Raw genomic sequence first — 91,409 nt, 5'->3', positions numbered from 1 at the left:
ACGGACGAAGCAGCGATCACGACTGTCGCGACAGAACTCGACCGTGCCGGCTTTACGTTTGTCCCCCGCAGTGCCGGGATGCAAAACCGATCCGTCGAATGCCTGGCGCTCTTCCGCGAACGGAATGCCAATATTCTTCCCACGGAAGCGCTCGCGGGCCTGAAAGTCGGCGTCTACCAGCACAGCACGGTCGCCCGTGATCTGCTGGTAGATCTCCTGGAACACTTCGGCGCAACGGTCGTGCCGTTTGGCCGCTCGGAAACTTTCATTCCCGTCGACACCGAGGCGGTTTCGGAGGAGACGATCGCCAAGCTCAAGGAGGTCGCAAGACAGCATGGCCTCGACGCCATGGTCTCTGCGGATGGTGATGGCGATCGCCCGTTGGTGGCGGACGAAACAGGGACGCCGCTGCGCGGCGATTTGCTCGGCCTGATCGCCGCGAACTTTCTCGGTGCGACATCGGTCGTGACACCCGTGACATCGAATTCCGGCATCGAAGCCGCCGGTCGCTTCAGCGTCATTCGCACGCGTGTTGGCTCTCCGTTCGTCATATCGGGGATGCAAGAAGCACTCGCGGCTGGCCGGACCCGTGTTGCCGGTTTCGAAGCGAACGGCGGCCTGCTCACCGCGAGTGAATTCGAGGTCAACGGTCACACGCTGAAGGCCCTTCCGACACGCGACTGCTTCGTCCCCATCCTGGCGGCGCTTTCCCTTGCTGCCTCCAAACGGCAGCCTCTTTCGGTGGTCGCCGCGTCCTTCAATCTGCCATTTGCCGCGGCCGACCGGCTTGAGAATTTTCCGGTTGAGATCAGTGCCCGGTTGATGGCCTATCTTCGCGCCGCACCCGCCAATCTCGCGGCGTTCCTGCAGCCGATCGGCGAGGTTGGCAGCGCCAGCGATATTGACGGCCTTCGTGTTACGCTGGCGGATCGCCGCATCATCCATTTCCGCCCGTCCGGCAATGCCCCTGAAATGCGCTGCTACGCCGAGGCGGAAACCGAAACAGCCGCCGCGGCGTTGCTGCGCGCCGGTCTGGAGCGAATCCGCTGGTTGGCGCATCCGAGTTGATAGGCGAAGCAAAGATAGATATTCGAGGACTCTCCATATGACACAGAAGATCGTTCCCGTGATAATGGCTGGTGGCAAGGGCACTCGTCTCTGGCCGCTGTCTCGCGCCGCAGCGCCCAAGCAGTTCATCCGCTTTATCGGCGACAAGACATTGTTCCAGGAAACGCTGCTGCGCGTGTCCGATCCCACGCTTTACGAAGCACCCGTCATCCTGACCAACGAGGAGTTTCGCTTTCTCGTTGCCGAGCAGGCGCGCGAGTTGGACATCGGTCTAGCGGCAATTCTGCTCGAACCGGTTGCTCGAAACACCGCGGCGGCAGTTGCGGCGGCCGCAACGCTCGTGCGTGATCGCTTTGATGAAGACACGGTCATGCATGTTCTCGGCTCCGACTATGAGATCGTCGCTGACGACACCTATTTTGAGTGCGTTCGCATCGCTGCCGCCACAGCCGCCCAGGGCAAGCTGGTAACCTTCGGCATCCAGCCGACCGAGCCGGCAACCGGCTATGGCTACATCGAAGGCGGGAAGACACTCCCGACGGGCGCACGAACGGTCGCGCGCTTTGTCGAGAAGCCGCCGCTCGCCAAGGCCGAAGACATGGTCGCGACTGGCGGCTTCTACTGGAACTCCGGGATGTTCATGTTCTCGGTCTCAGGCGTGCTTGCCGAGATGCGGAGCTATGCCGCGCCGGTCCTCAAGGCTGCGGCCGACGCCATTGCAAAAGGCGTCAGAGATCTAGACTTCATCCGCCTCGACAAGGCAGCGTTCGCCACCAGCCCGAACATCTCGATCGACTATGCCGTCATGGAAAAGACGAGCAACGCAGCCGTCGTTCCCTCGCCGTTCAAGTGGTCCGACCTCGGCAGCTGGGATTCCGTCTGGAAGAGCGGCAGCCGCGACGAGAATGGCAATCTAGCAGCCGGCAACACGACGGTCGTCAACACCAAGAACTCGCTCATCATGACCCATGGCGTGCACCTCGCCGTCCAGGGCATGGACGACATCGCTGTCATCGCCAGCGAGGACGCCGTTTATGTCGGACGGCTGCAGGACAGCCAGGACGTCGGGAACCTCGTGAAGATGCTCGCCGCCGCCCCCACGACATCGCAACTGACCGAGACGCACCCGACTTCTTACCGGCCTTGGGGCGGCTACACATCGGTGCTGAACGGCGACCGCTTCCAGGTGAAGCGCATTTTCGTCACGCCGGGCAAGAAGCTGTCGCTGCAGAAGCATCATCACCGCTCCGAGCACTGGATCGTCGTCAAGGGCACGGCAGAAGTGACAATCGGCGAAAACGTGCAGATGCTCAGGGAAAACGAGTCCGTCTACATCCCGCTCGGCGAAGTCCACCGTCTCGCCAATCCCGGCAAGATCATGCTCGAACTGATCGAAGTCCAGACCGGATCCTATCTCGGAGAGGACGATATCATCCGCATCGTCGATGAGTTCGGCCGCAGCTGATCACTGTTGTCTTGAACTTATAAACTTCCCCCTGTAACACCATCGCGGCCCCGCCAATTGGCGGGGCGGCGATCGTTGTCTTAGGGAATGATTCCATGCGTATTGTGATGATTGGCTCGGGCTATGTCGGCCTCGTCTCCGGTGCCTGCCTCGCCGATTTCGGCCACCATGTCACCTGCGTCGATAAGTCGGCCGCGAAGATCGATGCATTGGAAGCCGGTAAGGTTCCGATCTTCGAACCGGGCCTTGACACGATCATCGACCACAACCGCACCGCCGGTCGCCTGGATTTTTCGAAGGAGCTGGCGCCTTCCGTCGCCGACGCGGACGTAGTCTTCATCGCCGTCGGCACGCCGTCACGTCGTGGCGATGGCCACGCCGACCTGAGCTATGTCTATGCCGCCGCTCGCGAGATAGCGGCCGCCGTGTCCGGGTTCACCGTTGTCGTTACCAAGTCCACGGTTCCTGTTGGCACTGGCGATGAGATCGAGCGCATTTTCCGCGAAGAATTTCCCGAGAAGGATATTTCCGTCGTTTCCAACCCGGAATTTCTGCGCGAAGGCGCGGCAATCACGGACTTCAAGCGCCCCGATCGCATTGTTCTCGGCACTGAGGAGCCGCGCGCAATCGAAATCATGCGCGAGGTTTACCGGCCGCTCTACCTCAACGAAGCACCACTCTATTTTTGCGAACGCCGCACCTCCGAGCTGATCAAGTACGCCGCCAACGCCTTCCTCGCCATGAAGATCACCTTCATCAACGAGATCGCCGATCTCTGCGAGCAGATCGGCGCCGACGTCCAGAAGGTCGCCAAGGGCATCGGCATGGACAAGCGCATCGGCGACAAGTTCCTGCATGCAGGTCCGGGCTACGGCGGTTCGTGCTTTCCCAAGGATACGCTGGCGCTGGTCAAGACCGCACAAGATCATGACAGCCCGGTTCGCCTTATCGAAACCACGGTTGCGATCAACGACAACCGCAAGCGCGCCATGGGCCGCAAGGTCATCGCCGCCTGCGACGGCAATGTCCGCGGCAAGAAGATTGCAGTCCTCGGCCTGACCTTCAAGCCGAACACCGACGACATGCGCGACGCGCCATCGATCACCATCATCCAGGCCTTGCTGGATGGCGGCGCCAACGTTCACGCCTATGATCCAGAAGGCATGGAAATGGCGAAGGAGGTTATCGGCCCCATCACCTACGGCCGCGACCCGTACGAGATTGCAGAAGGCGCGGATGCCATCGTCATCGTCACGGAATGGGACGAGTTCCGAGCGCTTGATCTCAAGCGGATGAAGTCGCTGGTGAAGACCCCGACCATCGTTGACCTGCGCAACATCTATCCCGTCGCCGAAGTCACCAAGCATGGCTTCAGCTACTTCGCCATCGGAAAGAAGAACGAGAAGAAGTAGAGATGCGCTATTTCATCACCGGCACTGCTGGCTTCATCGGCTTTCATCTTGCCCGCCGCTTGCTGCAGGATGGCCACGAAGTCGTCGGCTTCGACGGCATGACGCACTACTACAACATCAAGCTCAAGCACATGCGCAATGCGGCGCTGGCGCAGTTTCCGGCCTTCCGCCCGGTGACAGCGATGCTCGAAGATCGCAAAGCCCTGGAAGAGGCCGTGGCCAGCGCGGCGCCTGATGTGATGGTGCATCTCGCAGCACAGGCCGGCGTCCGCTACAGCCTGGAAAACCCGAAAGCCTATCTCACGTCGAACCTCGAAGGCTCCTGGAACATCCTCGATATCGCCAAGGATGTTGGCGTCAACCATCTCATGCTGGCCTCGACATCGTCGATCTACGGCGCCAATCCGTCCATTCCCTTCCGTGAGACAGACCGGGCCGACGAGCCGCTGACCTTTTATGCGGCGACGAAGAAGTCAATGGAACTGATGGCGCACAGCTACGCGCATCTCCACAAGATCCCGACAACCGCCTTCCGTTTCTTCACCGTCTACGGCCCCTGGGGCCGTCCCGACATGGCCCTCTTCAAGTTCGTCAAGAACATGCTGGAGGATCAACCGATCGAGATCTACGGCGAAGGCCGGATGAGCCGCGACTTCACCTATATCGATGACCTCGTCGAGGCGATCGTCCGCCTGTCGTCCGTCGCCCCGTCGGAGGCCAACCGCGTAGCCGACGAACGGGTAGAGACGCTCTCGCATCAGGCGCCATTCCGCGTCGTCAATATCGGCGGCGGCCAGCCGGAGAACCTGATGACCTTCGTCGAGACGGTCGAAAAGGCCCTCGGCCAGCCGGCAAAGCGCAAGATGCTGCCGATGCAGAAGGGCGATGTGCCACGCACCTTCGCGAGCCCCGATCTGCTGGCGGCTTTGACAGGCTACAAGCCGGAGACGACACTGGATGTCGGTGTGAAGGCTTTCGTCGACTGGTATCTGGAAGCACGCGGCGAACTCGAGCCTTAGGAGGCCCCACCGTTAGGCTAGCGTCGGAGGTGGGCCGCCTGCGTCGCCTTCTTCGAAGCGAAAATATCATCGATCTCTGATGCCGGCAGCGGATGGCCGAGCGCAAAACCTTGCAGCGTATGACAGCCGAGCTTGGCAAGCGCCACGGCATGGTTTTCCGTCTCGACGCCCTCTGCGATCACATCGACGCCGAGGGCCTTGCCAATCTCGACAATCGATTTGACGACACGGCGCTGCTCGGAGGAGGTATCCACCTCGCTTACCAGTTGCCGATCGATTTTCAGCCGAGCCGGGCGCAACCGCACGAGACCGATCAGCGACGCGTGGCCCGAGCCGAAATCATCGATCTCGATTTCGATACCCATCTGCTTGATGCGGTCAACCGTCTGCAGAAGCTCGTCGTCGCAGTCGTCCAGAAAGATCGTCTCGACCAATTCGAAAACCAGGGCGCCACGCGGTATCTCGAGTGTCTCCAGATCATCAATCAACTGCGGATCGTAAAGGCGCTGCCCCGAAATGTTGACCGAGACCCGTGGCAGGGTTGTGCCGTGCTGCTCCCATGTCACACGGTCGGCGAGCACGCGTCGCAGGATCGAAGCATCGATCTCCGAAGACAAGCCGAACTCATCGGCGATCTTCAGGAATATGCCAGGCGAGAGGGTGCCGCGCTCGCTGTGATGCCAGCGCGCCAGGGCCTCGATGCCAACGATGTCGCGGGTGTGGGCATCGAGCTGCAATTGGTAGAATGGAATGATATCACCCTGCTCCAGTGCAAGCTTCAGCTCTTCGGCAAGACGCCGCTTGCCCATCAGATCGTCCTTGAGCTGCTGCGAGAAGAACTCGATACGATCGCGGCCCGATGTCTTTGCCTGATAGACCGCGATATCGGACTCGGCGAGCAGATTGGAGCCGGAGCGATCTGCCGACCAGGAAATGCCAATCGACGCTCCACTTTGCAGCATTTCGTGGCCGAAACGGACCTTCTTCTTCAAGCGCCGCTGCACCTCACGCGCCATGCGGTTCAGTTCCGTCAGCCCTCCGAAATTGACGAGCAGGATAACGAATTCGTCGCCACCGATGCGTGCCACCATCGTAGCTTTCGGAATGGCGGCCTCGATCCGCAAAGCTGCGGCACGCAATACGGTGTCGCCCGCCGCATGGCCATGGCTGTCGTTGATCTGCTTGAACTCGTCAAGGTCGAGATGCAGGACTGCGAGCGTCGAGACTGAGGCATCATCGGCCAGTTCCGCCAGGCGCTTGTCGAAAAGCCGGCGGTTGGGAAGGCCCGTCAAATAATCGTGTTCCGCAGCATACTCGATGTGGGCACTGCTCTCCTCCAAAGCGAGGGCCCGTGCCTCCGCGACGGCGCGCTGACGCGCCGCTTCGTTGGCAAGAAGCACGTCCGAAGTGACGTCCCACTCCGCGCCGATGAAAGAGGGTGACCCTTCCTCGCTGACATAGAAATGAGCCCGCGAGCGGATGTGCCGTATCTCGCCGTTCGGCCAGACGATCCGAAACTCCGAATTATACTGCCCGCGTCTGGCAATGGCGTCCTCGAACTCCAGTTCGGCACGCTCGCGGTCGTCGGGGTGAATCGCATCCGACCAGATTGCAGCGGCGACCGGCCCGCTGCCTCTTCCGGTCTGGTAGATCCGGTGCATCTGAACGTCCCAGGAGATTTCATGCCGATCGAGGTTGTGCTCCCAAACACCGATCTGTGACGCGTCGAGTGCAAGCTCAAGGCGCCGCAGGATGTCCTGAAACTCTCGTTCGGACCGTGTGGGACTGCTCGATGCCAACGCCGTTCAAGCCTCATGCAGCTTCGAGTAACAGTATGGTGTCAGGCCTCCAAGGAGGAAGCCCATTATGGGTGCAGAACCAACCTTTTGGCGAGAGATTAATTAGGATGCACTAAAAATCCATCAACAATTGCAAGCCGAATGCGTCATTGATCTTCTCAGAGACTCGAGTGTCTAGGCAATTCAGCCTTTCGACGAACGGCGGTTCTTTTCTTCAAGCTGCAGCAGCAGGCCACTGTGATCGGTCTCACCGCCACCATGTTCGACAAACTCGGCGAACTCGGCACGGACCGCCTCCGTCAGAGGCAGCGTCAAAGCGAGACCTTCCGCCGTTGCGACGATATTGTTTAGGTCCTTGAGCTGCAATTTCGAAGGGCCGGCGGTCCCAAAATCGCGATTGACCATCCGCTGGCCGTGAACGTCGAGAATGCGGCTTTCGGCGAAGCCTCCCCGGATCGCCCGGCGGAACGCCTCGCGTGAACCGCCGCCCGCCTCGAAGAGCAGCATCGCTTCGGCAACGGCGCCGATCGTGATGGCGACGATCTGCTGGTTCCCGAGCTTCGCGAGCTGACCGCAACCGCTTGGTCCAACATGCGTCACGCGGCCAAGTGGTGCAAAGACGTCGGCCAGTTCTTCGACCAAAGCGCCATCGCCGCCTGCCATGATCGCAAGTGTACCAGCAGCCGCCCCCAACACACCGCCGGAGACCGGCGCATCGAGATGGCGGATGCCACGCCCGGCGAGCTTTGACGCATGCTGCCGGGCCGCGTCAGGGGTAATGGAACTGGAATCGATGACCACCGCGCCGGCATCAAGCGCCTCCGCAGCACCTTGCGTGAACAGCACGTCCTCCACTGCCTTTCCGTCGGTCAGCATGGTGAACACGACCGATGCCCCTTTGACGGCGGCAGCGGGCGTATCCGCCAGGACCGCGCCATCCGGAACGAGGCCTTCCGCCTTCTCGCGATTGCGGTTCCAGACCGTGACGGCAAAGCCGGACTGCAACAGCATGCGAGCCATCGGCGCGCCCATCAGCCCGGTTCCCAGAAAGGCAATGCTGCGTGATTTGCCGATAGTCATAGCTGTCCTCCCAATTCATCCTCGATGTGCACTCGAATAATGTCCTCGAACGAAGCATCGGCGACAAAACCCAGCTCCTTCGCGCGCTCGGCCTCGAATGCCTGTGGCCAACCCGATACGATCTTCATGACCAGCTCGTCGGGTTCGCGTCGGATCAGGCTGACGACCTTCTCCCCTGCGATCTTGCGCAACGCCTCGATCTGCTCTCCGACGGTAGCGCTGACACCGGGCATCGTCAGGCTGCGGCGCGCGCCGAGCGGCTGCAGGTCGATGCTGGCGGCATGGACCAGAAACCCGACGGCCGAACGCGGCGACGCGTGCCAATGGCGGACAGTTTCCGGCACCGGCAGGGTCGCCTCCTGCCCGGCCAACGGCTCACGAACGATGCCGGAGAAGAAGCCGGAAGCAGCCTTGTTCGGCTTGCCGGGACGGATGCAGATCGTCGGCAACCGGATTCCGATGCCGTCGATGAAGCCGCGGCGCGTGTAATCCGCCAACAGCAATTCACCCATCGCCTTTTGCGTGCCGTAGCTTGTCAGGGGCGTGAGATTGAAATCATCAGGAATGACCTCGGGGAAAGGCGCTCCAAAGACCGCAATGGACGAGGTGAAGACGAAACAAGGCCGGTACCCGTCTTGCAGATGAGCGGCGCGGATCGCCTCAAGAAGCGCGCGCGTGCCTTCGAGATTGATGCCGTAGCCTTTTTCGAAATCCAGCTCAGCCTCGCCGGATACGATCGCGGCCAGATGAAACACGACATCCGGGCGCGAGGCGACAATCCGTGCGGCCTGCCCTGGAGCGGAAACGTCGACCGCGCTCGTCTCCACACGCCCTGTAAAGCCTTCAGGGGCAGCCGGCGTGATGACGTCGACAAGCGATAGACGATTGATGGCCTGACCCGCCAGCCGCCCGTCCGCAACGAGCCGCGTGGTCAACTTGCGCCCGATCATTCCCGCTGCGCCGATAATCGCGATATGCATTGGCCGCCTCCATCAAAGCTTGCAGCGTGCGACTCCCCTCGCCCGTGCATGCCCTTCGAGACATAACCGTCTGGCCGGCTCATGAAAACAGGAAAGGCGGAGCAATGCTCCGCCTTTCCACGTCTCGCCGCTGAGTGGGGGTTATTCGGCAGCGAGCCGGATGATTTCGGCTTCCTCCGCGTCGTGCTCGTGCTCCTTGTGCTGGATCAGCGGGCGATTGCCCGAGAGCTTGCGGACCAGCACGTAGAAGACGGGCGTCATGAAGATGCCGAAGAAGGTGACGCCGATCATGCCTGAGAACACCGCTACACCCATGGCGGCGCGCATCTCGGCACCGGCACCGGTCGAGACGACGAGCGGCACGACACCCATGATGAAGGCCATCGAGGTCATCAGGATCGGGCGCAGACGCAGGCGGCTTGCCTCGATGGCAGCCTGGACCGGAGTCCGCCCTTCGAATTCCAGCTCGCGGGCGAATTCCACGATCAGGATCGCGTTCTTCGCCGAGAGGCCGACAAGGACGACCAGACCGATCTGCGTGAAGATGTTGTTGTCTCCACCGGTCAGCCAGACGCCCGTCAACGCCGCCAGCACGCCCATCGGCACGATCATGATGATCGCGATCGGCAGCGCCAGGCTCTCATACTGGGCAGCGAGCACCAGGAACACGAGCAGCAGCGCCAGCGGGAAGACGATCACGCCGGAGTTGCCCGCCAGGATCTGCTGATAGGTCAGATCCGTCCATTCGAAGCTGATGCCCTTCGGCAAGGTCTCGTCGGCGATCTTTTCGATCGCTGCCTGAGCCTGGCCGGAGGAGAAGCCCGGAGCAGGACCGCCGTTGATATCGGCGGAGAGGAAACCGTTATAACGGTTGGTCCGCTCCGGCCCGGTTGTCGCGTTCACCTTCAGGAGCGCAGACAGCGGGATCATCTGGCCCGATGCCGAACGAACCTTCAGCTTGCCAATATCCTCGGGCTGCGCCCGGAACTTGGCATCGGCCTGGACGCGCACGCTGTAGGTACGGCCGAAGGCGTTGAAGTCGTTGACATAGAGCGAACCGAGATAGATCTGCAGCGTCTCGAACACGTCGGTTACCGGGACGCCAAGCTGTTCCGCCTTCTCACGGTCGAGATCGGCATAGAGCTGCGGAACATTGATCTGATAGGCGGAGAAAATGCCCGTCAGCTCAGGCGTCTGGTAGGCCTTGGCGATCATCGCCTTGTTGGCTTCGTCGAGCACCTGATAGCCGAGACCGGCGCGGTCTTCGAGCTGCATCTTGAAGCCGCCCGTCGTGCCGAGACCATTGACCGGCGGCGGCGGGAACATCGCGATGAAGGCATCCTGAATCGCCCCGAACTTCTGGTTCAGGGACATGGCGATCGCGCCGCCCGAAAGCGCCGGCGACTTGCGTTCCTCGAAGTCCTTCAGCGTCACGAAGACGATGCCGGCGTTCGAGGAGTTGGTGAAGCCGTTGATCGACAGGCCCGGGAAGGCGATCGCATGCGCAACGCCAGGCTCGGCCATGGCGATGTCGCTCATCCGCTTGATGACGTCTTCGGTGCGGTCGAGGCTCGCGGCATCCGGCAGCTGGGCAAAGCCGATCAGATACTGCTTGTCCTGCGCCGGCACGAAACCGCCCGGCACCGCATTGAAGAGGCCGTAGGTGGCGCCGGCCAGCACCAGATACACCAGCATGACGATGCTCTTGCGCGACACGAGACCGCCGACGCCCTTGCCGTAGCCCTTGGAGGCGGCACCGAACGCCCTGTTGAAGCCACGGAAGAACCAGCCAAAGGCCGCGTCCATGGCACGCGTCAGCCAGTCACGCTTGGCGTGGTGATCCTGCAGCAAGAGCGAGGCCAGGGCCGGAGACAACGTCAGCGAGTTGAAGGCCGAAATGACAGTCGAGATCGCGATCGTCAGCGCGAACTGGCGATAGAACTGTCCGGACAGACCGGTGATGAAGGCGAGCGGCACGAAGACCGCGACGAGCACCAGCGCGATCGCGATGATCGGGCCCGAGACTTCCTTCATCGCCTTGTAGGTGGCAGCCCGCGGGCTGAGGCCGTTCTCGATGTTTCGTTCGACGTTCTCGACAACGACGATCGCATCGTCCACCACGATACCGATCGCCAGCACGAGGCCGAACAGGCTGAGCGCGTTGATCGAGAAGCCGAAGACATACATCACCGCGAAGGTGCCGATGATCGAGACCGGAACGGCAATCAGCGGGATGATCGAGGCGCGCCATGTCTGCAGGAACAGAATGACGACGATGACGACGAGCGCGATGGCTTCGAGCAGCGTGTCGACGACCTTCTCGATCGACGAACGGACGAACTTCGTCGTGTCATAGACGATCTCGTAGCTGACACCGTCAGGCATCGCGGTCTTCAGCTCTTCCATCGTCTTCTGGACTTCGTCCGAGATGGTGATGGCATTGGACCCCGGAGACTGGAAGACCGGGATGGCGACTGCCGGCTTGCCATCGAGGATCGAGCGCAGCGAGTAATCGGCCGCACCGAGCTCGATGCGGGCGACGTCGCGCAGGCGGGTGATCTCGCCGTTCGTGCCGGTCTTGACGATGATGTTGCCGAACTGCTCAGGCGTCTGCAGACGGCCCTGCGCATTGACGTTGAGCTGCAGGTCTACACCCGACAGGCTCGGCGACGCGCCGATGGTGCCGGCTGCGGCCTGGACGTTCTGGCCGCGGATCGCGTTGGTGACATCGCTGGCGGCAAGGCCATGCTCAGCCGCCTTCTGCGGGTCGATCCAGACGCGCATGGAATAGTCGCCCGAACCAAACACCTGCACCTGGCCGACGCCGTCGATGCGCGCCAGCCGGTCCTTGATGTTGAGGACGCCGTAGTTGCGCAGATAGGTGATGTCGTAGCGGTTGTCAGGCGAGATCAGGTTGACGACCATCATCAGGTCGGGAGAGCTCTTGACCGTCGTGATGCCGATGGTCTTCACCTCTTCCGGCAGGCGCGGCTCGGCCTGCGACACGCGGTTCTGAACCAGCTGCTGTGCCTTGTCGGGGTCGGTGCCGAGCTTGAAGGTGACCGTCAGCGTCATGACGCCGTCCGATGTCGCCTGGCTCGACATGTAGAGCATGCCCTCGACGCCGTTGATCTGCTCTTCGAGCGGGGTTGCGACCGTCTGGGCGATGACCTCGGGGTTGGCGCCCGGATAGGTGGCGCGCACGACGATCGATGGCGGAACGACTTCCGGATATTCGGAAATCGGCAGTGCACGCAGGCCAAGCAGACCGGCGACCACGATGAGGACCGACAGGACTCCGGCAAACACCGGACGGTCGACAAAGAATCTGGAGAAATTCATTTCAAAGCCCTCTCCGGGATGAAATCGGGATGCAACGACCCTCTCCGGCGGTTGGGAGACCGCCGGTGGATCACGTCGTTTCGGGAGTTTCCGCGGAGCGCCGAGACGCTCCGCATGCTTCGGCTTACTGAGCCGTCGCGACTTTCTCTTCCGCCTGCGGCGCAACCACTGCGCCGGGACGGATACGCTGCAGGCCGTTGACGACGATCTTGTCGCCGACAACAAGACCGCTTTCGACGATGCGCTGGCCATCCGCAGACGGGCCGAGCTGCACCGGCCGATAGCTGACCTTGTTTTCGGCATCGACGACGAACACGAACTTCTTGTCCTGGTCGGTGCCGATTGCACGGTCGCTGACCAGGATCTTGTTTTCGGCTTTCGGCTCGCCCATGCGGACGCGAACGAACTGGCCTGGGATCAGCTTGCCGCCGGGATTGTCGAAGACGGCGCGAACGCCGATCGTACCGCTGGCCGCGTCGACCTGGTTGTCGATCAGCTGCAGCTTGCCCTTGATCGGCGTGCCCTGATCGGCGAGCGTACCAACCTCGACCGGGATCTGCTCGACAGCGGGAACGGCGCCATCGCCAGCCGGCAACTCGGAAAGCGCCTTGGTGACCATCTCCTCGCTGGCGTTGAAGCTTGCGTAGATCGGATCGACCGACACCAGCGTCGTCAGGGCGGGAGATGAACTGCCTTCGGCAACAAGATTACCGACGGTAATCTCGATCTTGCCGACGCGGCCGGCGACCGGTGCGCGGACCTCGGTGTAGCCGAGCTCAAGCTGTGCGGAACGAAGAGCAGCCTGAGCGGTGCGAAGACCGGCCTGAGCCTCGGTGAAGGCATTCTGCCGTTGGTCGAAATCGCTCTGCGAAATCGTCTTGTTGTCGGAGAGCCTGCGGCCACGCTCCAGCTCGATCTGAGCAAGATTGACCTTGGCCTCGGCAGAGGCAGTCTGTCCTTCAGCCTGCGAAACCGCCGCCTGGTAGGGCTCCGGATCGATGGTGAAGAGCAGATCGCCGGCCTTTACCAGCGCGCCTTCGCGGAAGTGCACGGACTGGACAGCGCCGGCCACACGTGAACGGACCTGCACGCGGTCGACGGCTTCAAGCCGTCCCGAGAACTCCTGCCATGTCGTGACGTCGCGGCTGGCGACGACGGCCACCGTCACCGGCACAGCGGGAGCCTGCGCAGGTGCGGAAGCCGCCGTGGCAGTCGTGCTCATCGGCAGTTCGAAAAACATGGCTGCGGCCGAAACGGACGCAACAAGTCCCAAGCCGGCGCCCACAAGGGCCCAGCGCTTCTTACTGGACGTCATTGGTACTCTCCTTACGGCCGTCTCTCAGTGGCCGAATTCAATCAGTTCGTCTTCAATGCAATAGATTGGCTGCTAATATCCCGAACGAAGCTTTCGAATTGGTCCGTGATCGTCTGTTGCCAATTCGGTGCCTGTTCGCATTTCCCGCCATAAAGCATCGGCCAGCCTGCCCCGGCGGGAAGGACATTCCGGCGAACTGGCACACCAGCCTGTTTGAGGCGATCGGCATAACCGAGCGTCTCGTCGCGAAGCGGATCATCCTCCGCCGTCAGAACGAGTGCCGGCGCGACCCCCGAAATGCGGGAACACAGACACGGCGCGGCATAGGGATGACAGCCGCCGCCGCTGAGATAATGGCTCCAGCCCTCGGCCCAGCGCTGACGCATGCCTATGCCATCCGCCTTGCGGATCGACGACGTGCCCATGAAAGGATCAAGCAGCGGCGAAATCAGAACCTGGCCATTGAGCGCATCCGCATAATGGTCGCGCGCCTTGAAGGCGACGCCGGCAGCAATATTGCCGCCCGCCTCTTCGCCAGCCACGATCAGCAGCGAATTGCGGTCGCCAATACCGGACGCACGCTTGTTGGCGAGATAGGAAAAGATCGAGTAACCCACTTCGAGCGGCTTAGGAAAGACGTTGCCAAGCGGCGCATTATAGTCAGGTACAGCGACAATCGCGCCAGCCTTCGCCAGGCTTTCGGCAACAACGCTGTCCTTGACGCCCGACTGCAGAAATGCGCCGCCGTGGAAAAACAGTACGATGGGTGAACCCTTGCCGAACTCGGCACCCTGATAGACGCGCGCGGAAACGGGCCCGGTGGCCACCTTCTCCAACACTATGTCTTTCACTTGCACCGCCATAGCTCCGGCTCGCGTTTGACCCACATAACGTATTGCGAGCCGAGATGGCTTGCAATTTGTGAAGAAAAGATATTGTTATTCCATTGTCGGAATAAGAAGCCATAGAGCGATTACACTGTTCCGAATTTCGAACAATACCGCAGTGCAATCTGCTTAGGTGATTTTCCGATGGACCAGCTCTCGGCAATGCGCGCCTTCATCCGCGTCGTAGAGACGGGCAATTTCACACGGGCCGCCGACACGCTCGCCATGCCCAAGGCGACGGTGACCAATCTCATTCAGGGGCTTGAAGCACATCTGCATACCAAGCTTCTCAACCGCACCACACGACGCGTCATGGTGACGACCGACGGCGCGCTCTACTACGAGCGTGCGGCGCAGATCGTCTCCGAGCTCGAGGAACTCGACGGCAGCCTTTCGAACTCGCAAGGCCTGCCGACCGGCCGCTTGCGCGTCGAAATGGCCGGCGCTTTCGCCGACTGGATTGTCGTCCCGGCGCTTTGCGATTTTTACCAGAAGTATCCGGACATCAGGGTAGACCTGGGCGTGGGCGACCGCACCGTCGACTACCTCGCGGAGAACGTCGACTGCGCGCTTCGCGCCGGCACGCCGGCCGACCAGTCGCTGATCGCAAGACGTGTCTCGGAGGTCGAAATGCTCACCTGCGCGGCACCGCTCTACATCGAGAAATTCGGCATTCCGACTCGCCCCGAGGAGCTGGAAAACGACCATTATTCAGTGAGTTACTTCCGCGCTCAGACGAACCGGACACTTCCCTTCGAATTCCGCAAGGACAATGAGGAACTGGAGATCAATCCGCGCTACCTGCTGTCGGTCAATGACAGCCGAACCTTCGTCAATGCGGCGCTGAACGGGCTAGGTATTGCCCAACTGCCGCGCTTCATGATCCGCGATGCGCTGGCCAAGGGCGACCTGGTGGAGATCTTGCCGGAATGGAGCCGCGAACCGCTGCCGCTCTATATCGTCTATCCGCCGAACCGCCACCTCAGCAACAAGGTCCGTGTCTTCGTCGACTGGCTGGTGAAATTGCTCTCGGATGCCAAGCTGAATGATGCCTGACGCAATTGCGGCCCGGAAGGTGTCCCTTCGACGGGCCGCAACAGTCGATCATCGAATTCCTTTCAGACCCTGCCGCGTCACCAGGGAAATGGCTCGGCCGGTATCTGAGGTGGCGCCCGAGTTGGAGGTCTTCCCAGTCGCCTTTACGCAAAATATAAGCCTGGTTTTTGCCGTTTGTTAAGTACTGATTTATGCACAGCAGGTTCGCAAAACCGGAACAATGGCCGGTATCACGGTTTAGTGAACGGCCGGTTTGAGAAGATCCTCCAAGCCGATCCGCCGGAACATTTCGGCGCGAACCCGATCAGCGACTCCAACGACGATCTCGGCACCGTCCTCTGACGGATCGATATGCGTGCGGAACGGACGCGTGCCGAACGGCATGAGGATAGCCTTGGCATTGCCATCGCAACCGTGCCCGCATCGGCATCGGCGGCGGCGGGCCAAACCCGCCGCGGGGAGCCGGAGGTCAGATGATGCCACCGTTGGCACGCAACACCTGGCCGTTGATCCAGGCGCCGTCGGGACCTGCAAGGAACGAGACGGAGGCGGCGATATCTTCGGGCGTGCCCAGGCGCTCCAGCGGGTTCATCTTGGCCATGCGGGCGATCAGTTCCTCCGATTTCCCATCAAGGAAAAGGTCGGTTGCTGTCGGCCCGGGAGCCACGGCGTTGACGGTGATGTTACGGCCGCGCATTTCCTTCGACATGATCGCCGTCAGGGCTTCGACGGCGGCCTTGGTCGCGGCGTAGACGCCGTAAGTTTCCAGCTTCAGGCCGATGATACTCGTTGACAGATTGATGATGCGACCACCGTTGCGGAGGCGCTTTGCGGCTTCGCGCAATGTATTGAACGTGCCCTTCAGGTTCACGCTGACATGGCGATCGAAATGGGCATCGTCAGCATCGGCAATCGACGAAAGCTGCATGATACCGGCATTGTTGACGAGCACATCGATGCCGCCGAAGGCTGCTTCTGCCGCATCGAACATCCGGCTGACAGCCTCGGCATTGCTGACGTCGGCCTGCGCCGTCAGAGCCTTGCCGCCGTCGCGCTCGATCTTCTGCACAAGCTCCTCGGCGAGTGCGACGTTTCCTGAGTAGTTGACGATGACGGTGAAACCGTCTCTGGCCAGACGCTCCGCGATTGCGGCGCCGATGCCTCTCGATGCACCAGTAACCAGCGCAACCTTGTTCTCATTGCCCATTGCCTCTCTCCTTCTTTCGTTGTGCTCAGCACGTTTCTGATGGGGAGAAGATGCCGCTTTTCAGTTTGCGGATAATCAATGATTATCTGGCATCACTATCCGAATAACGCGAACAAATAAGATGGACAGATTCGATGCCATGCGGGTCTTCTCCCGCGTCGTGGAGCGCCGGAGCTTCACACTTGCCGCAGAGGACACCGGCCTGCCGCGCTCCACGGTGACGGATGCCGTCAAACAACTCGAAGCACGCCTCGGCGTGCGGCTGCTGCAGCGAACCACGCGCCATGTCAGCCCGACGCTGGACGGCGAAGCCTATTACCAACGCTGTCTTTCGATCCTCGCCGACATCGAAGACGCGGAAGGCGCCTTTGCCGACGCCATGCCGAAAGGCATGCTGCGTGTGGATGTGCATGGCACGCTTGCCCGGCATTTTGTGCTGCCGAGCCTTCCGCATTTCCTCGAAACTTATCCTGATATCGAGTTCTACATGAGCGAAGGCGACCGGCTGGTCGACCTCGTTCGCGAGGGCATCGATTGCGTGTTACGCGTCGGCACGCCCCAGGACAGCGACATGGTAGCAAGACGCGTCGCCATGTTGGAGGAAGTTACCCTTGCAGCTCCCGCCTATGTCGAGAAACACGGCCTCCCCGAACATCCGGACAGGCTCGATGGCCACCGCATGGTCGGTTTCCGCTCGACGGCGACGGGCGGCGTGCTACCACTGGAATTCATCGTCGGCGGCAGCATCCGTAATGTCACCCTGCCCGCGACGGTGACGGTGAACGCCGCCGAGAGCTTCATGTCGGCTGCCAGGCTCGGCCTCGGCTTGATACAGGTGCCACGTTATCACGCCGAAGCGGATCTCGCGGCCGGCACGCTCATTCACGTCCTGCCGGATTTCCCGCTGACCGAAACACCGGTCTCCCTGCTCTATCCGCGCAACCGGCAGCTCTCGCCCCGCGTTCGCGTTTTCATCGACTGGCTGGTGAAGGTCTTTGCTCGACAATCCTAGCGAAAAGCGTTTCACTTACAGTGACTGTCAGAGCTGGAGAATTTTCATGACCATCACAGACGTCACCGTGCATCCGAAGGACGGCTGTTTTGTCGTCATCTTCACGGATCAGTCCGGCAACAACATATCGGTCACGCTCTATGCCGCCGCCTCTCCCGGGCTAACGAGCGATAATGCGATTACCCGCGCGAGGGCATTGCTCGCAACAACACTGCAGAGTTCGCAAGCCGATGGCACACGCGGCAAGGATGCCGCGCTTCTCGAAGAAGAACTGGAAGAAGGCCTCGAGGATACCTTTCCGGCAAGCGATCCCGTCTCGGTGACCGGATCCTCCATTTCTGCTCATGACCCAAAGGTCGGTCATTAGTGCCTCATGGACCGGAAGCCTGAAACAGATGACACATGGCGTCGGTGCGATCGGCGCCACTCCCCTCGCCGGCCCTGATCTCACGCGCTTTTTCGAGCGCGATGCGATTGCCGTCGCCCGGGATCTGCTGGGCTCCCATCTGCGCGTCGGCGATGTCGGCGGCCGCATAACCGAGACTGAAGCCTACTTCCCTGACGACGAAGCCTCGCACGCCTTCCGCGGCCCCACGCCGCGCAACCGCGCCATGTTCGGTCGACCTGGCAATGTCTACATTTATCGCATCTACGGGATACACTGGTGCCTGAATTTCGTGTGCACCCCCGGCTCGGCCGTGCTGATCCGCGCAATCGAGCCGGAAGCCGGCATCGCGACGATGATCGAACGCCGCAGCAACCATGCGCTGACGCAGCTCTGCAGCGGCCCCGGCAAGCTCTGCCAAGCGCTCGGCGTCGATCTCTCCCTGAACGACAGGTTGCTCGACCGGTCGCCCTTCTCGATCGCTCCTTCGGCTCCCGTCGAAATTGTCGCCGGCCAGCGGATCGGCATAACGAAAAATGCCGAAGCGCCATGGCGCTTCGGCATCTCAGGATCTCGCTATCTCAGCAAACCGTTCCGCTGAGGCTCATTCCATGACGGCGCTGTGATCCATGGCAGGTGCCACTTTCGGCTTGCGCAGCAGCAGCGCGAGCGGAATGACCGCCAGCGACATGAGCATCAGCAGCTTGAAGTCGTCTATATAGGCGATGATCGTCGACTGCAGGGTGATCACTTCGTTGAGAGCCGCACGACCGGCCGCAGTCAGCGGATTCAGCCCCTGTGCCGCCGTCGCCTCGAAGGCCCGGTTGAACGGCGTCACATAGGCAGCGATGCTCTCGTGGTTCACCTGGGCGTTCTCGACGAGAAGCGCCGAAACGATCGAAATGCCGACGCTCGAGCCGATGTTGCGCGACAGGTTGTAGAGGCCGGTGCCGTCGCCGCGCATGTGGGCGGGCAGCGTCGAAAAGGCGATCGTCGTCAGCGGCACGAACAGGAAGCCGAGCCCGGCGCCCTGAATGAAGCCGACGGACACGATCGTCCACTGCGAGACATCGGGTGTCCAACCGGTCATGTCATACATCGCCCAGGCCGTCAGCCCGAGTCCGGTCACCAAGAGCAGCCGCGAGTCAACTTTCCCGATCAGCTTGCCGACGATAAACATGCAAAGCATCGTGCCGAGCCCACGCGGCCCCATGACGATGCCCGCGGTGATGACGGGATATCCCATCAGCGTCTGCAGATAGGGCGTCATCAGCGCCAGCGAGGCGAGGTAGGTGATGCCTATAACAAAGATGAAGAGCATGCTCACCGAGAAGTTCCGATCGAGGAACAGCTTCGGATTCACGAACGACTTTTCGGCCGTCAGCGTATGCACGATCAACAGATAGAAGGCAGCGGCACAGACGATCGCCTCGATCATGATCTCGCCGGACGCGAACCAGTTCAGCTGTTCGCCGCGGTCGAGAAAGAGCTGCAGCGACGCGATGCCGAGACTCATCATCCCGAACCCGAACCAGTCGAGCTTCGCCAGCGCATCGAGCTTCGTCTCCGTAACGTAGATCACGATGCCGGCAAACGCCAGCGCGCCGATCGGCACGTTGATGTAGAACACCCAACGCCAGCTGATATTATCGGTCAGCCAGCCGCCGATGACGGGTCCCAGGACCGGCCCGACCATGACCGAGACGCCAAATAAGGCCATGGCCGAGCCTCGCTCCTCGGCAGTGTAGATGTCGAGGAGGATGCCCTGAGAGAGGGGAACCAGAGACGCGCCGAACAGGCCCTGCAACAGGCGGAAGGCAACAATCTGGTTCAGCGATTGCGCAAGGCCGCAAAGAACGGAAGCCGCGACGAAGCCGGCGATTGCCGCCAAAAGCACCCGCTTGCGACCGAACTTGGCGGCCAGAAAGCCTGATGGCGGCGTCATGATCGCGGCCGCCACGATGTAGGAGGTCAGGACCCAGTTGATCTGGTCGGCGCTCGCCGAGACGCTGCCCTGGATATAGGGCAGCGCGACGTTGGCGATCGTCGTGTCCAGCGCCTGCATGATCACTGCCAGGATGACGCAAGCCGTGATCGCGCCCCTGTTGGCAACCAGGGTGGCCGGTGATGATGCAGCGTTACTCATGGTCCTTGCCGCCAGAGCGGCCCAAAAGCTTGGAAACGAAATCCGGAAGGCCACGGGCGCGGCCCGTATCGACATCGACGACGGTGCTCATGCCGACGCGAAGCGGCGGCTTGCCTGCCGCGTGATCGATGCTGACGCGCATCGGAATGCGCTGCACGACCTTGACCCAGTTGCCCGTCGTGTTCTGCGCCGGCAGCAGCGAGAAGCTGGAGCCGGAGGCCGGGCTGATGCTCTCGACCTTGCCCTTCCACTCCACGCCCGGATAGGTGTCGACATAGATCGTCACCGGCTGGCCCGGCTTCACATAGGTCAGTTCCGTTTCCTTCGGGCTCGCGGAAATCCAGAGGTTATTGTCCGAAACCAGCGAGAAGGCCTGCGTGGACGCCTGCAGGTAGGAGCCCGGCTGCAGCGAGTTGACGTTCGTCACGATACCATCGAACGGCGCCTTGACGACGCTGTGGTCGAGTTCGCGCTGTGCGTCGTCCACCTTCGCCTTGGCTTCGAGATAGAGCGGGTTCTGCTCAACCGGCTGATCGGCATTGCCGCCGAGCTGGGCCAATGTTGCTGCCGCTTCGGCCTTTGCGACGGCGACCTTCTGATGGCCCGCATCGAGATTGTGCTTGGCCTGATCATAAGCAGTGCGCGTCGCGGCCGAGCTGTTCAGCAGGTTCTGCTGACGGTCGAACTCGGTCTGATAGTACGGAATATCAGCTTCGGCCTGCGTGATCTCGGCAAGCGACTGCTGATAGCTGGCCTTCAGATTGAGGATCTGGTTTCGGACGGCGCCGAGCTGCGCCTCCGCACCGTCGAGAGCAATCTTGAAGGAATCCTGCCGCAGGCTGAAGAGCACCTGGCCCTTCTTCACGGCTTCGTTCTCATGCACGTTAATCTGGTCGACGATACCGGAAACGTCTGTCGTCAGCCCCACCATGTCAGCCTGGACATAGGCATTGTCGGTCGACATGATCTGTCCGCCATTGACGTAGTAGTAGCCGCCAACGACGAGCGCGACGGGCAGCAGCGTGAACAGAACGGGGCGCGTGAGACTGCGCCGGCGGCGGACCTGAGTGCCGCCAGGCGCAGCCACAGCAGTAGCGGGCGCTGAATTGGATGAAGGCGCCTCGGCTACCGTTTCCTCACGAGGAGAAACATCGTTTTCTTCAACTGGGTTCTTGGCATTTGCGTCTGTAACGACGCGCAGGGAGGACTTCTCAGCCATGTTTTGTCTCATTCTCGGCTACCGGGGATCGGCAGGCCTGCACCAGGTTCGTCTTCATTTCGGTTAGAATGTCGAACAGCTGATCGCGCTGCTCGGAAGGGATGCCGGCGAATGCCTCGCCGCGTGTCAGATCACCAAGCTCGCGCATCTCGGCCAGAAGCGGATGGGCTTCCTCGCGCACATAGAGAAGCCAGATACGGCGATCGGTCGGATGCTGCCGGCGCTCGATGAGACCGCGATCGGCGAGTTTGTCGAGAATGCGGACAAGCGTGATTGGCTCGATTTCCAGGATCTCGGCTAATCCGCTCTGGTGGATCCCCTCATTGCTGCGCAGATAAGCCAGGGTCTGCCACTGCGACCGCGTCAGCCCAAGGCAGCGCGCACGCTGCTCAAACCGCTTGCGAAGCAGCCGTGCGACGTCGTGCAATAGGAAGCCGAGGGTAGGATTGCTGTTCATGGGAACCAGTGCCGATAATTCATAAGCACACTTATAATACGCTCAGATATATTAAGCGTGTGCATAGCACAATAGGCGCTTCTCCAGATTCCGCATCTGCGGCCAAAATGCCGCATGAGAATACGCGCAGAGATTTCTGAGGGCTTTCGCAAATTGCAACCGTGTGGCATTTGCAATTTCGAGCGGCAGCCGTTTAAAGTAGAAATCCAGAGGGTTACCGGCGGCCGACCCATTTTTCTCGATGGTAGGGCCGGAACGCGGCCGAACGCCGTGATCGTGAATTTACAATGGCATAGGTGAATGAGGGCAGAGCCTTTGTTCAGAGACATCAAGACATGAATCGCATCACATCAGCATAAGCGACGGCAGCGTTTGCGGCCGTCCGGATAAGGAAACCGCCATGCCTTCCTCCCTTCGACGACTGCTGACTATTGGCACCCTGACTTTCCTGCCGTTCGCTTCGGCGGTGGCGCAGCAGCCAGGCTCTCCCCCTCCCGTCTCTGTCGCCAAACCTGTCGTGCGCGATGTCGTCGACAACGATGAGTTCATTGGACGCTTCGAGCCGGTCGATCAGGTATCGGTGCGCTCGCGCATTGGCGGCTACCTTCAGGAGGTTCACTTCACCGACGGCGCGCTCGTCAAGCAGGGTGACCTGCTCTTCGTCATCGACCAGAGGCCATTCGTCACTGCCCTGAACGAGGCGAATGCGGCACTGGAGGTGGCCAAGTCGACGCTCGTCTATGCCGAAGCGCAATTCAAGCGGGCCGAGAGCCTTGCGACGAGTGGTAGCCAGTCGATATCGATCCTTGACGACCGCCGGCGCGAATGGGTTTCGGCACAGGCAAACGTCCGTGGAGCGCAAGCAACGGCCGATCGCGCGGCACTCGACCTCGAATATACTAAGATCACAGCGCCGATCAGCGGCCGCATCGACCGCCGGCTGATCTCCGTCGGCAACCTTGTTCAGGCTGACCAATCGATTCTGACGACCATTGTCTCGGTGGATCCCATCGACTTCTATTTCGACGTCGATGAACGCCGCCTTCTCAACTTCGCGCAGACTGCCCGCGACCGCGGGGTCGATCTGCAGCAAGGCGGTGGCGGCGTGGAGGTCGAGGTCAGGATCACGGATTCGACCGAGAAGCCATTCAAGGGCAAGCTGGACTTCGCTGAAAACAGGATCGACAGCGAGACCGGCACGAAGCGCATACGCGCGCGCTTCGACAATCCGAACTACGTGCTCCAGCCGGGGCTGTTCGGTCGCGTTTCTGTCGAGGCATCAAATGTTTACAAGGCGATCCTTGTCCCCGACGAAGCAATCGGGTCCGACCAGAACCAGCGCGTCGTCTATGTCGTTGGAGAGGATGGGACGGTCACTGCAAAGCCCGTCCGCCCGGGCCCGCGCCTCTACGGCTATCGCGTCATCCGCGAGGGCATGGACGGCAACGAGACGATCGTCATCAATGGCCTGCTGCGAGCCCGCCCCGGCTCCAAGGTCACGCCGCAGGTCGTCGAGCTACCGCAAAGCCGTGAGGAGATTGCGCCAGAAGCCGCCGGCCTGGAGCTCAGCCGATGAGATTTGCACACTTCTTCGTCGACCGCCCGATCTTCGCGTCGGTGCTCTCTATTGTGCTGCTGATTGTCGGCGGCATTGCCTATTTCCAGTTGCCCGTGGCGCAATACCCGGAGATTGCACCGCCGACCATCGTCATCCGCACCTCCTATCCCGGCGCTGACGCCGAGACGATCGCCAACACCGTGGCGACGCCGATCGAGCAAGAGGTCAACGGCGTCGAGGACATGCTCTACATGTCTTCCTACTCGACGGCCGATGGCTCCATGGCGCTGACCGTGACTTTCAAGCTCGGCACGGACCTCGACAAGGCGCAAGTGCTTGTCCAGAATCGCGTTGCCATCGCCGAGCCACGCCTTCCCGAAGAAGTGCGGCGCATTGGCATCACGACGGCAAAAAGCTCGCCCGACCTGATGATGGTGGTGCATCTGCTGTCGCCGAATTCCCGATACGACCAGCTTTATGTCTCCAACTACGCACGCACCCGTATCCGCGACACGCTGGTTCGTCTTGACGGCGTTGGCGACGTCATCCTGTTCGGTGAACGCGAGTATTCGCTGCGCATCTGGCTCGACCCGCAGAAACTGTCGGCTTATGGCATGACCGCCAGCGATGTCGTCGACGCGCTGCGCGAACAAAACGTGCAGGTCTCCGGCGGCTCGATCGGCGGGCCGCCGGCCGCCGGCACCAACGCCTTCCAATATACGGTGACGACGCAAGGACGTTTTTCGGATGCCCGACAGTTCCGATACGTCATCGTCAAAGCGACCTCCGAGGGGCGTCTCGTCCAGTTGCAGGATATCGCCCGCATCGAACTCGGCGCCAAGGACTATGTCACCAATAGCTATCTGAACGGCAAGCCGGCGGTCGCGCTCGGCATTTTCGCGCGTCCCGGCACCAACGCGCTTGCAGCCGCGGCCGAAATCAAGAAGACGATGGACACAGTCGCCCAGGATTTCCCGCAGGGCCTTAGCTACGACATCGTCTACAACCCGACCGAATTCATCGCGGAGTCGATCAACGAGGTCTACAAGACGATCGCTGAAGCCGCCCTCCTCGTCGCCATCGTGGTTCTCATCTTCCTACAGTCGTGGCGAACGGCAATCATCCCCATCGTTGCCATCCCGGTCTCGCTGATCGGCACCTTCGCGTTTCTGCTTGCCTTCGGGTTTTCGCTCAACATGTTGACGCTGTTTGGCCTCGTACTGGCGATCGGCATCGTCGTCGACGACGCCATCGTCGTGGTCGAAAATGTCGAGCGCAACCTGGCAAAGGGAATGACGCCGCGAGAGGCGGCGCATGTGACGATGAACGAGGTCGGAACGGCAGTCGTCGCCATCTCTCTCGTGCTGATCGCCGTGTTTGTCCCAACGGCCTTTATCCCCGGCATATCAGGCCAGTTTTATCGTCAGTTCGCCGTGACGATCGCGGTCGCAACCGCGATCTCGGCATTGAATTCCCTGACCCTCTCGCCAGCGCTCGCCGCACTGGTGCTCAAGCCACACGAGGAGCACGAGAAGCGGCGCAATCCGATCGCGCGTTTCGGAAGCGCGCTTGCGAATGGATTCAACAATGGGTTCGACAGGCTCAGTGCCGGCTATTCATGGATCGTCCGTCATACGGTGCAGACAGTCGCAGCACTCTGCGTCGCACTGCTGATCTTTATCGGCCTGCTCGGCGCCACATATTATATGAGCAGGATCGTTCCCGGCGGCTTCGTCCCGGTCATGGACCAGGGGTACGCCATCGTCGTCGTGCAACTCCCTGACGGTGCAGCGCTTTCACGCACCGACGCGGTCGTCGAGCGCGCTTCGGAGATCATCCGCAACACGCCTGGCGTCAAGAATGCTGTTGCCTTCTCGGGCTTCAGCGGCGCAACGTTTACCAACGCTTCCAACGCCGGCGTGGTCTTTGCCGCCTTCGACACCTTCGAAAACCGTTTGGAGCATGGCGAGACGGCCACGAAGATCATCGGCCAGCTCTATGGGAGCCTGCAGGCGATCCAGGAAGCCTTCATCATCGCCATTCCGCCGCCGCCGATCTCGGGCATCGGCAATGCCGGCGGCTTCAAGATCCAGCTGATGGATCGCGAGAGCTCCGATATGCGCCGCGTCCTCGGCGTTGCCTATCAGCTGATGGGCATGGCGAACCAGACCGAGGGTCTGACGGGTGTCTTCACGACGTTTTCCGCCAACAGTCCACAATATTTCCTCGAAATCGACCGCGACAAGGCGCGCACGCTGAACGTGCCGATCACCAACATATTCGACACGCTGTCGATCAATCTCGGCACATCCTATGTCAACGATTTCAATGCCTTCGGGCGTGTCTACCAAGTGCGCGCGCAAGCCGACCAGCAGTATCGCGTCGAGCGTGACGACATCCTCGCCCTCAAGGTAAGATCTGCGACGGGTGCACTCGTCCCGCTTGGCACGCTGGTCGACATCCGTGATACCAGCGGCCCATCCCTCGTCCAGCATTACAATATGTATGTGTCCGTCCCCGTGCAGGGTAATGCCGCCCCTGGCGTTTCGACGGGCACCGCACTCGACAAGATGGAAGGCCTTGCCAAGCAGATCCTGCCGGCAGGAACGACCTTCGAGTGGACGGAAATCGCCTTCCAGGAGAGGAACACCGGCAATACCGCAATCTACATCTTCGCCCTGTCGGTGGTCTTCGTGTTCCTGGCCCTGTCGGCGCAATATGAAAGCTGGGTTCTGCCGCTAGCCATCATCCTCATCGTCCCCCTTGCGATCCTGGGAGCCTTGCTTGGGGTCCATCTGCGCGGAATGGACAACAACATCCTGACGCAGATCGGCTTGATCGTTCTGATCGGGCTGGCGGCCAAGAACGCCATCCTGATCGTGGAATTCGCGAGACAGGCACAGGACGAAGGCAAGTCAGCAACCGAGGCCGCCATCGAGGCCAGTCACCTGCGGCTGCGGCCGATTCTGATGACGGCCTTCGCGTTCATCTTCGGTGTCGTGCCGCTAATGATCGCCACCGGCCCCGGCGCCGAAATGCGCCAATCGCTCGGAACGGCCGTTTTCTCAGGGATGCTCGGCGTAACGATTTTCGGCCTGTTCCTGACGCCCGTCTTTTACGTCGTGTTGCGCGGGCGCCGGCGAAAGCCTGTTGCGCAGGCCGAGCCCGCCCCGCCCTCCGAGGAGGCTGCCACTGAGACTTCTTCATGAAGGGCGCCGCTCGACCGCGCTCGGTTTGAACAGGTCTGACGAAAAGATCTTCCGGAGCGGCTTCTCGACAAACTCGTAGGCTGCCGTTCCGAGGATCGTGCCGCCAATGACGGCAATTACGATCGTCGGCGTTGCCGACAGCCCGGCCGCGCCGGCAGCCTTGACGATCACGGAGATTGCCAGCGTGTGCCAGAGGTATATCGAATAGGATGCATCGCCGAGATAGGTGAGAAGCGGTACGCGGCCAATGCTGCCGTCCGCCTCGAGCGACACCATGCCGTAGACCAAAGCGATGGCCAGCGGCCCACAGATCGTTTCATTGAAATCGGCTCCGATCAGAAAGATCATGGCGAAGCCGACGAGTGATGCGCCAACGAATGCAAGGCCGAGACTGGTGCCTGCAATCCAGCGCCGGATCCACAATTCGGCGAGCAGCACTCCCCCGAGGAATTCGAGGATGATCGACCGGGTATAGGTGTTCAGCACGGGCGATGCAGGCTTGAACACCAGGCCGATCAGGAAGAAGCTCCCGAAAATGGCCGTCAGATAGACCAGTCTCCAGCGACGCGGCAGGAAGAGCGCGCCGGCAAACAGTATGTAGAAGAACATCTCGAAATTCAGCGTCCAGCCTTGGACGAGGACCGGCCAGATCTCGCCAGTGCTCGGCGAGTGGGCAGGAATGAAGAAAAGCGAGGACAAGATATGGGCGCCGGTCAGCTTCAGGTTTGGAAACAGACCGACGAGGGCGCCGGCGATCATCACGCTCGTGACCAGCCAGTAGGAAGGCGCAATGCGGCGAATGCGATCAAGCAGGAACCCCTGTGGCGTCATTGGGCGGCGGTCGCTGATGACCCACATGATGAAACCGCTGATGACGAAGAAAACATCGACGCCGGCGGCACCAATGGCGAAATGCTCACCGGTTCTTTCGGCCGCGTGGAAGACCACGACGGCAAGTGCCGCGAAGGCGCGCAGATATTGGATGCCGTAAAGTGTCTTCATCCGTTTCCTCGGAGAACCGGCCCAAGCCCGGTCGAAAATGCAATGACGTTATTGAGTGACAGGCTCAGGCGACGCGTGGTGTTGCCATGAGCTCACCGCTGGCTGGCGGCGCGCTGTCGCCAGCTTTCCGGCGGCGAAATAGAAAAGAAACGTCCCGACGTTGTACGGTGTCAGAATATCGATCTCGACGAAGGAGCGGATCGTCAGCAGCACGGCGATCGAGAACAGCAGATAGGATTCGTCGTTCCTGAAATCCTCGATGACGCGGCGCAAGTGCCCCCACAAAATCCGCAAGAGCATTCCTGCAAGAACGATCACGCCCGCGAGCCCCAGCTCGACGGCCGTTTCGATGTAGGTGTTGTGGAAGTGGAAGCCGCTCCGCGATCCGATGAAGAACTCTTCCCACAGGCGCTCCGGCTCCGAGAAGCCCTGAACCCAATAGGCCTGGTAGCCGATGCCGAAGACCGGATTCTGCTTTGCCGCCTCGATCCCCTGCTGCCAGAGATAGGTACGCCCGGTCAGCGTGGAATCCTTGCCGAAGATGCCGAGAACGGCATCGACCGCGCCGAGATAGACGCCAGCAACGGCGAGAATGATGACGGCGACGCCACCGCCGACGACCAGCAGCTTGCGGTGGTCGGGGGTCAGTGCGAGCACGACACGCAGCCCCATCATGAGGGCAATCACGACGGCAGTCGTCAAAACGGACGTCGCAGACTGGCAGGCGATGAGGCAGTAGGCCGATAGCAGCCCGACTATTCCCGACGCCGCCATCCAGAGGCGTCTCTCACCGAAGATAAAGACGGCCGCGAAGGAAACGATCAACCCAAGCGACGCATAGAAGCCAAGCTGGTTCTTCGAGGCGAAGGCCCCAACGAAACTGAAGGTGCCGTCCAGCGGGTCGTACTCGTAGTAGCCGAACAGCAGCGAATAGACGAGAACGATCCCCACACCGGCGATCATGCCCACCGTCAGGCTTCTGACGTCCACCACGCGGACTGCGATCAGGGCACAGATGACCTGAGTCAGGTACTGGATGCTGGCACGCAGCGAAATGCTCGGAACCACCGACCAGAAGACCGACAGGAAGGCAAGTGCTGCGAAGGCATAGATCCAGAGATAGCGACCATGGCTGCCGAGCACCTTCTTGTAGTCCACGGCAATCAGCGGCAACCAGAGCGCATAGTAAAGCAGGATCGCCACCTGCCCGAACTTAATCGAGTAGGCGAAGCAAAAAAGTGACAGCGCCACGGCAGGGATGGCGAAATTCGCATTCCTGCCTGGCTGAATGAGCACAGATTTTGCGATCCGCATTGCGGCCTCGTTATCTCATTGCCAATCCGGCGGTGACCTTGATCAGGTCGCCGGGCTGCAGTGCCGTATTTTCCTGAACCGGAATCTCCTTCGCCTTGCCGTCGACATCGCGGACGATTGAGTAGGCGATGCTCGCAGCCCCAGTGCTGGTGTCAAAACGGGCGGCATCGGTGGATTGCGTCAATGCCTCCGCCATCAGCGAATTGCTGGTTTCGAGCTTAAGATGGAGTTCGTCGAGTTGAGCTTCGGCATTCTGAAGTTCCTGGGCAAGCTGCGCATCCCAGTCGTTCCGAAGCGTGATCTCGTCCTGATCGGCCTTGCTGATATCCTGCTTGGCCTTCAGCGAATTGGTGTCGATATCGAGAAGCGTCGCCTCGGTATCGGCAGCGCGCTGCTCGGCGGCCATCTTGCGGGCGCTGAGTGCCAGACCCTTCTCCGCAAGATCCTCGACCTTGTCGCGGTCCGCGGTCGCAAGCTGCAATTGCCGAGTCTGCGTTTCGCTCTTTTTGGCGAGGGTCTCGACCTCGCTTTGCAGCAGTTGCTTGAGGTCAGCAAGAGCCTGAAGCTGCAGCGTCAGCCGCTTCTTGCGCGTGTTCATGAGAGCCGATTCGCTGTCAAGCAGGGGCTTCGCCTCCGGCTTGTCTTGCAGCTCCTTCGGCATTTCGATCGTATCCTGGTTCGCGATCTCCGCGCGCAACCGCGCCTGCTTCACCAGCAGGCGTGCCCGGTCGGCCATGTAGACGACCGCGTCACCCTTGGCGTTGATGAAGTCGCGGGCGAAGCGTTGCCCGGCGTCCGCGCGGCGCAGGCCACCCGCGAGGCTCACGGCCTTGACGATCGTGAGATTGGGCGCGAACGGATATTCACCGGGCTTTTCAACGTCACCGGAGAGATAGACCGGCCGGAATTCCGACAGTTCCACCGAGGCAGAAGGTCGGTCTTTCAGAGCAAATTGCTTCTGCAGAGCCGAACCGATCTCCTGGGCGATCGCATCTGTCGTCTTGCCTGATGCGGGCATATCACCGACGAAAGGCAGGGAAATGCTTCCTGAAGGCCCGACCGTATAGTCCCCACTGATAACCGACCAGTCGCGGATGCTGCCATCCGCGGTCTGCCACTCGGCCACCCGAATCCTCAGCTTGTCCATCATTCCGAGACGGTAGTCGTCTGCACTGGCAAGCGATGAGGACGCCAATAAAGCAGCAAGTCCGGCTGCGACAACAATGCCGGATCTTAGCGAACGAAATCGTCCGGCCTTGCCGTCAAGAAAGCGTCTTTCCATGAACCTTCCCCGTGTCTCAGCACGACAAGCCGTAAGGCGTTGCCGCGCAGTACTGTTTTGCGTTTTGAGATGCGGCTTAGTAGCTGCCGCGTTGAGCGCATACCGCCGGGATTGTGCGTGCGATGATCACGACATCCCGAACCAGCGACCAGTTTTCGACATAGTGCGTGTCGAAGGCGACGCGGGTGGCGTAAGAAACGTCATTGCGTCCGCTGATCTGCCAGAGGCCTGTCAGGCCAGGGCGAGCTTGCAGATAATAGACGGCCGCATTCTCGTATTTTTCGAGTTCGTCTCGAACAACGGGACGCGGACCGACGACGCTCATTTCGCCGCGGATGATATTGAAGAGCTGGGGCAGCTCATCAAGGCTCAATTTGCGTAGAACGGCACCAACGACAGTAACCCGGGGGTCATCCTGCAGCTTGCGCGTTTCACGCCACTCTTCCATGGCCTTCGGATTGTTTCGCAGGTGCTCCTGCAGAACCTTGTCACCATTGGTGACCATTGTCCGAAACTTCAGGCAACGGAACTCCTGGCCATTGTGGCCGATGCGGCGATGTCCGTAGAAGATCGGCCCCCTGTCGGAGAGCTTCACAAGCAACATCACCATCAAAAAAAGCGGGCTCAGAAAGATGAGCCCGAGGCAGGCGGCGGACACATCGAATGCCCGTTTTGCGATCCCGCCAGTCGGCGGAAACACGCTCTGATGAACTGCGCCATAAAATGGCGAACTGTCCGATCTCGTCGCAGACTTCATAGAGGTAACTCCACTTATGTTTGCCGTTTGGTCGGGTAGGCTCAGGCCGGTTAGCTGGCCCTGACGAATTCGAAGTGTATGAGGTGATTTTGTTTTTTTAAGCCACAATTTTACGACTGACGCTTTACGACGTGTTTTTCCGGCCGCCGTTCAGCTTTTTTGTTTTTAAGAATCCGCTGAAATAGTCATACAATTCTCTGGCGATCTCGAAATAATCTATGCGTGTACCAATAAAAGTCTGGGCCATTGCTATCCGAGCCAAAGATACTGAAGTCTAGGTCGTTCCGGCACGGTGGGAGCAATTGGTGGTTTGCACTGGCGGCTTCTCGCAAAGCAATGGATTCTATTTGCCGAAAGAGTTCTTTATTGCATTGCACCATCAGTTTTGCACTGCACTAGCAAACCGATTGAAATTAAAAACTTTGTAATAAAAGTTGAACGCACAACCCCTCCAACGCACCCGTTGTGACCGACATTGTGGCACTAATGCTTACGTGTATTGCCAAATTAGGCGCAACCAAAGATCGATGTAATTTTCTTTAATCATCTTTCGCAAAAGCCCGCGAAGGGTGACAGCGCGTGGCATTTTTACCAATAGCCGGAAGAAACCTTTAAGATCGTCGCTGTACTACGCATTTCGCAGGCGCAAAAAACGTCTCCGGACCTTCAGTTGAAACAGGAAGTCCTGTAAAACATTATCCTAGGAAGGATCCTGGTGGCGCTTTCGTCTTCGATAATTGTTCGTTGAAGAAGCTCCGATGGAGGAGGCAACAGATGTATGCACCTCGCGTTATCTTCAGCATGCTCGGCGCATTGGCCGTATTTGCTGTGGCGACGTATTGGCTGAGCGGTTCCCTCGCTGGCACCGCGATCAAGACCGCAATTTGCGCCGTCCTGCTTCAGGCCGGCTACTTTGGCGGCGTGCTTTACCTTGTCTGGAAGGAATCCAGGAGCCGCACGATTCGCCCCGCCGTAAAGCGCGAAGAAGCCGAAAAAATGCCTGTGTCGCCCTTCAAGGGCTCCGAGCCGTTCAATCGCTAAGCATCGCGATTCGTACCGCGGCCGTGCCTGTCCGGCATGGAAGGCATTCTCGCCCCGTAACATCATTTGAACGGCCGCCCGTTGTCCGCCACATTTTGACGTCCTAGTTGTTGAGCGAAAACAACGGAGGCTACGCGTGGCAGAAACTGCAAGCATTTGCGTCATCATCGCAGCCAAGAACGCGGCGGACACGATAGAAACCGCTGTGAGATCGGCGCTTCGGGAGCCCGAAGTGACCGAAGTGGTGGTCGTCGATGACGGCTCCAGCGACGGCACGGCAGGGGCCGCGAGACGTGCGGACGACACCAGCGGAAGGCTGAATGTCGTCAGATTCGATCAGAACAAGGGCCCCTCTGCCGCCCGCAACCACGCCATCGACATCTCTTCGGCACCCCTGATCGCAATCCTCGATGCGGACGACTTCTTCTTCGAGGGCCGCTTTCGCCAGATGCTTGTGGAGGACGACTGGGAGTTCGTTGCCGACAACATCGCCTTTGTCGATGCCGATATAGCAAGCCAGGCGCCCCAGCGCCTACAGCAATTTGCCGCAAGCCCGCTCTTCCTCGACCTGCCCACCTTTGTCGACGGCAACATTTCCAAGCGTGGCGTTCGGCGCGGCGAGATTGGCTTCCTCAAGCCGATCATGCGACGCGCTTTCCTGGACAAGCATGGCCTGCGTTACCGCGAGGAGATGCGGCTTGGAGAGGATTACGACCTCTACATCAGGGCGCTGGCGCTCGGCGCGCGCTACAAGGTGATCCACAGCTGCGGCTACGGGGCGGTCGTGCGCGGAAATTCGCTCAGCGGTCGACACCGCACCGAAGATCTTCGTCGCCTCTACGAGGCCGATCGCGTGCTGCTGGCATCGTCAAGATTGCCGCCTGAGGCCGCCGAGGCTGTGCGTCGGCACGAGCGGCACGTGCGCGGCAAATATGAGCTGCGGCGGTTCCTCGACATCAAATCACAATCGGGCCCGCTGGCGGCCATCGCCTTTATCGCAGCGCACCCAACCGCCTTCCCGCCCGTTGCGACGGGCATCCTGATGGACAAGACCGAGCGCCTGCGAAATCCGGGTGGCGTTTCCGTCACCGCGCAAGGCGATGGCTTGCGATATCTTCTGAGCGCCCCGGCCAAGTAGCCGGGTTCGACTATCTGGAAAACTTGGCCGCCGCCAGCTGCAGCGCGCTCTGAAGCAATCGGGGATCGCGTGCCGCCCAGCGTGCGAGCAGCCGGAAATCCGGCTTCTTTCGGCGACGCAGAAGGCCGATTTGGCTCCAGATCGCCTGCTTTCGGGCGGTGTTCTTGTGCTCCTTGATCGTCTCCACCTCCTGCGGTCGGCGAGAGAAGCGGCTCTCCAGCTGGTCGAGCGCCATCCAGGTGATGAACTGCTGCTTGAGAAACTCCGGCGAGGCGTTGTCGACACCGTGGAAGATGTTGATGCCCTCGCCGCGCAGCGCCCCAGGCTCGCCGCAGAGCAGCACCTGTTTCGCGGCGATGATGCAATCGCAAAAGAACAGAACGTCCTCGGCCGCCAAGCGCAGGGTCGCGTCGAAACGAACCTTCTCGAACAGCGGCCGGCCGATGACCATGCAGGACATGTGCAGGAAGGCCCAGTTCTTCAGCATGACGCCCGCGAGGTCAGGCACGTCGAGGATCAGCGGCTTGCCCAGGAGACGCCGCGCCCCCTCCTCTTTCTCGAGAGCGGCGATACCAAAATGGTAGTCGAACTCCTCGCCCCCTTCGATGGACGCCCAGTAGCAGTCGCCACCGAAAGCCTCCATCGCCTTGGCTGCATTGGCCAAATGATCGGGCGTCCAGACATCGTCGGAGTCGAGAAAGGCAACATATCGCGTCGCCTCCGGCACATGATCGAGTCCCGTGTTCCGGGCACCGCCCGGTCCTGCATTCGGCTGGGCGATCACCGTGACACGCGCCCTATCCTCCTCCGACAGCGACGCTAGGTCCGCATCCGGAGAGCGTTGCGACTGGTCGTCGACGACGATGACATCAACATCCTTGAAGCTTTGCGAGAAGACCGACGCCAGGGCGCGGCTGAGAATGCCGTCCTGACGCTGGTAGAAGGGGATGATGATCGTGAAGGTCGCCATACGCTCTCCTTGAGATACGCGAAGTGATGTTTTCCGCCCCTGACGCATCTAGGGGTGAATGAAAGCGCAGCAAGTCTGCTGCACTGCAAAATGATGACGTTCATTTCGGCCGAAGTTTGTCAAAGCGGGTGATCTGAGCGGGTCGTCACAAACTGTATCGGAACGAAACGGCCGTTCAGTCCCAAGCCGCAATTCGGCCACGATCGGAGCAATTCGTCAGCCTCGCGTTGTAACAATCGTTCACCAGTCAACAAAAACTTTCAGGCCCCGCGGCGCATAAAGAACCCAGAAATTGATGAATATCATCATGTTATGAAATGCACTGCTCACGTTGACGTTGAGCTCGATTCGGCAGACCCCTGCGTAGGCGTTTTCTCATACTGAGACAGGACAGAACGACTGTTACGAAGTGGGACCGCCGATCACTTTTTGCTGCAGTGCCATATTTTCTTCCGGGAATCCGCCCTAGCTTTCTCGGCGCGGGCTCGAGTCTGCTCTGATTGAAAACGGTCGCAAGGGGAGGTGCGGCCCAAAAGGGGTGACTGATAACGTGAATGTTGATGCGAATGTATCGTCGCGGATCAATCTGATGCGCATCGTGCTCATTTCGGGCATTGTGTTTGTTCACATACCGTTCGATGCCGCCAGCAGTCCCTACGACGGGACCTACGGCGCATTTGACTGGATTAGGGTTTTCCTGACGGAGGCGCTGTTTCGCGTCGGCGTTCCCTGCCTGAGCGCGATCTCGGGCTATCTGCTGTTTCGCGGCGGACAGGAAAACTTCAACTACAGGAAAACCGTGCGCACGAAGGTGCAGACGGTGTTCCTGCCATTCCTGCTCTGGAACTGCGCGTTCATTGCAGCGATCATTCTGGCGACCAGTGTCGGCATCGGTGACGGCTATCTGCCTGATCCGCTGAACGCGTCCGGCCGCGATCTCATGACGCAAGTGCTGGCAGTGGAGAATTTTCCTGACAATGTGCCGCTCTACTTCCTCCGCGATCTCTTCGTCTGCATCCTGCTGTCACCGATCCTCGCGTGGCTGATCAGCCGTGCGCCGATTTTGACGTTGACCGCCTTGCTGGTGATCGCGCTGATTCCGGAGCTGTCGATCTACATCGTTCTCAAGCGCTCGATCCTCTTCAGCTTCAGTCTCGGCATCTTCATTGCCCTGCAGCAGTTCGACTTGAAGGCTCTCGATCGCTTTGCGCCGGTTGGCGTCTTTCTCTTGCTCGCCGCCTCGGCGCTCCTCGCAACGGCGATCCTCTTCACGGGCCCGTCCTTGCCAGACTGGGTGCAATTGTTTCGCAACGCGCTAGCAATTGTCGGCGCTCTCGGCTTCTGGCTGCTATCGGCGCCGCTGATCAAGACGCAACTCGGCCAACGGCTCGCGAAAACGGGAAGCCTGAGCTTCTGGATCTTCTGCGCCCACTATCCGCTACTCGTCTTTTTCTGGATCCTATGGGGCAAGTCGGACCTGAGCTTCTACCCGCTCTTCTTCGTTCTGTCTTTCGCGCTGCTGTTTCCGTTTCTCACGTTCTCGAACGGGCTCTGCCGGAAGAATTTTCCGCGGCTCTACGCAATCCTGACGGGTGGCAGAACCAAACGGTCCGCAAAACCGACGTCGCCGCACGACGTCTCCCCCGAACTTGCTACACAGCAAAGGTGACACATGACGACTCAAATCGCCCATGCGCGAAAACTTTGCCTCGGCCTGATCGCCATTACGGCAGCCTGCGCTTCAGCACTGCCGGCTTCGGCACAGCAGGCATCCGGAAAGTCCTTTGTCGATGATTTCGACAAGATCAACCATGGCTTCTGGTACGTTTCGGACGGCTGGAACAACGGCGCCCACCAGAATTGCACCTGGTCGAAGAACAACGTAAAGGCCGAGGACGGCGCCCTTCAGCTTTCGTTCGCCGACGGCAAGTCGAAGGACCGCAACTACCTGTGCGGTGAGATCCAGACGACCAAGCGTTACAGCTACGGCACCTACGAAGCCCGCATCATGGCTGGAGCAGGCTCGGGTCTGAATTCCGCTTTCTTCACCTATATCGGTCCAGCCGACAAGCAGAAGCACGATGAGATCGACTTCGAAGTGCTGGGCAAGAACACCGGCGAGGTGCAGGTGAACCAGTATGTGCAGGCCAAGGGTGGCAACGAGAAACTCGTTCCGGTTGGCAGCAACGCCGATGAAGGGTTCAATGACTATGCCTTCATCTGGGAAAAGGATCGCCTGCGTTACTACCTGAACGGCAAGCTTGTTCAGGACGTTACTGATCCGTCGAAGATACCGTCCAACCCGCAGAAGATCTTCTTCAGCCTATGGGGTTCCGACACACTTTCGAACTGGATGGGGAGCTTCAACTACACGAAGCCGGCCATTCTCAGCGTCGACCGCGTGGCCTTCACCGCGCTCGGCGACAAGTGCCAGTTCCCAGAATCGATCGCATGCACGCTCAACTGACCAGCGCGGGCCAAGCCCACACAGCAAAAGGAACGTCGATGCTCAAAGTGCTCTACCTCGTGCACGACCTGGCAGATCCGGCCGTCAGACGGCGGGTGCTGATGCTGCGCGAGGGCGGCGCCGAGGTCGAGCTTGCCGGTTTCCGCCGCGGCGAGAACCGGCTTGCGGAAGTGCATGGCGTCACGCCGATCGAGCTTGGACGCACGGCCGATGCCAAATTTGCGCAGCGCATGAGCGCCGTCGCAAAGGCGATGACCGGCCTCAAGGCTCTGTTGAAGAACGTAGAGAAGCCCGATCTCATCATCGGCCGCAATCTGGAGGCACTGGCCGTCGCGCACAAAGCCAACACGCTTTTCGGTGGCAGCGTTCCCGTTGTCTACGAATGCCTGGATATCCATCGCCTTCTGCTGCGCGACGACGTGGTCGGCAAGGCGATCCGCCGCGCAGAGGCGCATTTCGGCAGGAATGCCAAGCTCATTCTGACCAGCTCTCCGGCCTTCATCGAGAACTATTTCAATCCTCGCTCCGGCGTCAAAGCCGAGATGCTTCTGATCGAGAACAAGGTCATCGCCCTTGACGCAGCCGCTATCGAGCCGGCATTCGGCCGTTGCCTGAAGCAACCGGGCGAGCCGTGGAAGATCGGCTGGTTCGGTGCGCTTCGCTGCCGCAAGTCGCTCGGCCTTCTTGCCGAATTCTCGCGCCGCATGGAAGGCAAGGTCGAGATCGTTCTGCGTGGTCGCCCCGCCTACTCGGAGTTCGAGGATTTCGATGCCTTCGTGCGCGACGAGCCCTATCTTCGTTTCGAAGGCCCCTATCGCAATCCCGAGGATTTGCGGGCGATCTACGACGACGTCCATTTCTCCTGGGCGATCGATTTCTTCGAGGAAGGCCTCAATTCGAGCTGGCTCCTGCCGAACCGGCTCTATGAGGGATGCCTGTATGGCGCTGTGCCGATCGCCCTCGAAGGGACGGAGACCGCACGCTTCCTCCAGTCACGCGACATCGGCCTTGAGCTTTCCGAAGCCAGCATTTCGCAGCTGGCAGAGTTGTTCGAAACCATGACCGGCGAGCGGTATCGCGCATTGAGCGCGGCCGTCGCCGCCAAGGATCGCAAGACCTGGCTTGCCGACCGCAGCGATTGCGCGGCCCTCGTCACAAGCCTTTCGCGCCTTGTCCCGGCAAACGCAAAGAGGGGCGGTGCCGGCGCAATTACTCCAACAAGCGTGTCTCCAGAAGGGTGGACAACCATGAAGCCTGATGTCGGTGCCAGCGTCTCCAGTCTGATCATCATTCCCTGCCTGAACGAAGAGAAGCATATCGAGGCGTTGCTCGCCAAATTGAGCGTCGAAATCGATCACATGGATGCCCGGATCGTCGTCGCCGACGGCGGCAGCACGGATGCGACACGCGACATCGTCGCCCGCATCAGCGCTGCCGATCCGCGGATCGTGCTCTTGCACAATCCCCGACGGATCCAGAGTGCGGCGGTCAATCTCGCGGTTCAGACCTTTGGCCGTGACTACGACTACCTGATCCGGATCGACGCACACGGCGATTACCCCGCCGATTACTGCCGACGCCTCGTTCAGGAGGCCGTGCTGACCCAGGCGGACTCCGTCGTGGTCGCCATGGAAACGGTCGGCTTCGGCGTCTTCCAGAAGGCAACTGCCTTTGCTCAGAATTCCAAACTTGGGAATGGCGGTTCCAAGCATCGCGAGGGCGCCAAGGGGCATTGGACCAATCACGGCCATCACGCGCTGATGCGCATCGCAGCCTTCGAGGCGGTCGGCGGCTACGATGAAACCTTCAGCCACAACGAGGATGCGGAGCTCGACTACCGCCTGAAGCAGGCGGGCTTCGGCATCTGGATGACCGACAAGACGCGAATGACCTACTATCCGCGCTCGACCATTTCGACGTTGTTCCGCCAATATCTTGGCTACGGCAGAGGTCGCGCGAAGAACATCCTGAAGCACGGCAGCATGCCCAATCTTCGGCAGATGCTCCCGCTTCTCGTCGTTCCGGTCTTTATCGGCGCATTTCTTGCCGTTCTGAACTGGGCGGCCGTTATCCCATTCAGCCTCTGGGCCGTCGCGTGCGTCGGCTACGGCTTCTGGATGGCCATCGGCCACAAGAATCCATACGGCCCGCTTGCCGCTGTTTCGGCAATGGTGATGCACTTCGCCTGGTCTGCCGGTTTCTGGATGGAGCTTCTGAGCTTCCGCGGCAGAAAGGTCTCTTCATGAACGACATGCCCCCCCTGCAGATCGATATCGGCATTTGCACTTACCGCCGCGCTTCGCTTGACGAAGCGCTGCTTTCGCTTGCGGTCCTCGCCGTGCCCGATGGAGCAACGCTGCGGATCATCGTCGCCGACAACGACAAGGTTCCGAGCGCCAAGGAACGGGTCGATGCGCTTCGTCCGACCATTCCGCATGAAATTGCCTATGTGCACTGCCCGGCATCGAACATTTCGATTGCCCGCAATGCATGCCTGGAAAATGCGACGGGCGATTTCCTTGCCTTCATCGACGATGATGAGGATGCCAGTGAGGAATGGCTGGTGGAATTGCTTGCCGTTGCCAAGAAGACCAAGGCGGATGCGGTGCTTGGGCCCGTCCGCAGCGTCTACTTGTCCACGGCGCCGAACTGGATGCGCGAGGGCGACTTCCACTCGACGCTGCCCGTATGGGTCGGCGGTGAAATCCGCACCGGTTACACCTGCAATGTCCTTCTTCGCCTCGATTCGCCCCATGTGGTCGGGCGCCGCTTCAACCTTGCACTTGGGCGCACCGGCGGCGAGGACACGGAGTTCTTCAGCCATATGCATGCCGATGGCGGCGGGATTGCCTTTGCACCCGAGGCCTATGTTTATGAACCGGTGACCGAAAGCCGCGCTGGCCTGTCCTGGCTTGCCAAGCGCCGCTTCCGCTTCGGCCAGACGCATGGGCGGCTGCTCCAGGAAAAGAACGCTGGCCTGCAGCGGCTAAAGCAGATCGGCCTGGCTGCAGCCAAGGCGGCCTTCTGCTACGGCGCGGCGCTTGCCTGCGTCTTTTCTCCGGTTCCGCGGTATCGCTACGCCCTTCGCGGCCTCATGCATACCGGCGTGGTGAGTGGCCTGCTCGGCGTTCGTGAGATTCGTCAGTATGGAACGGCGGAGGCTGCATGACGCAAACCCAGCCCGACGTCAGCTTCATCGTCGCTGCCTACAATGCAGAGGAGACGATCGCCAAGGCGATCGACAGCGCCCTTGCACAAGAGGGCGTGTCGGTTGAGGTGATCGTCGCCGATGACTGCTCAACGGACGAGACGAGAACCATTGCGGAAAGTTACGCGAACAGGGGCGTGAAGCTCCTGGCGCTTGGGCGCAATGGTGGGCCAGCGGCAGCGCGCAATGCCGCGTTGTCGGCTGCAACCGGCCGGTGGCTTGCCGTGCTCGACTCAGACGACACCGTCGAGCCGCAGCGTTTGCAGCGCATGATCAAACGCGCTGAGAATGCCGGTGCCCAGATTGCCGTCGACAATCTCCGTGTCATTCGCGCCGACGGCACGCCACCGGAGACGATGTTTGCTCGGCAATCGTTGGCCGAGACGCCGGAGCTGACGCTTCCGGTATTCATACGATCGAATGCCCTGTTTCAGACAACGCATAACTTTGGTTATCTCAAGCCGATCTTTCAGCGCGACTTCATCGAACAGCAAGGACTTCGCTTCAACGAAGCCCTCAAGGTCGGTGAGGACTATCTGTTTCTCGCCTCGGCCATGGCGCTTGGTGGGCGCTGCGTGATCGAGCCGATCCCTGGCTACGACTATCAGATCCGTGAGGGATCGATTTCACGCGTTCTTGCGCTTCATCACATCGATGCCATGATCGAGGGTGATAAGGCCTTCCTTCGAGATCACACACTGGATGCGGAGGCGGCGGCCGCACAGGAGTTTCGCGAACAAAGCCTCCGCCGGGGCCGCGCATTCCTCATCCTCGTACAGAACATCAAAGACCGGTCGATCTCCGGAGCGATCAAGACGGCCTGGAGCAATCCGTCGGCGTTGGCCCATCTCAGGATGCCAATCGCCATTCGGATCAATCGCGCACTCGCGCCGCTTCGCCACTTGGTAAGCCCTCGGACCGACCTTACAGCCATCGATGGCGTGACCCGCTCCCGCAAAGGATAGAGCCATGAACCAACGGAACCTGACCTTGCACAGCACTCTGCCCAAAGCGGCCGACGATTCCGATTCCTTCATCGACATCGATCGCCTGATTGCCATCCTGATCCGGCGTGCCGGATCGATCGCTCTCTGCGTTGCCGCAACCGTGACGCTCGCCTTCATCTTTCTGCTCTTCGCGACCCCGCAATATACGTCGATGACGCAGATCCTGCTCGACGACGACATTGCGAAATACGCGCAGGATCCGACGCCGGCCGCCAGCTCGCAGCAGGTCGACATGCAGATCGCCAGCGCCGTCGAAATTCTCAAGTCGAACGAACTTGCGCTTCGCGTCGTCGATGCCGAGAAACTTCAGGACAATTCGACAATCCTTGACCCCTCGAAGTCGCCAGTCGAGCTAGTCAAGTCCGGCATTAAGCTGATCGTCAGCGCCTTGGCGCCCGGCGGTCCGCCGGTAACGGAAGACGATGCGCGCAACGGCCGCCGCCAGAAGGCGGCCGCCCTGCTGCAGGAGGCCGTGGCGGTATCGCGGGTCAATCGCAGTTCCGTTCTCGCGGTTTCCTTCCGTTCGACCGACAAGCTTCTGGCACAACGGATCACCAAGGCGTACGCCACCGCCTACCTGAACGACCAGTTGAACGCCAACTTCGATGCGACCGAAAGCGCCTCGGTGTGGCTGCAGCAGCGCCTTGCGGATCTTCGTGAGCGGTCGCAACAGGCTGCGCTTGATGTTGCAAAGTTCAAGTCCGACAACGGCCTCACGTCGGCCAATGGCGAACTGATGTCGGAACAACAGCTTGCCGACCTGAACAAGCAACTGATCGTCGCCCAGGCCGACAGTGCCAGCGCATCGGCTCGATACAGCCAGTTCAAGTCGATCATCGACCTTGGTCCGGAGAGCGCCGTCAATAACGCCGCGATCTCTTCAGGCCAAGCGGACAATACCGTGATCAAGGATATGCGTACGCGTTACGCCGCGGTGAGCAAGCGCGAGCAGGAGGTTACAACCAACTTCGGGAAAGACCATCCGCAGGCCGTCGCTTTACGTGCTGAAAAGCAGGACCTGACCCGCCAGATCTATCAGGAACTGCAGCAACTGACGGCCAGCTATCACAACGAATCCGAAGTCGCGCGCGTACGCGAGGCCTCGCTCCGCCAAAACATCGAACACCTGACTGGCAAGAATTCGGAGGCTGACAAGTCGCTCGTCCAACTCAACGATCTCGAGCAGCGCGCGACTGCCCTGAAGACCCTTTATGAATCCTACCTCGGCAAATACGAGGAAGCATCGCAGCAGCAGTCCTTCCCGATTGCCAAGGCTCGCGTCATCTCTGAAGCCGGCGTGCCGGCATCGCCGTCCAGCCCGAAAAAGACCATGACGCTTGGCCTCGCCATCGTTCTCGGCCTGATGGCCGGGGGTGGACTTACGGCGTTCCAGGAATTCCGTGAACGGTTCTTCCGTGTCGAAGGCGATGTCAGGACGATCCTTGGCCTCAAGTTCCTCGGCTACCTGCCGCTCATCGGCAAGGCGCCGCGGGAGGGTAAGATCTTCCGGCCGCGCACCAATCCGCCGGTCGAAGCCGCCGAAGCAGAGTCGGATGCAACCTTCGAACGCATCATGCGCGTCGTCCTCGAGGCGCCACGCTCGGTCTTCGCCGAAACGCTGCGCAACGCGAAGCTTGCAAGCGACGTCATGTTTCTGGGCAAGTCGGACCGCGTCATCGGAGTCGTCTCGGCGATGCCGGGAGAAGGCAAGTCGACCACGGCGGCCAATTTCGCAGCACTTCTCGCCTCCAGCGGCAAGCGCACGCTGCTGATTGACGCCGACCTGCGCAATCCGGGCCTGACCCGTATGCTGCGGAACCCACCGCAACAGGGTCTTGTCGAAGCAGTCCTCGGTGAGGTTCCGTGGGCGAGTGCCGTCAAGATCGATCCGATAACGAAGCTCGCGATCCTGCCGGTTCTGCCGAACGATCATCTCATGCACACGAGCGAACTGCTTGCTTCGCAGGGCATGTTCAATCTGATGGAAAATGCGCGCAAGATGTTCGACTACATCGTGGTCGACCTTGCGCCGCTCGGCCCTGTCATCGACGCCAAGGCGTTTGCTCCGCAGGTGGACGGCTTCCTGTTTGTGACCGAATGGGGCTCGACACCGACATCAGTCGTGCGCGACCTTCTGAATTCCGAGCCGCAGATCAAGTCGAAGATTCTGGGTGTGATCCTCAACAAGACCGACATGACGGAACTGGGCAAGTTCACCAACTTCGGCGGCACTGAACGCTACCGCCACAAATATGTGAGCTACTACACCGAAGAGACGTCAAGGAAGCGGGAGCCCGCAGAAGCCGGCGCCTGATCACGTCTGGAAGAGATGCACGCGCCCTCTCCACAGTCTGGCAACCGTAAGTCTGCCGCTGTGGAAGGCGCCTGTATCAAGATTGAGCCTCATCGGCAGGACCTCGGGCCCATCGTTCGGCGTATGGCCATGAACAATCACTTTCGGCAGCGGCCGGCTGCTCTCGAAAAAGCGATGGCGGATGAAAACAAGATCCTCGTCGCTTTGCGCATCGATCGGCAGCATCGGATCGATGCCGGCATGAACGAACAGAACATTCGGCGTGTCGACGAAGATCGGCAGGGATCGCAGGAAATCTACGTGCGGCTTCGGTATTGACTGCTTGATGTAGCCCACGAGCTTGGCGGCGTTCGGAAAAACCAGCGGCAGTTGTTCCGGATCGAGCCCGTAGGAGCGTAGCAGCGCATCCGACCCCATCCGCATCCAATCCGAGAAGGAAATCAGACCATCGAGATAGTCGAGCATCGTGGTCTCGTGATTCCCGGTCAGGCAGATGCGGTCGAAATTCGCCGGTGGAGGCATCATCAGGTGCGAGATCACCTGTGCCGATGACGGTCCGCGATCAATGTAGTCACCGAGCGTGATGATAAGCTTGCGCCCCGGGATCACGGCAGCGTCGTCAATGATGGCCTGCTCCGCCTTCAGCAGCAGGTCGTACCTGCCGTGAATGTCACCGATGGCGTAGATCGGAATGTCGCCGGGATTCAGTTTCAGTCGCTCATGGACTGTTGAAGGCATGTTGAACCTCTCATTGCGGACAGCGAAGCGTCGCACGCTTCGCATTAGTGCAATCAAGCGACAATAAAATTCTATCGCTCGTGCATTCGTAGAAAAACGCGCCTTATCATTGCACCCGCGATCCAACAATCCTAGAGGCGCAACTGATAGGAGAAGCGATGGGAACCGTATCGCGGTTTCAAGACCGGACAAGACCAGCCGCGCACCGTATCGAAAGCGAGGAAGAGGCGATAGCCACCGCGCGACGCCTTGCCGCGGACTTTGCGCTGCAGGCGAGCGAGCGTGATATTAACCGGGTGTTTCCTCGCGCGGAGCTCGACGCCCTTTTCCAGTCGGGACTGACGGCCGTGACCGTGCCGCCTGAGAACGAGGGACTGGACGTCGGCAATGCGCTCCTCGGCGAGATCGTTGCCATAATCGCTGAAGGCGATTCTTCCATCGGGGAGTGCCTCGAACGCCATTTCACGGTGCTCGAGGAACTCCGGAGTGAACAGAATGAAGAGCGAAAGGCACTCTTCTTCGCTCACGTCCTTGCCGGCGATCATTTCGTCGCAGCAGCTTTTCCCGAAGCCGGTGCGGCTGTTCCCTCCGGCCTCCATTATCAATTAAGCGGCCGGAGCTTGCGTGCGCCCGGCATCCTCTTTGCCGATTGGATCGCTGTCGAAGCGACTGACACGCAAGGGCAATCGGTTCGCTTCTACCTTCCCCGTGAAGCCGCGGGCCTGCAGATCATCGATGACTGGGATGGTTTCGGGCAACGGACGAATGGCGCCGGAACCGCTGTCGCACAAGGTGTCACCGGGAACGCCGAAGAGATGGACGATCAACGGCAACGCCACTCGACCAGTTCGGCGCTGGCCGCCCTACTCCATGCAGGCACGGACCTCGGCATTGCCCGGGCCGCGCTCGTCAATCTCCGGGAAGCGCCGCCCTCAGCCAGCATCGGCAAGCTTGCCCTTTCCGTGCAAGCGACTGCAGCGCTCCTGGAAAGCGCCGGCAACAAACTCGATTTTTCCCAGGTCGGCCCATCGACCGGCGCAGTCGAACTGGCGTTCTTCTCCGCTTCAGCCGCCAAGATCATGGCAAGCAGGACGGCCCTGGAAGTCGCCAACGCGCTATTCGAGCTGTCGGGATCCGGCGCGACAAGCATAGGCCGGAATCTCGATCGACATTGGAGAAATGCGCGGATTCGCGCGAATGATACGGCCGACGACGATCTTTACCGGGCGGCTGCAGAGCATTATTTTGGCGGCAGCTGATGCTGTTCAGTTGGCGACCGAGATAGCGACTTCCTCGTCCGAATCGTCCAGCTTGCTGCCCGACGCAACGAACTGCTCAAGCGTCATATTGTCGAGAATGTCTGCGATCGCATCGCGGACCTCGGTCATGGAGCGCCGCACCTGACAGTTTTCGGGATCGGAACAGTCGTCGCAGGCTTCGTAAGCTGTACGGCTCGCACAGCGAATAGGCGCCAAAGGCCCGTCAAGCGTGCGGATGACGTGGCCAATGCGAATTTCAGACGCTGGACGCGACAGCGAATACCCGCCACCCGGGCCCTTTTTCGACCGAAGAATGCCGACATTTCGCAATTCGAGAAGAATCGTATCCAGGAATTTCTTCGGAATGTTGTTGCGCGAAGCAACGTCATTGATGAAGGCGGTTTCCCCCGGCGCAAGCCGCGCCAAGTCAACCAGCGCCTTCAGCCCATACTTTCCCTTTTTCGTCAGCATTTCTTGTTGCCTTACGCCCCCGTACTCTCCATCCCCATTATTCAGCAAATAACGCCAAAACCGTGAACACACAACAAATAGCTATTATTTATATAGTTTATATTCGCCTTCTGCGCGCCCCGGGTACCACTCCGGAAGGCGAAAGAGCTCGACCTTCTCCGAGAAGCCCTTGAGCGCGTGCCAGCCCACCGAGACGGCCTCGGCCTGAGCCTCGCACCGGAATGCGTCGGACATCAGGAGCGGGACGCGAAGATCTCCGCATGCCGTTTGGATGCGGCTGACCAGATTCACGTCGGGACCGATCAACGTGAAATCGAGGCGGCGACCGGATCCGATATTGCCGTAGCTGACTTCGCCATGGTGCAGGGCGATGCCGACGTTGAGAGCGATATCGCCGAACCCGAATTTATCGATCTCACGCAGAATGTCCTTGGCGGCGATCAATGCCGAAGCGCTACTGCGGGCCGGATCATAGCCAGGAAAGAACGCAAGGACGGCATCGCCCATAAATTTCAGAACTTCGCCGCCTTCGCGCGTGATGGCGGGAATGACCTTGTCGAAATAGGCGTTGAGCAACTCGAGCACGCTGTTGCTTGGCAGCCTGTTGGATATCTCCGTGAACCCGCGCAGATCGCAAAGCAGAAGAGCCGCCTCAATGGACTCGATCTCGCCCTGCCGGACTCGCCCGGCAAGGATGCGCTGCGCTGTGAGCGGACCGATATAGGTGTCGAGCAGGCTGAGTTCGACTTGACGCATCACCCGCAATTCGCAGGTGTTGCGCAACGCCGGGAGGATCCGCTCGAGAGCCTGGATTTCGGCAGGTGTGAAGCCGCCGGGCCGCCGGGTCCCGAAGGCAGCCGCGCTCACCGGCCCGTCGGCATTGCAAAGAGGCGCGATCATCAATTGCACGAGGCCACGGCCTGCAAAGATATCGATATCCTGCCAGCGGCCGTGCATGCTGTCACCCAGCCCGACAACCAGCGGCTCGCGGCTGTCCATAACCTTGCGCAAAGGACTGCTGGCAAAGGTCTGGCGCGCGCTGTGTTCGCGATCGTGGATCTCTACCGGATCGCCCGGAGCCCAGGCAAGCGTACGGCCAATCAGTTCCGGATGAAGCGTCATGAGATGTAGCGTCATGCGATCGATAGGCAGTCCGAGTGCCAGTAGGCGGCGGCCGAGGGTGGAGATCAGGCCGGGCTCATCGAGCGCATGGCATTCATCGCCGGAGAGCCACTCGATCAACGACAGCAGTGAGTTTGTATTGCCTGCCACGCGATCCGTCTTTGAGGGGCGGGTCTCGGTTTCGATTTGGAGGATGCGGTTCATGGCGTTTCTCCCTGGTGGCGGAGTGCGGCGCTAGTGAGCGCCGCCCCCGGACAGATGACCCGGCTTCTTCAGCAGCAGCGTTGCGAGCAGTGCGACGAGCAATGCTGCACCGAGCACGAAGAATGTGTCGCTGAAGGCCATGATGTTGGCCTGCTTGCGCAGCTTGAGCGCGATGGCGACGACGGCCTTGTTGGTGGCAGCGGCCTGATCGCTGACACCGTGACTCATGAAGTAGGCGGTCAGTTTCGCGACACGATCCCGAGTGGCTTCTTCGAAGACCGAGATCGAATTCGTCAGGATATTCGAATGGAATTGCTCGCGCTTGCTCAGAAAGGTCTGCAGGCTTGCGATGCCGACGGCGCCTCCGAGGTTACGCATCATGTTGAAGAGCGCGGATGCGGAACCTGCATTTTCCTGTTCGATGCCCGCTGTTGCGACGGCCGAGAGCGGCGCGAAGACAAGCGCCTGCCCGACGGCGCGGATGACGTTTGGCCAGAAGAGCTGGTCACTCGCATAGTCGGCAGTCATGTAGACATTCATGAAATTCGAAGCGGCAAACAGCGCAAAACCGAAGGCGATCAGTAGGCGAACGTCAAAACGCTTCATCAGGCGGGGCACCAGCGGGATCAACAGCAGCTGCGGAATGCCCGTCCAGGCGAGGACCATGCCGATCTGCTCGGAATTGTAGCCCTGGATGCGCGACAGATAGATTGGAAGAACGAAGGCAGAGCCATAAAGGGCGATCCCAAGCAGGACGTTCGCCACAATCCCGAAGCCGAAGTTGCGACGGACGAGGAGCCTGAGGTTTAGCAGCGGATGGGCGGTCTTCAGCTCGATAATGAGGAACAGCGTCAACGACACGACAGCGATGATCGACAGGCGGACGATGAAATCCGATCCGAACCAGTCCTCCTTGTTCCCCTCTTCCAACACCGTCTGGAGGGCGGCAAGGCCGATTGCCATGGTGATGATGCCCGGCCAATCGCCCTTGGCGAGCAGACCGAGTTTCATCGGAGCGCGATCGAGCGACGCCCAGAGCATTCCCACCATGAGCAAACCGGGAACCAGATTGACGTAGAAGATGAACTCCCAGCCGTAGTTCTCGGTCAGATATCCGCCGATGGTAGGCCCGATGGCAGGAGCAAAGGTCGCCGAGAGGGCAAAGAGGGCCAGACCGATCGGCTGCTTGGGCTTTGGCAGAAGCGTGATGATGATGGTGAACGCCATGGGGATCAGCACGCCGCCCGCAAAGCCCTGAACGGCGCGCAGCACGATCATCTGCTGGAGGTTCGCAGCGAAAGCACAGGCGACGGAAAATAGCAGGAACAAAATGGCGTTGGTCAGGAGATACTTGCGGACGGAAAAGACCTGAGCAAGCCAACCGCTGAGAGGGATGACCACGATCTCCGCAATCAGGTAGGAGGTCGAAATCCAGCCACCGTCGTCCTTGCCCGCGCCGATCGCACCCTGGATATCCGCGAGCGAAGCGTTGACGATCTGGATATTGAGGACGGCCATGAACGCGCCGAGCGTCGAACCGACGACGGCGCTCCACATGCGAAAGGCGCTCATCGCAGCTGCGGGCTTCGGAGCCGCAGCGTCCACCAGACGCGGGCTGGAATTGTTGGCGACGATCTGAAGTGTAGCCATGACGTCTCTCCTTCCGGCTATGCGGAAACAATCTCATGACGAGGTTCGGCTGATAATTCGGGAAAGGAGGGAAGGATCATCCAGTCAGGCTGGATAATCCTTCCCGGCACCACCTACCTGACGGCCGCTTTGGTATCGATCTCAGGCTCGACGGACATTCCGGCGCGAAGCAAACCGCTCACTTTCTCGTCGTCGATGACGATCTTTACCGGGATGCGCTGGACGATCTTGGTGAAGTTGCCGGTCGCATTGTCAGGGGGTAGCAGTGAGAACTCCAGCCCGCTCGCCGGTGAAATGCTGTCGACATGGCCCTTGATTTCCACATCGGGGAAACTGTCCACCTTGACCTCGACAGGCTGCCCAGCGCGCACATGAGTGAGCTGTGTTTCCTTGAAGTTGGCAACGACATAGACGGAATGCAGCGGCACGACCGCCATCAACTGCATCCCCGAGGTTACGAACTGTCCGACTCGAATGGTGCGGGCGCCGACGGTGCCGTCGACCGGAGCGATGATTTGTGTATAGGAAAGGTTGAGTTCAGCCTGATGCTGGGCGGCGGCGGCGCGCTCACGCTGCGCGACAGCCTGCTCGCGCTGTGTCTGAAGAACGGGCACCTTCTTTTCCGCGGCGACCAGCGCGGCCCGATCCCGTTCAAGTGCCGCCTGCGCCTGATCGCGAAGTGATTGGCTCTGTTCCGCCCGCGACTGCGTGCCGGCACCATTGGTGATCAGCCGTTGCGAACGGGCCGCATCGGAGCGAGCAAAATCCAGCGTCGCCAGTGATGCATCGATCGTCGCCCTGGCCTGGCCGATGATCGACTGCTGCAGTTCGATCTGCGCATCGAGATTTGTGATGGCTGCAGTTGCGGCCTTGACGTCGGCCTTGACCTGGGACAATGCGGCCTGATGGTCGCGATCGTCGATCTTGGCGAGCACCTGCCCAGCCTTGACTGCATCGTTATCACCGACAAGGACTGCGGCGACATAGCCCGAAACCTTCGGCGCAACGGTCGTATAGTCGGCCTTCACATAGGCATCATCAGTGGATTCGATGAAACGGCCAACCGTCCAATAGTGATGGCCGTAGTCCGCCACAAAGGCGACGCCGGCAAGAAGCGCTGCAGCCATGATCGTCCGCTTAACGAGCTTGCGGCTTTTCTTGCCTTTGGCTTCGACGGCAGGGGCAACGTCCGCTGCCGGTGCAGCCGGGGCTTCGGTGACCCTTGCAACCTCGGGCTCGCCGGCCGCCTCGAACACTTCCTTGCGGGGTAATTCGACCATTGTCCTTCTCCACTGGTTTGCCTCGTAAGGCGAGGCTCAATTCGATGAGACAGACAATGCGTCGTTACGCGCGTTCTGATAATCTGCTTAAATCGGGAAGGATCATCAACTCAGAGCGGATAATCTAGGGGGTGCAATGGATCGGCTGACGAGCCTCACAGTCTTTGGTCGCGTTGTCGAGTGCGGCGGCTTTTCAGCGGCCGCGCGCCGTCTCAACATGTCCGTGACGATGGTCGGCAACCACGTGCAGTCCCTCGAGGACAGGCTGGGCGTCAGGTTGCTCAACCGCACCACGCGCAAGGTCAGCCTCACGGAAACCGGCAAGTACTACTACGAACGCTCGGCTCAGATACTTGCCGATCTCGAGGAAGCCGACAGCACGGCCGGTGCAATGAGCTCGACACCGCGCGGCACGCTCAAGGTCTATACCAGCGCGGCCATCGTCCGCTTCCTGCTGCCCGTCGTCAGCGAGTATCTTGAGCTATATCCCTCGATCGCGCTCGACCTGAGCGTTGGGGAGAGGATGATCGATATGGTCGAGGAAGGTTACGACCTCGTGATCCGCACCGTGCCGCCACCGGATTCGAGCCTTGTTGTCAGGAAGTTGACGCCATGGCGTCATATCCTGGTGTGCTCGCCGAACTACCTTGAGAACCATCCGGCGCCAGAGGTCCCGGCGGATTTGGCAAATCACAACTGCCTCCAATATACGTATTACCCCTACGGAGACGAATGGCGCTTCGAAGATGCAGATGGCGCCCAGATGAGTGTAAAGATTGGCGGCAACGTCGTATCCAACAGTGCCGAGACCCTGCGGCACCTCACGACGACGGGCCAGGGCATATTCCTGGCACCAAGTTTCGTTGTCTTTGATGACATCGCCTCCGGACGATTTGTCCGGGTCATGCGCGACTATCGCGCCGTCGAGTTCAGCATCAATGCCATCTATCCGAACCGCAACCACTTGCCGACGAAAGTTCGCCTGTTCATCGACCTCCTCGCGGAGCGCTTCGCGGAGCACCGGAAATGGATGACGTGAGGGCCTTGGTCAGTTCGTGTCCTGCGTCGGCGGCGGTGCGGTGCTGGGGCTGCTTGCCCCTGCCGGCGCTCTCGGTGCAGGGCTGGTGCCGCCGCCCGTCCAAACGTTGAACGCCAAGAGGACCGCGGCAATCACGAAGGCGACAGCGCCCAGCAACGCCCAGGCGGACAGGCTGCGCCCTTCTCGGGACAGCGCCGTTTCCTGCGCTTCGCAAGCAGTTTGCCGATCGCTGGAGTGATTGTCCGGCCTGTTGTCATTGGCGGTCATCATTGCACCTCTGGCAACGAAACGCCGGCGGCGTTCGCCAAGTTCCAAGAGATCAGATCAGAGGATCCCGTCCTTCGGCAGCGGCGAGGTTCAGTTCGCGGGCAATGTCTTCCGCGTCCCTCTTGCTAAGGCCGACGAAATCCCTTCCGTCCGTTGCCGCCGGCAAGGACGTCAAGGTATCGACGATCGTCCACCTGCCACGCGGCTCCTGACGGATTTCGTAACGGGGAAGATCCTCGGATGGACAAGCTTCATCTGTCACGTTCTTACCGCTACCTCAGAGTGCTCCTGGACCACATCTGGCGCGATGCATGGCTTTTGCAAGGCATCTCTGCCTACGCCTTTACATCCGGAACGTTCGCTTTCAATTCCTTGAGCCATATCCGGGCGTTGCCGTCCGACGGCGCGCGCCAGTCGCCGCGGGGAGACAGGGAACCACCCGACGTCACCTTCGGGCTGTTCGGCGATGCCGACCGCTTGAACTGGCTGATCGTGAAGAACCGAAAGAGGAAGACCTCCATCCAGTGCTTGATGACAGGCAGATCGAAACTGCGGCGCTTGTCAGCGGGGAAATGCGGCGGCCAGACGCCGGCCTCGGCGTCCCGCCAGGCATTGTAGGCAAGGAAGGCGATTTTCGACGGGCGAAGCCCGAAACGCGTCGTGTAGTAGAGTGCGAAGTCGTGCAGATCGTATGGGCCGATCTTGTCCTCCGTGCTCTGCATGACGCCATTTTCATCGGCAGGCACCAGTTCCGGCGAAATCAGCGTGCCAAGAACGCTTTCCAATGTCGCATTGGCTTCCTCGTTGAAATCCCGTGAGCGGATCACCCAGCGGATCAGGTGCTGGATCAAGGTCTTGGGCACCGATGCATTGACGTTGTAGTGGCTCATCTGGTCGCCAACGCCGTAGGTCGACCAGCCGAGGCCGATTTCCGACAGGTCTCCGGTTCCCAGCACCAGCGCGTTTCGCTGGTTTGCCACGCGGAACAGGAAGTCCGTGCGCAGGCCGGCCTGGACGTTTTCGAAGGTCGTATCGTAGACCGGCTCGCCGCCTGCGAAGGGATGCTTCAGATCCTTTAGCAACTGTAGCGCCAACGGCCTGATATCGACCTCCTCCGCCGTGACGCCCATGCTGCGCATCAAGGCCCAGGCGTTCGACCTGGTGGCCTCGCCCGTCGCAAATCCCGGCATGGTGAAGCAAAGAATATCCGAGCGCGGCCAGCCGAGCTGGTCGAAAGCACGCGCCGCGACGAGTAGCGCATGGGTGGAATCGAGCCCGCCCGAAATGCCAATGCAAAGCCGCTTGATGCCGGTCGAGCGCAGCCGCTTCATCAGTCCCTGCACCTGGATGTTGAACGTCTCGTAGCAATCCAGATCGAGGCGGCTTTCGTCAGCCGGCACGAAGGGGAAGCGCGCAACATGGCGTTTGAGGCCAATGTCGCCCTTCGGCTTCTTGAACTGGAACCCTACTCGCCGGAATTCGCGACCGGCGGTAAGAGTGAGCGTCGCCGCATCATTGAACGTGCCCGTTCGCAGCCGCTCCAGCCGCAGTCTCTCGACATCGATATCCGCAACGCACATCTGCGACGAAATTGGGAAGCGGTCGGTTTCGGCGAGCAGGCTGCCGAGCTCATAGATGCAGGCCTGGCCGTCCCAGGCGAGGTCCGTCGTCGATTCGCCGGGGCCGGCCGCCGAATAGACATAAGCCGACAAGCTGCGCGCCGATTGTGCCGAGCACAAAAGCTTGCGGGTCTCAGCCTTTCCGACCGTTATGTTGCTGGCCGAGAGATTTGCCAGAATCAATGCGCCGGCCAACGCGCCGAAATCGCTCGGCGGCGCCGGAGCCCAGAGGTCTTCGCAGATCTCGATATGGAAGATGAAATCGTCCATGTCCTCGGCGGCGAAGACGAGATCCGTGCCGAATGGCACCACCTCGCCGGCGGCACGAATGCTCTCGCCTCGTACGTCTCGTCCCGACGCGAACCAGCGCTTCTCGTAGAATTCGCGATAGTTCGGGAGATGCATCTTCGGAACGACGCCGAGAATACGACCAGCGTGAATGGCGACCGCGCAGTTATAGAGCCGACCGCCACTCTGCAGCGGCGCGCCGACAAGAAGTACCGGCGTCAGGTCGCGACTTGCCCGGACGATATCGCCGATTGCAGCATCCACACCCCTGAGAAGCGCATCCTGCCCCAAAAGGTCGTCGATCGCGTAGCTGGAAATCCCGAGTTCGGGGAACACCATGAGGCCAACACCTTCGGCGTGTCCCTGCCGCGCCAGTTCCAACGTTGCCTGCGCGTTGAAATCGGGATCGCCGATCTCGCAATTCGGGGTGCAGGCCGCGACACGGACAAAACCTTGATCGTAAACCGAATAGAAATTCACCAATGCCTCCAGCAGTCACGCGCCTTATGACTGACCATTACATCCAAATGCCTCCGGGCAAAACCTGATCTCGCCCACCCGGCAATCTTATTCGACATCGCTCATGCAAGCGGTAAATAGTATCGTTTAAAATGAATGACTTATCGACAGTTGTGACAATGTGAAAATCAACATCACTGCCCAGAATAAAATTACCAAACTGTCATAAAACTATGGAAGAGACAGCCTATATCGCTCGCGCGCACACTTCGATTTACCCTCTTCCAGAGCGATCAATGTCCAACTTTATCCGCGTCCGCGCCGGGCTGCTTCGGGAAACACATCCCGGTGAGCGTCGCGTTGCGTTGACGCCGGAGGACGTGCGGCGGCTTTCCAAGCGTGTGTCGGTTCGTTTCGAGCGCGGTTGCGGTGTCGGCGCGGGCCACGTTGATGAGGCCTATGTCGTCGCCGGCGGCGAACCGGCCGAGTTCGCTGATATGGTGCCCTCCTCGGACATTTTCGTGAGCGTGCGGCAGCCGGCAACCACGCGGGTATTTCCAGCGACCGCGACCCTCGTTTTCCTTGGTTCGCACGCACCCCTGGCCACCCGTCTTCCCAGCGGACCGCGACCGCTCCACCTCGACATCGCCCGCCTCTCCTGTGTGCAGGGGGTCAAGGGCGCAGACATCTCATCGAGACAAGCGGCAATCACCGGCCACGCCGCCGTCCTAGAGGCCGCCAGGCAGTTCGGCATTTCGCACCCAATGTTGATGGTGGACGGCAGCTTCGTGCGGCCGGTGAGAATGGCTGCCTTGGGCGGCGATGCTGCAAGCCTGCAGGCATTGGCGACCGCCCGTCGCCTCGGCGCACTGACTCATGGCTTTGGCCTTGCCAAGGATTCGCAGGACAAGATCGAACGGCTCGGGGCCAGATTTCTCGGCACGACCCTAGCTCCGATGCCCTTCCCCCGCGCATTGCCGGAGCAACAACTGGCACGGCTTCGCCGAGAGCTTTCGGATCCCCTCTCGAAGATGCAATTGATCACCACAAACGCCGTGATACCCGGTCAAACTGCCCCTCTCCTCCTCGACGAAGACATGCTTTCGCGGCTGAGTCCAGGAACGGTCATTGTCGACCTTGCCGCAGAAAACGGCGGAAATTGCGCCCTGACGCGAGCCGACGAAGTCATCAACGTCTTCGGCGTGCGGATCATCGGCTCCACGACACTTGCGAGCCACGAGGCTGCCGAAGCGAGCCGGCATTTCAGTGAGGGTGTGAGAAACCTGCTGGAACACCTGATCGACACGGATGGTGTTCTTAGGCTCGATCCATCCGATCCCACCGCTGCCGCGCTGCTGAAAGAAGTGGCCAAAACGACGCGCGCGTCATCGTGATTCAGGCCCAGCGTTGACAAAAGGATGAGCCGCAGGGCGATACAAATGCTGCAATGCAACAATATTATCCGGATGGCATCCATATCAAAAACCCTTTGAATACCAAACTGTTACAGGTTGAATTGGCAACCCTCTTCTTGCGCAGAAAGCGACAGTTGCGATTGCGCAACACCCCAATTTTGCTTTGCAGCAAAACCCAATTTTTGACTGTATCTATTATTGATACATTTAATGGGAAATGTAATTTGGCGCTGCGGACGTACCGCGTTTCCCGCAAGGGCTTGTACGAAACAATTTGGGGTAGGTAGAGCCGGTTTCGGCAGTGATGACCTGTGCCCAATCGACAAAAGATTGGACTGAGAATGAACATTAAGATGATCCTTATGAGCTCGGCGGCGGCCCTGGCTGCCTTTACGAGCGCCCAGGCTGCTGACGCCATCGTTGCTGCTGAGCCGGAACCAGTTGAATACGTCCGCGTTTGCGACGCTTACGGCAGCGGCTACTTCTACATCCCGGGCACCGAAACCTGCCTGAAGATCAGCGGTTACATCCGTTTCCAGGTTAACGCCGGCCCGAATGCCAGCGCAACCACTGGCAACGGTACCTATGTTGCGAATGACTCTGACTGGGACGCCTACACCCGTGGTCAGGTCCAGTTCACCGCCAAGAGCGACACCGAATACGGCCCGCTCACCGGTGTTATCGTCCTGCAGACGAATGCCGACAACTCTAAGTCGCAGGCATCTTTGCTTGACTCCGCTTACATCGACATCGCTGGCTTCCGCGCCGGTCTGTTCTACAGCTGGTGGGACGATGGTCTCTCGGGCGAAACGGACGACATCGGCAGCAAGGTCACGCTGCACAACTCCATCCGTTATCAGTACGAAGCTGAAAACTTCTACGCTGGCATCAGCGTTGACGAGCTGGAAGACGGCTACTTCAGCGCCGGTGAAAACCCCAATAACGTCGGCGTAGCAGTCGGTATCGGCGGCAAGGCTGGCATCTTCAGCTACCAGATCACGGCCGGCTACGACACCGATAACGAAGAAGGTGCCGTTCGCGCCATGGGTACCGTTGCCGTCGGCCCGGGCACCCTCGGCCTCGCAGCGATCTACTCCAGTGGCCCGAACTCCTACTATCAGACCGCCGAATGGGTTGTCGCGGCTGAGTACGCCATCAAGGCGACCGACAAGCTGAAGATCACGCCGGCCGCTCAGTACTACGGCAACTACGGCATCGTCGCGGGCGACTTCGACGACAACAACGACGCCTGGAAGGTCGGTGTCACGGTTGATTATCAGATCGTCGACAACCTCTACGCCAAGGCAACCGTCAATTACTTCGACTCGGACAAGGCTGACGACGTCACGACGGGCTTCTTCCGCCTCCAGCGCGCATTCTAACTGAAAAAGCGGCGCCGCGTTTCCGCCTCTCTCCGTTGCTAAAGTCACAGGGAAAGGCGGCGCGGCGCTTTAAGAGTTTCTGATCAGATTGACCTCCGATCAGTTAGGAGGGGTGGCACGGGTTCCCTGCCCGGCCGCCCCTTTCCAGTTTGAGGATGAAATTATTCGGCGGGGTGGCGATCGCGCACGAGGCTAGCATCCGCCGAGTGCTGATGTCCGGCAGATTTCTCGGCCTCGAGCCGACGCAGCTCCGCCACACTGTCCTCGATGGTCACCGAACCAAGCATGTCGACGACAGCCTGCTCCGCTCGATCACACAGAAACTCCGAAAGGTCGCCGATATTCTCACCCACGAGTCCCTCATGCGGAATATCGTGCCGAGTCGCCCAGATCTTCTTGTCACCGGTCACGGCGGCATAGATCTGGCTGAGCAAAATCTGGTCACGTGGTCGTGCCAAACGAATGCCCCCCTTGCCGCCCTGGGAGGTAGCAAGAATTCCGTTCTCATTGAGCGGAAGCAACAGCTTGCGGACAAAGCTTGCACTTGTATCGAGCCCTTGTGCAAGTGATTGGCTCGTGGTGCGGAGATTGGCCTCTTCATTGACGGCAACGCTGATGACAATCTGTAAAGCGGTCGAAAAGCGCGTGTCGATCATGCTGAGCTGAGGCCTTGCGTCGGAAGCCGGAGAGCACAGATATTTGCCGCTAAAACTCATTGTCAAGAACGCGTGGTTGAAATCACGGCAACTTGACTAAAGCCTCGACGGGGGAGTGTACAACCACCGTAAGGTGTGCGCTGTGAAATGGGCCCAAAGCCGGGCCGCGGGGGCCGCACCCTTGAGACCGCCTACCAAGGTCCCATCACGCGATTTCGATTTTACGCCGAGACGTACCTGCAATACGCTTCGCCCCGCTAGAAATTTCAACCGGGGAGAGTCGCCATGAGACGCAGGTTTGCCTATATCGCGGCCGCTTTGGCCTTTTCAGCGGTCGGGGTCCATGCTCAGGACACCGCCATGAGTTTCTTCGTAACCAGTGTAAATCCAGGCAAGGGCGGCGATCTCGGTGGTCTCGCCGGTGCGGACGCCTATTGCAACACGCTTGCCACGGCCGCTGGCTCCACGGGTAAGACCTGGAAAGCCTATCTTTCCACCGACGCCGAAAATGCAAAGGACCGCATTGGCTCTGGGCCCTGGTATAACGCCAAAGGCGAAAAGATCGCCGACGACGTGGCCTCTCTGCACAGCGACAAGAACAACCTGACCAAGCAGACCGCGCTCAATGAGAAGGGCGAAATCATCAACGGCCGAGGCGACACGCCGAACCGGCACGACATGCTCACCGGTTCGAAAGCCGATGGCACTGCGGCGCCGGAGACATGCGGCAACTGGACGATGGGCGGCGCTGAAGGTGTCGCGATCGTCGGCCACAGCGACCGAACAGGCCTTGATGACTCCGCCCAAGCGAAGTCGTGGAACTCCTCGCACCCGACACGCGGCGGCTGCACCGTCAAAGCCTTCAATGGGACTGGTGGCGACGGCCTGTTCTACTGCTTCGCAGCGAATTGATCGCATAGAGGACAGCGCATTCAAGGCTCGTAGTCTGGGACGATGCCGTGCTCTAAAGCCAGCCGATACGCCGAAGCACCCAGAGCGTCGCAACGGATGTGATCGTCACGAATACGACAATGATGATGAAAGCCCAGGTGTCGTTGACCCCCGGGATGCCTCCGACATTCATTCCGAACAAGCCGGCCACGACACTCGGAGGCAGTAGCAACGCCGCCAGCGCCGCCAGCCGGTTGGAATTGCGCGCGATGCGCTCGCTGATCACCGTCGAAAGGTCGTCGTGCAGAATACCCGTACGGTCGCGGATGGCATCGAGGTACTCGATGAAGCGCATCAGCTTGTCGATCACCTCGCGCATCCGCAGCTTGTCGCGCTCCAGCAGCCATGGCGCATCATCATGCTCGATGCGGTTCAACGCATCGCGCTGCGGCGCCAGATAGCGGCGAAGCTGGACGGAACGCCGACGCAGCAGCTTGAGGCGTTCGCGCACTTGGCCTGCCTCGCCGTGAAAGATCATCTCGTCAAGCTCATCCACCTCCTCGTCCATGGAGTCGAGCACTGGCTCCAGGTCGCGCACAAGCTTGTCGCCGATCAACGCCAGGAGGTCACCAGTGCGTAGCGGGCCCTTGCCTTTCTGGAGCGCCTGGCGAATGTCGCGAAGGGCGGTAATGTAGTGACCGCTGTCCCGCAGCGAAATCACCGTGTTCGCATCGACCCACATATGGAGCGGCACGAGATCGATGTCGGTCTGCTTTTCCGACGCTTCGTCCGGCGCAGTCGCACAGACGCCGCGAAGGATGATCAGCAGGCCATCGTTGACTGGCTCGACGCGAGGCCGTGTTTCCTCTTCGAGAAGAGCTTCGGTCACGAAGCTATCGAGACCGCTTTCCCGGTTGACCCAATTGGCCGCCGCCGCATGGTCGCGCTCGAGGTGCAGCCAGATGATCCCATCTTCCGGCTTCCACATTTGCGCCCGGGCAATGTCCAACTGCGTGCAGCCGCCACACCCGTCCAAGAGCAAGGCGAAGCGTAATCCCGGCTCCGCGCCATAGGTCAGCTTAGAGGTAACTGCCGTCTCCATCGCGCCCCGCATATAGCTAGAGGGAACCAAAAAATGCAGCCGACACAAAAGCTTGGCACCGGAGATTCTAGCAGGTCGCGATTAAGGCGCAAGACCGGCGGAATCGGCACCGGGATTCGGCAGCCACCGGCTTCGGTGCTTAAAATAGGTCGCCTTCCTCTGCCAAGGCGATTTCAACGCCGGTCATATTAGCGTATTATTCCAGTGCAACCGTGCGGGCCGATCCATGAAGGAGGGCCAGATTGATCACGACAACCACCGACGACCGCAACTGGTCACAAGGCTTCAGCGCATCTCACGCAGGTGCGGCTCCACGCAACGTTCGTGATCTCACCAGCCATGCCGATATTGTCGTGCTGCTGCCCGATCCAGCCTCGGCACAAACCTGCCTCGATCTGGCCGACGACGCGGCCGATGCCGTGCAGGACAACATTGCCGCCGTGCACATCGGTGCCGATCCGCTGTCGATGCTCGTATCCGCCGAGGAAATCGAACTGCAAATGATGCGCGACCTGGAGGAAGGTTCGACGCACGAGCGGTACGAACACGTCAGGCAGCTGTTCGAGGAGTGGAAATTGCATGCGCCTCACCGGCAAGACTTGATGCTCGGCGATTGCCAGGGCGATCTGCGCCGCTGCGTCAGCACTGTCTGCCGGAATGCGTCGCTTGTCGTAACGCCCTACAGAGGCAATCTCGACGCTCGTGATGCCTTTCACGATGTCCTCTTTCATGAAGGCAAGCTGGTGCTGGTCCCCCCAGCCAGTGGCTATCGGGGGCACCTGCTGGACCACGTCCTCGTTGGCTGGAAGCCGCATGACCACGCACGACGGACAATGGTCGCCGCAAGGCCCTGGCTTGCCGCCGCCAACCGCATCACGGTGCTCTGCGTCGATGACAAACCGAACAGGCACTACGAGAAGTCGGCCAGGGAAATCTGCCATCAGCTGGGGCTGGATGCCGAGATTGTCGTTACCTCGTCATCGGGCCGCTCGGTCGGCAACACCATCCTCGACTTTGGCGCGTCGACGAACGCCACCTGCATTCTGATCGGTGCGTTCAAGCACGGTTATCTGCTCGAGCTGCTTCTCGGCCGCGTCACCTATCGCCTGCTGTCCCATGCCACTATTCCTCTACTTATGAGCCATTGATGGAGCCGACTAGACCGGCGCTTGATCGACGCCGCGCGCGACAAGGCGCGGAACGCTTCATGCGGGTCAAACCGCCTGTTCACGCAGACAGCTAGGAGGCGAGTATGTCCCGAATGTTCAATGAGAATTTGCGTTCACGGATCATGACGGCCGAGGACGCGGCATCGCTGATAACCAGCGGCTCGACGGTGGGGATGAGCGGCTTTACCGGATCGGGTTATCCAAAATCAGTACCGCTTGCACTTGCGGCCAAGATCGAAGCAGAGCATGCGGCGGGCAATCCTTTTCATCTTCGTGTCTGGACCGGCGCCTCCACCGGTCCCGAACTCGACGGCGCGCTCGCCCGAGTGAACGGCATCGAGTTTCGACTGCCCTACAACTCTGATCCATACGCCCGCGAAATGATCAACCGAGGCGAAATGGAATACTTCGATATGCATCTTTCTCAGGTCGCGCCGATGGCCTGGCAGGGCTTTCTCGGCCCCCTTGATACCGCGATTGTCGAAGTCTCCGGCATTCGCGCCGATGGCTCGCTTATTCCGTCCTCCTCGGTCGGCAACAACAAGACCTGGCTCGACCGCGCAGAGAAGGTCATACTCGAGGTCAATCGTTGGCAGAGTCCCGCGCTCGAAGGCATGCACGACATCTATTATGGCACGGCACTGCCGCCGCACCGGGTCCCGATACCGTTGGTTCGGCCGGATGACCGGATCGGCGAAACGGCGTTCCGCTGTGATCCCGACAAGATCGTCGCTATTGTCGAGACCGATGCGCCGGATCGCAACTTGCCCTTTACGCCGCCGGACGACGCCGCCAAGGCCATTGCCGGCCACCTGCTGGAATTCTTCGGTCACGAAGTTGCCAAGGGGCGTTTGCAGGCTTCGCTTCTGCCAATCCAGTCCGGCGTCGGCAATATCGCCAATGCAGTGCTGACTGGCTTGATCGACAGCCCTTTCGAGAACATGACGGCATTTACCGAGGTCATCCAGGACGGCATGCTCGACCTGCTCGATGCCGGTAAGCTCAGGATGGCTTCCGCGACCGCCTTCTCACTCAGCCCGGAGGCGGCACGTCGTCTTAACGAGAACATGCCAACCTATCGTGGCAGGATGGTGCTGCGGCCGCAGGAGATCAGCAATCATCCCGAACTGATCCGCCGTCTTGGCTGTCTTGCGATGAATGGCCTGATCGAGGCTGATATCTACGGCAATGTTAACTCGACCCACATCATGGGCTCGCGCATCCAGAACGGTATCGGCGGCTCCGGGGATTTTGCGCGCAATGCCTATATCTCCATTTTCATGACTCCATCGACTGCCAAGGGCGGCAAGATTTCTGCGATTGTGCCGCAGGCAAGTCGTGTCGATCACATCAACCAGGACGTCCAGGTGCTGGTGACGGAACAGGGCCTTGCGGATCTGCGCGGGCTTTCGCCGAAGCAACGCGCGCGGACGATCATCGACAACTGTTCCCATCCCACCTACCGGCCCGCTCTTCTTGACTATTTCGAGCGCGCGCTTGCCGGCTCTTACGGTTTACAAACCCCAACCTTGCCGAAGGAAGCCTTGTCGTGGCACCAGCGCTTTATCGATACCGGCTCGATGTTGTGACGGAGCCAGGTTGCCGTCCAAGCCATTGTTGTACGCTGGTGGCCGCTGTCTGCGCAAAGCCGTCAGTTGCCAATGATCGCCCCAAGCGGACGCGTTCCGTTCCGCGATGGGTGTTGCCGTTGAATCGGGTGTTGGCAGGAGAGAATTCGCCGGCCGCCCTTTATGAAGCGATCGACGCCGTAAGGTCTGATTTCTCCTCGGTCCGGAGGTTGCCGCATTCGTGCTGACTGACGATGTTGTGTGAAAGATCGCCGGATCCTCGGCGGTCAGACCGTTGCGAGACTGCAGAACTGACTATACGTTTCGTCATCCAACCTCGACGGGAGCGGAAAATGCAAATTGATCTTACTGGTAAGAGGGCGCTGGTCACAGGATCAACGGAAGGCATCGGCTACGCAATTGCCCGCCAGCTTTCAAGGGCTGGAGCAGATGTCGTTGTCAACGGCCGGTCCGAAGACAAAACCGCAAAGGCCGCCGCACGGCTCAAGAGCGAAGGTCCCGGTGGCAAAGTCAAGTCTGCTGCCGCCGACCTCTCAACCGCCGAGGGGTGTGCAGCGCTTGTCGCCCAAATTCCTCAGGTAGACATCCTGATTAACAACGCGGGCATCTTCCAGCCAATCGACTTTTTCGACGCCGAGGACGAGGTCTGGGATCGACACTGGCAGGTCAACGTCATGTCCACCGTCAGGCTCTCCCGCGCCTATCTCCCAGGCATGCAGAAGTTAAACTGGGGCCGCGTGATATTCCTGGCCTCCGAATCCGGTTTCAACATTCCAGTCGAGATGATCCACTATGGCGTCAGCAAGACCGCCGACATCGCGGTTGCCCGTGGTCTCGCCAAGCGCATGGCCGGCACGGGCATCACAGTGAACTCCGTCCTCCCTGGGCCCACGCTTTCCGAAGGCGTAGAAACGATGCTTGCCGAAGAGCAAGCTAGAACCGGACTGCCGCTGGAGGAGGTCGCTGCCGCCTTCGTGAAGCAGCATCGCAGCAGCTCGATCATTCAACGTGCCGCCACCGTCGAGGAAGTCGCCAACTTGGTGACCTATCTTGCGTCGCCGTTCGCTTCCGCGACCACGGGCGCGTCCGTTCGCGTGGACGGTGGGGTCATCGACACTCTCTGACAGCAGACTCTTGCCGGGTTCGACCGGCCTGGAGCCACTACTCGGTCTCACGCCGGTGAACCGCGACTCCATGGTCGTTGATCTCTGCGTGCCGCGCCTCCGATGGCTGCCTCGTGGCAGCCGGCAGAGCGCAGAGCAGGACGCAAAGGCGCGGGAACTCGTCCCGCGCGATGGCGACGGGCGCTAAGCGTTCTGCTCTGACCCCTTGGGCAGGTTCGCCCATCCGAGTGCGTGGTAGAGGATAATCGCTCCGATCGTCGCGGTACCAATTCCGTCAAGCGTAAATCCCCCGACCGCGAGCTTGAAGTTGCCAGCACCCAGCACAAGCGCGACGCCAACCGTGATGAGGTTGCGCGGCTCGGCGAAGTCGACCTTGTTCTCGACCCATATGCGGCCTGCAGTCGCCGCGATGAGACCAAAAACGACGATCGAAAGCCCGCCGATAACAGGTCCGGGGATCGTCTGGATAAGGGCGCCGAATTTCGGCGAGAACCCGAGCAGGATGGCGACCGCGGCCGCAACGAGGAAGACGAGCGTGGAGAAGATGCGCGTTACCGCCATCACCCCCATGTTTTCGGCATAGGTCGTCATGCCGGTACCGCCGAAGGCGCCCGAAACCATGGTCGCGATACCGTCGCCGATGAAGGCACGGCCGAGATAGGGGTCGAGATTGCGCCCCGTCATTGCTCCGATTGCTTTGATGTGCCCAAGATTTTCGGCAATGAGGATAACGACGACTGGGGCGATCAACGTGATCGCGGAGCCGGAAAAGACCGGCGCCGTGAAGTGAGGCCAACCGAACCAAGGGGCCGCCGCGACGCCGGAAAAATTGATCGGCGCGCCGTGGCCCAAACCGTTCGCGACAAAGAGATAGGCGAGATAGGCGAGCGCACCGCCGAGAAGGATCGGCAGGCGGCGGGCAATGCCCGGCGCGTAGACCGCGACCAGGCCGACGGCGGCGAACGTCAGAATTGCGACCCAGCGCGAGAGCTGGTCGCCCTCAGGGTTGGCAGGGCCAATGCCCGAGGCGCTGGATATGGCGATCGGCGCGAGCACAAGCCCGATTGCGGCGACGATTGCGCCGGTGAGGACTGGTGGCATTAGCCGTTCAATCCAGCGATGACCGGCGAGCGCGACCGCGACGCCGATCAGCGCATAAATCGCACCCGCGGCGATGATGCCACCGAGCGCCAGCGCGATGTTCGGGTTGGGTGCCCCGGCGACCGCCCCCGTCGCGGCAAGAACGGGACCGATGAAGGCGAAGGACGAGCCGAGATAGCTCGGTACGCGCCCGCCCACGGCGACAAAGAAAATCAACGTCGAAAGGCCGGAAAACAGGATCGAGACGTTGGCGTCGAAACCCATGATTATCGGAGCAAGCACCGTTGAGCCGAACATTGCCACGACATGCTGGAGGCCCAGCACCATCGTCTGCCCTGTGGGCAGCCGCTCGTCGGGCAGAATGCGCCCCTCCGTCTTCAGCCGCCAACGCGGAAAATAGCCATTTGTGTCGCGCATCGCTCGCCCCGTTCCGTTCGATTTCGCCAAGCGACCTTGAAGAATTTTGAGATGGGTCGGAGGCGCTAAATAGAGTTATCGGTCATCCGAATACTCAACCGTCGCTAGGCTTAGACTTCTTGTACCGGCTTACCCGATGCTTCGATACTAATATCGGCCGCCGCTGTCATGGGGTCGGAACACTTTCCCACAACATCGACCCGCTGAATGATTCAGGCAAGGAATAAGCTGCGGACAATACCTGTCGGCCGAATGACCGCTTGCGGTGCATCCCGGCCGAAGCTGTCTTTTGGGCGAGCGTCGACCACCTGGCGGCAGAGCACTCACTCCGATGCCAGCACCGGATTGCCCGGTCGAAACTGTGTTTCGTAGAAGATCCGGACTGACAGGACTACCCCAGCAATAAGAATGGCGACTCCTGCGGTTTCTACAGCGCTCGGCCATCGCGCATGGACTGCCAGCCCGCCGATGACACCAAACGCGGTTTCCGAAACGATCAATTGCGCGGCCAGTGCGACAGGCAAGTTTCTTGAGGCAATGTTCCAGGCCCACACGCCGCATACCGTTGCCAGTAGTGCGAACGATGCGCCCCAAACATAGAGCGAGCCGGCGGCATGCCAGCCGAAGCCGAGCTTGGGAAGCTGGAAGAGACCCATTGCAGCTCCGGCCGGGTAGAAGGCAAGCATCAAGACGCCTCCACCGACGAGAATAAGAGCGGACCACACACCGGATGGCATGTCAGGCCGGGCGGCCAGTGCGGCCTGGTTGGAAATCGCGAACCAGACCCACAACGCGACCGCTGCAAGCGCCAATGGAACGCCGATCCAGACTGAACGGACAGAATCCAATCCTTCGGCCGTGAATACCGTACCATTGACCAACATTAGACCGACCAGGACCAACATGAGGGGCATCAGCAGAAACCGCCATGGCAATGATGCCTGCCTTTGATTGCCGATGACCATCAGAGCGATTGGAACCAGACCAAGAAAGGCGGGAGCAATCACTGGCCCCGCAAAAATGGCAGCTCCCGTTACCGTCAGGAAGTAACCGACATAGCCAATGAAGGAGAGCCAGATCGCGGAAAGCACGTTTCGGAGCGTGAGATATTGTACCGCCCCCTTATTCGAAAACAGAATGCACAAGCCGACCAATGCGGAGGCTACATGGCGGACAAGGGCAAAATCAAAGGTCGAATAGCCACCAATTATGAAGGGCACAACGAAGTTGAGCGAAAAGGCAAAAGCCGCGAAGAGTGCGGCAAGTACGCCTATGTAGAAGCCTTTTTCCATCGTCCTGCCCTCTGGTCTTCCAAACACCGGTACATCCTTGGCTGCTGCCCTGTCGACGATCTTCCAGACTGGAAATCGGCGTTGAGCAACCGCGCGTTTGCGCGCGCGTTGGACTTGCCCAACATCGCGTCGGATTAGAGCGGCCGAGTGTATACGGTGTGTGTTTGTTGAGCGTCGATTTGTACCGGAATGTACCTTAGGTCGTGGGTGTCGAGGTGCCGACGCATTCCAGGACGAAGGGCAAATTGACTTATCTGGCGCGATCCGGACGTGATTGATCTTCTGCAGCCAGCCGGATTCGCCAAACGAACCTCGAAAGTTTTCCCGAGAGTCGATCGGGGCATGGGCTCTCAGCCCTGCCTTACCTTCTGCTCCAGGCCAAGAACGGCCGATAGTGTCGCTGGACTATAAGCAGAGTTCGATCGGGCTGGATGACATAGATCTCCTCGACCTCACGCCCCGTTTGATCCGTGAACGTATGGGGGAACGAAGAGCCGATCGGCGCCTTCGTCAGCTTCGTTCGAGGCTGGCCGCCATAGGTTATGCTGCCGGGAATAGGCGCATATCCTTCCCCCGAATAGGAAACCGACGTGACCGCGCAACCCGCAACAAGAACTGCCATCATCGCCGCCGCTACTATTTGGATCATCCTCAGGCCCCCAGGTTATAGGTAGATTCTCGCACATGTAGTCACCGCCGATCAATGGTGTACCTTATTTCTCGATGTGTTTGTCGCAGAAAGCGATCGGACGCTTGAGGCTGCCTAAGGGTGGAGCGATCCAGATTGTTTGCTCTGCTGCTCATAGGCGCAATGCGCCCCTCGCACCCAGAACCGCGGAAATGTTCGCCCTGGCGTGACCGTCATCTCAATGCGAACGGCGTGCCGCGAGCAGCTTGTCACCGGACAGCTGCCGGCCCAATGCCATCGGAATGAACAAAACGATTTCCATGACTTATCGGAGGAATTCAAGGTGTGGACATTGTATCGCAATGTATCCAAAGATCCGTTGGATACAGAGACATGCAAGCCCGCGGGCCGTAAACATACGGCGGATACATCAGGGGCGTCGCTAGCAGTGCAATAATGGAGATCGCGCGATGGAGCACATCGACCACATCCTGATCGTCGATGACGATCGCGAAATCAGGGAGCTCGTGTCGAGCTACCTGAAGAAAAACGGCCTGCGTGTCACCGCCGTCGCCGACGGCCGGCAGATGCGCGCATTCCTCGACGCGAACTCGGTCGATCTCATCATCCTCGATGTCATGATGCCCGGCGACGATGGCCTCGTTCTGAGCCGCGAGTTGCGGGCCGGACGACACAAGGCCGTTCCGATCGTCATGCTGACAGCGCGCACCGACGAGATGGATCGCATCATCGGCCTCGAGATGGGCGCAGACGACTACCTGGCCAAACCATTTTCGGCACGCGAATTGTTGGCGCGCATCAAGGCCGTGCTGCGGCGCACCCGCATGCTGCCGCCCAATCTGCAGGTGTCGGAAGCCGGCCAGCTGCTGAGCTTCGGCAAGTGGAAGCTCGATACGACGGCACGGCATCTTGTCGATTCCGATGGGACGGTCATCGCACTCAGCGGCGCCGAATATCGCCTGCTGCGCGTCTTTATCGACCACCCCCAACGGGTGCTGAACCGCGATCAGCTTCTCAACCTGACACAAGGCCGCGAAGCCGAGCTTTTCGACCGTTCGATCGACCTTCTGGTCAGTCGTGTCCGCCAGCGGCTCGGCGACGATGCCCGCGAACCGACCTACATCAAGACCGTTCGCAGCGAAGGCTATGTCTTCTCCATGCCGATCGAGATCACCGAGGCCCGCTGATGGCGACGCACGCCCTTCTGAATGGATTTCGTCTGTGGCCGCGCACCCTCGGAGCGCGGCTATTTCTTATTCTGCTTGCGGGCCTGGCGGTCGCCCATGCGATGTCGTTCACCGTGCTGTTTTTCGAGCGCTACACGGCCGCCAGATCGGTGATGTTCAACACCCTCGAAAACGATGTTTCGACCTCGATCGCCATCCTCGATCGCCTCCCGCCAGACGAGCGCGCCGACTGGCTCGATCGCCTTGACCGGGGAAGCTACAGGTTTGTTCTGGGGCCGGGCCTGCCAGGAAAACCGGCGCTCGATGCACGCGGCACCGAATTTGCCGCCAAGGTACGGGCGGCGATCGGGCCGAAATTTCCGATCACGGTCGAAACCATCCCCGGTCCGAATTTCCGCCTTCAGGCGCATCTCGCCCTCAGCGATGGAACGCCCCTGACGATAGACGTCAATCCCGCGGGCATCATGCCCCTCGCCGACTGGCTGCCCTATGTACTCGCCGCGCAACTGGCTTTGTTGGTCCTCTGCAGCTGGTTTGCCGTGCGTCAGGCCATTCGTCCTCTCGTCAATCTCGCAAAAGCGGCTGACACACTTGATCCGAACGTGAAGGCCCTTCGCCTGAGTGAGACGGGACCAAGCGAAGTCGCCTATGCCGCAACCGCCTTCAACGCAATGCGCGAGCGCATCGCTCAATATCTAGAGGAGCGCGTCCAGATACTTGCAGCCATATCGCATGATCTGCAGACGCCGATCACGCGCATGAAGCTCCGGGCAGAAATGGCCGAGGATTTCGGCGATCGGGACAAGTTGATGCAGGATCTCGGCGAGATCGAACGTCTCGTCAAGGAAGGTGTCGCCTATGCTCGTAGCGCCCACGGCAATGTCGAAAAACCTTCGCGCATCGACCTGTCCTCGTTCATCGAGAGCCTTGTCTACGACTACCAGGACACCGGCAAGGACGTTGCTATCACGGAGATGAGCGGCGGCGCGATCATGACGCGGCCGCATGCCTTGAGGCGCGTTCTGACCAACCTCATCGACAATGCACTGAAGTTCGGCGGCAGCGCCGAGATCGAGGTGAAACGCCGCCCCGATGAGGGCATCGTGATCAGCGTGTTCGATCACGGCCCCGGCATTCCGGATGATCAGTTGGAAGCCGTCCTCAAGCCTTTCTTCCGGCTGGAACAGTCGCGCAATCGCGACACCGGCGGAACCGGACTTGGCCTTGCTATTGCCGTGCAGCTGGCCGCGGCAATCGGTGGGTCGCTGACGCTGCGCAACCGCGACGGCGGAGGCCTCGTGGCGGAAATCGCCATCAACAAAACCGCGGCTTAACCCGCCGCCGGGCACGCTCTCCAATACAAAGAGCGGCAGCCGTGACGGCTGCCGCTCCTCAACATCACACACCCGATCTGACGGGGAGGACCGTTTTTCTTATCTCGTCAGACGAGGTTTATGGTGACGTTGATATTGCCGCGCGTTGCCTTGGAATACGGGCAGGTCTGGTGTGCCGCGTCGACAATGGCCCGCGCAGTTTCCTGATCAATGCCCGGCAGGCTGACGTTGAGGCGTGCCTGAAGAGAGTAGCCGCCGGTGCTGCTGCAAAGGTCCACCTCGGTATCAACCGCAAGGTTGGCCGGAAGCGCGATCTTCAGGTTGCCGGCGGCAAAGCCCATTGCGCCAATGAAGCAGGCCGACCAGCCGGCGGCAAAAAGCTGCTCGGGGTTCGTCCCCTGCCCCGTGCTGCCCGGCGAGGACAGCTTGACGTCAAGGCGACCGTCGGAGCTGTGCGATGCTCCATCGCGGCCGCCGGTCGTGTGTGTCTTACCAGTGTAGATGACTTTCTGGTTCTCACTCATACTGTTCTTCCTTTCGACGAAATGGACGCCGCCGAGGCCCGATTGCCTCGCTTGCGGTCGAACACAGATGGCGCTCCGCACGTGTCTGGAATGTTTCGCCGTCACGCTGAAATGTAACCAACTCCCCCACAGACGTGGGGCCGATACACTGCGATACGAACCGCAGGCGAACGGCCGATATCTCAACCAATTGCCGGACGCAGATTGCGACTGATGAGATCGCTTCACACGCGTACCCATGAAAAAACCCGGCGTGAACGCCGAAAACGCTCTCCGCCAGGTTCAAAATTCCAAAGGCCAAACCGGAAAAGCCGCGGCCATCCACCGGTAGAGCGATCAGAACCGGTCGACGTCGACCACAGCCTGTGCAAAGGCTTGAGGCGCTTCTTGCGGCAGATTGTGACCAATGCCGCCGGTGATCAGCCGATGCTCATACTTGCCCGAGAACTTCTTGGCATAGGCCTCCGGCTGCGGATGAGGCGCACCATTGGCGTCACCTTCTAACGTAATTGTCGGCACGCCGATAACCGGGAACTTGGCAAGCTGTGCTTCGAACTTGTCATACTTCCGCTCGCCCTTGGCCGCACTGATACGCCAGCGGTAGTTGTGAATGGTGATATCGACGTGATCGGGATTTTCAAAGGCGGCGGCGCTGCGGTTGAAGGTCGCGTCGTCGAAATTCCACTTGGGGGACGCGAGTTGCCAGATGAGCTTGGCAAACTCGCTCCGGTATTGCTCATAGCCTTTGCGACCGCGTTCGGTCGCGAAGTAGAACTGATACCACCAGGCTAGCTCCGCCTTCGGCGGTAGCGGCGCCTTGTTGGCTTCCTGGCTGCCAATGAGGTAACCGCTGACGGAAACCAGGGCCTTGCAGCGCTGCGGCCAAAGGGCCGCGATGATGTCGGCCGTCCGAGCGCCCCAATCGCAACCGGCGATCAGCGCCTTCTCGATCTTCAGGGCATCCATGAACGCCACGATATCGGCAGCAATCGCAGCCTGCTGACCGTTGCGCATCGTCTTGTCGGAGAGGAAACGCGTAGTGCCGTAGCCACGCAGATAAGGCACGATAACGCGATAGCCGGCGGCGGCCAGCAGCGGCGCGACGTCGACATAGGTGTGGATGTCATACGGCCAGCCATGCAGGAGAATGACCGGAGGCGCGTCGCTCGCTCCAAGTTCGGCGTAGCCGACGTTAAGCACGCCTGCATCGATCTGCTTGATTGTGCCGAACGACGTGTTGGTGCCTGGCGCGATGGCAGGAATGCGGGCAGCAGCCGGCGTCGCCGCCTGGGCAAGGCTCGTCCCGATGCCCCCTAATTGTGCGGCTGCGACGGTCAGTGCCGCCACGCCCATGAACCGCCGCCGTTGTTGGTTGACTTCCTCTGCCATCGCTACTCTCCAGACTGTGTTAAAGACACCGATATTAAGCATGATCGATGTATATCGTTTGTGTGTCCGCTGGCTGGAATTGAAACCCAATGTAGATACGTTTGTTGAGAGATACATTGGTATACATTGCACTGCTTTTGTCCGCTCACAGCACAACCTACAACAACTCACGCGCGCGAAAATCAGCAAGGCCGGGCCAACGCGTGACCCGACCTCAAGGGCTGAAGCACCCAGCGGTTGAATATCGTAGATTCCCTGTGCGGACGACCCGATGTGGCGACAATCAAGCGGCGCGCGGCATTCGGCCGCACTGCGAGCCATCAAGGCTAAGAATCCGGCAGCGGTACTGGTTGAACCGCAAGGATCTCAGCTTCGGGGCGCCGGACCATTGTCGGCAAAAGCGGGGATCTCTCGAAGCCTGGCGACAACCGCTGCAATTCGGGGCCACTGGTCGAGCGGAAGCCCAGCCCGCTCCGCATTGATCGCCTGTGGGAAGAGGCAGATGTCGGCCATCGACGGCGCATCGCCGGCCACATACTGACCTGTCTGCCGCCGCGCGAGCAATTCTTCCACTGCCGTCAGGCCGACACGGATCCAGTGGCGGCTCCATTCCGCGATATCCTCGGCCTTGACGCCGATCATTCCCAGGTGCGCGGTCACCCGGGGCGGAAGGAGCGGATGGATATCCGCGGCGATCGCCAGGGCGACGGTCCGCGCAAAGGCGCGATCTTCAAGCTTGCCGGGCAGGAGTGGAGGTTCGGGGTAACGCTCGTCGAGATATTCGATGATGGCGAGAGACTGCGTCAGCAATACGCCTTCATCCGTCAGCAAAGCCGGAACGAGCCCCTGCGGATTGAGTTGCAGATATTCCGGCTTCCGGTTGAGTGCATCCGGCCCAAGAATTCCGATCGCCTCGCGCTCGACGTCCAGACCCTTCAGCGCAAGTGCGATCCTGACACGGGACGCAGCCGACGAGATCTTGTCCTGGAAGAGTTTCATTGTGGATTTCCTCAATAATTCGCGTGTTGGAGCAATAGGTTATCAGACGTCACGAAGGAAGCCTTCGCCATCTGCGCGGGCTCCTTCGAGCCGGCATCCGCCGCCGGCGACAACAGCGAGAACAGTGCCGCGATCGGGGGCGGCTCGCCCGGAGCGCTATCCCAGGCGCATGGCACAGCTGCCAACGCAAGCACAGCATAAGTGATGACCAGAATGCGCATTTTCTTTCTCCTCGATTGCTCGGTCTGTTCGGGCCAGCGGCCGAAAAACTCAGATTGCTCGCCAGCGGGTTGAATTCAGCGTGACGGCAGCGCGTATCGTGAATGTGTTCGAATGTGCTGAGAACTGTACCTCTGTGTAAGGCTCGGGATCGGGCGGAACCCGATCCGATCTGTATTGACCATTCCTGGCCACGCGCCGCGTCGCCGCGGCTAGCGTCAGCGTGCCTGGTCCGCGACGAGCACTGGTCGCTCGCGATACTGCTCCGGGAAAAGCCGCTTCAGAGCTTCGATCTTCGGCTGCTCGTAGATGTAGACATAGGGCTGGCTGGGATTGTTGTAGACGTAGTCCTGATGATAGGCCTCGGCGCGATAGAACGTTTTCCCAACTTCGATCGACGTCGCAATCGGGCGACCGAACGCGCCTTCCTTGCCGAGTTGCGCGATGTAGTCGGAGGCGACCTTGGCCTGCTCGTCGTTCAGCGGAAAGATCGCCGACCTATATTGCTTGCCGACGTCAGGGCCTTGCTGATCCACCTGTGTCGGATCGTGAACCACAGAGAAGAAGATCTGCAGCAACTGGCCGTAGGTGACTTGCTTCGGATTGTAGACGATCTCCACGGCTTCAGCATGACCGGTCTGCCCTGTCTCGGTCATCTCGTAGGTCGCGGTCGAGGCACTTCCGCCGGCATACCCCGCCGTGGCACTCACGACGCCGGCAACGTGCTGAAACGCACCTTGGACGCCCCAGAAGCAACCGCCGGCAAGCACCAGCGATTGCTTTCCGGGCGTCGCTGCCACGTCATGCAAAGCCGGAGGAACGTGCTTGGCTTCCTCGGGCTGCGATCCGCCATTCAAACTCAGCGCCACGCCGCCGCCACCGATCACCGCCAGCGCCACAAGGCCGAGGCGTGCAATGGCGCGGAATGAGGCAGAAGGGTCTTTCCGTCGATTTTTCATTGTTCTGTCCTTTCATCCGAAGGTAAAGACGAATGCCTCGACACCAGGATCGAGGAAGCGGATCTCGAACGTCCGTTCCCGAACCTCTCCCGATTGTCGCACCAGTTGATAGAGCCGGGTTTCCGAAACGGTACCGTTTCCCTCAGCGTCGATATCCGAACCGTGGTCCGCGCCGGGCGCCACGCCATCCACCTTCACCTGAAAGCGGATCTTCTTGCCGTCAGCGCCTGGCCCAAGCACGAGGTGCAAATCCCGTGCGCTGAACCGATAGGTGATGCCGCCGCCGGCCTGATCCAGCGAGGCCTGCTCACCGCCCACGGTCCACTTGCCTGTCAGACCCCATTCGTTGAGATCGGGCTTTCCCACTGTATAGTCGCGTGCAACGTCTGCTCCGACGCCTTCCGGTGAAATGAAGTTGGCGGCGCGGAGGTAGCCGATATAGGATTCGCCGGATTGCAGCTGCGCGAGGTCGGGCGCCGCCTCGGCGCCCTTGGCATCGAGCGTGACGGTAGCTGCGTCGACCTTCTTGCTTCCACCGGCTTCCGCCAGCAAGTCCTGGATCACCCGTTCGGACTGTTCGTAGTCTCCCTCGCCGAACTGGGTGTGCCGGATCTGGCCCTTGGCATCGATGAAGTAGTGGGCGGGCCAGTAGTTGTTGCCGAATGACCGCCAGATCTTGAAGTCGTTGTCGATCGCAACGGGATAGCCAATCTGGAACTTGTCGATCGCCTGACGGACGTTATCAACACGCTTCTCGAAGGCAAATTCGGGCGAATGGACTCCGATCACGACGAGGCCCTGATCCCGGTACTTCTCTGCCCAGGCCCGAACGTAGGGGATCGTCCGGATGCAGTTGATGCAGGAGTACGTCCAGAAATCGACCAGAACGACCTTGCCGCGCAATTCTTCAGCCGTAAGCGGCTTCGAATTCAACCATTCCACGGCACCGTCAAGCGACACGAAGCGGCCGAGCACAGGCAGGTCGCTTTGGTATCCCTTGCGCGCATCGTTCGCGGCGAACTGCATCGCACTGCCCGACGGCTTTCCGGCCGTATCGCTTGCGTTATGCAGCCTGTCGAGCAACGACTGCTCGATGCGGGTACTGCTCGCATAGGAAAGGCGCGACAACAGGCCGGTATCGAGCCCGAGCGCAATTGCCGTGACACCGGCCAGCACGGCGATGCCAAGCGCCTGCCGCAGACGTTCCCCAATGCCGAGCGATCGCTTCATCGCGGCAAAGACCTTCTCCCCGGCAAGGACAGCCATTGCGAGCGAGGTAGCAGCACCCGCAGCGTAGGCCGTCAGCAGGAGCGTCGTCTGAACGTTTGCCCCTTGCAGTGCGGCGCCAGTCAGGACGAGCCCGAGGATCGGACCGGCGCAGGGCGCCCAGAGAAGGCCGGTCGCGACGCCGAGAAGGAAGGACGTGCCCACGCTCCCCTTCTTGCCGCTCGCCTGCTGTGACAGGCGGCTGCCCAGGGCCACCGCCGGCCGCGTTACCACCGCGGCGATACGCGGCGAAAGCAGTGTCACGCCAAAGCCGGCGATCAGGGCGACGGCAGCGTATCGACCGATTTCGTTGGCATGCACAGCCCAGCTTCCGCCGACCGCAGCAAGCGTTGCCACGCCGGCGAAGGTCACGATCATACCGAGTAACATCGGCAGGATGCTTCGTGTAAACGGCTGACCTGCCCGCGACAGGACGAATGGCAGGACCGGGAGAATGCAAGGGCTGACGATGGTCAGCGCCCCTGCGAGATAAGCAATCAGGAATAGGATCATGTCGTCATCCCCTGCAGTTGACCGATGCTCACACACTGGTCGTTGATGGTGCCTGCATAGGACCGGTCCGAAGTATCCCGGATGTGTCGCATTCCCCCCGAATTGTATCAGAATGCAAGCGACCTCAGCAGCCGCCGATCAACGGCGAAAGCCGCCCAACTTGGCCCGCGCCAATTGCCAAATGGCGGTAGTCACTTCCCGCTGCCAATCTCCTTGCGCCACTTGGATTGGTATACGTGCCAGAAGCCTGTTGCTCCCGGCCCATACGTATTTACTTCCCACCGACTTCGGGTGAATACTCGCCGCCGAACAATCACTATTCCGCGAGGCGGCAGAATGGATCGCATCGACGCAATGAAGGTGTTTGTGACGGCAATTGACGAGGGCAGTCTCGCCGGAGCCGCCCGTAATCTCAAACGATCGCCAACGGCAGTCAGCCGCGCTCTGAGCTTCCTGGAGGCGCATGTCGGTGTCGAACTGCTCCACCGGACGACCCGGACGCTGAAGCTGAGCGAGGCAGGTCAACGGTATGCGGCGGCCTGTCGGCGTGTGCTGGTGGATCTCGAGGAAGCCGACATGCTTGCCGGCGGCGAGCGCGCGGCACCGCGCGGAACGCTGACAATTTCGGCGCCGCCGATCCTGGGAGAAGAGGTGTTGCGCCCCATAGTGGACGACTTCCTCGAACTTCACCCGACGGTCTCTGTCCGGTTTCTTATGCTGGATCGGTTGGTGAACCTCGTTGATGAGGGCGTCGACCTTACCGTGCGCATCGGTCACCTGCCGGACTCCTCGCATGTCTCCACCCGTCTCGGTGGCGACGTGCGACGCGTCGTCGTCGCCTCCCCTCGCTATCTGGCCAACCATCCTCGTATCGTCGAACCCGCCGACCTGGCGAAACATCAGATTGTCGCGTTCAGCAACTTCGGCCTGGATTCCTGGAGCTTCACGCCGGCGAAGGGCTCGTCCATTCCGCGCACGGTTCACTTCACACCGCGCTGCATCGTCAACAGCGTTCGTGCAGCAGCGGCATCCGCTGCTGCAGGCGGCGGCTTGACGAGGCTCTACTCCTACCATGTGGCATCTTATGTGCGCGATGAACGCCTGAAGATCGTGCTCGCCGACGCCGAACACCCGCCACTTCCGGTGCACCTGCTCGCGCCGCAGGGCCGGATGTCGGTGCCGAAGGTTCGCGCCTTTGTCGATTTCGCGACACCTCGCCTCCGTTCCGAATTCGCGAATATGGCAGCGGCAGCAGGCTCTCTCGCCTGATTATGCCGACAATCGGTTGATTGTTGTCCGAACAGCGACAATTCTCTCAGATGTCGAATGGATCTAAATCAATTGCACCAACGCCGAGGGCGGAGGGCGGCCTCAACTGAAACGGCCGCGGCAATTGAAAGGATCACATCATGAGCACGCAACAGAAGGTCGCCATCATCACGGGCGCATCGCAAGGCATCGGCGCAGAATTGGTGCGGGCCTACCGCGACCGGAACTATCGCGTCGTCGCCACCTCCCGGTCGATCAAGCCCAGCGTCGATGCGGACATTATTGACGTCGCAGGCGATATCGGCAAACCGGAGACCGCGGAGCGGATCGTGCGCGAAACGCTCGAGCGCTTCGGCCGCATCGACACACTGGTGAACAATGCAGGCGTTTTCCTGGCCAAGCCGTTCGTCGAAATGACCCAGGAAGACTACGACCATAACCTCGGTGTCAATGTGGCTGGTTTCTTCCACATCACCCAGCGCGCCGCCACGGAGATGCTGAAGCAAGGTTCGGGGCACATCGTCAACATTACCACCAGCCTCGTCGACCAGCCAATCGCTGGCGTGCCCTCGATGCTTGCTTCCCTGACCAAGGGCGGTCTGAACGCGGCCACCCGGTCGCTGGCGATGGAGTTCTCGAAGAGCGGCATTCGTGTAAACGCGGTTTCTCCAGGGATTATCAAGACGCCGATGCATGCGGTTGAAAAGCACTCGGCACTGGCCGGGCTGAATCCGGTCGGCCGCATGGGTGACATTCGCGATGTCGTCGACGCCGTTCTCTATCTGGAGACCGCGGGCTTCATCACCGGCGAGATTCTCCATGTCGACGGCGGCTCGAACGCGGGCCGCTGGTAGCCAGCACTATGGAGCGGCTGCGCTGCAACAGCGCGGCTGCCGTCAAAGACGCAACCAACCCTCTTTCATTGGAGACGGAAATGCCTATCGTCACTGTACAGGTTACCCGCGAAGGAACCACGCCTGATCGCAATTCGGTCACGGCCGAAGAGAAGGCCGCAATCATCGAGGGCGTCAGCCAGGTTCTGCTCGACGTCCTCAACAAGCCGCTTGAATCGACCTATGTGGTGATCGAAGAAGTCGATCTCGACAATTGGGGCTGGGGCGGTCTGCCGACCGTGCAATACCGCAAACAGCGCGCCGCGGCAGCCAAATCCTGACGCTCTCCGAAACCTCGACCGAACCCGTCGCTCGCACTCTGAGCGTCGGGTTCGGCTTGTTTTAGCGACGATACTTCCGATGGCGCCACCCCGTGTCGGATCAATCTATGATGTGATAGCCGCCATCGATGTAGATGGTATCGCCCGTCATCAATCGCGCCGCGTCATGCGCCAAGAAGGCAGTCGCCATGCCGACATCGTCAATCGATACGAGGCTGCGCGCCGGGGCCGTTTCCTGGGCCTTGTTCAGGAGTTCGTCGAACTCGGGAATGCCCGAGGCTGCCCGCGTTGCCAGCGGGCCCGGCGAGATCGCATGCACGCGGATGCCTTTGGGTCCGAGTTCCGCGGCAATGTACCGAACGGCGCTTTCCAGCGCCGCCTTGGCGACCCCCATGACGTTATAGTTCTTCACGACCATCTGGCTGCCGTAGTAGGTCATCGTGAACAGGCTGCCGCCGCGTTTCATCAGCGGTTCGGCAAGATGCGCCATGCCAATGAACGACCAGCAGGAAATGTCCATCGTCTTCAGGAACCCCTCCTGCGGCACATCGACGACGCGTCCCTGCAGCGTATCCTTCGGCGAAAAGGCGATCGAATGCACGAGAAAATCGAGTTCGCCCCATTGCTCCGCGACGCGGTCGAACACCGCCTCCAATTGTCCCGAGACCGCGACGTCGAGCGGCATGAAGATCGGCGCTTCCAGCGCCTCGGCCAGTGGCTCGACATGAGGCCTGGCCTTGTCGTTGAGATAGGTCACTGCAAGCTCCGCGCCAAAGGCGCGAAATGACCTGGCGCAACCCCAGGCAATCGACTGGTCATTGGCAATGCCGACCACCAGTCCGCGCTTTCCTTCGAGAAGCTTGGCCTTTACCTCGGGAATCATGTCAGCCCTCTCTTCAGCTCAATAGGTGTGGCAGGCGCCTATGCAGCGATAAGCGCGAACGTATGCCGTGCGATCATCAGTTCCTCGTCGGTCGGCACCACATAAAGAGCGACCTTGCTGTCGTCGCTCGAGACGAGCAACTCACTGGCCTCGTTTCGTGCTGGGTCGAGCGACGCTCCAAGCCAGCCAAGTTTTTTGGCAATCCGGGCGCGCATCACCGCTGAATTTTCACCGACACCCGCCGTAAACACGAAGGCGTCCAGCCCGCCGAGGGCCGCAACCAGCGCGCCGGCATTGAGGCCGATGCGATGCACGAAATGGTCGAGCGCGAGCCTCGCGCCGGCGTCGTCGCTGGCAAGCAGGTCGCGCACGTCGTTGCTAATGCCGGAAAGCCCCTTGAAGCCCGACTCCTTGTAGAGGAGATCCTGCAACTGCGGTGCCGTCATTCCATGCTGCTGGAGCAGGTAGAGAAGTACACCAGGATCGATCTGCCCGCATCGCGTGCCCATCGGCAACCCGTCGAGCGCCGTGAATCCGAGCGTGCTCTCGACGCTTAGCCCCTTATACAGCGCGCACATGGATGCGCCGCTCCCGAGATGCGCGACGATGACCCGTCCGCTGCCAACGTCAGGCGCGATCTCGGCCAGGCGTCCGGCCACATATTCGTAGGACAGCCCGTGAAAACCATAGCGCCGGATACCCTCGTCGAAATAGTGCGCCGGAATGGCATAGTGGTCCGTCATTGGGTCATGGCCGCGATGAAAGGCGGTGTCGAAGCAGGCGACCTGTGCAAGCTGCGGCTGGCGTTCCAGCAACACACGGATCGGCGCGAGGTTGTTGGGCTGGTGCAAGGGCGCCAGCGGCGTGTATTGCTCCAATTCGCGGAGCAACTCCTCATTGATGCGTGCTGGACGTGAATGGTTCGGACCGCCATGAACAACCCGGTGGCCGACAGCAACCAACCGGCCCTGCTGCCTCTGACGCAACCACTCCCCCACCAGCCGCATCGCCGCCGGCAGATCGGGAACGGCTTCGGGTGGATGATTTTCGTTCGCCAGCCGCTCGCCGCCGGCGCTCTTGACGGTCAGGTGCGGCGCGGTGCCGATCCCTTCCATCTGCCCCTTGATCAGCCGCTCCAACGAGTCCGCGACCGAAAATACCTCGAACTTCAGGCTGGACGAACCGGCATTCACGACGAGGATGGTGTCCATGGCCTCAACCACCCTGTATCGGTGCCGTGCGGCGGCGCGCATCGGCAAGCAAGACGCCGACGGCGCAAGAGGCAAGACGGGCCCGCACCGAATCTGCCCGCGATGTCAGGATGATCGGCACGCGCGCACCGAGCACGATGCCAGCTGCATCTGCCCTTGCCAGGAAGGTGAGGTTCTTCGCCAACATGTTGCCGGCTTCCAGATTGGGAACGACGAGGATTTCGGCGTGGCCGGCAACCGGAGAGTGGATACCCTTTATCCTAGCCGCTTCCGGGTCGATTGCATTGTCGAAGGCAAGCGGTCCGTCGAGAATACCGCCGGTAATCTGTCCGCGCTCGGCCATCTTGCAGAGCGCGGCGGCGTCGATTGTCGAAGGGATCTTCGACGTGACCGTCTCGACGGCCGAAAGGATCGCCACCCGCGGCGTGCCAAGGCCGATCTGCGTGAAAAGGTCGATGGCGTTCTGGATAATGTCCCGCTTGGCGTCGAGATCCGGCGCGATGTTGATGGCTGCGTCGGTGATGAAGAGCGTTTCCGCATGATGCGGGACGTCCATGACGAAGACATGGCTGATCCGCCGCGCTGTCCTCAGTCCTGTGGCTGATGAGGTCACGGCCCGCATGAGCTCGTCCGTGTGCAGGCTGCCCTTCATCAGCAGTTCAGCACCGCCTTCGCGGATGATTTCCACTGCCTTTGCCGCGGCCGCGTCGCTGTGCGGCGTGTCGATCAGTTCGAACGGCGAGATATCGAGGCCGTGCGATTTTGCGACCGCACGCACCTTTTCCGCCGGCCCGACAAGGATCGGATGCATCAGCCCGACCTCGGCTGCTTCGACAGCGCCGCGCAGCGACGTCTCATCGCAAGGATGGACGACGACCGTTCGCATCCGCGGAACCTGCTTTGCTTTAGCGATCAGCCGCTCGTATTTCTCATGACTCTCGGCTTCTTCCCTGGCGTTGTTCAGATCCGGCATCTGCGTCTGCTCCATGTTGAAAAGACCGGGTTCAAGCCCCGCGTCTGACAGCCTTGACCGGGGTGGGCTTCATCGGCGGCGTTACGGGCTCGGCGACGGTCTCGTTGCCAACGTCGAAGAGCCCGATGATCCTCTGCCACCGCTTCTCGGCTTCTTCCGAAAGCGGACCCCGCGCATTCAGAACCTGCCGAAGCGAATCCAATGCTTGGCGGCGAACGCCCTCCTCCGCCGGCAGCAGGCGGGGGATCGCGTTCACGGCGTCTTCTTCATCGATCAGCAGCATGAAGAACTGATCGCGGATTAACGCCTTGAATTCGCTGAGCGTCATTGCCGGCATTCCGTCCTCGGCGCGCCGCATCCGGCGGATGGCGGCAAAGCCACGCTCATCGGCTGCGCCACTCGCCATCGCGACGTAAAGCAGGCTGCGCGCCATGCCCTCCCGAAGCCCGCCGTTGCCGATTTGCGCCTTGAGTTCCTCGATCCTCGCCTTGAGCATCTGGACATGCATGCCGGTCTTGGCCGCGCGCCGATGTGGCGTTGCATCGGACGGATCGATACCGACAGCCGCCTGCAGCAGCGGAGACCCATAAACGGTGAGAAAGGTCGCCTCACTCAGCGCCTCCATCCCCTCGCGCCAGGCGTCCAGCCCCGCTACCATCTGGCGCGAGACGGCCTGCTCCATGGCCAGGAACGGATTGTCCGCAGGAACCGGACGACGTTCGTCCGCCACCTCGACAGCGAGATCTGCAATCGGCGCCATCCAGGGATTAACGTCGGAGAAGAGCTCATATTGCAGCCGCAGCGGGTGCGTTGCCCGCAATTGATCCGCCGCCCAGTCGGGCACCATGGCGCGGACGAAAGGCTGGAGGAACGTCTTGTAGAGCGACAGGTTGATGTCCGAGACCTTTGCGACGGTCGCAAAGCGGCGATCGTCCTCTGCGTCATTGCAACCGAGCTCACGGATATCGTCGAGCGTTCTTGCCTCGCATCGCATGATCCAATCGCCCTCGACCAGGTCTCCGCCGATGGTCTCGTCTGTCCTTGCTTCGAAGGTCGCTTCGTAGAGACCGGGCGGCAGCGCATCGATCAGGTCGATATTGCTGGAGAACTCGCCGTGCTCCTTGCGGGCAACGCTCGCGGACACGAAGATCCCGAGATGGCCGATCGTTTCATGTACCGTGTAGACGATCGTCTGCCCGTGCGAACGTATCTCGTTCACATCGTCGTAGAGGTCCAGCACCCAGCCGAGCGCCTGCGCGGGCGGCGTGATGTTGTCCCCTTTCGAGCAGAAGACGACGATCGGCGCGCGAATATTGCGTAGGTCGATCGCCTCGCCGTTCGATGTCTTTATGCGGCCCGCCGCCAGATTATTGCCGACGAAGAGCTCGTCCACGATGAATTGGATCTCTTCGGTATTCAGGCTGACGTGCCCGCCCCACCACTCTTCGAAGCCGAGATAGCGCGGCGCCTCGGTGTCGATCTTGGAGTAGAGGTTGTACTGCTTGGTCCAGAGCGTGTTGGCCGGGTTCTGGTTCTCGAAATTCTGCACCAGCCATACGCCGTCGAACTGCCCGTGTCCGAGGTCGCTGGTAAGCGCCGTCAGCCAGCTGCCGCCGAGCAACCCACCCGAGTAGCGCATCGGGTATTTGCCGCGTTCGCCGGCCCAATAGGACAGCGGCGCGCCGGCAATGATGACCGAGCCGAACAGTTCCGGGCGCATGGCGGCCAGCATCATGACGGCCCATCCGGCCTGGCAATTTCCAATCACACAGGGCTTGGCGTCCGCCTGAGGATGCAGGGAAATCACCTTTACAAGAAAAGCAGCCTCGGCCTGCGTGATGTCTTCGATCGTCTGCCCCGGCACTGGCTGTGGGAGGAAGCCGATGAAATAGCAAGGATGCCCAGCCTTGAGCGCGACACCGATCTCGCTGTCCGCCTTGAAGCCGCCGATGCCGGGCCCGTGTCCGGCTCTCGGATCGACGACAACGAACGGCCGGCGCGTGTCGTCAACCTCGATCCCCTTGGGCGGGACGATCCGAACCAGCGCGTAGTTGACGGGTCTCGGGAGGGAACGTCCATCAAGGACGATCTCCGGCGTGAAGCTCAGTACATGCGGCGCCGTCGCTTCGGCGTGAGCCCGATATTGGTTGCCGCGCTTTCGCATGACATCCCAGAACAGCACACTGCGCTGCGTGGCATCCATGGCATAGTCGAAAAAGAAGCTCGCAGGACCGAAGTGAGTGGCGAAATCAGCTGTCGGAAGATACGAAGGGTACCGCATGCCAAATCTCCTCGTTCACCCTCTCGGCGAGAGGTCAAAGACTTATGCTCGGAGTGTATTCGCGATCTGCGTCTGCTCTGTGAATAGTTAACCGCACCGTCATTCATGCGCTTTGTTCGCACATGCAGCATAAGTCCATTCGGTCCACGGCACCAACGTATTTTACGGTATCATACGGAATTCGACGCAGGTCGGGCGAGACCGCGATGGTGCGACGTGCAAAACGACCGCAGGGCGTCAGGAAGATTATTTGCTGCCCCAACGTCAGGTCACAAGCATTTTATAGGTTGGCAGCATGGCTACAGCGTCACCCAGCCTGAGGAACCGTCGCGCTCAATTACCTCTTGGGACCGGCGTCCGGTCAACGGTCGTGGTTAACCTCAGCGCCTGGGTTGGCTCGGTTGCAGATCCTGAAAGCCGATCTCAGGACATCCTCGAATGTTGGCAAAGGTGATATCGCGGCGCTCACCCCACTCGGTCAGCCCTCTCAGCGTCACGACGTTCTCGTCGCGATAGACCAGGTCAGTCCGACGGATACCTGCTCGTCGTGCCCTGTTTTGCGCTTGGCTGACGTTGCAGGTGCCTTCCGATGGCGACACTTGCCAGGTGCTTGTCCCTCTACCGTCGGATTGCCAGCCGCCTGACTGAGCTGAGGCCACCGATGGCGCTAAAGCGACGAGGATCATCAAGGTCTTGTGGAAGGCGGCTTTCATGATCCCTGCCCCGGTTGCACTGCGCTTGAGCACTCCGGGCCAAGATAGACGGACCTGCGCATAGCGCAATCACCAATGGGCGGACCCGCGCTCCATTTGCTCGCAAATGGAGGTGAAGTCGTGCGCCAGCGTTAATAACCGCCTAACGCTGGCGCCGATCGTCTGAGTTATCGAACCCGCAACTACCGCGCAAGCTCGCCCTCGGGACGACCGCGTCCAAGCTTGTCAGGGAGCGGCTGCCCTTTCGGCGTGAACTCGAGCGACCCTGAATTTATGCAGAAGCGCTCGCCTGTCGGAGGCGGGCCGTCGAGAAAGACGTGCCCCTGATGCGCGCCGCAGCGTGCGCAAACGATCTCTGTTCTGACCATGCCGTAGCTGGTATCGCGAATGCGCCTCAGGTGATCCTTGGCGGCAGGCGCAGTGAAGCTCGGCCAGCCTGTCCCGCTTTCGAACTTGGAAACGGCCTTGAACAGGGGAAGACCGCAGAGGCGGCAAGTATAGAGCCCCTCGCGTCGCTCGTGGAGGAAGACGCCACAAAACGGCGCCTCCTCGCCATGCTCCAAGAGCAGATGACGGTCGTCCTCACTGAGATCCGCCACAAGCTGCTGCATCTGTTCTTGTGTGGGAGGGGTGAGATCGAACTGCAATTCGATGACATCACGCATTCCTGTTTCTCCTTGGGTGCTCCGGCGGATTGCCGGAACGTCACATGAGTTTACCTCAGCAGGGCCGGCGCCGATGTAGCGCTGCGCCGGGCGCGTTCTTCATCCGTTCAGATGAGATTGAGCGCCACGTCGATATTGCCGCGCGTTGCCTTGGAGTACGGGCAGATCTCGTGCGCTGCGTGGATCAGTTCCTCTGCGACATCTCGGTCGATGCCCTGCAGGCTGACGTTGAGCCGCGCGCGCAGAAAATAGGAACCGCCGTCGGCGTTCAGATCGATTTCCGTGTCGATCTCGGGCTCGACGGGCAGCTTGATCTTTCTCTGGGCTGCAGCGAGCTCGATGGCGCCAATGAAACAGGCAGACCATGCGGCGCCAAAAAGGCGTTCGGCAGCCGGGTGCGGCTGCGACAGGCGAAGATCCAGCTCGCCATCGCTGCTGCGTGTGAAACCGTCGCGACCACCCTTGTTGTGGGTCTTGCCGGTAAAGAGGAGCTTCTCAGTCATGGTAAAATCCTTTCGGGTTAGCTTTTCATTCGCCTCCGCTTTAATCGGATGCGATCTAAATATGCTGTTCGAAAGGTGTCGTCAATACCATTGCGATTTAATCGGATGCGATTTATATAGAGAGAAGCGAAAAGCAACCGAGTAGGATCTCCCATGTCCGCATCCAAAACCGCCAAAACCCTGGAGACAGAGGCGCCCGTTTCCGGCGAGGCCGACAGCAAGAACAACAAGCTTTCGAACTTCCTATGCTTCGCGGTCTATTCCGCAAACCTGGCCTTCGGCCGCGCGTACAAGCCGATCCTGGACAAGCTGAACCTGACCTACACTCAATACATCGCGCTGGTTGCCCTCTCCGATAAAGACGACCAGACGGTCGGAACACTGGGCGAAAAGCTATTCCTGGAATCGAACACGCTGACCCCCATGCTCAAGAAACTTGAATCTCTGGGCTATATCCGCCGCAAACGCGATCCCGCTGATGAGCGGCAGGTACGATTGAGCCTGACGGCGGCTGGACGCGACCTTGTCGCTGCGGATCCCGGCGCGCCACTGGTCGATGCGACCGGCCTCGGAGAGGACTTCCCAGTCGTGCAGAAATCCGTGGTACGCCTGCGCAACAACCTCCTGAAGGCAACGCAGGACGGATCGGCAAAGGATTGATCTCTACTGCGCCTTTGAGCGTCGATGTATTCGGCGCTCAACCGCGCAGATGCAGATGCCACCAAGGAGAACTTCCATCCCGGCGATTGGCATGGCGCTTGGCAACTGCGCGCGTGAAATCGCCTGTATAGGGTGGAGAAAGACGGGTTGCCCCTTATCTGAGGAAGGAGATCCGAAACGGAGACCGAAAGGACCCGCGCAATGGCAAAGAACACGATCTGCCTGTGGTACGACAAAGATGGTGAGGCTGCGGCCCGGTTTTACGCCGAAACTTTTCCCGATAGCGCAGTGGACGCCGTCATTCGCGCACCTGGAGACTATCCAGACGGCAAGCAGGGAGATGTATTGGTTGTCGAATTCACGGTTGCGGGCATTCCGTGCATCGCCTTGAATGGCGGTCCAGTATTCAAGCAGACCGAAGCCTTCTCATTTCAGATCGCAACGGAGGATCAGGCGGAGACCGACCGCTATTGGAACGCCATTGTCGGCAATGGCGGTCAAGAGAGCGAGTGTGGCTGGTGCAAGGACAAGTGGGGTGTGTCCTGGCAGATCATACCGCGCATCCTGACCGACGCGCTTGCGGCAGGCGGTGATCAGGCAAAGCGTGCTTTTGATGCGATGATGACCATGAAGAAGATTGACGTTGCGGTGATCGAAGCCGCCCGGCGTGGTTGAGGTGCCAGCGCGGCGCGCCACATCCTCTCTCCGCCCGAGCGTCCATCTAGCGCGCAGCCACGGTTAGGGGCTGCAGTGGCAGTACGCCGGCAATTCTCCTGAATGGGACGCGCGTCGGGCAGCGTTTACCCTAGCGAACTGACACCATCGGAAGCTCATTTGCCTCCATCATCTCGGCCGCCTTGGCGTATCCGCCACCCATGCCGTCCAGAAAGTGCAGATGCGAATCTGGTTTGCCCGAAGGCACGAAGCAGGTCATGAGCGCGTGAGATTGGCGATGCAGTCCGAAGTTGACCTCACCCCGCGCCTTTGCTGCAACCAGGATGGCTTCGACCGCTTCAATCTGTTCGCGTGTGCAATCCAACGTTAGACGCAGGCCATCGTCATATTTGCGGAAGTCTGAGTTGGAGGCGACCGCCAGCCAGGTTTCGAGGTTGACCGACCTCGCCCTGTCCTTGGTGATGGCGGTATCCCGCGACAGGGGATGGGCTTGCCGCGTGCCGGCGTCGAGAACGGAAAGCACGCACTTCGCCAATGCCGCGAAGGCTTCGGGGCTCCCGCCCTCGGATGGCTCGACCAGCAGCGACAGGATCTCGCCCCTCTGGCTCGGAACCGGCTCCCAATCGCAGCTCAGGCCGGTCAGATCGGGCTCGGTTGTGTAGCTGCCTGGCTTCACCAGATATCGGCCGTTCTTGATTTGCCGCTCTGCCCACTTGAGACCGCCGCCGGCAAACATCGCGTAAGTCGCGTCTTCAGAGGCGGCGTAGCGCGCGACGCGCACGTCGCGTCCGCTGGCACGTATCTCGCCCACGGACAGGAGGCCGGCCCGGAGAGCAAGGTTGAGATTGGTCTTGGCAAAGGCGACAACCTGCCGCAACGCTGATGTCGCGGTCATGATCCCCTGCGGTGGCAGCGCGAATGCCGCACCGTCTCCGCGAAACACAAAGGGGAAATCAAAGTCGCCCCAGGCATTCCCAACCGCGGCAATCACCGATGCGCCGGCATAGTTGACGTCTTCATAGCGCCCGGACTTGATCGCGGACGTCGAACCGACGACGTCTGTTATGCCGACCAGCCAATCGTCGGGCAGCGCCTCATAGATAGACGGATCAAGCACTCGCGAAAACTCACTATAGGCCTGGGGCGCGTTTGGGTGTTGGCCGCCCATCGCGCGCTCATCGGCTTGCACGGCATCGACGGCTGGCTGCATGAACCTTTTCCCTTGCCTCATAGCAAAGTCCCTTTCTGTTGATTTGCTTCGTACACGAATAACTCGGATGCGCTTTAAGTACACGAACAGGATCGCGAGGTCAATACATTTGCGATTTAATCGGATGCGATGTATGCGTCGCGGAAAATTGCGAAGATCACTCGGCGCCAGTAGGACCGAGACAGTCGCCGCGGCCTTCTTCGAAAATACGGACCTGGGACATCCTGACCCGCAGCGGAAAGAGCATCATCCGAATTGGGGTCGGCTACGAACGGCGGATCACCATTCGAGCCCGGCATTCCCCGAAAGGTTCATAGCGGACATCCGCGAAACAGGTGACAGCTCCCAAAGTTCATGTGGATTACCGTATGTGATAAATTCCCTATTTCCATACTTCAGGTAGCATGTGCTTGGATGATTACATTTCCTAGTCATCAAGAGGTCACTGCAAAACTCACATCGTCTGTTTTGCGGTGACCTCGCCAAAATCCCAGCCAAAATCTCAGCGGACCGACGCTTAGAGACGCCTTCTCAGAGTTTGGCCGCAATGTCGCCCGCAACATAGAGCAAGCAGCGTCGACGGCGTAGGCGACGGGCGTATGACGCAACGAAGCCTTGCAACGCATCGCTCGCGTTCCCATCTTATGGCGGTCACCCGAAAAATTCGAACCTGACATGGTCGACGCATCGTGCGTCCCATCTCACTGCGTTTCCTCCGGTCTGCGTGATGGAAACAGAGGTCGCCATGTCGAGCGTGCCGCCAGTGCGGCAAAGGACTTCAATTGAACAAACCCATTACCGCCGCCGCCCCAGCGGCGAGTCCGCGCGAGCGCGATGACGCCGCTCGCCGCCCGGACAAGAACTGGAAACCTTACCCCTGCCTTCTCACCCGTCGTGAGCTGCAGGAGCTGATCGCCGAGCAGCTTGGCTGAGAGGCACTCAACCGCAACAACAAGGAGAAAAAGATGCAGGTCATTGTCAGAGACAACAACGTCGAACAGGCCATGCGCGCATTGAAAAAGAAGATGCAGCGCGAGGGTGTTTTCCGCGAAATGAAGGAACGCCGGGCTTACGAGAAGCCATCGGAGCGACGCGTGCGCGAACGAGCACAGGCGATCGCCAGACAACGCAAGGCCAACCGCAAGAAGTTGCAGCGCGAAGGTCTCCTGGCCTCGCCCAAGCGCCGCTCATCCGGCCGATAACTTTATAAGATGACCGCCGGGAGTCCTCGGCGGCATTCCACCCCAAGAAAGGGTCGATTATGGAAGAACTGCATAGCTTGACTGTTTCGGACGAACGACTCGAAGACTGCCGGGAGGTGATCGAGCCGGATCTTCAGGATCTAATCCGAACGACGATAGCATCCGGCTTTACCGCTGAAGAGGTTCTGATCGCAATCAGCGAACTTGTGGCGGAGGACTTCGCCGTATCGGCAAGACTACCAAGTGTCCACTGACTCGCGTCGAGTTGGCTGCCGAAACAGCCTCGCATCAATATGTTGTCGAGGCATCGTCGTGAGGGCGGGATAGGTGTTGAACGGCTCCCGCGAACACCTACATCCCGCTTATCGTTTGTTGGCAGAGAGGAGGTTCATCATGAACACGATCAGCCATGCAACCGAACCGAGGTGGGCCGCACCGGTGGCTATCCGGATTGGAACGCGCCCCTCTGAACATATTCATGGTCCGGCTGAAGCTGTTGACTATCTGGAGCACAGGTGGCCGCTCCAAAGCAGCATGCACGTTGAGGCGGCGAAGCGTCGGTGCGTGGAAGCCATGAACCACCTTGCACACCTGGAAGCCGCCAGAGATGCCTTTGTCGCAGCCGCGGTCGAGGCCAAGGTTTTGGCGTGACTTGCTCCGAGGCGAAGGCCGCTGATGATCATGGTCGTCTTCGCCGCCCAGTTGCGCAAAGTCCAACAGCTGCGCCCGACATCCGAACGCCCTGTGTCAAACCACGTTGGCCCGGGCGGGGAAGGCGCTGACGATTAGTGTGTCGTGACGGACTTTGGAGAACGCGTGCGACGGGGCTTGTCTCCGGGCGCAGCCGTTATCGCGATCGCAGCCGCCTTTGTCTTCTTCGCCGTCGGCTTGTCGGCAGCGGGTTTCGGCGCGGCGCGCGGCTTGGCGGATTTGGCCTTGGCCGTCGGCTTGGCTGCATTGTCTGCCTGCTGGCCGAATTCCTTGAACGCCTGTAGCCAGTGTTTCATATCCTGGCCGTGCGGGCGCCCCTCCTGCTCCCAGATTTCATAAGCACGACGACGGATTTTCTCTTCACGCTCGTTCATGATGGGACCCTGCTTTTGGTTGAAACCCAATCTTAATTGGAGCAAGCGGTCCAATAGGCAATGGAGGTACCAGCGGTCGATTGATCGAACGAAGCAGGCTTGGCAGCGAACTAAAAGCAACAATTGTCTTTTCCGAAATCCCTCTATCTACCCTCGCGCGAATTAAATCGAACAGGAAGGAAAGCGAGATGAAACGCACGTCGATTTTGCTGCTTCTGGCAGGGGCCACGATTGCCGGATGCACGCCCACCGAGCAAGGCGCGGGAATTGGTGCAGCCTCCGGCGCGGTCATCGGTGGCGTGGCGACCGGCAACGTGCGCGGTGCCGCCGTGGGCGCAGCGATCGGTGGTGCCACTGGCGCGGTCATTGGCAACGTCGCTGGGCGGCCTGGTCAGTGCTACTTCCGTGACCGTTACGGTCGGCGATACATCGCCAGCTGCCCACGTTGAGCGGGCGCTCGCGGCACGGGCTCGAGGATCAGCTCTCGCTGCGAAAGATCTCGACGGCCGCCGCGACAAGCTCGGCATTGTTCGCGGCGATCATCCCGCTGGGAAGGAGCTTTCCATCTTCCAGGCCGACGCGGGTGGAATAGCGTCGTTCCTTCGCCAGCCGGACAAACGGCCAGACGGTCGCGTCGAAGCCATGCATCAGGACGGGCCGCTGCACATTCCCACGCTGTAGCGTGCCGACGATCCCCTCCGCGACATCGAAAGCGCCCCGCAGGTCCTGTTCGTTGTCAAGTTCGATGAGGATGCGCAAAACGCGCTCATGGGCTTCAAGTCCGATGTACCGCTCCGCATCCGCGACTGACGCCAGCCCGACTTCAATCCCAACTCCCTGATCGCGGAGTAATGCCATGACGGCGGGGGCATCGTCCTCCGAGAGGTTCACCGACGCATAGTCGGGCAGGACACTCCAGCAACGAATGGCCTCAAGGGTGCGGTGCGCGTCGCCTTCAATCCAGGCACCGGTGGATACGCCGAGAAACGAACCCGGACAGGAGCCCCGAAGCGCAGCAATGGTCTCATCAACAGCGCCGAGACTTTCCTTTCCGTCAACGGCACGCGGATGAATGTGGAGTTCCGCGGCACCGGCAGCGACCACGGCGGCGGCATCCCGTGCGATTGCTTCAACAGTGACAGGCAATTGCGGATGATAGTCGATTGGCCGCGCGCCGTTGATACAGGCCTGAACGATCATGGGAAATTGAACCTCTTTCGTGTCTGCCTGGCGCAGTTGATACCTGCTGACGAGAAATGGCAACAAACGCGATCCGTCGTCGACGATCCGCATCTCCGTCGTGAGGAGACGTTGGCCACGTTCCGAAGACGCTACCTGTTGACGGTCTGGAGTGAGGACGCCCCATCATGAGGCCCTCGCCCCCTTAGCGCGGAATGTCCGTTCGTCATCATCATCGTAGGGCCGCTTCACATCGGACTCGGCTTGCGAAAAATCGCAGGTTATGTTACTGACTGTCCAGTCAGTCATAATTGGATGCAAGAGAATGGCAGAGAGAAAGCGGGAGAAACGAGACCCCGAGCAGCGCCGCGCCGAGATCCTCGCCGCCGCCTTCGCCTGCTTTGCGGAGCGCGGTTTCGCGGCGACCCGCATGGAGGACGTCGCGGCGCGGGCGGGCATCGCCAAGGGCACGGTGTACTTGCATTTTCCCGACAAGGAGCGGCTGTTCATCGATCTCGTCTCCGGCATCGCCTCGCCGATCCTCGGCGAGGTCGGCGGCATGGTTGAGAAGGATGCGATCCCGGCGCGGGCCGCCGTTGCGATGTTCTATTCCATCTTCAAACGCGAGGTTTTGGAGACAGAGCGCCGGCACCTTCTGCGGTTGATCCTCGCGGAAGGACCAATGTTCCCTGTCGTGACCGAATTCTATTACCGCGAGATCATCACCAAGGGTCTAGCGATCCTGCGGATCGTGCTTGCCCGCGCCGCCGCACGCGGTGAACTGCGCAATCCCGCCGTCGCTGACGTTCCGCAACTGGTTATGGCGCCTGCTTTGATGTCGATCGTCTGGGCGACGCTCTTCGAAGGCTACGAGCACCTCCACGCGCAGAAGCTATTCGACACATTCCTCGACACGCTCTTCGTGCCCCAAGGAGGCGCGATATGAAACGAATCCTTATCGTCGCTCTCGTGGCCGCCGCGGCACTTGCCGCTCTGCCCCTCCTGTTTTCTGACAGGTCTCAACGTGCCTACCAGGG

Annotated in this window: 84 protein-coding genes and 1 pseudogene (1 of these 85 only partly in view); 40 read left to right on the top strand and 45 right to left on the bottom strand. The window is 60.3% G+C overall.

Features of this window, described 5'->3' with window-relative positions; translation table 11 throughout:
- From AS026_RS17475 to AS026_RS17460, 4 genes are all read left to right on the top strand, one after another.
- On the top strand, positions 1-1,068 hold a 1,068-nt coding region (locus AS026_RS17475; protein ID WP_062370769.1), incomplete at its 5' end, for a phosphohexomutase domain-containing protein.
- Between the two features lie 37 nt (positions 1,069-1,105).
- Positions 1,106-2,533, top strand: a complete 1,428-nt coding sequence (locus AS026_RS17470; protein WP_062370767.1) for a mannose-1-phosphate guanylyltransferase/mannose-6-phosphate isomerase — start codon at positions 1,106-1,108, stop codon at positions 2,531-2,533.
- Positions 2,534-2,628: 95 nt separating this feature from the next.
- A complete protein-coding gene (locus AS026_RS17465; protein WP_018117265.1) occupies positions 2,629-3,945 on the top strand; it encodes a UDP-glucose dehydrogenase family protein in 1,317 nt (438 codons plus the stop codon).
- 2 nt (positions 3,946-3,947) lie between these two features.
- Complete coding sequence (locus tag AS026_RS17460; RefSeq protein WP_018117264.1) at positions 3,948-4,964, top strand: NAD-dependent epimerase/dehydratase family protein; 1,017 nt, start codon at positions 3,948-3,950, stop codon at positions 4,962-4,964.
- Positions 4,965-4,981: 17 nt separating this feature from the next.
- Here the strand turns inward: AS026_RS17460 and AS026_RS17455 are convergent, their stop codons facing one another.
- The 6 genes from AS026_RS17455 to AS026_RS17430 form a co-directional block, all read right to left on the bottom strand.
- On the bottom strand, positions 4,982-6,763 hold the full coding sequence (locus AS026_RS17455; protein WP_062370765.1) for a putative bifunctional diguanylate cyclase/phosphodiesterase: 1,782 nt from the start codon (positions 6,761-6,763) through the stop codon (positions 4,982-4,984).
- 183 nt (positions 6,764-6,946) lie between these two features.
- Positions 6,947-7,843 carry an NAD(P)-dependent oxidoreductase gene (locus AS026_RS17450; protein ID WP_062370763.1) on the bottom strand — a complete coding sequence of 299 codons (897 nt, stop codon included), beginning with the start codon at positions 7,841-7,843 and terminating at the stop codon, positions 6,947-6,949.
- Positions 7,840-8,823 carry a D-erythronate dehydrogenase gene (denD, locus tag AS026_RS17445; RefSeq protein ID WP_062370761.1) on the bottom strand — a complete coding sequence of 328 codons (984 nt, stop codon included), beginning with the start codon at positions 8,821-8,823 and terminating at the stop codon, positions 7,840-7,842. Before denD ends, AS026_RS17450 begins: the two co-directional genes overlap by 4 nt.
- A 141-nt stretch (positions 8,824-8,964) precedes the next feature.
- Positions 8,965-12,165 carry an efflux RND transporter permease subunit gene (locus tag AS026_RS17440; protein WP_062370759.1) on the bottom strand — a complete coding sequence of 1,067 codons (3,201 nt, stop codon included), beginning with the start codon at positions 12,163-12,165 and terminating at the stop codon, positions 8,965-8,967.
- A gap of 124 nt (positions 12,166-12,289) precedes the next feature.
- Positions 12,290-13,480, bottom strand: coding sequence for an efflux RND transporter periplasmic adaptor subunit (locus AS026_RS17435; protein ID WP_025660011.1), 1,191 nt, complete (start codon positions 13,478-13,480; stop codon positions 12,290-12,292).
- Positions 13,481-13,521: 41 nt separating this feature from the next.
- Positions 13,522-14,343: an alpha/beta hydrolase fold domain-containing protein gene (locus AS026_RS17430; RefSeq protein ID WP_025660012.1), complete on the bottom strand. Its 822-nt coding sequence runs from the start codon at positions 14,341-14,343 to the stop codon at positions 13,522-13,524.
- 168 nt (positions 14,344-14,511) lie between these two features.
- Here AS026_RS17430 and AS026_RS17425 point away from each other — a divergent pair, with 168 nt between their 5' ends.
- A complete protein-coding gene (locus AS026_RS17425; RefSeq protein WP_018117257.1) occupies positions 14,512-15,423 on the top strand; it encodes a LysR family transcriptional regulator in 912 nt (303 codons plus the stop codon).
- 237 nt (positions 15,424-15,660) lie between these two features.
- On the opposite strand, the pseudogene AS026_RS40105 reads toward AS026_RS17425, so the two are convergent.
- Positions 15,661-15,857: pseudogene (locus AS026_RS40105) on the bottom strand (oxidoreductase); the annotation flags it as partial.
- Positions 15,858-15,892: 35 nt separating this feature from the next.
- On the bottom strand, positions 15,893-16,630 hold the full coding sequence (locus AS026_RS17420) for an SDR family oxidoreductase (RefSeq protein WP_062370757.1): 738 nt from the start codon (positions 16,628-16,630) through the stop codon (positions 15,893-15,895).
- Between the two features lie 121 nt (positions 16,631-16,751).
- On the opposite strand from AS026_RS17420, the gene AS026_RS17415 reads away from it, so the two are divergent.
- From AS026_RS17415 to AS026_RS17405, 3 genes are read left to right on the top strand one after another with little or no spacing between them, the layout of a single operon-like run.
- Positions 16,752-17,642 (top strand): LysR family transcriptional regulator, encoded by an 891-nt coding sequence (locus tag AS026_RS17415; RefSeq protein ID WP_062370755.1) that lies wholly within the window; start codon positions 16,752-16,754, stop codon positions 17,640-17,642.
- 46 nt (positions 17,643-17,688) lie between these two features.
- The gene (locus AS026_RS17410; RefSeq protein ID WP_025660014.1) at positions 17,689-18,009 is read left to right on the top strand and encodes a hypothetical protein; all 321 of its coding nucleotides are present in this window, start codon (positions 17,689-17,691) and stop codon (positions 18,007-18,009) included.
- 28 nt (positions 18,010-18,037) lie between these two features.
- Positions 18,038-18,628, top strand: a complete 591-nt coding sequence (locus tag AS026_RS17405) for a DNA-3-methyladenine glycosylase (protein ID WP_018117252.1) — start codon at positions 18,038-18,040, stop codon at positions 18,626-18,628.
- 3 nt (positions 18,629-18,631) lie between these two features.
- Here the strand turns inward: AS026_RS17405 and AS026_RS17400 are convergent, their stop codons facing one another.
- From AS026_RS17400 to AS026_RS17390, 3 genes are read right to left on the bottom strand one after another with little or no spacing between them, the layout of a single operon-like run.
- Complete coding sequence (locus AS026_RS17400) at positions 18,632-20,173, bottom strand: DHA2 family efflux MFS transporter permease subunit (RefSeq protein ID WP_018857345.1); 1,542 nt, start codon at positions 20,171-20,173, stop codon at positions 18,632-18,634.
- Positions 20,166-21,392, bottom strand: coding sequence for an HlyD family secretion protein (locus AS026_RS17395; protein ID WP_025660016.1), 1,227 nt, complete (start codon positions 21,390-21,392; stop codon positions 20,166-20,168). The genes AS026_RS17400 and AS026_RS17395 overlap by 8 nt, the downstream gene beginning before the upstream one ends.
- On the bottom strand, positions 21,385-21,849 hold the full coding sequence (locus tag AS026_RS17390; RefSeq protein WP_018857343.1) for a MarR family winged helix-turn-helix transcriptional regulator: 465 nt from the start codon (positions 21,847-21,849) through the stop codon (positions 21,385-21,387). The genes AS026_RS17395 and AS026_RS17390 overlap by 8 nt, the downstream gene beginning before the upstream one ends.
- A 400-nt stretch (positions 21,850-22,249) precedes the next feature.
- Between AS026_RS17390 and AS026_RS17385 the strand changes: the two genes are divergently transcribed.
- Complete coding sequence (locus AS026_RS17385; RefSeq protein ID WP_025660018.1) at positions 22,250-23,425, top strand: efflux RND transporter periplasmic adaptor subunit; 1,176 nt, start codon at positions 22,250-22,252, stop codon at positions 23,423-23,425.
- On the top strand, positions 23,422-26,616 hold the full coding sequence (locus AS026_RS17380; protein ID WP_025660019.1) for an efflux RND transporter permease subunit: 3,195 nt from the start codon (positions 23,422-23,424) through the stop codon (positions 26,614-26,616). The genes AS026_RS17385 and AS026_RS17380 overlap by 4 nt, the downstream gene beginning before the upstream one ends.
- On the opposite strand, the gene AS026_RS17375 is transcribed toward AS026_RS17380, so the two are convergent.
- The 4 genes from AS026_RS17375 to AS026_RS17360 form a co-directional block, all read right to left on the bottom strand.
- Entirely contained in the window at positions 26,611-27,618 is a 1,008-nt protein-coding gene (locus tag AS026_RS17375; protein WP_025660020.1) for an acyltransferase family protein, read from the bottom strand. The two genes, AS026_RS17380 and AS026_RS17375, sit on opposite strands and share 6 nt — an antisense overlap.
- Positions 27,619-27,666: 48 nt before the next feature.
- Positions 27,667-28,932 carry an O-antigen ligase family protein gene (locus AS026_RS17370; protein WP_062370753.1) on the bottom strand — a complete coding sequence of 422 codons (1,266 nt, stop codon included), beginning with the start codon at positions 28,930-28,932 and terminating at the stop codon, positions 27,667-27,669.
- Between the two features lie 10 nt (positions 28,933-28,942).
- Positions 28,943-30,214 (bottom strand): polysaccharide biosynthesis/export family protein, encoded by a 1,272-nt coding sequence (locus AS026_RS17365; RefSeq protein ID WP_062370751.1) that lies wholly within the window; start codon positions 30,212-30,214, stop codon positions 28,943-28,945.
- Between the two features lie 76 nt (positions 30,215-30,290).
- Positions 30,291-30,971 carry a sugar transferase gene (locus AS026_RS17360; RefSeq protein WP_062370749.1) on the bottom strand — a complete coding sequence of 227 codons (681 nt, stop codon included), beginning with the start codon at positions 30,969-30,971 and terminating at the stop codon, positions 30,291-30,293.
- Positions 30,972-31,745: 774 nt separating this feature from the next.
- Between AS026_RS17360 and AS026_RS17355 the strand changes: the two genes are divergently transcribed.
- Positions 31,746-32,012, top strand: a complete 267-nt coding sequence (locus AS026_RS17355; protein ID WP_018117241.1) for an exopolysaccharide production repressor protein — start codon at positions 31,746-31,748, stop codon at positions 32,010-32,012.
- A 136-nt stretch (positions 32,013-32,148) separates the two neighbouring features.
- Positions 32,149-33,150, top strand: coding sequence for a glycosyltransferase family 2 protein (locus AS026_RS17350; RefSeq protein WP_062370747.1), 1,002 nt, complete (start codon positions 32,149-32,151; stop codon positions 33,148-33,150).
- Positions 33,151-33,160: 10 nt separating this feature from the next.
- Here AS026_RS17350 and AS026_RS17345 read toward each other — a convergent pair whose 3' ends face one another.
- A complete protein-coding gene (locus AS026_RS17345) occupies positions 33,161-34,120 on the bottom strand; it encodes a glycosyltransferase family 2 protein (protein WP_062370746.1) in 960 nt (319 codons plus the stop codon).
- A 589-nt stretch (positions 34,121-34,709) separates the two neighbouring features.
- Between AS026_RS17345 and AS026_RS17340 the strand changes: the two genes are divergently transcribed.
- From AS026_RS17340 to AS026_RS17310, 6 genes are all read left to right on the top strand, one after another.
- Positions 34,710-35,789: an acyltransferase family protein gene (locus AS026_RS17340; protein ID WP_245307534.1), complete on the top strand. Its 1,080-nt coding sequence runs from the start codon at positions 34,710-34,712 to the stop codon at positions 35,787-35,789.
- A gap of 3 nt (positions 35,790-35,792) precedes the next feature.
- The gene (exoK, locus tag AS026_RS17335; protein ID WP_062370741.1) at positions 35,793-36,587 is read left to right on the top strand and encodes an endo-1,3-1,4-beta-glycanase ExoK; all 795 of its coding nucleotides are present in this window, start codon (positions 35,793-35,795) and stop codon (positions 36,585-36,587) included.
- A 1,247-nt stretch (positions 36,588-37,834) separates the two neighbouring features.
- Entirely contained in the window at positions 37,835-38,833 is a 999-nt protein-coding gene (locus tag AS026_RS42755; protein ID WP_062370779.1) for a glycosyltransferase family 2 protein, read from the top strand.
- Positions 38,830-39,756 (top strand): glycosyltransferase family 2 protein, encoded by a 927-nt coding sequence (locus AS026_RS17320; protein ID WP_062370739.1) that lies wholly within the window; start codon positions 38,830-38,832, stop codon positions 39,754-39,756. The genes AS026_RS42755 and AS026_RS17320 overlap by 4 nt, the downstream gene beginning before the upstream one ends.
- The gene (locus tag AS026_RS17315; protein WP_062370737.1) at positions 39,753-40,760 is read left to right on the top strand and encodes a glycosyltransferase family 2 protein; all 1,008 of its coding nucleotides are present in this window, start codon (positions 39,753-39,755) and stop codon (positions 40,758-40,760) included. Before AS026_RS17320 ends, AS026_RS17315 begins: the two co-directional genes overlap by 4 nt.
- A 4-nt stretch (positions 40,761-40,764) precedes the next feature.
- On the top strand, positions 40,765-43,116 hold the full coding sequence (locus AS026_RS17310) for a polysaccharide biosynthesis tyrosine autokinase (protein WP_062370735.1): 2,352 nt from the start codon (positions 40,765-40,767) through the stop codon (positions 43,114-43,116).
- Here AS026_RS17310 and AS026_RS17305 read toward each other — a convergent pair whose 3' ends face one another.
- Entirely contained in the window at positions 43,117-43,854 is a 738-nt protein-coding gene (locus AS026_RS17305) for a metallophosphoesterase (RefSeq protein WP_062370733.1), read from the bottom strand.
- Between the two features lie 158 nt (positions 43,855-44,012).
- Between AS026_RS17305 and AS026_RS17300 the strand changes: the two genes are divergently transcribed.
- Positions 44,013-45,113, top strand: coding sequence for a monooxygenase (locus AS026_RS17300; RefSeq protein WP_062370731.1), 1,101 nt, complete (start codon positions 44,013-44,015; stop codon positions 45,111-45,113).
- A gap of 6 nt (positions 45,114-45,119) precedes the next feature.
- Here the strand turns inward: AS026_RS17300 and AS026_RS17295 are convergent, their stop codons facing one another.
- The 4 genes from AS026_RS17295 to AS026_RS17280 form a co-directional block, all read right to left on the bottom strand.
- On the bottom strand, positions 45,120-45,584 hold the full coding sequence (locus AS026_RS17295; protein WP_062370729.1) for an RrF2 family transcriptional regulator: 465 nt from the start codon (positions 45,582-45,584) through the stop codon (positions 45,120-45,122).
- 84 nt (positions 45,585-45,668) lie between these two features.
- The gene (locus AS026_RS17290; RefSeq protein WP_062370727.1) at positions 45,669-46,910 is read right to left on the bottom strand and encodes an adenylate/guanylate cyclase domain-containing protein; all 1,242 of its coding nucleotides are present in this window, start codon (positions 46,908-46,910) and stop codon (positions 45,669-45,671) included.
- Positions 46,911-46,940: 30 nt separating this feature from the next.
- Positions 46,941-48,560 (bottom strand): MDR family MFS transporter, encoded by a 1,620-nt coding sequence (locus tag AS026_RS17285; protein ID WP_062370725.1) that lies wholly within the window; start codon positions 48,558-48,560, stop codon positions 46,941-46,943.
- A gap of 113 nt (positions 48,561-48,673) precedes the next feature.
- Complete coding sequence (locus AS026_RS17280) at positions 48,674-49,840, bottom strand: HlyD family secretion protein (RefSeq protein ID WP_062370723.1); 1,167 nt, start codon at positions 49,838-49,840, stop codon at positions 48,674-48,676.
- Between the two features lie 136 nt (positions 49,841-49,976).
- Here AS026_RS17280 and AS026_RS17275 point away from each other — a divergent pair, with 136 nt between their 5' ends.
- Complete coding sequence (locus AS026_RS17275) at positions 49,977-50,879, top strand: LysR family transcriptional regulator (RefSeq protein WP_018117226.1); 903 nt, start codon at positions 49,977-49,979, stop codon at positions 50,877-50,879.
- A 9-nt stretch (positions 50,880-50,888) separates the two neighbouring features.
- Here AS026_RS17275 and AS026_RS17270 read toward each other — a convergent pair whose 3' ends face one another.
- From AS026_RS17270 to AS026_RS17260, 3 genes are all read right to left on the bottom strand, one after another.
- Entirely contained in the window at positions 50,889-51,146 is a 258-nt protein-coding gene (locus AS026_RS17270; RefSeq protein ID WP_245307532.1) for a hypothetical protein, read from the bottom strand.
- A 52-nt stretch (positions 51,147-51,198) separates the two neighbouring features.
- Positions 51,199-51,408 carry a hypothetical protein gene (locus AS026_RS17265; RefSeq protein WP_018117224.1) on the bottom strand — a complete coding sequence of 70 codons (210 nt, stop codon included), beginning with the start codon at positions 51,406-51,408 and terminating at the stop codon, positions 51,199-51,201.
- Between the two features lie 73 nt (positions 51,409-51,481).
- On the bottom strand, positions 51,482-53,533 hold the full coding sequence (locus AS026_RS17260; RefSeq protein WP_062370719.1) for an NAD(+) synthase: 2,052 nt from the start codon (positions 53,531-53,533) through the stop codon (positions 51,482-51,484).
- 275 nt (positions 53,534-53,808) lie between these two features.
- On the opposite strand from AS026_RS17260, the gene AS026_RS17255 reads away from it, so the two are divergent.
- Positions 53,809-54,906 (top strand): Rossmann-fold NAD(P)-binding domain-containing protein, encoded by a 1,098-nt coding sequence (locus AS026_RS17255; protein ID WP_025660033.1) that lies wholly within the window; start codon positions 53,809-53,811, stop codon positions 54,904-54,906.
- 362 nt (positions 54,907-55,268) lie between these two features.
- Positions 55,269-56,309: a porin gene (locus AS026_RS17250; protein ID WP_018857319.1), complete on the top strand. Its 1,041-nt coding sequence runs from the start codon at positions 55,269-55,271 to the stop codon at positions 56,307-56,309.
- A 161-nt stretch (positions 56,310-56,470) separates the two neighbouring features.
- On the opposite strand, the gene AS026_RS17245 is transcribed toward AS026_RS17250, so the two are convergent.
- On the bottom strand, positions 56,471-56,965 hold the full coding sequence (locus AS026_RS17245; RefSeq protein ID WP_018117220.1) for an RrF2 family transcriptional regulator: 495 nt from the start codon (positions 56,963-56,965) through the stop codon (positions 56,471-56,473).
- A gap of 285 nt (positions 56,966-57,250) precedes the next feature.
- Here AS026_RS17245 and AS026_RS17240 point away from each other — a divergent pair, with 285 nt between their 5' ends.
- Complete coding sequence (locus AS026_RS17240; protein ID WP_018857318.1) at positions 57,251-57,877, top strand: hypothetical protein; 627 nt, start codon at positions 57,251-57,253, stop codon at positions 57,875-57,877.
- 52 nt (positions 57,878-57,929) lie between these two features.
- Here the strand turns inward: AS026_RS17240 and AS026_RS17235 are convergent, their stop codons facing one another.
- On the bottom strand, positions 57,930-58,958 hold the full coding sequence (locus AS026_RS17235; protein WP_062370717.1) for a CorA family divalent cation transporter: 1,029 nt from the start codon (positions 58,956-58,958) through the stop codon (positions 57,930-57,932).
- 242 nt (positions 58,959-59,200) lie between these two features.
- Here AS026_RS17235 and AS026_RS17230 point away from each other — a divergent pair, with 242 nt between their 5' ends.
- From AS026_RS17230 to AS026_RS17220, 3 genes are all read left to right on the top strand, one after another.
- Positions 59,201-60,106, top strand: coding sequence for a universal stress protein (locus tag AS026_RS17230; RefSeq protein WP_062370715.1), 906 nt, complete (start codon positions 59,201-59,203; stop codon positions 60,104-60,106).
- A 104-nt stretch (positions 60,107-60,210) separates the two neighbouring features.
- The gene (gene scpC / locus AS026_RS17225; protein WP_062370713.1) at positions 60,211-61,716 is read left to right on the top strand and encodes a succinyl-CoA:acetate CoA-transferase ScpC; all 1,506 of its coding nucleotides are present in this window, start codon (positions 60,211-60,213) and stop codon (positions 61,714-61,716) included.
- 332 nt (positions 61,717-62,048) lie between these two features.
- Positions 62,049-62,840 (top strand): SDR family NAD(P)-dependent oxidoreductase, encoded by a 792-nt coding sequence (locus tag AS026_RS17220; RefSeq protein WP_018857314.1) that lies wholly within the window; start codon positions 62,049-62,051, stop codon positions 62,838-62,840.
- Positions 62,841-63,023: 183 nt separating this feature from the next.
- On the opposite strand, the gene AS026_RS17215 is transcribed toward AS026_RS17220, so the two are convergent.
- From AS026_RS17215 to AS026_RS17205, 3 genes are all read right to left on the bottom strand, one after another.
- A complete protein-coding gene (locus AS026_RS17215; RefSeq protein WP_025660039.1) occupies positions 63,024-64,358 on the bottom strand; it encodes a solute carrier family 23 protein in 1,335 nt (444 codons plus the stop codon).
- A 323-nt stretch (positions 64,359-64,681) separates the two neighbouring features.
- Positions 64,682-65,650 carry a DMT family transporter gene (locus AS026_RS17210; protein ID WP_025660040.1) on the bottom strand — a complete coding sequence of 323 codons (969 nt, stop codon included), beginning with the start codon at positions 65,648-65,650 and terminating at the stop codon, positions 64,682-64,684.
- A 361-nt stretch (positions 65,651-66,011) separates the two neighbouring features.
- Complete coding sequence (locus AS026_RS17205) at positions 66,012-66,275, bottom strand: hypothetical protein (protein WP_409564072.1); 264 nt, start codon at positions 66,273-66,275, stop codon at positions 66,012-66,014.
- A gap of 473 nt (positions 66,276-66,748) precedes the next feature.
- On the opposite strand from AS026_RS17205, the gene AS026_RS17200 reads away from it, so the two are divergent.
- Together AS026_RS17200 and AS026_RS17195 are read left to right on the top strand one after the other, a co-directional pair.
- Positions 66,749-67,486, top strand: a complete 738-nt coding sequence (locus AS026_RS17200; protein ID WP_062370711.1) for a response regulator — start codon at positions 66,749-66,751, stop codon at positions 67,484-67,486.
- Positions 67,486-68,820, top strand: a complete 1,335-nt coding sequence (locus tag AS026_RS17195) for a sensor histidine kinase (RefSeq protein ID WP_062370709.1) — start codon at positions 67,486-67,488, stop codon at positions 68,818-68,820. The genes AS026_RS17200 and AS026_RS17195 overlap by 1 nt, the downstream gene beginning before the upstream one ends.
- Positions 68,821-68,927: 107 nt before the next feature.
- Here the strand turns inward: AS026_RS17195 and AS026_RS17190 are convergent, their stop codons facing one another.
- The 6 genes from AS026_RS17190 to AS026_RS17165 all read right to left on the bottom strand — a co-directional run bounded on the left by AS026_RS17190 (position 68,928) and on the right by AS026_RS17165 (position 74,689).
- The gene (locus AS026_RS17190; RefSeq protein WP_062370708.1) at positions 68,928-69,344 is read right to left on the bottom strand and encodes an organic hydroperoxide resistance protein; all 417 of its coding nucleotides are present in this window, start codon (positions 69,342-69,344) and stop codon (positions 68,928-68,930) included.
- Positions 69,345-69,680: 336 nt separating this feature from the next.
- Positions 69,681-70,733: an alpha/beta fold hydrolase gene (locus AS026_RS17185; protein ID WP_018117207.1), complete on the bottom strand. Its 1,053-nt coding sequence runs from the start codon at positions 70,731-70,733 to the stop codon at positions 69,681-69,683.
- Positions 70,734-71,099: 366 nt separating this feature from the next.
- Entirely contained in the window at positions 71,100-71,732 is a 633-nt protein-coding gene (gene maiA / locus AS026_RS17180; RefSeq protein WP_062370706.1) for a maleylacetoacetate isomerase, read from the bottom strand.
- An 11-nt stretch (positions 71,733-71,743) separates the two neighbouring features.
- Complete coding sequence (locus AS026_RS17175; RefSeq protein WP_025660044.1) at positions 71,744-71,953, bottom strand: hypothetical protein; 210 nt, start codon at positions 71,951-71,953, stop codon at positions 71,744-71,746.
- Between the two features lie 216 nt (positions 71,954-72,169).
- Positions 72,170-72,910 carry a peptide-methionine (S)-S-oxide reductase MsrA gene (gene msrA / locus AS026_RS17170; protein ID WP_062370704.1) on the bottom strand — a complete coding sequence of 247 codons (741 nt, stop codon included), beginning with the start codon at positions 72,908-72,910 and terminating at the stop codon, positions 72,170-72,172.
- A gap of 12 nt (positions 72,911-72,922) precedes the next feature.
- Positions 72,923-74,689, bottom strand: a complete 1,767-nt coding sequence (locus tag AS026_RS17165; protein WP_025660046.1) for a cytochrome c biogenesis protein DipZ — start codon at positions 74,687-74,689, stop codon at positions 72,923-72,925.
- A gap of 336 nt (positions 74,690-75,025) precedes the next feature.
- Here AS026_RS17165 and AS026_RS17160 point away from each other — a divergent pair, with 336 nt between their 5' ends.
- From AS026_RS17160 to AS026_RS17150, 3 genes are all read left to right on the top strand, one after another.
- Positions 75,026-75,958: a LysR family transcriptional regulator gene (locus AS026_RS17160; RefSeq protein ID WP_062370702.1), complete on the top strand. Its 933-nt coding sequence runs from the start codon at positions 75,026-75,028 to the stop codon at positions 75,956-75,958.
- A 140-nt stretch (positions 75,959-76,098) separates the two neighbouring features.
- Positions 76,099-76,812 (top strand): SDR family NAD(P)-dependent oxidoreductase, encoded by a 714-nt coding sequence (locus tag AS026_RS17155; RefSeq protein ID WP_062370700.1) that lies wholly within the window; start codon positions 76,099-76,101, stop codon positions 76,810-76,812.
- A gap of 80 nt (positions 76,813-76,892) precedes the next feature.
- A complete protein-coding gene (locus tag AS026_RS17150; RefSeq protein ID WP_018117200.1) occupies positions 76,893-77,132 on the top strand; it encodes a tautomerase family protein in 240 nt (79 codons plus the stop codon).
- Positions 77,133-77,232: 100 nt separating this feature from the next.
- Here AS026_RS17150 and fabI read toward each other — a convergent pair whose 3' ends face one another.
- The 7 genes from fabI to AS026_RS17115 all read right to left on the bottom strand — a co-directional run bounded on the left by fabI (position 77,233) and on the right by AS026_RS17115 (position 84,361).
- Positions 77,233-78,015, bottom strand: a complete 783-nt coding sequence (gene fabI, locus AS026_RS17145; protein WP_062370698.1) for an enoyl-ACP reductase FabI — start codon at positions 78,013-78,015, stop codon at positions 77,233-77,235.
- Positions 78,016-78,053: 38 nt separating this feature from the next.
- On the bottom strand, positions 78,054-79,226 hold the full coding sequence (locus AS026_RS17140; RefSeq protein ID WP_062370696.1) for an acetate/propionate family kinase: 1,173 nt from the start codon (positions 79,224-79,226) through the stop codon (positions 78,054-78,056).
- 4 nt (positions 79,227-79,230) lie between these two features.
- A complete protein-coding gene (locus tag AS026_RS17135; RefSeq protein WP_025660050.1) occupies positions 79,231-80,199 on the bottom strand; it encodes a phosphate acetyltransferase in 969 nt (322 codons plus the stop codon).
- A 31-nt stretch (positions 80,200-80,230) separates the two neighbouring features.
- Positions 80,231-82,480, bottom strand: a complete 2,250-nt coding sequence (locus AS026_RS17130; RefSeq protein ID WP_062370694.1) for a DUF3141 domain-containing protein — start codon at positions 82,478-82,480, stop codon at positions 80,231-80,233.
- A gap of 380 nt (positions 82,481-82,860) precedes the next feature.
- Positions 82,861-83,193, bottom strand: a complete 333-nt coding sequence (locus tag AS026_RS17125; RefSeq protein ID WP_018117196.1) for a hypothetical protein — start codon at positions 83,191-83,193, stop codon at positions 82,861-82,863.
- Positions 83,194-83,375: 182 nt separating this feature from the next.
- Entirely contained in the window at positions 83,376-83,858 is a 483-nt protein-coding gene (gene msrB / locus AS026_RS17120; protein ID WP_025660052.1) for a peptide-methionine (R)-S-oxide reductase MsrB, read from the bottom strand.
- Between the two features lie 107 nt (positions 83,859-83,965).
- Complete coding sequence (locus tag AS026_RS17115) at positions 83,966-84,361, bottom strand: organic hydroperoxide resistance protein (RefSeq protein WP_018117194.1); 396 nt, start codon at positions 84,359-84,361, stop codon at positions 83,966-83,968.
- 153 nt (positions 84,362-84,514) lie between these two features.
- Here AS026_RS17115 and AS026_RS17110 point away from each other — a divergent pair, with 153 nt between their 5' ends.
- On the top strand, positions 84,515-85,021 hold the full coding sequence (locus tag AS026_RS17110) for a MarR family winged helix-turn-helix transcriptional regulator (protein ID WP_025660053.1): 507 nt from the start codon (positions 84,515-84,517) through the stop codon (positions 85,019-85,021).
- 201 nt (positions 85,022-85,222) lie between these two features.
- A complete protein-coding gene (locus tag AS026_RS17105) occupies positions 85,223-85,696 on the top strand; it encodes a VOC family protein (protein WP_018857296.1) in 474 nt (157 codons plus the stop codon).
- 130 nt (positions 85,697-85,826) lie between these two features.
- On the opposite strand, the gene AS026_RS17100 is transcribed toward AS026_RS17105, so the two are convergent.
- A complete protein-coding gene (locus AS026_RS17100) occupies positions 85,827-86,906 on the bottom strand; it encodes a DUF3095 family protein (protein ID WP_425349811.1) in 1,080 nt (359 codons plus the stop codon).
- Positions 86,907-87,688: 782 nt separating this feature from the next.
- Here AS026_RS17100 and AS026_RS42345 point away from each other — a divergent pair.
- The 4 genes from AS026_RS42345 (at position 87,689) to AS026_RS17085 (ending at position 88,759) form a co-directional block, all read left to right on the top strand.
- The gene (locus AS026_RS42345; RefSeq protein WP_167354905.1) at positions 87,689-87,838 is read left to right on the top strand and encodes a hypothetical protein; all 150 of its coding nucleotides are present in this window, start codon (positions 87,689-87,691) and stop codon (positions 87,836-87,838) included.
- Between the two features lie 33 nt (positions 87,839-87,871).
- On the top strand, positions 87,872-88,108 hold the full coding sequence (gene rpsU, locus AS026_RS17095; protein ID WP_018857293.1) for a 30S ribosomal protein S21: 237 nt from the start codon (positions 87,872-87,874) through the stop codon (positions 88,106-88,108).
- Between the two features lie 59 nt (positions 88,109-88,167).
- Positions 88,168-88,362 (top strand): hypothetical protein, encoded by a 195-nt coding sequence (locus tag AS026_RS17090; RefSeq protein ID WP_018117188.1) that lies wholly within the window; start codon positions 88,168-88,170, stop codon positions 88,360-88,362.
- A gap of 139 nt (positions 88,363-88,501) precedes the next feature.
- Positions 88,502-88,759, top strand: coding sequence for a DUF982 domain-containing protein (locus tag AS026_RS17085; protein WP_018117187.1), 258 nt, complete (start codon positions 88,502-88,504; stop codon positions 88,757-88,759).
- Positions 88,760-88,893: 134 nt separating this feature from the next.
- Here AS026_RS17085 and AS026_RS17080 read toward each other — a convergent pair whose 3' ends face one another.
- On the bottom strand, positions 88,894-89,193 hold the full coding sequence (locus AS026_RS17080) for a DUF2934 domain-containing protein (protein ID WP_025660056.1): 300 nt from the start codon (positions 89,191-89,193) through the stop codon (positions 88,894-88,896).
- A gap of 188 nt (positions 89,194-89,381) precedes the next feature.
- Here AS026_RS17080 and AS026_RS17075 point away from each other — a divergent pair, with 188 nt between their 5' ends.
- Complete coding sequence (locus tag AS026_RS17075; protein WP_018857290.1) at positions 89,382-89,642, top strand: YMGG-like glycine zipper-containing protein; 261 nt, start codon at positions 89,382-89,384, stop codon at positions 89,640-89,642.
- 28 nt (positions 89,643-89,670) lie between these two features.
- On the opposite strand, the gene AS026_RS17070 is transcribed toward AS026_RS17075, so the two are convergent.
- The gene (locus AS026_RS17070) at positions 89,671-90,393 is read right to left on the bottom strand and encodes a 3-keto-5-aminohexanoate cleavage protein (RefSeq protein ID WP_062370775.1); all 723 of its coding nucleotides are present in this window, start codon (positions 90,391-90,393) and stop codon (positions 89,671-89,673) included.
- A gap of 304 nt (positions 90,394-90,697) precedes the next feature.
- On the opposite strand from AS026_RS17070, the gene AS026_RS17065 reads away from it, so the two are divergent.
- Positions 90,698-91,318: a TetR/AcrR family transcriptional regulator gene (locus AS026_RS17065; protein WP_018857288.1), complete on the top strand. Its 621-nt coding sequence runs from the start codon at positions 90,698-90,700 to the stop codon at positions 91,316-91,318.
- A protein-coding gene (locus AS026_RS17060; protein WP_062370692.1) for an HlyD family secretion protein crosses the window boundary here: on the top strand, positions 91,315-91,409 show its beginning. It continues 871 nt past the right edge of the window; the window shows 95 of its 966 coding nt (coding positions 1-95); it begins with the start codon at positions 91,315-91,317; the stop codon falls past the right edge of the window. Before AS026_RS17065 ends, AS026_RS17060 begins: the two co-directional genes overlap by 4 nt.

The organism is Rhizobium altiplani, assembly GCF_001542405.1.
In the GTDB taxonomy this organism is placed as follows: Bacteria; Pseudomonadota; Alphaproteobacteria; order Rhizobiales; family Rhizobiaceae; genus Rhizobium; species Rhizobium altiplani.
Note: the sequence above shows the minus strand (reverse complement) of the source record. Positions and strands in the feature narration are given on the sequence as shown.

Coding starts and splice junctions, on each gene's coding strand:
- AS026_RS17470 (WP_062370767.1), top strand. CDS start 1,106: ATGACACAGAAGATCGTTCCCGTGATAATGGCTGGTGGCAAGGGCACT.
- AS026_RS17465 (WP_018117265.1), top strand. CDS start 2,629: ATGCGTATTGTGATGATTGGCTCGGGCTATGTCGGCCTCGTCTCCGGT.
- AS026_RS17460 (WP_018117264.1), top strand. CDS start 3,948: ATGCGCTATTTCATCACCGGCACTGCTGGCTTCATCGGCTTTCATCTT.
- AS026_RS17450 (WP_062370763.1), bottom strand. CDS start 7,843: ATGACTATCGGCAAATCACGCAGCATTGCCTTTCTGGGAACCGGGCTG.
- denD (WP_062370761.1), bottom strand. CDS start 8,823: ATGCATATCGCGATTATCGGCGCAGCGGGAATGATCGGGCGCAAGTTG.
- AS026_RS17440 (WP_062370759.1), bottom strand. CDS start 12,165: ATGAATTTCTCCAGATTCTTTGTCGACCGTCCGGTGTTTGCCGGAGTC.
- AS026_RS17435 (WP_025660011.1), bottom strand. CDS start 13,480: ATGACGTCCAGTAAGAAGCGCTGGGCCCTTGTGGGCGCCGGCTTGGGA.
- AS026_RS17430 (WP_025660012.1), bottom strand. CDS start 14,343: ATGGCGGTGCAAGTGAAAGACATAGTGTTGGAGAAGGTGGCCACCGGG.
- AS026_RS17425 (WP_018117257.1), top strand. CDS start 14,512: ATGGACCAGCTCTCGGCAATGCGCGCCTTCATCCGCGTCGTAGAGACG.
- AS026_RS17420 (WP_062370757.1), bottom strand. CDS start 16,630: ATGGGCAATGAGAACAAGGTTGCGCTGGTTACTGGTGCATCGAGAGGC.
- AS026_RS17415 (WP_062370755.1), top strand. CDS start 16,752: ATGGACAGATTCGATGCCATGCGGGTCTTCTCCCGCGTCGTGGAGCGC.
- AS026_RS17410 (WP_025660014.1), top strand. CDS start 17,689: ATGACCATCACAGACGTCACCGTGCATCCGAAGGACGGCTGTTTTGTC.
- AS026_RS17405 (WP_018117252.1), top strand. CDS start 18,038: ATGACACATGGCGTCGGTGCGATCGGCGCCACTCCCCTCGCCGGCCCT.
- AS026_RS17400 (WP_018857345.1), bottom strand. CDS start 20,173: ATGAGTAACGCTGCATCATCACCGGCCACCCTGGTTGCCAACAGGGGC.
- AS026_RS17395 (WP_025660016.1), bottom strand. CDS start 21,392: ATGGCTGAGAAGTCCTCCCTGCGCGTCGTTACAGACGCAAATGCCAAG.
- AS026_RS17390 (WP_018857343.1), bottom strand. CDS start 21,849: ATGAACAGCAATCCTACCCTCGGCTTCCTATTGCACGACGTCGCACGG.
- AS026_RS17385 (WP_025660018.1), top strand. CDS start 22,250: ATGCCTTCCTCCCTTCGACGACTGCTGACTATTGGCACCCTGACTTTC.
- AS026_RS17380 (WP_025660019.1), top strand. CDS start 23,422: ATGAGATTTGCACACTTCTTCGTCGACCGCCCGATCTTCGCGTCGGTG.
- AS026_RS17375 (WP_025660020.1), bottom strand. CDS start 27,618: ATGAAGACACTTTACGGCATCCAATATCTGCGCGCCTTCGCGGCACTT.
- AS026_RS17370 (WP_062370753.1), bottom strand. CDS start 28,932: ATGCGGATCGCAAAATCTGTGCTCATTCAGCCAGGCAGGAATGCGAAT.
- AS026_RS17365 (WP_062370751.1), bottom strand. CDS start 30,214: ATGGAAAGACGCTTTCTTGACGGCAAGGCCGGACGATTTCGTTCGCTA.
- AS026_RS17360 (WP_062370749.1), bottom strand. CDS start 30,971: ATGAAGTCTGCGACGAGATCGGACAGTTCGCCATTTTATGGCGCAGTT.
- AS026_RS17355 (WP_018117241.1), top strand. CDS start 31,746: ATGTATGCACCTCGCGTTATCTTCAGCATGCTCGGCGCATTGGCCGTA.
- AS026_RS17345 (WP_062370746.1), bottom strand. CDS start 34,120: ATGGCGACCTTCACGATCATCATCCCCTTCTACCAGCGTCAGGACGGC.
- AS026_RS17340 (WP_245307534.1), top strand. CDS start 34,710: ATGCGCATCGTGCTCATTTCGGGCATTGTGTTTGTTCACATACCGTTC.
- exoK (WP_062370741.1), top strand. CDS start 35,793: ATGACGACTCAAATCGCCCATGCGCGAAAACTTTGCCTCGGCCTGATC.
- AS026_RS42755 (WP_062370779.1), top strand. CDS start 37,835: ATGAAGCCTGATGTCGGTGCCAGCGTCTCCAGTCTGATCATCATTCCC.
- AS026_RS17320 (WP_062370739.1), top strand. CDS start 38,830: ATGAACGACATGCCCCCCCTGCAGATCGATATCGGCATTTGCACTTAC.
- AS026_RS17315 (WP_062370737.1), top strand. CDS start 39,753: ATGACGCAAACCCAGCCCGACGTCAGCTTCATCGTCGCTGCCTACAAT.
- AS026_RS17310 (WP_062370735.1), top strand. CDS start 40,765: ATGAACCAACGGAACCTGACCTTGCACAGCACTCTGCCCAAAGCGGCC.
- AS026_RS17305 (WP_062370733.1), bottom strand. CDS start 43,854: ATGCCTTCAACAGTCCATGAGCGACTGAAACTGAATCCCGGCGACATT.
- AS026_RS17300 (WP_062370731.1), top strand. CDS start 44,013: ATGGGAACCGTATCGCGGTTTCAAGACCGGACAAGACCAGCCGCGCAC.
- AS026_RS17295 (WP_062370729.1), bottom strand. CDS start 45,584: ATGCTGACGAAAAAGGGAAAGTATGGGCTGAAGGCGCTGGTTGACTTG.
- AS026_RS17290 (WP_062370727.1), bottom strand. CDS start 46,910: ATGAACCGCATCCTCCAAATCGAAACCGAGACCCGCCCCTCAAAGACG.
- AS026_RS17285 (WP_062370725.1), bottom strand. CDS start 48,560: ATGGCTACACTTCAGATCGTCGCCAACAATTCCAGCCCGCGTCTGGTG.
- AS026_RS17280 (WP_062370723.1), bottom strand. CDS start 49,840: ATGGTCGAATTACCCCGCAAGGAAGTGTTCGAGGCGGCCGGCGAGCCC.
- AS026_RS17275 (WP_018117226.1), top strand. CDS start 49,977: ATGGATCGGCTGACGAGCCTCACAGTCTTTGGTCGCGTTGTCGAGTGC.
- AS026_RS17270 (WP_245307532.1), bottom strand. CDS start 51,146: ATGACCGCCAATGACAACAGGCCGGACAATCACTCCAGCGATCGGCAA.
- AS026_RS17255 (WP_025660033.1), top strand. CDS start 53,809: ATGTCCAACTTTATCCGCGTCCGCGCCGGGCTGCTTCGGGAAACACAT.
- AS026_RS17250 (WP_018857319.1), top strand. CDS start 55,269: ATGAACATTAAGATGATCCTTATGAGCTCGGCGGCGGCCCTGGCTGCC.
- AS026_RS17245 (WP_018117220.1), bottom strand. CDS start 56,965: ATGATCGACACGCGCTTTTCGACCGCTTTACAGATTGTCATCAGCGTT.
- AS026_RS17240 (WP_018857318.1), top strand. CDS start 57,251: ATGAGACGCAGGTTTGCCTATATCGCGGCCGCTTTGGCCTTTTCAGCG.
- AS026_RS17235 (WP_062370717.1), bottom strand. CDS start 58,958: ATGGAGACGGCAGTTACCTCTAAGCTGACCTATGGCGCGGAGCCGGGA.
- scpC (WP_062370713.1), top strand. CDS start 60,211: ATGTCCCGAATGTTCAATGAGAATTTGCGTTCACGGATCATGACGGCC.
- AS026_RS17220 (WP_018857314.1), top strand. CDS start 62,049: ATGCAAATTGATCTTACTGGTAAGAGGGCGCTGGTCACAGGATCAACG.
- AS026_RS17215 (WP_025660039.1), bottom strand. CDS start 64,358: ATGCGCGACACAAATGGCTATTTTCCGCGTTGGCGGCTGAAGACGGAG.
- AS026_RS17210 (WP_025660040.1), bottom strand. CDS start 65,650: ATGGAAAAAGGCTTCTACATAGGCGTACTTGCCGCACTCTTCGCGGCT.
- AS026_RS17205 (WP_409564072.1), bottom strand. CDS start 66,275: ATGATGGCAGTTCTTGTTGCGGGTTGCGCGGTCACGTCGGTTTCCTAT.
- AS026_RS17200 (WP_062370711.1), top strand. CDS start 66,749: ATGGAGCACATCGACCACATCCTGATCGTCGATGACGATCGCGAAATC.
- AS026_RS17195 (WP_062370709.1), top strand. CDS start 67,486: ATGGCGACGCACGCCCTTCTGAATGGATTTCGTCTGTGGCCGCGCACC.
- AS026_RS17190 (WP_062370708.1), bottom strand. CDS start 69,344: ATGAGTGAGAACCAGAAAGTCATCTACACTGGTAAGACACACACGACC.
- AS026_RS17185 (WP_018117207.1), bottom strand. CDS start 70,733: ATGGCAGAGGAAGTCAACCAACAACGGCGGCGGTTCATGGGCGTGGCG.
- maiA (WP_062370706.1), bottom strand. CDS start 71,732: ATGAAACTCTTCCAGGACAAGATCTCGTCGGCTGCGTCCCGTGTCAGG.
- AS026_RS17175 (WP_025660044.1), bottom strand. CDS start 71,953: ATGCGCATTCTGGTCATCACTTATGCTGTGCTTGCGTTGGCAGCTGTG.
- msrA (WP_062370704.1), bottom strand. CDS start 72,910: ATGAAAAATCGACGGAAAGACCCTTCTGCCTCATTCCGCGCCATTGCA.
- AS026_RS17165 (WP_025660046.1), bottom strand. CDS start 74,689: ATGATCCTATTCCTGATTGCTTATCTCGCAGGGGCGCTGACCATCGTC.
- AS026_RS17160 (WP_062370702.1), top strand. CDS start 75,026: ATGGATCGCATCGACGCAATGAAGGTGTTTGTGACGGCAATTGACGAG.
- AS026_RS17155 (WP_062370700.1), top strand. CDS start 76,099: ATGAGCACGCAACAGAAGGTCGCCATCATCACGGGCGCATCGCAAGGC.
- AS026_RS17150 (WP_018117200.1), top strand. CDS start 76,893: ATGCCTATCGTCACTGTACAGGTTACCCGCGAAGGAACCACGCCTGAT.
- fabI (WP_062370698.1), bottom strand. CDS start 78,015: ATGATTCCCGAGGTAAAGGCCAAGCTTCTCGAAGGAAAGCGCGGACTG.
- AS026_RS17140 (WP_062370696.1), bottom strand. CDS start 79,226: ATGGACACCATCCTCGTCGTGAATGCCGGTTCGTCCAGCCTGAAGTTC.
- AS026_RS17135 (WP_025660050.1), bottom strand. CDS start 80,199: ATGCCGGATCTGAACAACGCCAGGGAAGAAGCCGAGAGTCATGAGAAA.
- AS026_RS17130 (WP_062370694.1), bottom strand. CDS start 82,480: ATGCGGTACCCTTCGTATCTTCCGACAGCTGATTTCGCCACTCACTTC.
- AS026_RS17125 (WP_018117196.1), bottom strand. CDS start 83,193: ATGAAAGCCGCCTTCCACAAGACCTTGATGATCCTCGTCGCTTTAGCG.
- msrB (WP_025660052.1), bottom strand. CDS start 83,858: ATGCGTGATGTCATCGAATTGCAGTTCGATCTCACCCCTCCCACACAA.
- AS026_RS17115 (WP_018117194.1), bottom strand. CDS start 84,361: ATGACTGAGAAGCTCCTCTTTACCGGCAAGACCCACAACAAGGGTGGT.
- AS026_RS17110 (WP_025660053.1), top strand. CDS start 84,515: ATGTCCGCATCCAAAACCGCCAAAACCCTGGAGACAGAGGCGCCCGTT.
- AS026_RS17105 (WP_018857296.1), top strand. CDS start 85,223: ATGGCAAAGAACACGATCTGCCTGTGGTACGACAAAGATGGTGAGGCT.
- AS026_RS17100 (WP_425349811.1), bottom strand. CDS start 86,906: ATGCAGCCAGCCGTCGATGCCGTGCAAGCCGATGAGCGCGCGATGGGC.
- rpsU (WP_018857293.1), top strand. CDS start 87,872: ATGCAGGTCATTGTCAGAGACAACAACGTCGAACAGGCCATGCGCGCA.
- AS026_RS17090 (WP_018117188.1), top strand. CDS start 88,168: ATGGAAGAACTGCATAGCTTGACTGTTTCGGACGAACGACTCGAAGAC.
- AS026_RS17085 (WP_018117187.1), top strand. CDS start 88,502: ATGAACACGATCAGCCATGCAACCGAACCGAGGTGGGCCGCACCGGTG.
- AS026_RS17080 (WP_025660056.1), bottom strand. CDS start 89,193: ATGAACGAGCGTGAAGAGAAAATCCGTCGTCGTGCTTATGAAATCTGG.
- AS026_RS17075 (WP_018857290.1), top strand. CDS start 89,382: ATGAAACGCACGTCGATTTTGCTGCTTCTGGCAGGGGCCACGATTGCC.
- AS026_RS17070 (WP_062370775.1), bottom strand. CDS start 90,393: ATGATCGTTCAGGCCTGTATCAACGGCGCGCGGCCAATCGACTATCAT.
- AS026_RS17065 (WP_018857288.1), top strand. CDS start 90,698: ATGGCAGAGAGAAAGCGGGAGAAACGAGACCCCGAGCAGCGCCGCGCC.